The organism is Streptomyces sp. NPDC058295 (assembly GCF_042880655.1).
GTDB classification, from domain to species: Bacteria; Actinomycetota; Actinomycetes; order Streptomycetales; family Streptomycetaceae; genus Streptomyces; species Streptomyces coriariae.
The window spans coordinates 173,015-256,979 of sequence record NZ_JBHVYO010000008.1; the positions used below are offsets into that span (position 1 = coordinate 173,015).

Annotated in this window: 71 protein-coding genes and 3 pseudogenes (1 of these 74 only partly in view); 41 read left to right on the forward strand and 33 right to left on the reverse strand. The window is 71.3% G+C overall.

Annotation, left to right across the window (positions count from 1 at the left end; genetic code table 11):
* From ACFVYS_RS11270 to ACFVYS_RS11330, 13 genes are all read left to right on the forward strand, one after another.
* Nucleotides 1-398, forward strand: partial view of a hypothetical protein gene (locus tag ACFVYS_RS11270; protein ID WP_389500977.1) — the final stretch only. Its footprint begins 922 nt before the window's first position; only the last 398 of its 1,320 coding nucleotides appear in the window; its start codon lies beyond the left edge, outside the window; it ends in the stop codon at nucleotides 396-398.
* Between the two features lie 17 nt (nucleotides 399-415).
* Nucleotides 416-988 (forward strand): GNAT family N-acetyltransferase, encoded by a 573-nt coding sequence (locus tag ACFVYS_RS11275; protein ID WP_389500979.1) that lies wholly within the window; start codon nucleotides 416-418, stop codon nucleotides 986-988.
* Between the two features lie 150 nt (nucleotides 989-1,138).
* The gene (locus ACFVYS_RS11280; RefSeq protein WP_309486338.1) at nucleotides 1,139-1,222 is read left to right on the forward strand and encodes a putative leader peptide; all 84 of its coding nucleotides are present in this window, start codon (nucleotides 1,139-1,141) and stop codon (nucleotides 1,220-1,222) included.
* A 127-nt stretch (nucleotides 1,223-1,349) separates the two neighbouring features.
* A complete protein-coding gene (locus tag ACFVYS_RS11285; RefSeq protein WP_389500981.1) occupies nucleotides 1,350-3,047 on the forward strand; it encodes a nitrite/sulfite reductase in 1,698 nt (565 codons plus the stop codon).
* Complete coding sequence (locus tag ACFVYS_RS11290; RefSeq protein ID WP_054243299.1) at nucleotides 3,044-3,223, forward strand: hypothetical protein; 180 nt, start codon at nucleotides 3,044-3,046, stop codon at nucleotides 3,221-3,223. The genes ACFVYS_RS11285 and ACFVYS_RS11290 overlap by 4 nt, the downstream gene beginning before the upstream one ends.
* A complete protein-coding gene (locus tag ACFVYS_RS11295) occupies nucleotides 3,220-3,930 on the forward strand; it encodes a phosphoadenylyl-sulfate reductase (RefSeq protein ID WP_389500983.1) in 711 nt (236 codons plus the stop codon). Before ACFVYS_RS11290 ends, ACFVYS_RS11295 begins: the two co-directional genes overlap by 4 nt.
* 5 nt (nucleotides 3,931-3,935) lie before the next feature.
* Entirely contained in the window at nucleotides 3,936-4,535 is a 600-nt protein-coding gene (cysC, locus tag ACFVYS_RS11300) for an adenylyl-sulfate kinase (RefSeq protein WP_389500985.1), read from the forward strand.
* Nucleotides 4,532-5,470, forward strand: a complete 939-nt coding sequence (gene cysD / locus ACFVYS_RS11305; protein WP_389500987.1) for a sulfate adenylyltransferase subunit CysD — start codon at nucleotides 4,532-4,534, stop codon at nucleotides 5,468-5,470. The genes cysC and cysD overlap by 4 nt, the downstream gene beginning before the upstream one ends.
* A 2-nt stretch (nucleotides 5,471-5,472) precedes the next feature.
* Nucleotides 5,473-6,807 carry a sulfate adenylyltransferase subunit 1 gene (locus ACFVYS_RS11310; protein WP_389500988.1) on the forward strand — a complete coding sequence of 445 codons (1,335 nt, stop codon included), beginning with the start codon at nucleotides 5,473-5,475 and terminating at the stop codon, nucleotides 6,805-6,807.
* Between the two features lie 235 nt (nucleotides 6,808-7,042).
* On the forward strand, nucleotides 7,043-8,155 hold the full coding sequence (locus ACFVYS_RS11315) for an aliphatic sulfonate ABC transporter substrate-binding protein (RefSeq protein WP_389500990.1): 1,113 nt from the start codon (nucleotides 7,043-7,045) through the stop codon (nucleotides 8,153-8,155).
* Nucleotides 8,156-8,165: 10 nt separating this feature from the next.
* Complete coding sequence (locus ACFVYS_RS11320; protein ID WP_389049314.1) at nucleotides 8,166-8,978, forward strand: ABC transporter ATP-binding protein; 813 nt, start codon at nucleotides 8,166-8,168, stop codon at nucleotides 8,976-8,978.
* On the forward strand, nucleotides 8,965-9,864 hold the full coding sequence (locus tag ACFVYS_RS11325) for an ABC transporter permease (RefSeq protein WP_389500992.1): 900 nt from the start codon (nucleotides 8,965-8,967) through the stop codon (nucleotides 9,862-9,864). The genes ACFVYS_RS11320 and ACFVYS_RS11325 overlap by 14 nt, the downstream gene beginning before the upstream one ends.
* Before the next feature lie 6 nt (nucleotides 9,865-9,870).
* A complete protein-coding gene (locus ACFVYS_RS11330; protein ID WP_389500994.1) occupies nucleotides 9,871-10,632 on the forward strand; it encodes a sirohydrochlorin chelatase in 762 nt (253 codons plus the stop codon).
* A gap of 392 nt (nucleotides 10,633-11,024) precedes the next feature.
* On the opposite strand, the gene ACFVYS_RS11335 is transcribed toward ACFVYS_RS11330, so the two are convergent.
* Both ACFVYS_RS11335 and ACFVYS_RS11340 read right to left on the reverse strand, forming a co-directional pair.
* On the reverse strand, nucleotides 11,025-11,624 hold the full coding sequence (locus ACFVYS_RS11335) for a TIGR03086 family metal-binding protein (RefSeq protein ID WP_389500996.1): 600 nt from the start codon (nucleotides 11,622-11,624) through the stop codon (nucleotides 11,025-11,027).
* A gap of 26 nt (nucleotides 11,625-11,650) precedes the next feature.
* On the reverse strand, nucleotides 11,651-12,631 hold the full coding sequence (locus tag ACFVYS_RS11340) for a ketopantoate reductase family protein (protein WP_389501088.1): 981 nt from the start codon (nucleotides 12,629-12,631) through the stop codon (nucleotides 11,651-11,653).
* Nucleotides 12,632-12,865: 234 nt separating this feature from the next.
* Here ACFVYS_RS11340 and ACFVYS_RS11345 point away from each other — a divergent pair, with 234 nt between their 5' ends.
* Nucleotides 12,866-13,735, forward strand: a complete 870-nt coding sequence (locus ACFVYS_RS11345) for a transglutaminase domain-containing protein (RefSeq protein ID WP_389500998.1) — start codon at nucleotides 12,866-12,868, stop codon at nucleotides 13,733-13,735.
* Here ACFVYS_RS11345 and ACFVYS_RS11350 read toward each other — a convergent pair.
* Nucleotides 13,707-14,255 carry a DUF1697 domain-containing protein gene (locus ACFVYS_RS11350; protein ID WP_389500999.1) on the reverse strand — a complete coding sequence of 183 codons (549 nt, stop codon included), beginning with the start codon at nucleotides 14,253-14,255 and terminating at the stop codon, nucleotides 13,707-13,709. The genes ACFVYS_RS11345 and ACFVYS_RS11350 overlap by 29 nt on opposite strands.
* Before the next feature lie 532 nt (nucleotides 14,256-14,787).
* On the opposite strand from ACFVYS_RS11350, the gene ACFVYS_RS11355 reads away from it, so the two are divergent.
* Nucleotides 14,788-17,055 (forward strand): MMPL family transporter, encoded by a 2,268-nt coding sequence (locus tag ACFVYS_RS11355; protein ID WP_389501001.1) that lies wholly within the window; start codon nucleotides 14,788-14,790, stop codon nucleotides 17,053-17,055.
* A 324-nt stretch (nucleotides 17,056-17,379) separates the two neighbouring features.
* On the opposite strand, the pseudogene mgt reads toward ACFVYS_RS11355, so the two are convergent.
* The 4 genes and pseudogenes from mgt to ACFVYS_RS11375 form a co-directional block, all read right to left on the reverse strand.
* Nucleotides 17,380-18,622, reverse strand: a pseudogene (gene mgt / locus ACFVYS_RS11360) (macrolide-inactivating glycosyltransferase).
* Between the two features lie 15 nt (nucleotides 18,623-18,637).
* On the reverse strand, nucleotides 18,638-19,246 hold the full coding sequence (locus tag ACFVYS_RS11365; protein ID WP_389501002.1) for a hypothetical protein: 609 nt from the start codon (nucleotides 19,244-19,246) through the stop codon (nucleotides 18,638-18,640).
* A complete protein-coding gene (locus ACFVYS_RS11370; RefSeq protein WP_389501090.1) occupies nucleotides 19,243-20,820 on the reverse strand; it encodes a sensor histidine kinase in 1,578 nt (525 codons plus the stop codon). Before ACFVYS_RS11370 ends, ACFVYS_RS11365 begins: the two co-directional genes overlap by 4 nt.
* 5 nt (nucleotides 20,821-20,825) lie before the next feature.
* Nucleotides 20,826-21,518, reverse strand: a complete 693-nt coding sequence (locus tag ACFVYS_RS11375) for a response regulator transcription factor (RefSeq protein WP_389501004.1) — start codon at nucleotides 21,516-21,518, stop codon at nucleotides 20,826-20,828.
* A gap of 230 nt (nucleotides 21,519-21,748) precedes the next feature.
* Between ACFVYS_RS11375 and ACFVYS_RS11380 the strand changes: the two genes are divergently transcribed.
* Nucleotides 21,749-22,639, forward strand: coding sequence for a DUF3152 domain-containing protein (locus tag ACFVYS_RS11380; RefSeq protein WP_389501092.1), 891 nt, complete (start codon nucleotides 21,749-21,751; stop codon nucleotides 22,637-22,639).
* A gap of 9 nt (nucleotides 22,640-22,648) precedes the next feature.
* Here the strand turns inward: ACFVYS_RS11380 and ACFVYS_RS11385 are convergent, their stop codons facing one another.
* Together ACFVYS_RS11385 and ACFVYS_RS11390 are read right to left on the reverse strand one after the other, a co-directional pair.
* Entirely contained in the window at nucleotides 22,649-23,923 is a 1,275-nt protein-coding gene (locus tag ACFVYS_RS11385) for an ABC transporter substrate-binding protein (RefSeq protein ID WP_389501006.1), read from the reverse strand.
* Nucleotides 23,923-24,708: a carbohydrate ABC transporter permease gene (locus ACFVYS_RS11390; RefSeq protein WP_389501008.1), complete on the reverse strand. Its 786-nt coding sequence runs from the start codon at nucleotides 24,706-24,708 to the stop codon at nucleotides 23,923-23,925. The genes ACFVYS_RS11385 and ACFVYS_RS11390 overlap by 1 nt, the downstream gene beginning before the upstream one ends.
* Before the next feature lie 135 nt (nucleotides 24,709-24,843).
* On the opposite strand from ACFVYS_RS11390, the gene ACFVYS_RS11395 reads away from it, so the two are divergent.
* The gene (locus ACFVYS_RS11395; RefSeq protein ID WP_389501010.1) at nucleotides 24,844-25,707 is read left to right on the forward strand and encodes a phosphotransferase enzyme family protein; all 864 of its coding nucleotides are present in this window, start codon (nucleotides 24,844-24,846) and stop codon (nucleotides 25,705-25,707) included.
* Between the two features lie 168 nt (nucleotides 25,708-25,875).
* Here ACFVYS_RS11395 and ACFVYS_RS11400 read toward each other — a convergent pair whose 3' ends face one another.
* From ACFVYS_RS11400 to ACFVYS_RS11415, 4 genes are all read right to left on the reverse strand, one after another.
* Entirely contained in the window at nucleotides 25,876-26,598 is a 723-nt protein-coding gene (locus ACFVYS_RS11400; protein WP_389501012.1) for a 3'-5' exonuclease, read from the reverse strand.
* Nucleotides 26,599-26,706: 108 nt separating this feature from the next.
* A complete protein-coding gene (locus tag ACFVYS_RS11405; protein ID WP_389501094.1) occupies nucleotides 26,707-27,975 on the reverse strand; it encodes an SAV2148 family HEPN domain-containing protein in 1,269 nt (422 codons plus the stop codon).
* Between the two features lie 71 nt (nucleotides 27,976-28,046).
* Nucleotides 28,047-29,390, reverse strand: a complete 1,344-nt coding sequence (locus tag ACFVYS_RS11410) for a copper amine oxidase (RefSeq protein WP_389501014.1) — start codon at nucleotides 29,388-29,390, stop codon at nucleotides 28,047-28,049.
* A 75-nt stretch (nucleotides 29,391-29,465) separates the two neighbouring features.
* Entirely contained in the window at nucleotides 29,466-30,293 is an 828-nt protein-coding gene (locus ACFVYS_RS11415; protein WP_389501016.1) for a Tat pathway signal sequence domain protein, read from the reverse strand.
* A gap of 197 nt (nucleotides 30,294-30,490) precedes the next feature.
* Between ACFVYS_RS11415 and glgX the strand changes: the two genes are divergently transcribed.
* The 4 genes from glgX (at nucleotide 30,491) to ACFVYS_RS11435 (ending at nucleotide 37,818) form a co-directional block, all read left to right on the forward strand.
* The gene (gene glgX, locus ACFVYS_RS11420) at nucleotides 30,491-32,599 is read left to right on the forward strand and encodes a glycogen debranching protein GlgX (protein ID WP_389501018.1); all 2,109 of its coding nucleotides are present in this window, start codon (nucleotides 30,491-30,493) and stop codon (nucleotides 32,597-32,599) included.
* 81 nt (nucleotides 32,600-32,680) lie between these two features.
* The gene (treY, locus tag ACFVYS_RS11425; RefSeq protein ID WP_389501020.1) at nucleotides 32,681-35,032 is read left to right on the forward strand and encodes a malto-oligosyltrehalose synthase; all 2,352 of its coding nucleotides are present in this window, start codon (nucleotides 32,681-32,683) and stop codon (nucleotides 35,030-35,032) included.
* Between the two features lie 461 nt (nucleotides 35,033-35,493).
* The gene (locus tag ACFVYS_RS11430) at nucleotides 35,494-36,435 is read left to right on the forward strand and encodes a nitroreductase/quinone reductase family protein (RefSeq protein ID WP_389501022.1); all 942 of its coding nucleotides are present in this window, start codon (nucleotides 35,494-35,496) and stop codon (nucleotides 36,433-36,435) included.
* 132 nt (nucleotides 36,436-36,567) lie between these two features.
* A complete protein-coding gene (locus ACFVYS_RS11435) occupies nucleotides 36,568-37,818 on the forward strand; it encodes a M14 family zinc carboxypeptidase (RefSeq protein ID WP_389501024.1) in 1,251 nt (416 codons plus the stop codon).
* A 139-nt stretch (nucleotides 37,819-37,957) separates the two neighbouring features.
* Here ACFVYS_RS11435 and ACFVYS_RS11440 read toward each other — a convergent pair whose 3' ends face one another.
* The 3 genes from ACFVYS_RS11440 to ACFVYS_RS11450 all read right to left on the reverse strand — a co-directional run bounded on the left by ACFVYS_RS11440 (nucleotide 37,958) and on the right by ACFVYS_RS11450 (nucleotide 40,933).
* Nucleotides 37,958-38,413: a subtilase-type protease inhibitor gene (locus ACFVYS_RS11440; RefSeq protein WP_389501026.1), complete on the reverse strand. Its 456-nt coding sequence runs from the start codon at nucleotides 38,411-38,413 to the stop codon at nucleotides 37,958-37,960.
* Entirely contained in the window at nucleotides 38,410-39,738 is a 1,329-nt protein-coding gene (locus ACFVYS_RS11445) for a M14 family zinc carboxypeptidase (protein ID WP_389501028.1), read from the reverse strand. The genes ACFVYS_RS11440 and ACFVYS_RS11445 overlap by 4 nt, the downstream gene beginning before the upstream one ends.
* Before the next feature lie 643 nt (nucleotides 39,739-40,381).
* On the reverse strand, nucleotides 40,382-40,933 hold the full coding sequence (locus tag ACFVYS_RS11450; protein ID WP_389501030.1) for an FHA domain-containing protein: 552 nt from the start codon (nucleotides 40,931-40,933) through the stop codon (nucleotides 40,382-40,384).
* A 165-nt stretch (nucleotides 40,934-41,098) separates the two neighbouring features.
* On the opposite strand from ACFVYS_RS11450, the gene treZ reads away from it, so the two are divergent.
* Nucleotides 41,099-42,844, forward strand: coding sequence for a malto-oligosyltrehalose trehalohydrolase (treZ, locus tag ACFVYS_RS11455; RefSeq protein WP_389501032.1), 1,746 nt, complete (start codon nucleotides 41,099-41,101; stop codon nucleotides 42,842-42,844).
* A gap of 130 nt (nucleotides 42,845-42,974) precedes the next feature.
* Here the strand turns inward: treZ and ACFVYS_RS11460 are convergent, their stop codons facing one another.
* The 5 genes and pseudogenes from ACFVYS_RS11460 to ACFVYS_RS11480 all read right to left on the reverse strand — a co-directional run bounded on the left by ACFVYS_RS11460 (nucleotide 42,975) and on the right by ACFVYS_RS11480 (nucleotide 47,605).
* Nucleotides 42,975-43,946, reverse strand: a complete 972-nt coding sequence (locus tag ACFVYS_RS11460; RefSeq protein ID WP_389501034.1) for a phosphotransferase family protein — start codon at nucleotides 43,944-43,946, stop codon at nucleotides 42,975-42,977.
* Between the two features lie 49 nt (nucleotides 43,947-43,995).
* A complete protein-coding gene (locus ACFVYS_RS11465; protein WP_389501036.1) occupies nucleotides 43,996-45,120 on the reverse strand; it encodes a M24 family metallopeptidase in 1,125 nt (374 codons plus the stop codon).
* A 143-nt stretch (nucleotides 45,121-45,263) separates the two neighbouring features.
* Nucleotides 45,264-45,895: pseudogene (locus ACFVYS_RS11470) on the reverse strand (LysE family translocator).
* A 109-nt stretch (nucleotides 45,896-46,004) separates the two neighbouring features.
* A complete protein-coding gene (locus tag ACFVYS_RS11475; protein ID WP_389501038.1) occupies nucleotides 46,005-46,631 on the reverse strand; it encodes a PDZ domain-containing protein in 627 nt (208 codons plus the stop codon).
* A 107-nt stretch (nucleotides 46,632-46,738) separates the two neighbouring features.
* Entirely contained in the window at nucleotides 46,739-47,605 is an 867-nt protein-coding gene (locus tag ACFVYS_RS11480) for a LysR family transcriptional regulator (protein WP_389501039.1), read from the reverse strand.
* 94 nt (nucleotides 47,606-47,699) lie between these two features.
* Between ACFVYS_RS11480 and ACFVYS_RS11485 the strand changes: the two genes are divergently transcribed.
* Entirely contained in the window at nucleotides 47,700-48,431 is a 732-nt protein-coding gene (locus tag ACFVYS_RS11485) for a hypothetical protein (protein WP_389501041.1), read from the forward strand.
* On the opposite strand, the gene cyc2 is transcribed toward ACFVYS_RS11485, so the two are convergent.
* The 4 genes from cyc2 to ACFVYS_RS11505 form a co-directional block, all read right to left on the reverse strand.
* Nucleotides 48,422-50,608: a germacradienol/geosmin synthase Cyc2 gene (cyc2, locus tag ACFVYS_RS11490; protein ID WP_389501043.1), complete on the reverse strand. Its 2,187-nt coding sequence runs from the start codon at nucleotides 50,606-50,608 to the stop codon at nucleotides 48,422-48,424. The two genes, ACFVYS_RS11485 and cyc2, sit on opposite strands and share 10 nt — an antisense overlap.
* Before the next feature lie 274 nt (nucleotides 50,609-50,882).
* On the reverse strand, nucleotides 50,883-52,163 hold the full coding sequence (locus ACFVYS_RS11495; protein ID WP_389501044.1) for a damage-control phosphatase ARMT1 family protein: 1,281 nt from the start codon (nucleotides 52,161-52,163) through the stop codon (nucleotides 50,883-50,885).
* 88 nt (nucleotides 52,164-52,251) lie between these two features.
* Nucleotides 52,252-52,902, reverse strand: coding sequence for a ScbR family autoregulator-binding transcription factor (locus tag ACFVYS_RS11500; RefSeq protein ID WP_389501046.1), 651 nt, complete (start codon nucleotides 52,900-52,902; stop codon nucleotides 52,252-52,254).
* A gap of 574 nt (nucleotides 52,903-53,476) precedes the next feature.
* On the reverse strand, nucleotides 53,477-55,285 hold the full coding sequence (locus ACFVYS_RS11505) for a S8 family serine peptidase (protein WP_389501048.1): 1,809 nt from the start codon (nucleotides 55,283-55,285) through the stop codon (nucleotides 53,477-53,479).
* 366 nt (nucleotides 55,286-55,651) lie between these two features.
* On the opposite strand from ACFVYS_RS11505, the gene ACFVYS_RS11510 reads away from it, so the two are divergent.
* Nucleotides 55,652-56,587 (forward strand): lytic polysaccharide monooxygenase, encoded by a 936-nt coding sequence (locus ACFVYS_RS11510; protein ID WP_389501050.1) that lies wholly within the window; start codon nucleotides 55,652-55,654, stop codon nucleotides 56,585-56,587.
* A gap of 76 nt (nucleotides 56,588-56,663) precedes the next feature.
* Here ACFVYS_RS11510 and ACFVYS_RS11515 read toward each other — a convergent pair whose 3' ends face one another.
* A complete protein-coding gene (locus tag ACFVYS_RS11515; RefSeq protein ID WP_389501096.1) occupies nucleotides 56,664-57,299 on the reverse strand; it encodes a Tat pathway signal sequence domain protein in 636 nt (211 codons plus the stop codon).
* Between the two features lie 683 nt (nucleotides 57,300-57,982).
* Between ACFVYS_RS11515 and ACFVYS_RS11520 the strand changes: the two genes are divergently transcribed.
* The 3 genes from ACFVYS_RS11520 (at nucleotide 57,983) to ACFVYS_RS11530 (ending at nucleotide 60,373) form a co-directional block, all read left to right on the forward strand.
* A complete protein-coding gene (locus tag ACFVYS_RS11520; protein WP_389501051.1) occupies nucleotides 57,983-58,648 on the forward strand; it encodes a DUF6230 family protein in 666 nt (221 codons plus the stop codon).
* Nucleotides 58,648-59,109 (forward strand): DUF6114 domain-containing protein, encoded by a 462-nt coding sequence (locus ACFVYS_RS11525; protein ID WP_389501053.1) that lies wholly within the window; start codon nucleotides 58,648-58,650, stop codon nucleotides 59,107-59,109. Before ACFVYS_RS11520 ends, ACFVYS_RS11525 begins: the two co-directional genes overlap by 1 nt.
* A 271-nt stretch (nucleotides 59,110-59,380) precedes the next feature.
* The gene (locus ACFVYS_RS11530) at nucleotides 59,381-60,373 is read left to right on the forward strand and encodes a sporulation protein (protein WP_389501054.1); all 993 of its coding nucleotides are present in this window, start codon (nucleotides 59,381-59,383) and stop codon (nucleotides 60,371-60,373) included.
* A 269-nt stretch (nucleotides 60,374-60,642) separates the two neighbouring features.
* On the opposite strand, the gene ACFVYS_RS11535 is transcribed toward ACFVYS_RS11530, so the two are convergent.
* Nucleotides 60,643-60,885, reverse strand: a complete 243-nt coding sequence (locus ACFVYS_RS11535) for a twin-arginine translocase TatA/TatE family subunit (protein ID WP_389501098.1) — start codon at nucleotides 60,883-60,885, stop codon at nucleotides 60,643-60,645.
* A 128-nt stretch (nucleotides 60,886-61,013) separates the two neighbouring features.
* Between ACFVYS_RS11535 and ACFVYS_RS11540 the strand changes: the two are divergent.
* The 6 genes and pseudogenes from ACFVYS_RS11540 to ACFVYS_RS11565 all read left to right on the forward strand — a co-directional run.
* A pseudogene (locus ACFVYS_RS11540) lies at nucleotides 61,014-61,193 on the forward strand (SAM-dependent methyltransferase); the annotation flags it as partial.
* Nucleotides 61,194-61,531: 338 nt separating this feature from the next.
* Entirely contained in the window at nucleotides 61,532-62,548 is a 1,017-nt protein-coding gene (locus ACFVYS_RS11545; RefSeq protein WP_389501056.1) for a substrate-binding domain-containing protein, read from the forward strand.
* Between the two features lie 73 nt (nucleotides 62,549-62,621).
* The gene (locus ACFVYS_RS11550; RefSeq protein WP_389501057.1) at nucleotides 62,622-65,345 is read left to right on the forward strand and encodes a nitrate- and nitrite sensing domain-containing protein; all 2,724 of its coding nucleotides are present in this window, start codon (nucleotides 62,622-62,624) and stop codon (nucleotides 65,343-65,345) included.
* 11 nt (nucleotides 65,346-65,356) lie between these two features.
* Nucleotides 65,357-65,791 carry a roadblock/LC7 domain-containing protein gene (locus ACFVYS_RS11555; protein WP_020125285.1) on the forward strand — a complete coding sequence of 145 codons (435 nt, stop codon included), beginning with the start codon at nucleotides 65,357-65,359 and terminating at the stop codon, nucleotides 65,789-65,791.
* A 1-nt stretch (nucleotide 65,792) separates the two neighbouring features.
* Nucleotides 65,793-66,149 carry a DUF742 domain-containing protein gene (locus ACFVYS_RS11560; protein ID WP_351759245.1) on the forward strand — a complete coding sequence of 119 codons (357 nt, stop codon included), beginning with the start codon at nucleotides 65,793-65,795 and terminating at the stop codon, nucleotides 66,147-66,149.
* A complete protein-coding gene (locus ACFVYS_RS11565; protein WP_389501059.1) occupies nucleotides 66,136-66,753 on the forward strand; it encodes an ATP/GTP-binding protein in 618 nt (205 codons plus the stop codon). The genes ACFVYS_RS11560 and ACFVYS_RS11565 overlap by 14 nt, the downstream gene beginning before the upstream one ends.
* Nucleotides 66,754-66,856: 103 nt before the next feature.
* Here ACFVYS_RS11565 and ACFVYS_RS11570 read toward each other — a convergent pair whose 3' ends face one another.
* Nucleotides 66,857-67,273: an ankyrin repeat domain-containing protein gene (locus ACFVYS_RS11570; RefSeq protein ID WP_389501061.1), complete on the reverse strand. Its 417-nt coding sequence runs from the start codon at nucleotides 67,271-67,273 to the stop codon at nucleotides 66,857-66,859.
* 207 nt (nucleotides 67,274-67,480) lie between these two features.
* Here ACFVYS_RS11570 and ACFVYS_RS11575 point away from each other — a divergent pair, with 207 nt between their 5' ends.
* Complete coding sequence (locus ACFVYS_RS11575) at nucleotides 67,481-68,851, forward strand: glycoside hydrolase family 43 protein (RefSeq protein WP_389501062.1); 1,371 nt, start codon at nucleotides 67,481-67,483, stop codon at nucleotides 68,849-68,851.
* A gap of 43 nt (nucleotides 68,852-68,894) precedes the next feature.
* On the opposite strand, the gene ACFVYS_RS11580 is transcribed toward ACFVYS_RS11575, so the two are convergent.
* Together ACFVYS_RS11580 and ACFVYS_RS11585 are read right to left on the reverse strand one after the other, a co-directional pair.
* Complete coding sequence (locus ACFVYS_RS11580; protein ID WP_389501100.1) at nucleotides 68,895-70,736, reverse strand: aromatic amino acid ammonia-lyase; 1,842 nt, start codon at nucleotides 70,734-70,736, stop codon at nucleotides 68,895-68,897.
* Nucleotides 70,737-70,760: 24 nt separating this feature from the next.
* A complete protein-coding gene (locus tag ACFVYS_RS11585) occupies nucleotides 70,761-71,717 on the reverse strand; it encodes an ABC transporter substrate-binding protein (RefSeq protein ID WP_389501064.1) in 957 nt (318 codons plus the stop codon).
* A gap of 402 nt (nucleotides 71,718-72,119) precedes the next feature.
* On the opposite strand from ACFVYS_RS11585, the gene ACFVYS_RS11590 reads away from it, so the two are divergent.
* From ACFVYS_RS11590 to ACFVYS_RS11610, 5 genes are all read left to right on the forward strand, one after another.
* Complete coding sequence (locus ACFVYS_RS11590) at nucleotides 72,120-75,440, forward strand: ATP-binding protein (protein ID WP_389501065.1); 3,321 nt, start codon at nucleotides 72,120-72,122, stop codon at nucleotides 75,438-75,440.
* The gene (locus ACFVYS_RS11595) at nucleotides 75,437-75,913 is read left to right on the forward strand and encodes a roadblock/LC7 domain-containing protein (RefSeq protein WP_020125273.1); all 477 of its coding nucleotides are present in this window, start codon (nucleotides 75,437-75,439) and stop codon (nucleotides 75,911-75,913) included. The genes ACFVYS_RS11590 and ACFVYS_RS11595 overlap by 4 nt, the downstream gene beginning before the upstream one ends.
* Before the next feature lie 31 nt (nucleotides 75,914-75,944).
* Nucleotides 75,945-76,388, forward strand: coding sequence for a DUF742 domain-containing protein (locus tag ACFVYS_RS11600; RefSeq protein ID WP_020125272.1), 444 nt, complete (start codon nucleotides 75,945-75,947; stop codon nucleotides 76,386-76,388).
* A complete protein-coding gene (locus tag ACFVYS_RS11605; protein WP_020125271.1) occupies nucleotides 76,375-76,974 on the forward strand; it encodes an ATP/GTP-binding protein in 600 nt (199 codons plus the stop codon). Before ACFVYS_RS11600 ends, ACFVYS_RS11605 begins: the two co-directional genes overlap by 14 nt.
* A gap of 185 nt (nucleotides 76,975-77,159) precedes the next feature.
* Nucleotides 77,160-77,609, forward strand: a complete 450-nt coding sequence (locus ACFVYS_RS11610; RefSeq protein WP_389501068.1) for a RidA family protein — start codon at nucleotides 77,160-77,162, stop codon at nucleotides 77,607-77,609.
* Here the strand turns inward: ACFVYS_RS11610 and ACFVYS_RS11615 are convergent.
* The 3 genes from ACFVYS_RS11615 to ACFVYS_RS11625 are packed head-to-tail and all read right to left on the reverse strand — an operon-like array spanning nucleotide 77,606 to nucleotide 80,138.
* Nucleotides 77,606-78,274 (reverse strand): ABC transporter permease, encoded by a 669-nt coding sequence (locus tag ACFVYS_RS11615; protein ID WP_389501070.1) that lies wholly within the window; start codon nucleotides 78,272-78,274, stop codon nucleotides 77,606-77,608. The genes ACFVYS_RS11610 and ACFVYS_RS11615 overlap by 4 nt on opposite strands.
* Nucleotides 78,271-78,987: an ABC transporter permease gene (locus ACFVYS_RS11620; protein WP_389501072.1), complete on the reverse strand. Its 717-nt coding sequence runs from the start codon at nucleotides 78,985-78,987 to the stop codon at nucleotides 78,271-78,273. The genes ACFVYS_RS11615 and ACFVYS_RS11620 overlap by 4 nt, the downstream gene beginning before the upstream one ends.
* Nucleotides 78,984-80,138, reverse strand: a complete 1,155-nt coding sequence (locus ACFVYS_RS11625; RefSeq protein ID WP_389501074.1) for an ABC transporter ATP-binding protein — start codon at nucleotides 80,136-80,138, stop codon at nucleotides 78,984-78,986. Before ACFVYS_RS11625 ends, ACFVYS_RS11620 begins: the two co-directional genes overlap by 4 nt.
* A gap of 615 nt (nucleotides 80,139-80,753) precedes the next feature.
* Between ACFVYS_RS11625 and ACFVYS_RS11630 the strand changes: the two genes are divergently transcribed.
* Both ACFVYS_RS11630 and ACFVYS_RS11635 read left to right on the forward strand, forming a co-directional pair.
* Nucleotides 80,754-81,614, forward strand: coding sequence for a dolichyl-phosphate beta-glucosyltransferase (locus ACFVYS_RS11630; RefSeq protein WP_389501076.1), 861 nt, complete (start codon nucleotides 80,754-80,756; stop codon nucleotides 81,612-81,614).
* Entirely contained in the window at nucleotides 81,611-83,827 is a 2,217-nt protein-coding gene (locus ACFVYS_RS11635; protein WP_389501078.1) for a glycosyltransferase family 39 protein, read from the forward strand. Before ACFVYS_RS11630 ends, ACFVYS_RS11635 begins: the two co-directional genes overlap by 4 nt.
* The last annotated feature ends 138 nt before the right edge of the window (nucleotides 83,828-83,965 follow it).

The following is an 83,965-nucleotide window of genomic DNA, read 5'->3' on the forward strand; positions in this document are numbered from 1 at the left end:
AGGCCCGCCTGTGGCGCTACCCCTTCAGCACCGCCCCCGGCCACGAGGGACTGCTCGCCACGAGCGACACCGGCCGGGTACGGGCCTCGGAGGCCTACGAGACGAAGGTGACGGGCGTACGGGGTGTGCTGTCGTACGGGGAGGAGTGGTACGTGACCCGTGCCGCCGGCCCGCGGGACAAGCAGGGGACGCTGTGGCGGCAGGACGCCGGCGAGAGCGACGAGAACAGGACGGACAAGGCCGAGGCGGCCGTGTGCGGCGCCAAGGAAACGCACAGCTGCTGGAGCCCGCAGACCGAATCCCTTTCCTACTGGGAGGCGACCGGCGAGGTCTGGACCCAGTCGGGACGAGTGCTCTTCGCCCTGCCACTGGCCTCGATCGACAGAACAACCGGGTAGATGATTCCCTGACCGGCATGACCAACATCCCCGTGACCACCTGGTCCCTGGAGCAGACCGACCCGAACGACGTCCTTCCGGCCGCCGCGCCCGAGGGCGACGTCCGGATCGTCCGCTCCGAGGTCCCCTCCCCCGAGTTCAGCCGTTTCCTGTACGCGTCCGTCGGCGGGGACATCCGCTGGATCGACCGGCTGCGCTGGACGTACGCGCAATGGCAGGAACATCTGGCGCGTCCGGGGGTCGAGACCTGGGTCGCCTACGACCGGGGTACGCCGGCCGGGTACGTGGAGCTGGAGCCGCAGGACGACGGTGCCGTAGAGATCGTTTACTTCGGTCTGCTCCCGGCCTTCCGGGGGCGGCGCATCGGCGGGCACCTGCTGGCGTACGGCGCCGCCCGGGCATGGGACCTAGCGGACCGCTGGCCGGGGCTGCCGCAGACCAAGCGGGTGTGGCTGCACACGTGCAGCCTGGACGGCGAGCACGCCATGGACAACTATCAGCGACGCGGTTTCAAGCTGTTCGACACCAAGGTCGAGGAGCAGCCCGAGGTGTCCGCGCCGGGCCCCTGGCCAGGCGCTCTCCCCGCCTGACTCCTCGCTCATACCGGCTGTGACCTGCGTCGACAAGAGGCCCCGCGGGTCATGTGACCGACGACACCCATGTCTCACATTCCGGGACAAGGGTGTCCGCATCGCGGACGAAGCTGGACTGTGTCCAGATCGCCGTGACACGCTTTCGCCATGTCCGGAACTGGAATTGCCTTGGTGAGTCGGCGGCACGTCGACCTCGGCCGCATGTCCAGCGCCATCTGTCCGGCGAGCTGACGAGCCGCAGCACCGCCGACATCTCCGTTCGAGCCTCCCGCCTGCGCAATGACGCGCACGTATGCTCCATGCGCCCGCGCGCGCAGGTCAGAGCCGCCTCCCGCCTGTCCCGAAGGACGTATCAACCATGGCCGCCACCCCGCAGAACCCTGCCGCCGCGACTCCACGCCGCAAGGTGAGCCGTCACCGCGGTGAGGGCCAGTGGGCCGCGGGACACCACACCCCGCTCAACGGCAACGAGCAGTTCAAGAAGGACGACGACGGTCTCAATGTGCGGACACGCATTGAGACGATCTACTCCAAGCGGGGCTTCGACTCGATCGACCCCAACGATCTGCGCGGCCGGATGCGCTGGTGGGGGCTGTACACCCAGCGCAAGCCGGGGATCGACGGCGGCAAGACGGCGATCCTGGAGCCGGAGGAGCTGGACGACAAGTACTTCATGCTGCGGGTCCGCATCGACGGCGGCCGGCTCACCACCGCGCAGCTGAGGGTGATCGGCGAGATCTCGCAGGAGTTCGCCCGCGGCACCGCCGACCTCACCGACCGGCAGAACGTCCAGTACCACTGGATCCGCATCGAGGACGTGCCCGAGATCTGGAACCGCCTCGAGGCGGTCGGCCTGTCCACCACCGAGGCCTGCGGTGACACGCCCCGGACCATCCTCGGCTCGCCGGTGGCCGGCATCGCCGAGGACGAGATCATCGACGGCAGCCCGGCCGTCGACGAGATCAGCCGCCGGTTCATCGGCAGCAAGGAATTCTCCAACCTGCCGCGCAAGTTCAAGACGGCGATCTCCGGCTCCCCGCTCCTGGACGTCGCCCACGAGATCAACGACGTCGCGTTCGTCGGCGTCGAGCACCCCGAGCACGGGCCCGGCTTCGACCTCTGGGTCGGCGGCGGACTCTCCACCAACCCGAAGATCGGCGTCCGGCTCGGCGCCTGGGTGCCGCTGGACGAGGTCCCGGACGTCTGGGCGGGCGTGATCGGCATCTTCCGCGACTACGGCTACCGGCGCCTTCGCACGCGGGCGCGCCTGAAGTTCCTGGTCGCCGACTGGGGCCCGGAGAAGTTCCGCCAGATCCTCGAGGACGAGTACCTCAAGCGCAAGCTCGCCGACGGCCCGGCGCCCGCCGCCCCCGTCGAGCGCTGGCGCGACCACGTCGGCGTGCACCGCCAGCAGGACGGCCGTTTCTACGTCGGTTTCGCCCCGCGTGTCGGCCGCGTGGACGGCGCCACCCTGACGAAGATCGCGGAGCTCGCCGAGGCACACGGCTCGGGCCGGGTGCGCACCACCGTCGAGCAGAAGATGATCGTCCTCGACGTCGAGGAGGGGCAGGTCGAGTCGCTGGTCGAGGCGCTGGAGGCGCTGGACCTGACCGCCAAGCCCTCCCCCTTCCGGCGCGGCACCATGGCCTGCACCGGCATCGAGTACTGCAAGCTCGCCATCGTCGAGACCAAGCAGCGCGGCTCCGCGCTCATCGACGAACTCGAGCGCCGCATCCCGGAGTTCGACGAGCCGATCACCATCAACATCAACGGCTGCCCGAACGCCTGCGCCCGCATCCAGGTCGCGGACATCGGCCTCAAGGGCCAGCTGGTCCTGAACGACCGGGGCGAGCAGGTCGAGGGTTTCCAGGTGCACCTGGGCGGCGCGCTCGGGCTGGAAGCCGCTTTCGGCCGCAAGGTCCGTGGTCTGAAGGTCACCTCGGAGGAACTGCCGGACTACGTGGAACGCGTACTGAAGCGGTTCCAGGACGAGCGCGAGGACGGCGAGCGGTTCGCCGTCTGGGCCACTCGCGCCAGCGAGGAGGCCCTCTCATGAGCGAGCGGGCCGCACCCTTCTACTGCCCCTACTGCGGCGACGAGGACCTGCGTCCGAGCGAGCAGGGCCATGGCGCCTGGGAATGCGCGGCATGCAATCGCGCATTCCAGCTGAAGTTCCTCGGGCTGCTCGCCCGGGGCGTTCAGCGCACCGACCCAGGAGGGGACCGGATATGACGACGCTTCAGGAAGGCCGTACGACCGACGAGTTGAAGGCGCTCGCCGAGCAGGCGGGCCGCGACCTGGAGGAGGCCTCCGCGCTGGAGATCCTCCAGTGGGCGGTGGACACCTTCGGCAAGCAGTTCTGCGTGACGTCCTCGATGGAGGACGCCGTGGTCGCGCACCTGGCGTCCCGGGTCCGTAAGGGCGTGGACGTGGTGTTCCTCGACACCGGTTACCACTTCCCCGAGACCATCGGCACCCGGGACGCGGTCGAGGCGGTGATGGACGTCAACGTCATCACGCTCACCCCGCGCCGGACGGTCGCCGAGCAGGACGCCGAGCACGGGCCGAAGCTGCACGACCGCGACCCGGACCTGTGCTGCAAGTTGCGCAAGGTGCAGCCGTTGGAAGAGGGACTCAAGGGCTACCGGGCCTGGGCCACCGGCCTGCGGCGCGACGAGTCCGCGACCCGGGCGGGCACTCCGGTCGTCGGCTGGGACGACAAGCGGCAGAAGGTCAAGATCTCGCCCATCGCCCGCTGGACCCAGGACGACGTCGATGCCTACATCAACGAGCACGGCGTCCTGTCCAACCCCCTGCTGATGGACGGTTACGCCTCCGTCGGCTGCGCCCCGTGCACCCGCCGGGTCCTGGCGGGCGAGGACGCGCGCGCCGGCCGCTGGGCGGGACGCGCGAAGACCGAGTGCGGGCTGCACGGCTGACCGCGATGACCTCGAACTCGACGAACACCCCCACGCCCACCCCCACTTCAACGAACCGGGAGAACCACGTGACGACCGGAGCCACCGTCTGGCTCACGGGTCTGCCGAGCGCCGGCAAGACCACCATCGCGTACGAGCTGGCCGGCCGACTGCGCGAGGAGGGCCACCGCGTCGAGGTGCTCGACGGCGACGAGATCCGCGAGTTCATCTCCGCGGGTCTCGGTTTCAGCCGCGAGGACCGGCACGTCAACGTGCAGCGCATCGGTTTCCTGGCCGAACTGCTCGCCCGTAACGGCGTCAAGGCGCTGGTCCCGGTGATCGCGCCGTACGCCGACAGCCGGGACGCGGTACGCAAGCGCCATCAGGAGAGCGGAACCGGTTACCTGGAGGTGCACGTGGCGACCCCGGTCGAGGTGTGCTCGGTCCGGGACGTGAAGGGTCTGTACGCGAAGCAGGCGGCGGGCGAGCTGACCGGGCTCACCGGGGTCGACGACCCCTACGAGGCCCCGGAGTCGCCGGATCTGCGGATCGAGTCCCAGGACCAGACCGTGCAGGAGTCCGCGGCGTCGGTGTACGCCCTGCTCACCGAGAGGGGACTGGCATGACGACGACCGTCGCCCAGGCCGAGGAGGGCACGGCGAGTCCGTACGCCCTCAGCCATTTGGACTCGCTGGAGTCCGAGGCGGTGCACATCTTCCGCGAGGTGGCGGGCGAGTTCGAGAACCCAGTGATCCTGTTCTCCGGCGGCAAGGACTCCATCGTCATGCTGCACCTGGCGCTGAAGGCGTTCGCCCCCGCGCCGGTCCCCTTCTCGCTCCTGCACGTCGACACCGGGCACAACTTCCCCGAGGTCCTCGAGTACCGCGACCGGGTCGTCACCGCGCACGGGCTGCGCCTGCACGTGGCCTCCGTCCAGGACTACATCGACCGCGGTGCGCTGCGCGAACGCCCCGACGGCACGCGTAACCCGCTCCAGACGCTGCCGCTGACGGAGAAGATCCAGTCCGAGAAGTTCGACGCCGTCTTCGGCGGCGGACGCCGCGACGAGGAGAAGGCCCGCGCCAAGGAACGGGTGTTCTCCCTGCGCGACGAGTTCTCCCAGTGGGACCCCCGCCGCCAGCGCCCGGAGCTGTGGAATCTCTACAACGGCCGCCACGCACCCGGCGAGCACGTGCGGGTGTTCCCGCTGTCCAACTGGACCGAGCTCGACGTCTGGCAGTACATCGCCCGGGAGGGCATCGAACTGCCCGAGATCTACTTCGCGCACGACCGGGAGGTCTTCCGGCGCGGCGGGATGTGGCTGACCGCCGGTGAGTGGGGCGGACCGAAGGACGGCGAGACCGTGGAGAAGCGCCTCGTGCGCTACCGGACCGTCGGCGACATGTCCTGCACCGGCGCCGTCGACTCCGACGCGGTGACGCTCGGCGACGTCATCGCCGAGATCGCCGCCTCCCGGCTCACCGAGCGGGGCGCCACCCGCGCCGACGACAAGATGTCCGAGGCCGCGATGGAAGACCGCAAGCGCGAGGGGTACTTCTAAGCATGAGCACGATCACCTCCGAGGAACTCTCGGCAACGACCCTCCTGCGGTTCGCCACGGCCGGTTCCGTCGACGACGGCAAGTCCACGCTCGTGGGCCGGCTCCTGCACGACTCCAAGTCGATCCTCACCGATCAGCTGGAGGCCGTGGAGCGCGCCTCGGCGAGCCGCGGCCAGGAAGCCCCCGACCTGGCGCTGCTCACCGACGGCCTGCGCGCCGAGCGCGAGCAGGGCATCACCATCGACGTGGCCTACCGTTACTTCGCCACGCCCCGACGCCGTTTCATCCTCGCCGACACGCCCGGTCATGTGCAGTACACCCGCAACATGGTGACGGGTGCCTCCACGGCCGAGCTGACGGTGATCCTGGTCGACGCCCGCAACGGCGTTGTGGAACAGACCCGCAGGCACGCGGCGATCGCGGCCCTGCTCCGGGTGCCGCACGTCGTTCTCGCCGTCAACAAGATGGACCTGGTCGAGTACCGGGAAACCGTCTTCGCGGAGATTGCCGAGGAGTTCACGGCGTACGCGAGCGAGCTCGGCGTTCCCGAGGTCACCGCGATCCCGATCTCCGCGCTCGCCGGTGACAACGTGGTGGATCCGTCGGCCAACATGGACTGGTACGGCGGGCCGACCTTCCTGGAACACCTGGAAACGGTTCCGGTCAGCCACGACCTGGCGCACTGCCACGCACGGCTGCCGGTGCAGTACGTGATCCGTCCGCAGACCGCCGAGCACCCGGACTACCGGGGGTACGCGGGCCAGATCGCGGCCGGCACCTTCCACGTGGGCGAGGCGGTGACGGTTCTGCCGTCCGGCCGTACCTCGACGATCTCCGGTATCGACCTGCTGGGCGAGCCGGTGGACGCGGCGTGGACGACCCAGTCGGTGACCGTGCTGCTCGACGACGACATCGACATCTCGCGCGGCGACCTGATCGTGCCCACCAAGGACGCGCCGCCCACCACGCAGGACGTCGAGGCGACCGTCTGCCACGTGGCCGACCAGCCGCTGACCGTCGGGCACCGGGTGCTGATCAAGCACGGCACCCGCACGGTCAAGGCGATCGTCAAGGACATCCCGTCCCGTCTCACGCTCGACGACCTGTCCCTGCACCCGCACCCGGGACAGCTCATCGCCAACGACATCGGCCGCGTGAAGATCCGTACCTCGGAACCGCTTCCGGTGGATTCCTACGCCGACTCCCGCCGCACCGGCTCGTTCATCCTGATCGACCCGGCCGACGGCACCACGCTCACCGCGGGCATGGTCGGCGAGTCGTTCGCGTCGCCCGAGCCGGTCAAGGACGAGCCCGACGACGACGGTTGGGACTTCTGAAAATGACCACAACCGACTTCTACTCCACGTTCGCGAAGGAGGGCGGCCGCGTCGGCAGCGGCGCCCTCGGCAGCGGGCAGGGCGGAGTGGCGCGATGTGCGCTCTGACGTACGCGCACTGCCTGCGCGCCCCGTCCCCCCACCCGCCGTCTCGGAAGCGACGAAAACCCTTTGCCGATTTCCCGGCCACGACCTGAAAACCCGTGACCGCCGGGCCAACGAGAGGAACCCCTCCCGTGCCTGCCAACCGCTCAGTTCTTCTTCGCCGCGGCCTCGCGGCCGTAGCGGCCCTTCCCCTGCTCGCCCTGGCCGCCTGCGGTTACGGTTCCGAGTCCAAGGACGACAACACCAACGAGAAGGTCGCCGCCGGATCGGAGAAGATCGACGGGCTCGACACCGTCAAGATCGGCTACTTCGGCAACCTGACGCACGCCACCGCTCTGGTCGGCCGTGAGCAGGGCATCTTCCAGAAGGCGCTGGGCGCCACCAAGGCGTCGTACGCGACCTTCAACGCGGGCCCCTCCGAGATCGAGGCGCTGAACGCCGGTTCCATCGACATCGGCTGGATCGGCCCCTCCCCGGCGATCAACGGTTTCACCAAGTCCGCCGGCAAGAGCCTGCGCATCATCGGCGGTTCGGCGTCCGGCGGTGTGAAGCTCGTCGTCAACCCGGACAAGGTCAAGTCCCTCAAGGACGTCAAGGGCAAGAAGATCGCCACGCCTCAGCTCGGAAACACGCAGGACGTGGCGTTCCTGAACTGGATCGCGGACCAGGGCTGGAAGGTCGACGCGCAGAGCGGCAAGGGCGACGTCACCGTCGTCCGCAGCGACAACAAGGTGACCCCGGACGCGTTCAAGGCCGGTTCGATCGACGGTGCCTGGGTGCCGGAGCCGACCGCCTCGAAGCTGGTCGCCGAGGGCGGCAAGGTACTGCTCGACGAGGCGTCGCTGTGGCCCGACAAGAAGTTCGTGATCACGAACATCATCGTGTCGCAGAAGTTCCTCACGGAGCACCCGAAGGTCGTCGAGGCGGTGCTGAAGGGTTCGGTCGACTCCAACAAGTGGATCAACGCCAACCCGGCGGCGGCGAAGGCCGCGGCGAACAAGCAGCTGGAGGCGGACTCCGGCAAGGCACTGCCCACCGAGGTGCTGGACCCGGCGTGGACGTCGATCCAGTTCATCAACGACCCGCTGGCCTCCACGCTCAACGCCGAGGCGGAGCACGCGGTCAAGGCGGGTCTGCTGGAGAAGCCCGACCTCAAGGGCATCTACGACCTGAGCATCCTGAACAAGGTCCTCAAGGCCGAGGGCGAGTCCACGGTCGACGACGCCGGTCTCGGCGTCAGCTGATCGGAATCCGATGAGTTCCCAGGAGGTGACGACCATGGCCACGACCTTCGCCAAGGCCGCCGAGTCCGCGGAGTCCGTGGAGTACGCGGCCCGGCTTGAGCACGTCTCGAAGTCCTTCGCCGGGCCGGGTGGGCAGCAGCTCGTCCTGGACGACATCACTCTCGATGTCGCTCCCGGCGAGTTCGTCACCCTCCTGGGGGCTTCGGGCTGCGGCAAGTCCACTTTGCTCAACCTGGTGGCGGGGCTCGACGAGCCCACCACCGGCTCCATCACGACGGACGGCCGTCCGGCGCTGATGTTCCAGGAGCACGCCCTCTTCCCGTGGCTGACCGCGGGCAAGAACATCGAGCTCGCCCTGAAGCTCCGGGGAGTCGCCAAGCCCGAGCGGCGCGACAAGGCGGAGGAGCTCCTCGAGCTGGTGCGGTTGAAGGGCGCGTACGGAAAGCGTGTTCACGAACTTTCCGGCGGTATGCGGCAGCGCGTGGCGATGGCTCGCGCGCTGGCGCAGGAGAGCAACATCCTGCTGATGGACGAGCCGTTCGCGGCGCTGGACGCCATCACCCGGGATGTGCTGCACGACGAACTGACGCGGATCTGGGGGGAGACGGGACTGTCCGTCCTCTTCGTCACGCACAACGTGCGGGAGGCGGTGCGGCTCGCGCAGCGGGTCGTCCTGCTGTCCTCCCGGCCCGGCCGGGTGGCGCGCGAGTGGACGGTCGACATCCCGCAGCCGCGCCGGATCGAGGACGCCCCGGTGGCGGAACTGTCCATCGAGATCACCGAAGTCCTGCGTGGGGAGATCCGCCGTCATGGCCAGCACTGAGACGAAGACGACGGTGACGAAGGCGGTTACCGCCGAGCTTGCCGGGGTGGAGGCGGGGCTCGACGCGCTGGACGTCATGGCGCCCACCGTCCGTACGCCCTTTCGGCGGACCTTCATCGACAAGATCCTGCCGCCGATCCTGGCGACCCTGCTGCTGCTGATCGTCTGGCAGATCACCTTCAAGATCGTCGACGACCCGACCAAGCTGGTCTCCCCCGTGGACGTCTGGCGGACGCTCCAGGACGCCTGGCTCGAGGGCAAGCTGCTCGGCTACATCTGGACCAGCGTCTCGCGCGGTCTGCTCGGCTTCCTCTTCGCGCTGGCGATCGGCACCCCGCTGGGTCTGCTGGTGGCACGCGTGAAGTTCGTGCGGGCGGCGATCGGTCCGATCCTGTCCGGTCTGCAGTCGCTGCCGTCGGTGGCCTGGGTGCCGCCGGCCGTGCTGTGGCTGGGTCTGAACAACTCGATGATGTACGCGGTGATCCTGCTCGGTGCGGTGCCGTCCATCGCCAACGGGCTGGTGTCCGGCGTCGACCAGGTGCCGCCGCTGTTCCTGCGGGCGGGCCGCACGATGGGCGCGACGGGGCTGAAGGGAACCGTGTACATCACGTTGCCGGCCGCCCTGCCGGGTTATGTGGCGGGTCTGAAGCAGGGCTGGGCGTTCTCCTGGCGTTCGCTGATGGCGGCGGAGATCATCGCGTCCTTCCCCGACCTCGGCGTCGGTCTCGGTCAGTTGCTGGAGAACGGGCGCAACGCCAGTGACATGTCGATGGTGTTCGAGGCCATCCTGCTCATCCTGTTCGTCGGCATCGCCATCGACCTGCTGATCTTCAGTCCGCTGGAGCGGTGGGTACTGCGCAGCCGTGGTCTGCTGGTGAAGAGCTGAAGTCCCATGTACAGGAAACCGGTTCCTCCCGTTCTCGTGGTGATTGCCCACGGCAGTCGTGACCCGCGGCACGCGGCGACCGTGCACGCCCTGGTGCGGCGGGTGCGGTCGTTGCGGCCGGGTCTGCGGGTAGAGACCGGTTTCCTGGACTTCAACATCCCCTCCGTCCACGGGGTGCTGGAGTCGTTGGCGGCGGAGGGCGTCCGTGACGTGGTGGCGCTGCCGCTGCTGCTGACCCGAGCGTTCCACGCGAAGGCGGACATCCCGGCGGTCCTGCGGGATGCTCCGGCACAGCTGCGGATCAGACAGGCCGAGGTGCTCGGCCCGTCGCCGCTGCTGCTCGCCGTCCTCGAACGACGGCTGTACGAGGCCGGCCTGACGCCTGCCGACAAGTCCTCGACCGGGGTCGTGCTGGCCTCGGCGGGGTCCACGGACCCGGAGGCGATCGCAGTGATCGCAGAAATCGCGCGGGAGTGGCGGCGCACCGGTTGGTGTGCCGTGCGGCCTGCGTTCGCCTCCGCCGGTTCTCCCTCGCGGTTCCCGCGCACCGAGGACGCGGTCCGCGAACTGCGGGCGCTGGGGTGCTCGCGGGTCGCCGTCGCGCCGTACGTCCTGGCCCCCGGCTTCCTGCCGGACCGCATCGCGCGAGGCGCGGCCGCGGCGGACGTCCTGGCCGACGTGCTGGGTCCGGCGCCGGAGGTGGCGCGGGTGCTGCTGGAACGGTACGACGCGGCGCGTACGCCGGCGCTGGCGGCCGTCGGCGCCTGACCGGCGTTGTGCTCTCTCGCGCCGCGCGGGGATCTCTTTCCGTTGCGGTACCGGTTTCTGTTTCTGCTCCCGTTTCCGTTGCGGGACCGGCTTCTCTTTCGACAGCGGTTTCCGTTGCGGTACCGGTTGCCGTTTCTATTGGACCGGTTTCTGTTGCGGGACCGGTTGCCGTTCCGGTACCGGTTTCCGTTGCCCTACCGGTATCGGTTTCGATGGCGGTTTCGAAACGCCTGCCTCCCTGGTCGGGTATCGCCGGCAACCGCCGACGGCCGGGCACACGCCGCCACGATCAGACATCGGCCGACGCCCCACGGCCCCACGCCCCGCACCCCGCACCCCGCACCCCGCACCCCGCACCCCGCACCCCGCACCAGTAGGCCCGAGGGGATCGCTCAGTGGTTCACGCTTGTGGCGCGCTGCCGGGGATCGCGGCCGCTCGCCGCCAGCGCCCGCTCGAACACCGGGGCGTCCTGCGCCACCGGCACCACCGCCGCGAAGCCGTCGTACTGGCGGTAGAGGTCGCCGTGCCGTTCGACGACGTCGAGGACGAAGCGGGCCGCGTCGTCCGAGAGGTGGAACTCCTGGTCGGTGGCGACCGCCACGTCCCAGCCGTGCACGGCCATCTCCTTGACGACCATCGCGGCGATCTCGGCGGCGGGCATCGCGGCCATGCCCAGATCGATCTCGCCCTCCCACACGGCCGGCTCCGCCCAGGCCGCGACCGCGCGCTCCAGCTGGTCGGCGTATGCCTCGGCCCACCGCGGGTCGGCGGTGAAGTCGCGGGCGACCAGGTCGTCGGGGAGCTGCTTGCGCAGGGCGCGGTGCTCGAGACCGTGGGAGGTGTAGAGGACCCAGTGGTCGACCAGGGTTCGGACGTCCCAGCCCGGGCAGTGCGTCGGGTCGTTCAACCGGGCCGCCGGGACACCGCGGGCGACGCGCGACGCCTCGGCGGCGCATTCGGACATGTACTGGTGCGTCTCGTCGTACTTCATGCGCCCCACGCTAGGCAGCGGGGTGCTCAGGACTCTTGAACAAACGCGACAGCGCCGGCGGACCGGTCCTCGGCCAGTCGGATCAGTTCCGGCAGCGGCAGGGAACCGGGTGCCCTCCGTTCCCGGGCGAACTGGTTGGCAAGCCGTTGCAGCAACTCGTTCAGCGGGGTCGGTACGCCGTGCAGACGGCCGAGGAGCGCGATCTCGCCGTTGAGGTGGTCGGCCTCGATGCTGCCCGCGCCACGGCTGAGGGACTGCCAGGAGGAGCCGCCGCCGCGCGGGGCGCCGTCGAGCGGGACGAGGGTGACCTTGTCGCCGCGCAGTGCCTGCTGCTCCTCGGTGCTCGCCCACACGATCCCGGCGGCGCGCAGCACGGCCTCGCCCTCGGCCCGCACCCTCGCGTACAGCGCCTCCGCCTCGGGGTCGTCCACCGGGCCGCTCACCGCTTCCAGGGCGTTTCCGAGGTTGGACAGCAGCTTCGCGTACTGCCAGCGCGAGACGTCGGGTACGACCGGTGCCTCGAAGTGCGCCTTCTCCAGGTCGGCGGCGATACGGCGGGTTGTGTCGTCGGTGCCGTGCGGGTACCGGCCGAGATGAAGGATGCCGGTGAGCGGGGTGCCGGCGGCGGAGACGACCCCCGGTTCGACATGGGTGGCGGGCAGCCAGACGCACACGCCGTGGACGTGCCGGAAGCGGCGCAGGGCGAGGCGCGGGCTCTCCACACCGTTCTGCGCGCAGACCAGGGGCAGTCGCTCCGCGGCCGTGCCGCCGCCCTCGACCGGGACCGGGCCCCAGACCTGGAGTGCCGCCTCGGTGTCCTGGGTCTTGACGGCGAGGAAGAGGACGTCGTCGGCGCGCAGCGTGCCGAGCGCCTCCGGTCCGTCGACGACGGGCAGCCGGTACGTCAGTTCGCCCTGCGGAACCCTGAGCCGCAGTCCGACCTCCGTGAGCGCCGCCCGGTGCGCGCCGCGTGCGACCAGCACGACCTCGTGCCCGGCCTCCGCCAGTCGTCAGCCGACGGTGCCGCCGATCGCGCCCGCCCCGATGATGATGTAACGCATGGGACGAGCCTCGCACAGTCGTGTGTACGCAGAGTCGTGTGTATGCACAGTCGTGCTGTATGCGCAGTCGTGTGTATGCGCAGTCGTGTGTATGCGCAGTCGGGTACGCACCGCCGAGAGCGTGGGAAACGATGCGCCCGAGGTTGACCTTGTCCCTGGGGCAGGGCCGAGGGTCCGGGCATGGACGACTTCTACCTGCGGCAGACGCCGTACAGCGACCCGGGCGACCTGGATGTCGCCGACCTGCCCGCCGATCCTCGCGAACTCGCTTTGCTCGTCCGCAGTCTGATGGTGCATCGGCTGGAGGGGGAACGCGTCGGGTACGAGATTCCCGAGGAGCGGTTGCACCACGACGCCGAGGCCCGGTACGTGACCGGGATCCTGCGGATCCTGCGGGCGCGCAAGGACGCCCCGCTCACCCGACGGCGTTCGTACGACGAGCAGTTCGTGGGCTCCTGCCGGGACTACTCGCTGCTGCTGTGCTCGTTGCTGCGGGCGACCGGGACGCCGTCCCGGATCCGCGGCGGGTACGCGACCTACTTCGTCGAGGGCTTCCACGACGACCACTGGGTCACCGAGTACCACCTCCCGGAGGGTACGTGGCGGCTGGCCGACGCCCAGGTGTCCGCCGACTTCTACGAGGTGCCCTTCGACCCGATGGACGTGCCGCGGAACCGTTTCCTGGTCGCCGGGCAGGCGTGGCGGGCCTGCCGGGCGGGCGCGGCAGACCCGGAGACGTTCGGGGTGTGGGCCGATCCCGGCCTCAGGGGTCTGCCGCTCGTCCTCAACAGTGTGGTCCTGGACCTCGCCGCCCGTAACGGCACGGAACCGCTTCCCTGGGACGGCTGGGGGCTGTCGGGGTTGCGGAAACACGACTCGCTCACCGAGGACGATCTGGCCCTCGTGGACGCCGTGGCCGCTGCCCGCACCCACGAGGAGGCCCGCCGGCTCTACGCCGATCCGCGGCTCGTCGTGCCCCGCGAGATCCTCTCGTCGGCGCCCTTCCACGGCCCGCGCACGGTCACGCTTGCGTCATCTCCACGAGTTTGACGACGGTGTTCCAGTTGCGGGTGGTGGCGATGAGCCCCTTGTTCACTCGCGGCTTCGACAGTTGCTCGGCGAGCTTGGACCGGCCGAGGCCCTCGGGGGCGTAGAGGTACAGGACGCGGTTGCCGATGCGGAACTCCTCGGGGAGGTGGGCGGCCTGGTCGATCCCGGCGTAGCGCTCCGCTTCGACGGGGGTGGAGAAGTACGTGGCGTGGAGTTGCTTGGCCTCCAGGTCGGCGGCCGGGAACGGGCAAGCGTCGGCAACCGCTTTCAGATAGGCGTGGTCGCGAACGATCACGCCGACGGCGAAGCCGAAGTGTTTCTCGATCGCCGCCGTGAGTTCCGCGGCGAGGCGCTCCTCGTCCCCCTGGGCGGAGGAGAAGACGGCCTGACCGCTCTGGAGGTAGGTGCGGACGTCCCCGAGACCGAGCCCCTCCAGCAGGGTGCGCAGCTCGGCCATCGGGACCTTCCTGCTGCCGCCCACGTTGATGCCGCGCAGCAGTGCCGCGTACGTCGTCGTCATCCGCTCACCTTAAGCGGCCGTCGTGCCCCGTGGGGGTGGGCACGACGGCCGCGGCCGGGGTGGGGCCTCGGGCGAAACTCTGGCCGATCGGCGGGATGCGGAGCAACACCTGCCGGACATCTCCACAGGCTCACGACTTGTTCAACAAACTTTCGTAATCACCATTCCGGCCTTGACTCCCGAACCGCCCGTCGGCCTTCGCCACCGCCTCTCACCGTCCGCTCTGGCCGGCGGCCCTGGGCCGGCCAGGGCTGGCCAGGACTGGCCGTCGGCCTGTCCCGGCGGCCTGCCCGCCGAGCGCGCCACCGGTGACCGAAAGGCCCCGCACCCTGATCGTCATCCCCGAGATCCCCGGATAGATGTAGGGGACCTCTGTCCTCCCCAGCGGTGAGACGGCGGGGTCCGACGGGAGGAGTCGGGTGTCCGGGACCTCACCGGGCAGCACGACGAGATGGCTTTATCCAACCCATACCTTCGAATCTGAAGGTGGCGGCAGGGGGTTGCCACCGCATCACAAGAGGGCAGGCCCGTCATGGGGAACGGAGATATACGGGTGCGGGGCTTCGCCGCGCGGGCCGGCGGCTGGAGCGCCCGGCACCGATGGGCCGCCGTGGGCATCTGGGTGCTGTTCGTCGTCCTGGCCATGGGGATCGGCTCGGCGATGGGCACGGTCGAGGTCAAGGAGAGCGACCAGCTCGGGGGCGAGACCCATACGGCCGCCCGGATCATCGAGGACGCCGGCATCGACGAGCCGGCCAGCGAGACGGTCCTGGTCCAGTCGAAGGACGGCTCCGTCAAGGCCACCGACGCGGACTTCAAGGCCGCCGTCGCGGCGGTCGTCGCGGCCGTGGAGAAGACCGGCAAGGTCACCGACGTGACCTCGCCCTACGACTCGGACACGATCTCCGAGGACGGTCGCAGCGCGCTCGTGCAGTTCGACATGCGCGGCGACTCCGAAACCGCGGGCGAGCGGGTCGAGCCGGTTCTCGAGGCCGTCGAGGGGGTCCAGAAGGACCACTCCTTGCTGCGGATCGAGGAGATCGGCGGCGCCAGCATGATGAAGACGTTCGACGACGCGTTCGGCGATGACTTCCAGCAGGCGGAGTACTCCGCCGTGCCGGTGGCCCTGGGCATTCTGCTGATCGCGTTCGGCGCGCTGGTGGCGGCGCTGCTGCCGGTGGCGCTCGCGGTCACCGCGATCATGGCGACGATGGGCCTGATGAGCATCGTCAGCCACTTCCAGCCGATGGACGACACGGCGAGCTCCGTGATGCTGCTGGTCGGTCTGGCCGTCGGCGTCGACTACTGCCTGTTCTACCTGCGCCGGGAGCGCGAGGAGCGGGCGGCGGGACGTGATCCGGAAACCGCTCTCAGGATCGCCGCGGCGACCAGTGGCCGTGCCGTGATCGTCTCCGGTGTCACCGTGTGCGTGGCGATGGCGGGCATGCTGTTCACCGGGCTCGCGACGTTCGAGGCGATGGGCCTGGCTTCCCTGATGGTGGTGGCGGTCGCCATGGTCGGTTCGGTGACCGTGCTGCCCGCGCTGCTGTCGCTGCTCGGCCGGCGGGTGGAGAAGGGCCGGATCCCGTTCCTGCACCCCGAGAAGCGCCGCAGGAACGGCAACGGCGGGCGTGCCGACGAGGGCAGCCGGTTCTGGAGCGCCGTCCTCAAGGTCGTCCTCGCCAAGCCCGGTGTGTCGCTGGTCGTGGCGGCCGGCGTGCTGCTCGCGATCGCCGCTCCGGCGGTCGGCATGAAGACCCAGAACCTCACCCTGGACCAGGAGTTCGGCGACTCGCTGCCCATCGTGCAGACCTACAACCGGGTCAACGACGCCTTCCCGGGCGGCTCCGAACCGGCCGAGGTGATCGTCAAGGCGAACGACATCAACGCCGCCGAGGTGAAGACCGCGCTGCAGGATTTCAAGGAGCAGGCGGTCAGCTCGGGCGCCTCCCGCGGTCCGGTCGAGATCAAGCTGCACGACGCGCAGAACATCGCCTACGTGTACGTTCCGCTGGTCGGCGGCTCCGACCTGGACAAGGCGGGTACGAGCCTGGACAAGCTGCGCGACGAGGTGCGGCCCGCGACGCTGGGCAAGGTCGACGGCCTCCAGGCTCCGATCACCGGTCAGGTGGCCGGTTCGAAGGACTTCAACGACCAGCTGGCCGGGGCCGTCGCTCCCGTCTTCGCGTTCGTCGTGGTCTTCGCCTTCCTGCTGATGCTGCTGTCGTTCCGCTCGCTGACGGTCGCGATCACCTCGATCGTGCTCAACCTGCTGTCGGTGGGGGCCGCCTACGGCATCCTGGTCGCCGTCTTCCAGCACGGCTGGGGCGCGTCGCTGGTGGGCGCTGAGGGCGTCGGCGCCATCATCACCTGGCTGCCGCTGTTCCTCTTCGTGATCCTCTTCGGCCTGTCGATGGACTACCACGTGTTCGTGGTCTCGCGGATCCGTGAGGCGCGGATGCGGGGCCGTTCGACGAACGAGGCCATCCAGCACGGCGTGGTCACCACGGCCGGTGTGGTCACCAGCGCCGCGGTCATCATGGTCGCCGTGTTCGCCATCTTCGGAACGCTGTCCATGCAGTCCATGAAGCAGATGGGCGTGGGCCTGGCGGCCGCGGTGCTGATCGACGCGACGATCATCCGGGGTGTGCTGCTCCCGGCCGTGATGGCGCTGCTGGGCGAGCGCAACTGGTACCTGCCGAAGTGGCTGCACTGGCTGCCCGACCTCACGCACGACGAGTCGCCCGAGGCGGTCGCCCCGGCGACCCGGGACGACGAGGGCGAGCCGCTGCGGGTGTGACGCCGATCGAATCCCGCTGAAGCGGTGTGAACCGAGGGCCCGTTGACCTCCCGGGGGAGTCAACGGGCCCTCACTCACGCCCGGTTCGGCGCCCGGCCGGTTCCGGTGTCCGGCCGGTTCCGGTGTCCGGCCGGTTCCGGTGTCCGGCCGGTTCCGGTGTCCGGCCGGTTCCGGTGCCCAGCCGGTTCCGCTGCCCGGCCCCCTATCCGTTGCCCGGACCCACATCCGGTGTCCGGTGTCCGGTCCGGCACCCGGTTTCCGGTCCCGGGCAGGTCCAACGGCGGTCGGGGGCCGGTTCAGGGCGCTTCAGGACGGGACGGCTGTTCAACACCGTTGCCTCATCAGCTCGGCCTCGATGAGGTCCACCGCCCGGCGCGTGCCGCCCTCGTCCGCCATCTGCGCCTGGATCGCCTTGAGCCGACGGGCCACCTCCGGGTCGTCGACGAGCGCGAGGGCGGCTTCCCGCAGGGTCTCGGCCGTCGCCTCGGGTGTGGCGAGCTGCCGGGCCACCCCGAGCCCCTGGAGCATGTCCGCGTTGCCGAACTGGTCGACGGCCTGCGGTACGGCGATCATCGGCGTGGCCGTGGCCAGCCCCTCCTGGCTGCCGCCCGCTCCGGCGTGCGTGACGAACAGGTCGGCCTGCTTCAGGACGGCCAACTGCGGTACCCAGGAACATACTTCGACGTTGTCGGGTACGGTGCCCAGCGCGTCGGGGTCGACGTGCCTGCCGATCTGGAGCACGAGGTGCCAGCCGGGCATCTCGCCGAAGGCGCGCACGCACTCCCGGTAGAAGTCCGGCTGGTCGGTGAAGGCCGAACCCAGCGAGACCAGGACGACCTTCTCCACCCCGTCGGGGCGCGTCCACTCCCCCTCGGCGGCGCGCTCGCCCTGGCAGGCGCCGACGAACGTGTAAACGCTTTCATCGACCCGGTCGGCGTGCGGCTGGAGCACTCTGGGGATCAGCACGAGGGAGCGGGCCGGACGGCCGACGAAGGGGTCGGGGTGCTCGGTGATCCCGTTCTCCTCCAGCCAGGCGTGGAACCGTGCGTAGTAAGCCTTTCCGCGCTCCGTTTCCCTCGGCTCCGCCCACATCGGTTCGGCGATCTCCTCCTCGTAACCCTCCCAGGCGACCAGGTTGGGCGAGAGGGAGATCGCCGGCACTCCCCAGCGGTGGGCGAGGACACGGGCCGGGTAGGCGGTGATGTCGTGCAGCACCAGGTCCGGCTCGTCCCCGTCGTACGCCTCGACCAGCTGGGGCAGGGCCTGGATGGCGTCGGCCAGGAAGGGCTCGACGTTGTCGAGGAGGGTGCTCCCCCAGGCGGAGGGGTCGTCGTCGGGCGCGGGCAGCGTCGAGTGCCACGGCTTGACCTCGGCGCCGGTTCCGGCGGCCTTCTCGGCGAAGACGGGCGGAATCGCGTACGTCACCCGGTGACCGCGCGCGACGAGCTCGCGGATCACCTCGAGGCTCGGGTTCACGTGGCCGTGGGCGGCGATGGAGAACATGGCGATATGGGCGGGGCGACTGGTCATACCGTCGACCGTAAGCGAGACGAAACGTCTCGTGCAACGTGAATTGCGCGGGTCAGCCCTCGGGACAGCGCTCGTCGGACCCCTCGACGCTCCGCCCGTGCGCGTTCGTCACCTTCACGATCACGGCCTCCGCACCGGTGCCGGTGCCGGTGTCCGTGGTGCGCTGCGCCTCCGCTGCCGTACAGATCAGCTGCGCCATCGCGAGGTCGCTCAACTCTTCGGTGACATACCGCAGGTGGATCGACACCACGCCGCCTCGCGCGTTCACCGACACGGCGGCCGACGCGGCGGTCTCGGCGTCGGCACCGCCGGACGGACCGGCGGTGGGAGGCACGCTCGCAGGGAATGGCGGGGCGGATGCCAGTGCGGATGCCGGTGCGGCCGCCAGCGGGGGCAGCAGCGTGGTCAGTCGCTTCGCCCGTTCCGCATCCGTCGGCCCCTCGAACAGGTGCATCACCGCCGATTCGGCGTCGACCGCGCCGGCCGGCCTGCGGGGGACGGCGACCAGGGAACCGTTTTCGACGAGGTAGACCCGCAGCATCGGCACGAGCCCGTGCGCGGGCCCGCCCGCCTCCACCACGCCGGTCGCCGGGATGCCGCAGGAGACCAGCGTCCACAGCGCCGGGACGCACAGCAGCGCGGCTCGACGTACGGCCCTCATGCTCGCTCCTCCCGCGTCGGCCCGCCCCGCGTCGGCCCGCCCCCTGTCGGCCCGTCCCCTGTCGGCTCGTCCGGCGTCGGCCCGTCCCGCCACAGCGGGAGGTCCACCGTGAAGACGGCGCCGCCCTCCGGCCGGTTCGCCGCCCGGACCGTGCCGCCGTGCATCCGGACGTTCTCCTCGGTGATCGCCAGCCCCAGTCCGCTGCCCTCGGTCCGGGACCGGGCGGCGTCCGACTTGTAGAAGCGTTCGAAGACATGAGGCAGCACGTCGTCGGGGATACCGGGCCCGCTGTCCAGCACCTCGATGACCGCCCGCCGTCCGGTGCCGGAACCCTCGCCCCCGCCGCCGCCCTCGTGGAGGCTCAACCGCACCGGACGGGCGCCGTGCCGCAGGGCGTTGCCGACCAGGTTGGCGACGACGACGTCGAGGCGGCGCGGGTCGACGCGTCCGCGCAGCGCGTCCGGCTCCGGCAGGCGGGCCTCCACCGTGCCGGTCCAGCCCCGGGCGGCGAGGGTGCGCCGGAGGGACTCGGCGAGGTCGATCTCGTCCAGGTGCAGCACGGCCGCGCCCGCGTCGAACCGGGAGATCTCCATCAGGTCGTCCACGAGCCGGGCCAGCTTCACGGTCTCCTCGCTGATCAGCCGGACCGCGGTGGCGGTGTCCGGATCGAGGCCGGCGGCGTCCTCGTCGAGGACGTCGGTGACGGCCGACATGGCCGCCAGCGGAGTGCGCAGCTCGTGCGAGACGTCCGCGGCGAAGCGCCGGGCCCGGGCCTCCATGCCGCGCAGTTCGGCGACCGACTCCTCCAGGGCGGCGGCCGTCTCGTTGAACGTGTGCGACAGCTCGGCGAGTTCGTCGGAGCCGTCGACGGCGAGGCGGGTGTCCAGTCTGCCCTCGGCGATGCTGCGGGTGGCGTCGCGCAGTGCGCGTACCGGTCGCAGCACCCCGCGGGCGGCGAGCAGTGCGAGCAGGACGGCGAGGGCCAGGGCGGGGACGGCGGCCCGTTCCACGGCGGTCACCAGGGCGTCCACATAGGCCTGTTCGGTGGCCTGCGGCACCGTCAGGAACACCTGGAGGCCGGACAGGGGCCAACTGCTCGACAGGGTGGAGGTGAAGGCGACCGACATGCCGACGACGAGTGCGGTGTGGTCCGCGCGGTTCACCCGCTGGAAGACGGTGGCCGACCGGGAGTCGACCGCCGCGCGCAGGGCGGGCGTCAGCTCGTCGAACGGGTCGTCGGGGACGGACGTGGCCTCCTGCCCTCGGTAGACGACCAGCACGCGCCAGGCACCCGACGGCTCGGCGCCGGCCACCTCGGCGGCGAACCGCCGCAGTTCGTCCGGGCCGGCCGGCAGGGCGAGCTCGGGGGCGAGCCGTGTCACCTGGCTGCGCAGCTGCTGGATCACGGCGTCCTGGCTCTGCTGGAGCACGCCGGTGCGCGCCTCCCGGAAGGTGAGCGCGCCGGTGGTGGTGACGGTGACAGCGGCGACCAGCGCGAACGCCACCACGAGCCGTACGCGCAGACCACGCAGTCGGTGCGTCCGGACCCGGCGCGTCCCGACCCGGTTCGCCAGGGGCCTCACCGGGAGGCGAACCGGTAGCCGAAGCCGCGCACGGTGTGGATGTGGCGGGGCTCGCGCGGCGGTTCGCCCAGCTTGGCGCGCAGTCGCTTGACGCAGGCGTCCACCAGGCGCGCGTCGCCGTGGTAGCTGTGCTGCCAGACCGCCTCGAGGAGTTGCTGGCGGCTGAACACCTGGCCGGGCGAGGCCGACAGGGTCAGCAGCAGTCGCAGTTCGGAGGGGGCGAGGGCGACCGGCTCCCCCTGCCAGGTGACCGAGAGTCCGGCCCGGTCGACGGCCAGGTCGCCGTAGGTGTCGATCTTCGGTATGCCGCCGTCGGCGGGCGCGCCGGCCGCCCGGCGCAGGACGGCGCGGATCCGGGCCTGGAGCACCCGGGCCGGCACGGGCTTGACCACGTAGTCGTCGGCGCCGGCCTCCAGACCGACAACGATGTCCTCGTCGTCGCCCCGAGCGGTCGCCATGATGATCGGCAGCGTCTGGTCCAGGTCACGCATCCTGCGGCAGACGTCCAGGCCCGTCATGCCGGGCAGCATCAGGTCCAGCACCACGACGTCGGGCCGGAAGGACCGCAGCCGGTCCAGGCCGTCCTCCCCGGTCTCGGCGGCGGCGACCTCGTGGCCCTGACGGCGCAGCGCGAGGGCGACGCCGTCCCGCACGGCGCGGTCGTCCTCGATCAGCAGAACTCGTGACATGTGCTCAGTATCGGTACGCCCTCGGCCCGTTCGGAGGACTGTTACCGGATGATCACATGAAACGGAACCGGCCGGGTCGTTACTCTTTCGTTATCGACTGGGCCAGATCCGATCACATGGCGATCACATTCTGAACAACCATGACCGCGCACAAAGCAATTCCTCCCTCCGCCCGTCGCCGTCGGAGCGGCCCCGCGCACGCCTCCGGCCGACGCGTGCGGAAGGGTTCGGTGTGGGGCGGGACGGCCGCACTGGCCGTGCTGGGCGCCGCCGGTCTCGCGGCCGTGGGCTGGACGTCCGCCGACGCGGACGGGGCCTCGGCCGAGGGCCGCGCCACCGTGTCCGCCGAGCCGGGCGGATCCGGGGAGTCCGGTCCCGCGCCCACCGGGCCGGCGGCCGGCTCCGGAGCCGCGGCAGGCACATCGGGCAGCCCGTCGTCCGGTCGGTCCACCGGCCCGTCCGGCAGTACGTCCGGCAGCGCCTCAGGCGGTGCGTCCGGCGGTGCGTCGGCCAACGCATCCGGCGGCGCGACCGCCGGGCCGTCCGCGTCGGACATCCCGGCCTCGGGCCCGGGCACCTTCACCACCGCCTCCGGCTCGAGCGCCAAGGTGGGCAAGGGCACGGCCCTGCGCTACCGGGTCGACGTCGAGGACGGCCTCTCCCTGTCCGCGGCGGTCGTGGCCCGGCAGGTGGAGATCATCCTGGGCGACCGGCGCGGCTGGACGGCGGACGGCCGCTCGGCGTTCCAGCGGGTCTCCGGCGGGACCACCGACTTCGTCGTACGGGTCGCGACACCCGGCACCGTCGACAAGATCTGCGGGGAGTACGGACTGGACACCGGCGGCGAGGTCAACTGCAACGTGGCCGACAACGTCATGGTCAACCTCAAGCGCTGGCTGCTGGCCACCCCCGTCTACGCCAAGGACGTCACGGCCTATCGCGCGCTGATCGTCAACCACGAGGTGGGCCACTTCCTCGGCCACGGCCACGTCGGCTGTCCCGGTCCGGGCAAGCCCGCCCCGGCGATGATGCAGCAGATCAAGGGCCTGGACGGCTGTGTCCCCAACGTCTGGCCGTACGACGACCGGGGACGGCTCGTCACCGGTCCCGCCGTCGCCTGAACCGGCCTGTCACCGCTGGTAGCGCGCCAGCACCAGGTTGCCGTCCTCCTCGAGCCGCTCGCGCAGTTCACCGAGACCGATCGACCCGCTGTAGTACTCCTGGAACGCGGGGGTGGCGACCTTGTCCTTCCACTCGGCATAGCCCCGGACGGACTGGGCGGGCGCCGGGCGCAGGTGTTCGGCGAGGGCGGTGCCGGTCGCCCAGTCGTCCTTCGTCGTGTGCAGGGCGGGGTCGGCGAGGGCCTGGGTGCCGGTCGGCAGCATCCAGTCGCCCAGCGCGAGGCGCACCATGTTCTTCGGCCGGAGCAGGAAGTCGATGAACGCCGCCGCCTCCTTCTTGTGCGGGCTGTCCTCGGCGACGGACAGCGTCTGCGGGCTGACCCCCTGGGCGAGACCGTCGGCGCCCGCCGGGGCGGGCAGCACCTGCCAGTCGAACCCCTCGGGTGCCTGCTGCACGATCTGCTGACGGTAGGAGAAGCCGAGCGGGACCATCGCGTACCGGCCGCCGAAGAACCCCGGCAGGGTGTCCGAGCCGCCGCTGCCCAGCGTCGTGGGCGAGGCGCTGCGGTCGGTGTCGACCTGGTCGTGGACGGTGCGCGGTACGACCTCGTCGCCGGCCTCGAAGCGGACGGTGACCTTTCCGTCCGCTCCCCGGTGGAAGAGGTGCCCGCCCGCCGACAGGGAGAGGTTGAGGGTGGCGGAGACGGGCTCCTTCAGCGGCCAGGCCACGCCGTACCTGCCGTCGCCGCTGAGCCGCTCCGTGATCTGCCGGAACTCCGCCCAGCTCCAGGGGTGTTCGGGGGTCGGGATCCGGACCCGGGAGCGCTTCAGCCAGGTCGCGTTCGCGACGAGGACGCGCGGCTCCTGGAGGAACGGCACGCCGTAGACGCCGTCGCCGAAGGTCGTCGTCTCCCAACTGCGGTGCGGGATGTCCGACGTGAGGCGGGCGGGCAGCAGTCCGGTCAGGTCGGCGAGGTAGCCCCCGTAGGCGAAGTCGGCGAGGTCGTCGGAGGCGTCGTGGATGATGTCAGGGGCCTCACCGCCCTCGAAGGAGGTGAGCAGCTGGTCGTGGACGCTCGACCAACTCCCCTGTACGTACTCGACCTTGACGTCGGAGTGGGTGGCGTTCCACTCCTTCACCAGATCCTTGTTGGCCTGGACGGACTCCTCCTGCCAGGCCAGCGACTGGAAGCGGAGGGTGACGGAGCCGTCGTCGTCCCCGCCGTCGGCACTACAGCCCGCGAGGAGCAGCAGGGCGGCCACGATCAGCGCTCCGGTCCGCATCAGCTCTTCACCGCCCCGGCGAGCATGCCGCCCGTGATCCGGCGCTGGACGAGCGCGAAGACGGCCAGCGAGGGGAGGGTGGCGAGGAAGGCGGCGGCGGCCAGGGGGCCCAGGTCGGCGACGCCCTCCGTGCCGATGAAGTGGGTCAGGACGACCGGCAGGGTCTGTTTCTCCGGGGACTTCAGCAACACCAGCGCGAAGAAGAACTCGTTCCACGCCGTGACGAACGCGAACAGCCCCGTCGCCACGATCCCGGGAGCGAGCAGCGGCGCCGTCACCGAGACCAGCGTCCGCAGCCGCCCGGCGCCGTCGAGCGCGGCCGCCTCCTCCAGCTCGGCGGGGACGGCCCGGACGTATCCGACGAGCATCCACAGCGCGAAGGGCAGCGCCCACACCACGTACACCATCACCAGCCCCGGTACGGAGTCGATCAGCCGCAGGTTCTTCAGCACCAGGAACAGCGGGATGATCACCAGCACGAACGGGAAGGCCTGGCTGACCACCACCCACCCGGACGCGGCCCGCGCGAGCAGGGTGCGCTGCCGGGCCATGACGTACGCCATCGGGGTGGCGAGGACCACGGCGATGGCGGCGGCGCTCGCCGCGGCGATCAGGGAGTTGAACGCGGCGTGCAGCAGGGGCGGGGAGGACGAGGAACCACGCGCCGTGGCCCGTGGTGCCGCGCGGCGGGCCGGTGCCGGACGCGCGTCGGACGGTCCGTCTCTTCTCGGTCGCCAACGACACCGGATCGGCCCCCTTCCCGCGGCTGTGACGGGCCCCGCCATGGTCGTGAAGGTGCTGTACCCCGTCAAGAGACCATGCGCACGGCCCGACCTGTGCGAATGCGACACTGGCCGTCGGATGGCCGGATCGCGACGTCGTCCGGCAGGGCCGGACGGCGCACCACACGGAGGCGGACGATGGACGAGGCACGGGCGCGGGACGTACTCGGCGCGGCGGGCGTGCTGCCGGGCCCGGTGGCGGACGCGCGGCTCCTCGCCCTGGGCGAGAACGCGGTGTTCGCCGCAGGTGACCTGGTGGTGAAGGTGGGCCGTGACGCCGAACTCCTCGACCGGGCCCGGCGCGAGCTGGAGGTCGCCGCCTGGCTCGCCGGGGCGGGCGTCCCGGCGGTGCGGGCCGCCGAGCCGGAGCCGCTGCTCGTCGAGGGGCATCCGGTGACGCTGTGGCACCGGCTGCCCGACCCCGTGCGCCCCGCCGAGCCACGGGATCTGGCCGAACTCCTGCGTCTCGTGCACGCCCTGCCCTCCCCCGGCTTCGGCCTGCCCGCGCGTGATCTGCTCTCGGGGGTCGAGCGCTGGCTGCGGCTCGCGGGCGACGCGATCGACCCGGCGGACGCGGCGTATCTGCGCGAGCGCCGGGACGGCTTCGCCACGGCCGCCGCCGCGCTCACCCCGCACCTGCCGCCCGGCCCGATCCACGGCGACGCGCTGCCCCGCAATGTGCACATCGGGCCCGACGGTCCGGTCCTGGTCGACCTGGAGACCGTCTCGGCCGATCTGCGCGAGCACGACCTGGTGGTCATGGCGCTCTCCCGCGACCGGTACGGGCTGCCCGCCGAGGCCTACGACGCCTTCACCGGGGCCTACGGCTGGGACGTGCGGGAGTGGGCGGGCTGCACGGTCCTGCGGGGCGCCCGCGAGACCGCCAGCTGCGCCTGGGTCGCCCAGCACGCGCCCGCCGACCCCAAGGCGCTGGCGGAGTTCCGGCGCCGGGTGGCCTCGCTGCGGGACGGGGACGAGGCGGTGCGGTGGTATCCGTTCTGATCCGGGTGCTGCGGGCGTGGCGGGCCGCCGCCCGGCTCGGGAAAGCAGCCGACGAACCCCTGTCCGACGAATCCATGTCCGAAGGGTCCCCGCCCGGCAGATCCCCGTCCGGCAGGCCCCCGTCCGGCGGCCGGTGAAGGCGGCGATCGGGTCGGGGTCGCGGGAGCGTCAGACGGTCTTCTCCGCCGGCTCCCGCACCGGCCAGGCGCCGTCGATCACCGCGTCCGCGTCCCCCTTGCGGCGCAGGAAGCTCTGGAAGTCCGCCGCCCACTCGGCGTACCACTCGATCTGGCGGCGGTGCAGCTCCGCCGGGCCGAGGGCCGCGACCTTGGGGTGGCGGCCGGCTATCGCCCGCGCGAGGCGGGCCGCCGCGAGGGCGTCGGCCGAGGCGTCGTGCGCGGAGTCGAGGAGGACGCCGTACTCGGCGCAGACCGCCTCGAGGTTGCGCTTGCCGCGCCGGTAGCGGTCGACCGAGCGGTCGATGGTGTACGGGTCGACGACCGGCGCCGGGTCCAGGCCGCCCAGGCGGTCGCGCAGCGAGGGCAGGCCGTGGCGCCGCAGTTCGGCGGAGAGCAGGGTCAGGTCGAAGGCGGCGTTGTAGGCGACGACGGGGACGCCGGTGCGCCAGTAGCCCGCGAGGACGTCGGCTATCGCGTCCGCGACCCGGTCGGCGGGGGCGCCTTCGCCGACGGCCCGCTCGTTGCTGATCCCGTGCACCGCGACGGCGTCCGCCGGGATCTCCACGCCCGGGTCCGCCAGCCACTCGCGGTGTCCCAGGACCTGCCCGTCCCTGACCTCGATCACGGCTGCCGTGACGATGCGCGCCTCGCGCGGGTCCGTCCCGGTCGTCTCCAGGTCGAAGCCGACAAGCAGCTCCCGGTACCAGGCCATGGTGGCCCCCCTTCTTGGTGGTGCTTCCCCCAGTGGTCTCCACCCTCGCATGCACCACTGACAATCAGAGGATCGCGTTCCGCTTGCCCTCCCGCCCAAACGGATAATTCAGGACACCGGCCGCGAGTCCGCCCAGGCCAGCTCGAACTCCTCGCGGTATGCGGAGAAAAGTCCGCCGTCGTCCGTCTCGCCCGACTTGACCACCCGGTTGCCGTTGCGCAGCACCAGCACCGGCGCCTCCATGCCGCGCATCCGCCGCAGATAAGACTGGATCACCGCGATGCCGTCGGTGCCGTCGCCGTCGACCAGGTAGGCGGTGAAGCGGGGCGTCTCGTCGTACACCTGGATCTGGAAGGCGCCCGGGTCGCGCAGCCGGGCGCGGACCCGGCGCATGTGCAGGATGTTCATCTCCACCGCCCGGCTCAACTCGCCCCGTTTCATCCCGAGTTCGCGCTCGCGGCGCTTGACCGCGCTGGAGGCCGGGTTGAGGAAGAGCAGCCGGACGCGGGCGCCGGCCTCGGCGAGGCGGACCAGGCGGCGGCCGGAGAAGTTCTGCACGAGCAGGTTGAGGCCGATACCGATGGCGTCGAGGCGGCGGGCGCCGTCGAAGATGTCCTCGGCGGGGAACTGGCGCAGCAGCCGCACCCGGTCGGAGTGGACGGCGACCACGTCCGCGTACCGGTCGCCGACGAGCTCCTCCACGGCGTCGACGCGCAGCCGGCGCGCCGAGGGCACGTCGCCGCTGGTGCCGAGCATCTCCAGCAGGCGCGAGGAGGCCCGCTCGGCCTGGCCGAGGACGGCCTCGGACAGGGCCCGGTTGCGGGAGACGACGTTGCGGGTCACCTCCAGCTCGTCCAGGGCGAGTTCGACGTCCCGGCGGTCGTCGAAGTACGGCTCGAAGCACGGCCAGTGCTGCACCATCAGCTCGCGCAGCTGCGGCAGCGTGAGGAAGGAGATGACGTTGTCGTCGGCCGGGTCCAGCAAGTAGCCCTTGCGGCGGCTGACTTCGCGTACGGCGACCGCGCGCTGCACCCACTCCTGGCCGGCGGGTCCGGCCGCGGCGACCACCCACTCGTCGCCGTGGACGGGTTGGTAGATGGGCCGCAGGACGGCGGCCACGACGGCGCGCAGCCGCTGTTCCACGAGGTTCAGCCAGATGTAGGCCCGGCCGGCCCGCTGGGCGCGGGTGCGTACCTCGCGCCAGGCTTCGGCGTCCCAGTCCAGCTCCGGTCCGATGGCGTTCGTCTCCATCGGCCGGGCCAGGGACACCGTGCCGGGCGGGACGTCTGCGGAGCCGCCCTCGTGACCCTCGTCACCAGGGGGCAGCTCCAGCCCTCCCGAGCCCACCCGCGCACCGCCTTCCGCTCCCCCGAGCATCCCCGTCCCAACGATCAAGGAAGGGTACTCCGGGAGCGGCGGGCGGTGCAGCCGGATGGACAGGTCGTTTCTCAACTACCGCTGTTCGACTGTCCGTTCTGTCCCGCCAGTGCGGACGGAGTGAGCGGATTCATAGCGGTGACGTCCCTGGGAACGAGCGAGAAGCCCTGCCAGTGGACCGGCATGGGCTGCTGGTCCTCGTCCCGGGCGATGTGGTGGAAGCCCACGTTCACCCAGGTCACGGGGTGGGTGAGGGTCTGTCCGTTCACCCACTTGTCGACGGAGGTGCCGTGCAGGGGGCTGCCGCAGTCGCGGACGTTGTTGCTGGCGTACTGCTCGCACTGGTTGTACTGGGTGAAGTAGACGTCGTGCTGGGTGAACTTGCGCCCCGAGTACTTGGTGGTGGCGCCGGGGACGAGCTCGTAGGAGCGGGCGTGGCCGTCCTTGTTCTTGCCGGTCGCGCTGACCATCCGCCACCAGCGCATGTTCTGGGCGTCGCCCGCGAGCTCCTTGGTGACGGCCGTGCGGGTGGTCTTGGCGGTCGGACCCTGCTGGCCGCCCGCGGGCGGGCTGACCACCGAGTCGTACTGCTCCACCTTGGTGGCCGAGGAGCCGTCGAGGCCGAAGTCGAGCCGCCAGAAGACGTTGTGGCTGTGACTGGTGGCGTAGCTCTTGGCGCCCTTGCCTATCGGCCAGCCGCGGCCGTCACCGGCGTCGTAGTCGAAGGGCGAGAGGCTGCCGGTGGCGCCGACGTTCATGTTGACGGCGCCGTCGTCGGAGAAGCGCCACTCGGTGATGTACTCGTACCAGCCGACCTTGTTGACGGTGTAGATCAGCAGGTCCTTGCCCTGGGCCTGGAAGACCTTGTTGCCGTCGGACTGCATGCGGTAGGCGTGGCCGCGCGAACGGGTGGTGGTGCACAGGCCCTTGACGTTCGGGTTGTCGGAGAAGGACTCCGGGACCTTCACCGTCCTGATGGTGCCGCCGGGGCATTCGGCGGGTGCCATGTTGACCAGGCCCGAGCCGAAGTTGTAGTCGGTGATGTCGTTGTACTCGTTCTTGCCGTCGTCGTACGGCACATGGATCTGGGCGATCTTGGCGCTGTTGAGGACCCTGATCGGCTTGGCCTCGCCGGGCGGCTGGTAGGAGATCTTCTCCAGGACCAGGCCGGACTTGGCCTCGAAGCGCCAGCACATGCGCCAGGTCGTGCCGGTGGCGAGCTTCTGTTCGATGCGGTAGGCGGCGCTGCAGTCGGCGGCCGCCGCGGGGGCCGCCTTGGGCTGGGCGACGGCCGGGCCGGCCCCCGCCGTCGCGCCGGCGGCCAGCGCGGCCACACAGAGGCCGACGGCCGCCCCCTTGTGGACACGGCCGGTGCCCTGCGGCCGGAGGCCGCCGATCAGATTCGGAACACGCATGAGGACATGACTCCCTGTGCCTCCCGCTCCGGAAGGCAGGTCGGAAACGGACGTGGAGGTGGGCCTGCTACGGATTCAGCCGGTGAGCCGGGCGACCTTGCGGGTGCTGAGGTCGATCACCAGGGACCGGGCGTCGATCCACGGGCCGTTCTTGACCTTCGGCAGCAGCCGGACGCAGCGGTGTTCGCCGCACTTGTCGAGGACGGCCGGTTCGGCGCCCGGCACCGCCCGGTAGATCATGGCGGCGATCTGAAGCTGGTCCGGGGAGCCGAGCTCCTTGCCGGTGGCGTCCTTGAAGTCGGCCTTCAGGCCCGCGCCGAGCGGGTCGGCGATCAGCAGGCTCGCGGCCTCGTTCTGCTCGGCGGCGCTGAGCGGCGGCTGCACTCCGTGCTGGGTGCCGGTGCCCTCGACCTTGCCGGTGTCGAGGTTGACGGTCTTGGTGACGAGCGCGTCGTCCTTGTAGTCGTAGAACGACACCACCGCGCGCCGGGGCGCGTCGGGGTCGTCCACCTCGTCGGCGGCGGGCTCGGCGAGATCCACGCCGAGGCGCTGCGGACCGCGGTCGCCGTCCACGTCCTCACTGGCGTTGAACTGCTGCCGGCTGAGCGCGATCTTCTCGACCCGCGTGATCTCGTCGTCGGTGAGCGGGTCGCGGCCCTTGCCCTTCGTGCCCTCGGCGGGCGCGTCCTCGACGACACCGGGCTGTACCGCGGCCGCCGTGTCCCCCTGTTGCCCCTGCTGTCCGGCCGCCTGCCCGGTGCTCTGTCCGCTCTTGCCGCCTCCTGTGTCGTCCGCCCCCGCCGTGCCCGGCAGGGTGATCCCCACCATCACGGCCGTCGCGGCCACCGCGATGGCCGTACCCGCCACCACCTTGCCCAGGTGGCGACGCACTGTCGTGCGCACAAATTCCCCCTACTCCCCCTGTTGCCCGGGAGTACGTTTCTGCCCCACTGGTTCGGCACAGGACGTGGGTCACCTGTCGTCCCGTGCACTGGTCGTCGGGTAAGAGGGGCGTAAGTCACAGGTGGTTCCCTCACTTTCCTGGAGACTCGACGTCAAGGCGCCCCCGACGGGGCGAGACACCTGAAAGAGTCGAGTCCATGCAGGTCTGGCCTGGAGAGGCGTATCCCCTCGGTGCCACGTACGACGGCGCCGGCACGAACTTCGCGGTCTTCACGGAGGCCGCGGACCGAGTAGAGCTGTGTCTGCTGCACGACGACGGCTCGGAGACGGCGGTGGAACTGCGCGAGAGCGACGCGTTCGTCCGGCACGCGTACCTGCCGGGCGTCATGCCCGGACAGCGGTACGGATTTCGGATGCACGGCCCCTACGAACCCGCGCGCGGGCAGCGCTGCAACTCGGCGAAGCTGCTGCTCGACCCGTACGCGAAGGCGATCAGCGGTGCGGTCCGGTGGGGCGAGGAGGTGTACGGCTACCACTTCGACGCCCCCGAGCGGCGCAACGACCTCGACTCGGCTCCCCACACCATGACGTCGGTCGTGGTCAACCCCTACTTCGACTGGGGCGACGACCGCAGGCCGCGTACCGAGTACCACCACACGGTGATCTACGAGGCCCATGTGAAGGGCCTGACGATGCGCCACCCGGGGCTGCCGGAGGAGCTGCGCGGGACCTACGCGGCGCTCGCTCACCCGGCGATCATCGAACATCTGACGGAGCTGGGGGTGACGGCCCTGGAGCTGATGCCGGTACACCAGTTCGTCAACGACCACCGGCTGGTCGACATGGGCCTGAACAACTACTGGGGCTACAACACGATCGGATTCTTCGCCCCGCACAACGCGTACGCCTCCTGGGGCGACCGCGGTCAGCAGGTCCTGGAGTTCAAGTCGGCGGTGCGGGCGCTGCACGAGGCGGGGATCGAGGTCATCCTCGACGTGGTCTACAACCACACCGCCGAGGGCAACCACCTGGGCCCGACGCTGTCCTTCCGGGGCATCGACAACCCGTCGTACTACCGGCTGACGGACGACCCCCGCTACTACATGGACACCACGGGCACCGGCAACTCGCTGCTCATGCGGTCCCCGCACGTTCTCCAGATGATCATGGACTCGTTGCGGTACTGGGTGCTGGAGATGCACGTCGACGGGTTCCGTTTCGACCTCGCGGCGACGCTGGCCCGTCAGTTCCACGAGGTGGACCGGCTGTCGTCGTTCTTCGACCTGGTCCAGCAGGATCCGGTGGTGTCCCAGGTGAAGCTGATCGCGGAGCCGTGGGACGTGGGCGAGGGCGGCTACCAGGTGGGGAACTTCCCGCCGCTGTGGACCGAGTGGAACGGCAAGTACCGGGACACCGTGCGGGACGTGTGGCGGGGCGAGCCACGCGCGGTGGGCGAGTTCGCCTCCCGGCTGACCGGCTCCTCCGACCTCTACCAGGACGACGGCCGGCGCCCCCTGGCCTCCATCAACTTCGTGACCTGCCACGACGGGTTCACCCTGCACGACCTGGTGTCCTACAACAACAAACACAACCAGGCCAACGGGGAGGACAACCGGGACGGCGAGAGCCACAACCGGTCCTGGAACTGCGGCGCGGAGGGCGCGACCGAGGACCCCGGGGTGCTGGAGCTGCGGGCCCGGCAGATGCGGAACTTCCTCGCCACGCTGATGCTGTCCCAGGGCGTCCCCATGATCAGCCACGGGGACGAGTTCGGACGCACCCAGAAGGGCAACAACAACGCCTACTGCCAGGACAGCGAGCTGGCGTGGGTCCAGTGGCCCGAGGAGGGCAGCGAGCTGCTGGACTTCACGCGCGCGCTGGTGTGGCTGCGCAAGGAGCATCCCGTCTTCCGGCGGCGCCGCTTCTTCCACGGCCGGCCGGTGGAGGGCACCCACGACGAGCTGTCGGACATCGCCTGGTTCACCCCCGAGGGCAAGGAGATGGCGCCGCGGGACTGGGACCGGGCCCAGGCGTCCGCGCTGTCGGTGTTCCTCAACGGCAACGCGATCTCCGAGCCGGGCGCGCGCGGTGAACGGATCACCGACGACTCCTTCCTGCTGATGTTCAACGCCTCCGCCAAGCCGATGGAGTTCGTGGTGCCGGTCGACCACGGGCGGCAGTGGCAGGTGGTCGTGGACACCGGGAACCCGGAGGCGCCGGCGCCGGACGCGGGCCCGAAGGTGCAGGCCGGGGCCCGGCTGACGCTGCTCGACCGGAGCATGACGGTGCTCCAGCGGCCGACCTAGCCGATCCGAGGGGACACGGGAGCGACCCGCCTGGAGGGGTGATGTGACACGAAACGCGGCGGGACGGGTACGTAGGTTGTCATGACCCCTGAGCGACGTGACGCCTCCGTTCCCGTGCCGCCCACGGCGACCTACCGGTTGCAGCTCCAGCCCGAGTTCCCGTTCGAGGCGGCGACGGCGGCCGTGCCGTACCTGGCCTCGCTCGGCGTCTCGCATCTGCACCTGTCCCCCGTCCTGGAGGCCGTACCGGGCTCTCCGCACGGCTACGACGTCGTGGACCCCACGCGCGTGCGTGCGGAGCTGGGCGGGGAGGAGGGGCTGCGGGCGCTGGCGGGCACCGCGCGGGAGCACGGGCTCGGGCTGGTGGTGGACATCGTGCCGAACCACATGGCGATGGCGCCGCGTCACAACCGCGCCCTGTGGGAGGTGCTGCGGGAGGGTCCGAAATCGCCGTACGCGCGCTGGTTCGACATCGACTGGGAGGCGCAGGGCGGCCAGGTGCTGCTCCCGGTGCTCGGCGGTCCCGTCGGAGCGGAGCTGGCACAGCTGCGGGTGGACGGCGACGTCCTGCGCTACTACGACCACGTCCTCCCGCTGCGCGAGGGCACCGAGGGGCTGCCGCTGCCGCGGCTGCTGGACGCCCAGTGGTACCGGCCGGTGTGGTGGCGGCTGGCCCGCACCGAGCTGAACTACCGGCGCTTCTTCAGCATCTCCGAGCTCATCGGGGTGCGGGTGGAGGACCCGGAGGTGTTCGAGGCCACCCACGGCACGATCCTGCGCCTGCTGCACGAGGGCGTCGTCGACGGGCTGCGCGTGGACCACCCCGACGGCCTCGCCGACCCCGACGCCTACCTGGCGCGGCTGCACACGGCGAGCGGCGGCCGCTGGACGGTCGTCGAGAAGATCCTCGCCGACGGGGAGCGGCTGCCGGACTCCTGGCCCGTGGCCGGCACCACCGGCTACGACGCCCTGCGCCACGTCGACGGCCTCTTCACGGACGTCGAGGGGGCCGGGGAGCTGCTGGACGCCTACCGGCGCTTCGCGGCCCCGCAGACGGACCGGGGCGGCGACTGGGCGGCGACGGTGCGTCGGGCGGCGTACAAGGTGCTCACGCACGAGCTGGCGGCCGAGACGGAGCGGCTGACGCGGGCGGCCTCCCGGGTGTGCGCCGCGTCGGCCGACCCCGGCCTGCGCGACCGGGCGCCCTGGGCGCTGCGGACGGCGCTGGAGGAGCTGCTCGTGCGCATGGAGGTGTACCGCCCGTACACCTCGGGCGACCCGGCCGCCGTCGTCACCGAGGAGGCGGCCGCCGAGGCGCGGCAGGCGTTCGTGGTGCCGGAGGAGGCAGGCGCCGTGGACGTGGTGCGGGCCCTGGTGCTCGGCCGGGAGGGGCCGGCCGGGGCGGACTTCCGGGCGCGGTTCGCGCAGACGGCGTCGGCGCTGCGCGCCAAGTCGGTGGAGGACACGGCGTTCTACCGGTACGTGCCGCTGGCGTCGGCGAACGAGGTGGGCGGCGACCCGGGCGCCCCGGGGATGTCCCCGGCCGGCTTCCACGCCTACTGCACGCGCGTGCAGCGCGACTGGCCGGCCACCGGGACGGTCGTGTCGACGCACGACACCAAGCGCAGCGCCGACGTGCGCGCCGCGCTCGCCGTACTCACCGAGTGCCCGGGGCGCTGGGCGGACGTCCTCGCGGAGGTCACCCGCGCGGAGGAGGGCGTACCGGACGGACAACTGGCGTGGGCGGCCTGGCAGACGGTCTTCGGACTCGGCCCGGCGGCCCCGGAGCGCGTCCAGGAGGCGCTGCTCAAGCACGTGCGCGAGGCAGGCCTGTACACCAGCTGGACCGAGCAGGAGCCGGCGTACGAGGAGGCGGTGGCCGCGTTCGTGGCGGCGGGACCGTGCGGGGCGCCGGGCGAGCGGGTGGCCGCGCTGCGCGGCGCACTGGAGCCGTACATCCGTGCGAACGTGCTCGGTACGGCACTGGTGCATCTCACGATGCCCGGGGTGCCGGACGTCTACCAGGGCACGGAGAGCGAGTACCGGGCTCTGGTGGACCCGGACAACCGGCGCCCGGTGCGGTTCCCGCCGGAGGATCCCGGCGCCAAGGACACGGTGACCGCGGCCGCGCTGCGGCTGCGCCGGCGGCGGCCGGAGGTCTTCGGGGACGCCGCGGGGTACGAGCCGCTGCCCGCCGAGGGAGCGGCCGCGGCGCACTGTCTGGCGTTCGCGCGCTCCGGCCGGGTCGTCACGGCCGTGACCCGGCTGTCGCTGCGGCTGGCGGAGGCGGGCGGCTGGCGCGAGACCCGGCTGGCGCTGCCCCCGGGGACGTGGGTCGACGTCCTGGCTCCCGAGCGGGAGTTCACGGGCCACGCGCGCGTGGCGGACCTGTTCGAGCGGCTGCCGGTGGCACTGCTGGAGCGGGCGGAGTGAGGCTGCGGGTGATCTGATCTCCGGGCCCGGGGTTGATCTCCGGCGTTGACCTCCGGTGGTGATTCCCCTTGCCGAGCTCCGGTGCTGATCTCCGGCGTTGACAGGTGACGGTCGGGTGCATGTAATGGAGGCGGTGTCGCGTGACGCCGGTCAAAGAGCAGTGGGCCGGCCGGCGGTCGGGCGAACACCCTTCCTCGAGGGACACGCCATGAGTTCACGCTCCGCGCCCCGCAGCTGACCCAGCGCTGACGCACAGCGGCTTCGCGCTTCCTGTTCCTTTCCGCGCAGGCGCGGCGCGCTTCCTCCGCGAGCTTCCTCTGTGCGTTTCGTTGTGCGCTTTCGCTGTGCGTTTCCTGCCTTACGCCTTTCCCTCACCTTTCCCGGCACCTTCCTGCGTGCCGTGCGCCGAGTGCCGAGTGCCGTGCGCGCGCTCACCGTGACTTCCGGAGAGACCCACCCGTATGCCCACGTCGTTCAATGAATCCGTCATCGAGCAGTTCCGCGCCGACGGCGGGAAAGCCACCGGCCCCTTCGAAGGGCGGAACCTGCTCCTGCTGACGACCACCGGCGCCGAGTCGGGGACCCAGCGGACCACCCCGCTCGGCTACGTCCGCCACGGCGACTCGCTCCTGGTCGTCGGGTCCGAGCTCGGGGCACCGACCCCTCCCGACTGGTACCGCGACCTGCTCGCCCACCCCGTGGTGCGGGTGGAACTCGGCACCGAGACCTTCCAGGCGCTCGCGGTCCCCGCCGAGGGGACCCGGCGCGAGGAACTCCTCGAGCACGCCGTGCGGACCGCGCCCGGACACGGCGACCATCGGGCCCGCGCCGCCCGCTCCCTGCCCGTCGTCGTACTGGAGCCCGCCGAGCCCGACGGCTGGGAAGGCCCCCGCGAGGTCCGTACCCTCGCCGACAAGATCATGGAGGTACACACCTGGCTGCGCGGTCAGTTGCGTCAGGTGGCGGCGCAGGCCGATGCCCATTTCGCCGCCCTCGCGGCCCACGAGGGGCCCGGTGAGCCGCCCGCTCCGGACCTCGGGCTGCAGATCCGGCAGCGCTGTCTGGCGTTCTGTCAGGCACTGCGGTTCCACCACGTCAGCGAGGACGCGCATCTGTTCCCCACGATGGCCCGCCACCACCCCGACCTGGCCGGCACCTTCGCCCGGCTCACCGAAGAACACCGCACGGTCGCGCGCATCCAGGACGAACTGGTGACCCTCCTGGCCGGCGTCGCGATCGCCGACCCCGAGCGCTTCTGTACCGAACTGAACGCCATGACAAGGGAGTTGAACGCCCATCTCGACTTCGAGGAGGAGACGATCGTCCCTCTCCTCACCGAGGTCCCCTGGCCGCCGGCCCCGCCCGCCCGGCCCGCCGAAGCCGGAAGGGAGCACGAGGAGTGAAAGCCGGACGGTCGTACCCCTCCGCCGGAGCGCGCATCCGAACGCCCCCTGGAGGCTCCCCCAGGCGTCCTTGACAGTTCACAGAGACCGTGGGGTACTGCGGATGCGAAGGCCGGGCGGACCTATACGGGGGTGAGTCTCCTGCCGGAGCTGCGCTACCCCACTGTGACCGAACTGACTTTTTCTGTACGAGCGTTGGCCGCGTTCCAGCCCGGAATGTGCGCGCTGCGGCAGGTCGGGGTCTCCCGTGCGGGCCGACCCCTGCACCTGCTGTCCGTGGGACACGCCCGGCGGGCCGTGCTCGTCGTCGCGGGTGCCCACGCCAACGAGCCGACCGGGGGCTCGACGCTGCTGGCACTCGCCGAACGGGTCGTGCAGGAACGGGAGTTGCGGGACGGAACGTCCTGGCATTTCCTGCTGTGCGCGGACCCCGACGGGGCGAGCCTGCATGTGACCCCGGCGCCGCGCAGCCTGCTGGAGTACCACCTCGGCTTCTTCCGGCCCGCCGGTCCGGAGCAGCCGGAGTGGTCCCCCGCCGTGCTGCCGCCGGACCGGCTGCCTCCCGAGACCCGCGCGCTGACCCGGGTCATCGACGAGTTGCGGCCCTACCTCCAGGTGACGCTGCACGGCACCGATCTGGGCGGCAGCTGGGTGCAGCTGACCAAGGACATCCCGGGTCTCGCCGAGCCGTTCGTCAAGTCCGCGGCCCAGTTGCACATCCCGGTCGAGACGGGCGCGTCCGACGCGGCGGGCTGGCCCGCGTCCGGGCCGGGCGTGCACGTGATGCCGGCCGCCGGGACGGAGGCGGCGTACCCGAGCATGCCCGACGACGCACGGCACAGCACCTGGTACCACGCCCATCGCTACGGCGGTCTGACCGCGGTGGTGGAGGTGCCGATGTGGGCGAGCGACATGGTGGACGACCCCGCCCCGCATCCCGCCCCGGCCGCGGCGATACGGCGGCTGGCGCAGCGGCTGCTGCGGGACACGACGGAGGTGGAGCGGGTGCTCGTCGAGGCGCTGCCGCGTCTGGAGGGCGTCGACGGTCCCCTGCTGCGGGCGGCGAAGTGGGCGCTGGAGCTGGTGCCCGGGCTGGCCGCGGACTGGACGGACACCCCGCCCGCCGACACGACGATGGCGTACGTCGGCAGCGTGGACGCCTTCGCCCGCCGACTGCCCCTGCGGGCGGCCGCGATGCTGTGGCGGGTCCTCCAGGAGAGCGACGACCACGCCGCCCCCCGTCTGGAACAACTCGTCGAGACCTGGAGCGACGCCTTCGCCTGTCGCTTCCGGGCCCGCTGGGTGCCCTTGGAGCACCAGGTCGAGCACCAGTCCCGCACGGTCGTCGCGGCGGCCCTGCACGCGCGCGAACGGGCGGCATGACGGGCGGGACGGCCGGCTCCCCGCGGGGTGCCGTGCCGGGCGGCCCGGCGAACGGGACGACGGACGGGACGACGGTCGGGACGACGGACGAGGCGGTGGCCGCGGGCACGCGCGTGTGCCCGCGGCCGTCCTGGCCGGGTCAGACCTCGGGCACCTCCTGGTCGTCCAGGGCGAACACCGCCCCCGTCAGCGCCTCCCGCTCGCAGTCGTTGCCGAAGGTGCGCTCGTAGTCGACCGGGCGCCCGTTCCACTGCCCCTGCGCGCGGACCGTCACCGGCGCGTACACGAGCGGGCAGATGCGGGTGCCGTCCGCGGTGAGGGCGTCGACGTCGCCGTCGGCCCGCGCCAGGACGTCGCAGGCCTCCGCGGCGCGGGAGTGGCCCTGGGGCGGGTCGCAGAGCAGCAGGGTGCCTCGGGTGTCGCTGGAGCGGGAGTCGCCTCGGGTGACGGTGAGCTGGAGCCAGTTGCCGGGCAGGGCGTCGTGGGAGGCCGCGAGGGCCGGGGCGGCACCGGCGGCGAGCAGGAGGGCGGCCGCGGCCGGGAGCGCGCGTCGTACGGCTTTCGCCGACCGGAGACAGGTGAGGAAGTACGTCATTCCCGATGCATCGGCACGGCCGGCTCGGTACCCCAGTCCGGCTCACCCGAACGGGCACCGGCGGGCTCGGCGGCACGGCGGCCGGCCAGCTCGAACGCGGCGAACACGACCCGCGCCTGGTACTCCGCCTGGCGCGCGACGGGAATCCAGCGCGCCCCGCACTCCTCCTGGTAGTCGGCGCACCACGCGTCGATGAGCGCGTCCAGCTCCGGCAGCGCGTTGGCGGGATCCCTTCCGGCGCCGGTGACGAGCTGGTGCAGCAGGCCCGCCGTCCGGACGGCGATCCGGCGGCCCGCGATGCGCAGGGCGGTCAGATGGGCGGTGCTGAGCGAGGGCAGCGGGCGCGCGGGGTCGGCGGTGGCGGGGTCCCAGGCGTCCGCGAGGCCGGGGCAGATCAGTAAATAGTCGTCGACCGGGGCGAGCAGACGGGCCGTGTCGGGGGCACCGGCGAGGTGGGGCCGCACCCGCGCGAGGATACGTTCCAGCAACTGCGCGTCATGGCGCAGGGCGGAGCTCACCGTACGCAGTGCCCCGTCCCGGTCGGCGGGCGGGGAGCCGTCCTCGACGGCGGCGACGCCCCACATGGGCGCCTCGACGACCGCGGTGACCGTGCCGTGCCGGTGCGGGTGGTACCAGGTCGACTCGACGGCGGCCTCGGTGATGGCGGCGGCCAGGTCACTCGGCCGCGGTGGCGGGATCCGGTAGACGGCGGGTCCCAGGCGCGGCCAGTACAGGGTGTCGTAGGGCCCGAGTTCGCGGGGGATGCCGAGCCGGGCGGCTGCGTGCGCGACCCGCCGGGAGAGTCCGGGCAGGTCGCGGGTGAGTTCCACGAAGGCGCCGCCGACGTCGACGCCGTGCAGCGAGCACTGCAGGAACGGTTTCAGTTCGTCCTGGAGCCGGAGCAGCGTGCGGGTCTCCGGCAGTGCGGCGGCGGCCGCGCCGTCGGGCAGCCACTCGGGCTGTTCCAGGAAGCCGGGCCGGAAGAAGGTTCGGAAGTAGCGGCCGAGGCTGTAGGGGCCGGTCAGCCAGCCCTCGTTGCGGCGCAGGCCGTCGGGGTCGAGGCAGAGCAGCAGGTTCCAGGTGGCGTCGGCGCCGACGGTGAGCCGCGGGTCGGCGAGGACCCGTTCGGCCAGCCGCAGGACGGTGGCGCCGCCGACGGGCTCGTTGGCGTGCGGCCCGGCGACGACGAGGACCTGGCGGGCGCCCCGGCCGACGGAGAGCAGCCACAGTGGCGAGCCCGCGCGCGAGACCCCGACGCGGCGCAGCCGGACGTCCCCGGAACCACGGACGGCGAGCGCGGCCGCACGGGCCGCGAGTTCGTCCACGGTCGGGTAGCGGAGGAGGGGCGGCAGGGCACACCTCCCACAGGGCGGCGCCGTCGGTTCACCTGGTGTGTCTGGTGTACGCACAGTGAGTCATGGGCCGGGGGTACGTCAACACCGCGGTAGGCGGGGGGACTTGAGCGGACCGTGGCCACTCGGGCGAGCCGGAGGGTCCGGTCGGCCCGCCGGGACCCCACGGTTCGACGGGCCGCATCCGGGCCGACGGGCCGACGGGCGCCGGGGGGGACGGCGGCAGTCCGGTTCGTCCGGCGGACGGCCCACGTGTCCGGAGGTCGGCGGGCCGATCCGAACCGGTGGCACGGCAGGCCGCGAGCCGGTCCGGCAGAACGCCGATCCGGGTCGGTCGGCCTGGTCGGCGGTCCGGGTGGGTGAGTTCGGTCGCCGGTCCGGCTCGATCCCGTGGCACGGCAGGCCGCCGGCCGGTCCGGTCGAGCGCGCCGGTCAGGGTCGGTCAGGTCGATCGCCGGTCCGGGTCAATCTCGCCGGTCGCCGGTCGCCGGTCCGGGCCGGTCCAGCCCATCGGCGGAACAGACCGCTCGGCGGAGGAAACCGGTCGGCGAGGCAAGCCGCTCGGCGGAGGAAGCCGCTCGGCGGGGCAAGCCCGTCGGCGGGGCGGTTCAGTCGGTCAGATCGCCGAGAGGCGGAACGCCATGCGGCCGAAGGCGACCTGGTCGCCCTCGCGGACCACGGCCGCGCCGATGACACGGCGTCCGTTGACCGTGGTGCCGTTGGTGGAGCCGAGGTCGCGCAGCACCCACATCCCGCCCTGGCGGCTGAGTTCGGCGTGCACCCGCGAGACGCTCTCGTGGGTCAGCCTGAGGCCGCTCGCGGGATCGCGACCGATGCGCAGCACGCTCTCGGTGCCGGGGTGCGGCAGCAGCAGCTTGGGCAGCCGCTCGGCCTGCCAGGCCCTGCGCAGCCGGACCGAGAAGCCGGAGACCGCCTCGACGGTGCCGAAGACCGCCCGCGAGAGGCGGCTCTCCCGGGGCAGGTCGGCGATGAGCACGGCGAGCTCGTCGGAGCGGCGGGCGACGAGAGCCAGCTCCATGCGCCGGATGAACGTGTCGTGCGACAGTCGCCCCATGGCGGCGCCGTCACGCAGCACCTTCAGCGCCCGGTCGCGCTCCACGTCGGACAGCCGCGCGGGGTACGTGTTGAACTCGAAGGACGACGTCACGCTGGTGATTGTCGGTCAGCGGGCCCCGGGTGTCCAGAAGACGCGAAACGCCCGGCACGCGCGTGTGCCGCCAATGGGAGTGTTCCAAAAGCGGATTGATCTCGGGTGGAGCACGATAAACGCGAACGGGCTACATCACGGTGAGCAGACGAAGGGGAACCGTCCGTGCAGTTCGAGGTGTGGGCACCGCAGGCCGAACATGTGACGCTCCAGTGCGACGGCGTCACCCGCGCGTTGGAGCGCGATCCGGAGCGCGCGGGGTGGTGGACCGGTGCGGCGGAGGCCGCGGACGGCACGCGGTACGGGTTCGCGGTGGACGACGGGCCCGTCCGCCCGGACCCCCGCTCACGTCGTCAGCCGGACGGCCCCGACGGGCTGAGCGCGGTCGTGGACCACGCCCGCCACGAGTGGCGTACGCAGTGGGCCGGCCGACCGCTGCCGGGCGCGGTCCTGTACGAGCTGCACGTGGGCACGTACACCCCCGAGGGCACGCTGGACGCGGCCGCGGAGCGCCTCGGCCATCTCGCCGAACTCGGCGTCACGCACGTCGAGTTGATGCCGCTGAGCGCGTTCCCCGGCCGGCACGGCTGGGGGTACGACGGGGTGTCGCCGTGGGCGGTGCACGAGCCGTACGGCGGCCCCGAGGCGCTGAAGCGGTTCGTCGACCGGGCCCACGCGCTCGGTCTGGGCGTCGTCCTGGACGTGGTGCACAACCACCTCGGTCCGTCCGGCAATTACCTGCCCGTGTTCGGCCCGTACTTCACCGAGACGCACCACACTCCGTGGGGCGCCGCCATCAACCTGGACGCGCCCGGTTCGGACGAGGTGCGCGCCTATCTGCTGGGCAGCGCGCTGGCCTGGCTGCGCGACTACCGGCTCGACGGGCTGCGGCTGGACGCGGTGCACGCGCTGGCGGACACGCGCGCGTGCCACTTCCTGGAGGAGCTGTCGACGGCGGTGGACGCCCTCGCGGCGGAGACCGGCCGGCCGCTGTTCCTGATCGCCGAGTCCGACCTGAACGACCCGCGGCTGATCACCCCCCGCCGGACGGGCGGTCTGGGCCTGCACGCGCAGTGGAACGACGACTTCCACCATGCCCTGCACACCGCGCTCACCGGCGAGTCCCAGGGCTACTACGCCGACTTCGCGCGCGCCCCGTTCGCCGCGCTCGCCAAGACCCTCACCGGCGGCTTCTTCCACGACGGCACCTACTCCGGCTTCCGCGGCCGGCACCACGGCCGCCCGCTGGACCGCACCCGCCTGCCCGCGCACCGGCTCCTCGGCTACGGCCAGACCCACGACCAGGTCGGCAACCGCGCCCAGGGCGACCGCCTCTCGGCGTCCCTCTCCCCCGGCCTGCTGGCCTGCGCGGCCGCGTTGACGTTGACCGCGCCGTTCACGCCGATGCTCTTCATGGGCGAGGAGTGGGCGGCGGGCACGCCCTGGCAGTACTTCACCGACCACACCGACCCGGAGCTCGCCGAGGCCGTACGACGGGGCAGGCGGCGGGAGTTCGCGGCGCACGGCTGGGCCGAGGAGGACGTGCCCGACCCGCAGGACCCGGCGACGCGCGAGCGCTCGTGCCTGGACTGGTCCGAGCCGGAACGCGAGCCCCACGCGCGCGTGCTGGCCTGGTACCGCGAGCTGATCGCACTGCGGCACGCGACCGCGGACCTCACCGATCCGGATCTGGCCGACATCAAGGTCGCCTACGACGCGCAGGCCCGCTGGCTGGCGTTCCGGCGCGGTGACGTCCGGGTGGCCGTCAACCTCGGCAAGGAGCCGGCCGCGATCCCCCTGGGCCCGCGTCCGGCCCGCGTCCTCGCCACCTGGGATCCGGTGGACGTACCCGGCCGGGACGGGCTGCTGCATGTGCCCGGCGAGTCGTGCGTGGTGCTGGAGCAGGACTGAGGGAGACCCGGTGGGGCAAGCCGGTGGAGCGACCGGGTAGGGCAATCCGGTGGGGCAACCCGGTGGTGGGGCCGCCACCTCCTCCGCTCGGCTGTCCTGCGTTCGGCCTCCCCCGCCTGCCACCGTCCGCTCATCCCTTCTCGTCGGCCCCGCCGTCCTCGCCCTCCTCGCGGAACTCCGTCACCCGCTCCAGCAGGATCGCCTCCCAGGCGCGTCCCAGCCGGACCCGGGGGAGGGTGAGCGCCTCGGCGCCGTGCGGGCCGGTGGTGCGGCCGTCGAGGCGTGCCGCGAGGCCGACGACGGTGTCGCAGCGGGCGAGCCACAGGCCGCGCAGGCAGGGGCGGGCTCCGTAACCCGCGAGGGTGGCGGCGCGGACGGCGGCGCCGGAGCCGACGGCGAGGGCGAGCCCGGCGATGTCCTCGGCGGGATCCCCGAGGACCGCGCCGGTCCAGTCGAGGACACCGCGCACCCGGCCGTCGGCGCTCACCACGAGGTGCTCGCCCCACAGGGCGTGGTGGACGAGGACGGCGGTGCCGGGCTGGGCCGCGAGCTGGGCAGCGCCGGGCGAGGTGAGCTGGTGGAGCCGGGCCGGGTCGAACTCGTCGGCGCGGGCGAGGCGTTCGGCGGCGGCCACCGCCATCCGCCGCAGCGCCTCCAGCGAGCGCGGGGCGGTGCGCGGCACACCGAGCGCCTCGGCCTGCCGGGGCGGTACCTCGCGCAGCCCCCGGAGCAGTCCGGCGAGGTCGGCCTCGCCGACGGCCGATACGTCGTGCTCCTCGGCGGTGCCGCCGGGCAGCTTGGTGTCGAGGGTGTACATCAGTCCGGGCGACCACTCGCCGTGCGCGACGCTGGTGGGTACGGCGATCGGGACGTGCGGGCGGAGGAGGTCGCGCAGCCGCAGTTCCCGGCGGCGGCGCAGGGTCGTCGCACGGTCGGTCGCGAGGCGCAGCACATGGCGGGTGCCGACCCACCAGGTGGCGGGCGAGCCGCCCTCGACGACGGGCCGGACCTCGGGCCCGGTGCCGCTCGCGCCGCCCTCGTCGAGGAGCGCGCGGACCAGTCGGCGGACCGTGTCCGCGGTGGGTGTCGGTGCCTGGGTCATGGTCGCGCCGCTGCCGTTCGGATGGGTGCCGGGGACTCCTGGAGGCGGGTCAGTCCACTATGACCAGCTCGCGGGTGGTGTCGTTGAGACGGCGGCCGCCGTCCTCGGTGACGGTGACGATGTCCTCGATCCGCACGCCGAACCGGCCCGGCAGGTAGACCCCGGGCTCCACGGAGAAGCACATGCCGGGCACGAGCGGCCGCTCCTCGCCCTCGATCATGTACGGCGGCTCGTGGGTGGTGACGCCGATGCCGTGGCCGGTGCGGTGGATGAAGTACTCGCCGTAGCCGGCGGCCGCGATGACCGCGCGGGCGGCCCGGTCGACCTCCTGGCAGGCGACGCCCGGCCGGACCGCGCGGAAGCCCGCCTCCTGGGCCTCGCGCACGAGGTCGTGCACCCGGCGCTCCTCCTCGGTGGGCTCGCCGACGTGCACGGTGCGGGAGGTGTCGGAGCCGTAGCCGTCCTTCAGGCCGCCGAAGTCCAGGACGACCATGTCGCCGCGTTCGATGACCCGGTCGCCGACCTCGTGGTGCGGGTTGGCGCCGTTCGGCCCGGAGGCGACGATGGTGAAGTCGACCTGCGAGTGCCCGAACCGGCGCAGCAGCCCGGCGAGGTCGGCGCCGACCTCCCGCTCCCTGCGCCCGGCGAAGCGAACCTTCCGGATCTCCTCGAACGTCGCGTCCGCGGCGGCTCCCGCGGCCGCCATCAGCTCCAGCTCCGCCGCGTCCTTGACGGCGCGCAGCATCGGCAGGGCCTCGGTGAGCGAGGCGTAGGAGGTGGCGGGCAGGGTCTTCTGGAGGCCGAGCAGGTGCATCGCCCAGGCGTTGTCACTGATCCCGAAACGGCCGGCCGTGTCGAGGAGGGCGGCGGTGGCGGCGTAGGGGTCCTTGCCGTCGGTCCAGTCCCGCAGGGTGAGCGCCGGGGCGCCGACCGCCTTCGCGGCGTCGGGGGCCTCCAGCGTCGGCACCACGAGAACCGGGTCCCGGCCGGGGGCGAGGACGAGCAGGGTGAGCCGTTCGGTGGCGGCGGTGGGCGCGTAGCCGGTGAGCCATACGAGGTCGGGTCCGGGCGCCACGAGGAGTCCGGCGAGTCCGGCGCCGGCGGCCTCGCGCGCGGCCCGCTCCATGCGGGCCCGGTAGTCGTCGGCGGTGAAGGCGGTGGCGGTGCCGGTCATCCGGGCCTCCCAGACAGGACGTGGCGAGTGACGTGTGACGGACGGGGTGGGACTGACGTGATGGCCACGGGCAGCATCCTGCCCGTACGGCGGGGGTCGCGCGAGCCGGTCGACGCGGGTTTCGGGCGGGTGACCGGCCCGGGTCAGCCGTCCAGGGCCATCCGCGGGCCGAGGAGCAGCAGGGCGCCGCCGGAGACCTGCTCCAGGCGGCGGCTCGCCCCGGCCCCGGGACAGGACGGCCTTCATCCGGCCCACGGACCACACGTACAGGCCGTAGTGGCCGACCTCGTAGACCGCCCGGAGCGCGGCGAGCCCCACCATGGCCGGCAGGTGCGGGGCGCTCTCCGGCACGAACTGCGGCAGGAAGGACGGGGCGAGGACGGCCGCCTTCGGGTGGGCGAGGTTCAGCAGCAGCCCGCCCCGGTAGCAGGACCGGCCGCTCTGCTCGACGGCCTCCGGGCCGTCGTCGCCCGGCGCGCCGTCCTCCTCGGTCCGGCGCGCCCGCCGCGGTGCCTGGACGCCGAACCGGACCAGCGAGACGACGCCGACGACGCGCGGCACGTCGTACGCCCCGGGGAGGCGGTCAGCCGGGCCGTCAGGCCGAACGCGGCGACGAGGCCCCGGACGAACACGCCGGTCTCGTTGCCGAGCACCGTCAGGAAGCCGGGCGCGGCGGCCTGCGCAGCGACTGCTTGACGATGAGCACGGTGCTCGGCCCGGGTGAGGCGCCGACGAGGGTGCAGGCGCCCGGAAAGGCCGACCGGGAGGTCGGCATGGCGCTCAGGGTGACGCGGCGGGGTCCGTCCTGGCCAGTGGTCTGCCCTGCGCTGCCGAGGGGCGGGCGCCGGCGGCCTCGCGGTGCGGGCGACCGCGTCGGGACCCGCTCATGTGGCGACGCCGGGGGTAACCGTCAACCTCCCGTACCCGCGGCCTCGATGACGCACCGTCAGTTTCACCTCCTTGCCGGGGCGGGCCTCGTCGACCGCCCGCGCGAGGTCCGTCGCCGAGTCGATCCTGGTGCCGCCGAACTTCAGCAGGACGTCGCCGCGGACCAGGCCCGCCGTGTAGCCGGGGCCGGGGATGTGGACGGCGACGATCTCGGCGCCCGTCCCCTGTGCGTCCACGACCTCCAGGCCCAGGGTGGCGTCCGGCCGGCGCGAGGACGCTGCGGCCTCCCCGGACGACCCGGCTGAACCGTCCGGGGCGGCCGGGCTCGGTCGGCCCGGGGTGGACGCGGCGCCCGGTGCGCCCGGCCCGGTCTGCCGCTGGAGCTCGGCCAGTCTGCTCATGCCGATCACGGTCGCCCCCACGGTGCCGAGTCCGACGCCGGACAGCACCAGGACGGTGCCGGCGAACAGGCCGAACAGCACGGTCGTCAGCCGTCGGCCGCGGCGGCGCGCGGCGTGCGGGCGCCGCCCCTGGCCACCCGGCCCGGTTCCGCCGCCGGGCCTGGTTCCGCCGCCGGGCTCGGACCCGGGCATGGGCTTGGGACGCAACGCTGTCTGTTCCATGGATCGCCTCCGGGTGGTGCTCTACCCGGCGCATCGGCGCACCACGAGCCACGAACGAGTGAGACTGCCCCGGGGTCAGGAGCGGTACGGGCCGGCCGCACCGCAGGTCACGGACCAGTGGACAGCGCCTCCACCAGCGTCCGCGCCGCACCCGACGGCGTACCCGCGTACACGAGTTCGATCCGGTGGACGACCCGAGGCCCGGTGACCGGGACGGCGGCCGTGCCCGGCACATCGGCAGCCACCGAGTGGGGCAGCAGGGTGAGGCCGTGGCCGGCGGCCACCAGGGCGGTCAGGACGCGGAGGTCGGTGCCGTCGTAGCGCAGGGCGGGGCGGAAGCCGTGGCCGCCGTTCGCGGCCCGCAGCTGGGGCAGCGGCAGCCCGGCGTCGGGGGCGTCCAGCCAGCGGGCGTCGGCGAGGTCGCCGAGGCGCAGGCCGCCGCGCCGGGCCAGCGGGTGGCCGGCGGGCAGCAGGACGCGGACCGGCTCCTCGCCGAGGCCGTACGTGGTCAGCGGCGCGACGTCGGGCAGCCGGAGCGGGTCGCTGGGCGCGGCCAGACCGTCGACGAGGCCCACGTCGGCCGTGCCGTCGGCGACGGCGGCGCAGACGTCGTCACGGCCGAGCACCCGCAGGGTCACCCCGGCGGGCGGGAGCGCGGCGAGGGCGGCCGGTCCGAGGGCGGTCGGCGAGCCGGCCAGGGTCAGCCCGTGCGAGGGCGCCGAGGCGATCCGGACGACGTCCGCGCGGGCCGCGTCCAGGCGCAGCAGCAGCGGTCCCGCGTGTTCGAGCAGCCGCTCGCCGGCGGTGGTGGGAAGGACGGGCCGACGGGTGAGCAGCGGCGCGCCGAGGTCCTGTTCGAGGGCCGCGATGTGCTGGGACACGGCGGACTGGGTGTAGCCGAGTTCCCGGGCGGCTTCGGAGAAGGAGGCCAGGCGCGCGACGGTGACGTAGGTGCGCAGCAGATGCGGATCCATGCGCCCAGGATCGCAGGCCGCATCAGTTCTGCTTATCGAAGGTGCAGGAATCATCGTTGGACGTGAAGTAGGCGTCGCCACCAGGATGAACGGCATGACCGACACCACAGCTCAGATCGCCAAGGTCGCCCTGGTCGGCGACCGCTCCCCGAACGTCGTCTCGCACACCCGCCTCCCGCTCCTGGTGGACGCTCTCGCCGCCCGGGACCGGCTGCTCCTGGACGCCTACTGGATCCCGTCCGAGGAGGCGGAGGCCGAGGGCGCGGTACGTGGCTTCGACGCGGTCTGGGTGGTGCCGGGCAGCCCCTACCGCAGCGAGGCGGGCGTCCTGTCCGCGATCCGCACGGCGCGCGAGGAGGGCATTCCGTTCCTCGGCACCTGCGGCGGCTTCCAGCACGCGCTCCTGGAGTACGCCCGCAACGTCTGCGGGCTGTCGCGGGCGGCGCACGCCGAGAACGACCCCGACGCGGACGATCCGCTCATCGAGCCCCTGGCCTGTTCGCTCGTCGGCCACGAGGGCGTCGTGACGATCGAACCGGGCTCGCTCGCCCAGTCCGTGATCGGCTCGGAGCGTACGGTCGAGCGCTACTTCTGCGCGTACGGCCCCTCCCGCCACCTCGACACCCTGCGCGCCGGGGGCCTGCGTTTCTCCGGCCACGACGAGAGCGGCCGGGTCCGGATCGCCGAACTGCCGGGCCACCCCTTCTTCCTGGCCTCCCTCTTCCAGCCGGAGCTGTCCGGCGACGGCTCGCGCCCGCACCCGATCGTCCGGGCACTGGCGCGAGCCGCGGTCGAGCACGCCTCTCGCAAGGAGCGTCAGCCGTAGGAGAGCGCCGAGACCGACAGCTGCGGGACGGGCACCGGCGGCGCGAGGTCCGGCAGGAAGCCGTGGGTGCGGCGGGCCAGGTACGCGGACTTGTAGCGGTCGACCTCCCGGTGCCAGTTCAGGATGCCGGCCAGCCAGTTCTGAAGGTCGGCGACGTAGTGCCCCATCGCCTCGCGCGCCTCGGGCGAGAGGTCGAAGTCGTCGTAGAGGACCGGCAGTTCGTGCGCGACGACATGCTCGAACTGCTGCATGCGCTGGGTCATCAGGTCATGGACGATGCCGAGCGCGGTCGGGTAGTCGCAGCCGAAGAAGTGCTGCACGACGAGGATCGCGTTGTGCATCTCGCCCTCGTACTCGATCTCCTTCTGGTACGAGAAGACGTCGTTGGTGAGGCACGCGTAGTCGACGGCGGCGTTCTCCAGCGAGCGGACGACCCCGCTGCGGTAGACCTCCGGCGGCACGGCGGGGCCCTGGCCCATCCGGCACAGGCTCAGCGTGAGGTCGGAGCCGAAGGTGGCGCGGCGCATCTCCAGGTAGTCGACCGGGTCGGGGACACGGTTCTGGAGCTGGTTGGACAGCTCCCACACCCAGCTCTCGGTCATGACGTCCACCGCCTCGCGCAGGGTACGCCGCTGGTCGGGGGTCATGCCCGCGGTGGTGCGCGCCCAGAGGTCGATCAGGCCGCGCTCCATGCCGTTGACGGGAACGACGGGCGCCGCCTCGCCGTCGACGGGCATACAGGCCGACAGCCGGGCCGTGGTGACGCGGGCCGCCGCGAGGTCGCGCCGCCCGCCGAAGACCAGCGGGTAGTAGTCGTCGCCGTAGGTGCCCCAGGCGAGCCATTGCGCGCTGAGGTCGAGCTCCTCCGCGGTGGCGTCCGGGTCGAGGCCGGCCGAACACAGCGGGAGGTCGTAGGCGGCGAGTTTGTCCTCGTCCCAGACGCCTTCCTCCAGCATCCCCATCCGGTGCATCCAGGTCGTCAGACGCGGGCGGCACGCCTCCAGATGCGGGCTCAGCTCCACCGGGAAGGGCATGTGGAAGTCGGGCAGCAGCGAGGGACCGACCTTCTGGTGCGGCACGTGCGCGTACGCCCGCAGGCGCTCGGCGGCGGCCGAGGCGAGCAGCGCGCCGACGTCGGCGGCGGAGGTGCCGGGACCGGTCAGCTTCTGCCAGGGCGCTGCCGAGGTGGCACCCTTGTTCATGTAACGGCTGGAGCGCATGTGCCATTCATGGCCGCCGGACTGCCAGTCCTGCAGCCCCTTGGTGTACGCGGCGACCGCGAGGACCTCGTCGGGCGTGAGGCCCTTCTCCAGGGCCACCGCGGGCACCTCGGTGAACGCCGTGTGCTCGAACTGGTGGAGGCGGGAGGTGAGGATGTCGTTGACGGTGTCGGCGGCCTCCTGGGTGGTGCAGCCGAAGAACGTCTCCAGGACGAGCACGCCGTTGCTGTTCTCGCCCTCGTCCTCCACCTCGCGCTGGTAGGAGAACAGGTCGTTGCGCAGGTGCACGGCGTCGGAGAAGGTCTCCATCAGCACCCTGAGCGGCCTCGACCCGGCGACGGCGGACGGGACTTCGGCGGTCGCGTACTCCACGAGCCCCGCCGACCAGGGCGCTCCGCCCACCTTGCGCCGCATCTCGATGTACTCGACGGGGTTGGCGATCCGCCCCTCGTTGATGTTGGACAGCTCCCACATCGACTCGTTGAGCAGGTGTTCCGTCGCCACGGCGAAACGGCGTCGCCAGTCCTGCGACATGTCCGGCACCGTGCGTGTCCACAGGTCGGCGAGGCCCGCTTCGACCGGGTTGCGCGGCTCGGGCACGGGCGTCGACAGGTCCAGCGGCATGAACAGCGGCAGCCGGTCCAGGTGCGCCTTGCCGGCGGCCCGGTCCGGGGTGCGCTTGAACATGTCGAGGAAGTGGTCGTCGAAGAAGAACACCCACACGTACCAGTCGGTGATCAGCGACAGCGCGGGACCGTCGCAGTCGGGGTGGGTGTAGGCGCAGAGCAGGCCGTAGTCGTGCGCCTCCAGGTCGGCCTGCTCCCAGATCCCGGACCCCTCCAGCATGCCCATGTCCCGCGCCCACCGCGTCGAGTGGGCACGCGCCTCCTCGACATGCGGGTTCAGGCGCGCGGGATGCGGCATGTAGAAGTGCGGGAGTTCGAACGGTTGCGTCATGGCCGGGCCCTACCCGGGGGTCCGCGCCGCCATCCGCGGGGCGACACATGATCACACCATCGCGTGAATCGGGCGGGAAGCCGTGAACCGTACCGGACTTGGCGTATCCGTCGCCGGGACCCTCACGCCACCTGCCCGATCGTCGTCGATCAGCGCCGTGGACGCGGGCGGACCACGGCGGGCGCTCCGGTCGCGTTCGCCCGGCAGTTCGGTGCCCGCTCCGGGGCCGGCTCGCCGACCCCGACGATCTCTTCGCCCGGCTGCCCCGCGGGGGTCACTCCCGCACCTGGATCAGCGCGTGCGTTCCCCCGGTGCGCCAGCGCTGCCCCTCGGCGGCGACCAGGGCGGCCTCGGTACCGGCGTCCAGGCCGGTGATCACGTCGGACTTCAGGGTGCGCAGCGCCGCGACCGGGCCCGGGAAGTAGGCGGTGACATCGGCGAACGGGGTGGTCGGCCGCCACCGGCTGTCGCCCACCAGGCGACGGTAGTTGAGGTCGCCCTTCACGATCGTCAGGGAGGCCGCGGCGAACTCGGCCCGCAGGTCGTCCGGCATCGCGGCGTAGGGCAACGGGGCGGCGGAGAAGGGATGGGCCCGCACCGTGAGGGTGCCGTCGGCCATGGCCGCCCAGAGCCGCCGGCCGAAATCGGCGGCCGCTCCCCGCGCGGCCGTCAGCTTCCTGAGCGCGTCGACGACGTCGGCCGTGGTGGCGTCGGAGACGTAGTACGGGTACGGCTTGACGTGCAGGACGACGCGGCCGCACCGCCCGTGCGCGAGGAGGTGGGCGGCCAGGAGAAGATCGGGGATCAGCTCCCGACCCGCGTTGTCGGCGACCAGGCACAGAGTGCCGGTACCGGCGCCTGTACCGGTATCGGTATCGGCACGTGTGCCGGTTTCGGTGCCGGTTCGGGAACCGGTTTCCGTACCTGCATCCGTATACCTGTCCGCATACGTGTCCGCGACCGGCAGCAGCGACCACAGCGTCTCGCTGTCGTCGGCGACCAGCCCCGTCACAGCCGCCCGCTTCTCCGCCTCGACGTCGGACAGCCGGAAACCGAGGTCGGCACGGTTGCCCCAGAGCGACCCGTGCAGGAGCGCGTTGGCCCGCTCGTCGACCGGGCGGCCCTCGAGGGTGTCGAGCACGGCCAGTTCCTCGTCGGTCTCCGGCGCGTCGAGCTCGGCGAGCTTGAAGGGGCGGAACGGGTCGATGCCCTGCCAGGGCCCGGGACCGAAGTAGCCGACGGCGTCAAGGAGTTGACGGTAGAAGTAGCTCTCCGACCACAGCCAGGGCACGTCGAACCAGGATCGGCCGACGTACGTATCGAGCCCCCAGGTCCGCCACCGGTCACGGTCGGGCGCGTCGGCGGAGAGCGGTTCGATCACGCCCTTGGTGCAGTTGTCCAGCAGCGCGTCCAGACTCCGGTGGATGCCGGGACCGTAGGGGAACGCCTCCCGCACCTGCTGGATGATCGCCGGATGCCGTTCGGCCAGGACGCCGTGGGGGAACGAGCCGGGTTCGTCGCCGAGGATCACGGGCGGCGCGGGGGTGTCGGACATACGGCTCACCGTATCCCGGGGCCGCACCGCTCGGGCCGACCGTGATCCGCACCACGTCACCCGCGCCACGGCCGCGCGCCCGAGCTCCTCACACCACTGCCATGATCTCCCGCTCCAGCCGTGCCGCGAGGCTGAGATAGCGCGGTCGGCGCGGTACCGGTACCAGGCCGCGGATGAGGACATGCCACATCTCGGCCATCCGGCGCGGCAGTCGGACGGCGGGTTCACGGGAGCGGCCGACGACTCGGGTGCCGACGAAGAAGCAGACCAGGGAGTGCGCCACGGCGTCGACGTCGACGTCCGGATGGATGTCGGACTCCTTGAGCGCACCGCCGAGCCGCCGGGAGATCAGGTCCAGCAACTCCACGAAGGGATGCGACAGGGGCGGCCGGATCGCCACTCCCCCCGTGGCGAGCCGCAGGCCGGCCCGGGTGATCGGGCCTTCGACCGACAGCCGCGTCAGAGCGAACGTCAGGCGCATCAGGGCTTCGAGCGAGGCGTAGCCCCGGTCGTCGATCTCGCCGGCGATCCGGCGTGAGGCCGAGGACTGCAACTCCATGATGGCGTGCGCCAGATCCTCCTTCGCCGCGAAGTGGAAGTAGAGGGCGCCCTTGGTGACATGGGCGTGCTCGACGATGTCACTGAGGCTTGTCGACTCGTAGCCGTGCCGGTCGAACAGGTCGGCGGCGGCCGTGATGATCGTCGTGCGGGTCTGTTCGGCGCGTAACTGCCTCGCCATCGACTGGTACTCTCCCGGGCCGGTAACGAACGGGTCATGCCGTTTTTTCTTACCCCGCGTACACAATAGCTCACGGTACGACTTTATTGGCCACGGGAGTCCGGACCGCCGACGCCCCCTGAGCCCAACCGACTTGTGCGACACCGCTGGCCCGCCACGGAAGCCTCCCACAGAGAACGTACCGGGGGCATAATCGGGTCCGGATGAAAAGAGACGGGGTGCGCGGTTTCCACTTGTGAGCACCTTGGGGCCAGAGTGTCGGAACAACCGAGCGACACGTGTCACCGCATACCAAGGCTCCCACGGCACGCTGCGGAGCACACCTCTCGGGCGGCATCCCGGTGCGAGGTGACCGGTTTGTTTTCCGGGGAAACGGCATGAAACACACAGGCAACTCGTTGCTACTGATGGGTACTTGCCGTTGGCGCCGGAGCCGGCTCACGACACCGCACGGAAACAGGCCGAAACAGGCTTCGCCGGAAACAGGCCGAAACAGACGAGGGCGGGCCGGCCGGTGTCCATCCACACCGGTCGGCCCACCCAGTCCTCGCAAGCGGCGAAAAGGCGAGTTGCCTCAGAACGTCAGCTGCCAGCTGTTGAGCTTGCCGGTGTCCTGCGCCGCGGTGTCCTGGACACGCAGCTTCCAGGTCCCGTTGGCGATTTCACCGGAAGCGTTCACCGAGTAGGTGGTGCTGACGTCGTCGGCGGAGTCCGAGGAACTCGCCGCCTTCAGCCGGTAGGCGGTGCCGTCGGGCGCGACGAGGTCGATCACCAGGTCGCCGCGGTAGGTGTGGGTGATGTCGACACCCACCTTGAGGGCGGCCGGGGCGTTGCCGGAGCGGCCGCTGACGGCGATCGAGGACTCGATGGCGGAACCGTTGTCCGGGACCGGGACCGCGGTCGTGTTGGTGAAGGTGGTGCCCCCCGTGGAGCCGCCGGAGCCGCTCACCGCCTGCACCGTCCTGGCCGCGTCCGCCAGACCCGCGCCGCAGCCACCGGAGCAGGCGCCGGGCAGCGCACGGGCGTTGTTCTTGATGGCCGTCTCGATCTGCGCCGGGGTCAGCGCGGAGTTCGCCGACTTGACCAGCGCGACCAGGCCCGCGATGTGCGGGGTGGCCATGCTGGTGCCCTGGTAATAGGCGTACGACTCGCTCGACGGCGTCTTGGTCCCGGAGTTCAGGGTCGACAGGATGCCGTTCGCGGTGCCGGTGCTGGTCTGGCCGCCGGGCGCCGAGATGTCCACCAGGGAGCCGTAGTTGGAGTAGGACGCCTTGGCGCCGGTGCGGTTGGTCGCCGCGACCGAGATGACGTTGTTGCAGTTGCCCGGCGAGTGGTTCGCGACGTTGTCGCTCTCGTTGCCGGCGGCCACCACGACGGTCGTGCCCCGGTTCACGGCGGCGGTGATGGCGCTCTGGGTCGCCGAGGCGCAGGCCCCGTCGCCGCCCAGGCTCATGTTGATGACCTTGGCGACGTTGGAGTTGGCGGGAACACCGGAAACGGTACCGCCAGACGCCCAGGTGATCGCGTCGATGATGTCGGAGTCGTAACCGCCGCACTTGCCGAGCACCCGGACCGGCGAGATCTTCGCGCCGTACGCGATGCCCGCGACACCCTTGTTGTTGTTCGTGACGGCGGCGATGGTGCCGGCCACGTGGGTGCCGTGCCAGGAGGAGTTGCTCGCCGGGATGCCGGAGCCGCACTCGTTGGCGGCGTAGTAGTCGCCCGGGTCGGCCGGGTTGCTGTCGCGGCCGTCGCCGTCGACGGAGACCGCGGTGTCGGCGATGAAGTCGTAGCCGCCGACGATGTTCGCGGCGAGGTCGGTGTGCGCGACGTAACCGGTGTCGATGACGGCGACGGTGACACCGGTGCCCGTCGAAGTGGCCCAGGCGCCCGGCACGTTCATACCGGCGGTGGACTCGAAGAGGTCCCACTGCTTGGTGTACTCGGTGTCGTTCGGGTCGGCCTTCGGAGTGTTCAGCCGGTCCGGGACGACATAGGCGACCTGCGGGTCCGCCCGGTACTGGGCGACCACGTCGGCGACATCCGCCGTCGTGAGGTCGTCCCCCAGGTCGACCAGGGCGGCGCCGGTGCCGAGACGGCGCTGGAAGTCGACGTCCTCGCCGGTCTTCGCCCCCTTGGCGGCGGCGTCGGCCTCGGCGGCCGGGTTCGACCTGGCCTCGGCGGCAGCGGACTTGTAACCGACGATGAGGCGCTCGGCCGGGGTGCCGGGCGCGGCCTCGGTCTGGGCGGCGGGGACGGCGGAACCCTGGGAAACGGTTTCCTGGGCGGCGACGGCCGAGGCCGTCGACGCGGCGGTGAGCAGGGCCGCGGAGGTCGCGGCGACGGATATCAGTTTCCGTCTCAGGGCAGGGGAGGTGCGCAAGGGCGTGCCTTTCGTAACCGACTCCGGGCAGGGCGGAGCGGCGGTCGATTCGCTTCGGCGGGGAAGCGGCGGGGGGTGCGTCGAAGAGCAGCGCGAAAGGCCGGCCAGGCGCGGGAACCGACCCCGTCGGGGTTACCTGTGGGTCGGCTGTGGAGGAACGATAGGCAAAGGATCAGTCATCCGGATACAGGGGAAACCCTCGATCCGGCCAAATTCCAACCCTCGACGAACCATATCGGTCAGCGAACGTCCGATTTGATCGTGTCCGTACGGCGTGACTGCCACCGGACGACGTACTGAACGCGCCGGACCGGATTCCCGTACTGACAGCAGACCGTTCCCGCGCCGGCCGAGGAGACGTCCCCGATGCCCCGCACGACCGCACACCGCACCGCAGTTCTGGCGACCGCCGCCGTGAGCCCGCTCCTGCTGGGCCTGTGGGCCGCCGGACCGGCCCAGGCGCACGGCGCCCCCACCGATCCGGTCAGCCGGGTGTTCGCCTGCTCCCCCGAAGGCGGAGCCGACGCGCGGACCGCGGCCTGCCGGGCGGCCGTCGACGCCAACGGCACCTCTTTCGCCGCGTGGGACAACCTGCGGGTGGCGAACGTGAACGGCCGCGACCGGCAGACCGTTCCCGACGGGCAGTTGTGCAGCGGCGGCCTGTCCGCGTACAAGGGACTCGACCTCGCCCGCGCCGACTGGCCGTCGACCCGGCTCGAGCCGGGCGGGACGCTGCGCATGACGTACGCCTCGACGATCGCGCACACCGGCACGTTCAAGCTGTATCTGACGAAGCCGGAGTACGACCCGTCGAAGCCGCTTTCCTGGTCCGACCTGCCGACGACTCCCTTCGCCGAGGTCAAGGATCCGGCGCTGAAGGACGGCGCCTATCACCTCACGGCGAAGCTGCCGGCCGACCGGACAGGGCGCCAGATGCTCTACACGATCTGGCAGAACAGCAGCACGCCGGACACCTACTACTCGTGCTCGGACGTGGTGTTCCCGGAAGCGGTTTCACAAAGCAAGCCGGAGAGCGCCCCGACGACGAAGTCGCCCGCTTCGGCCACGCCCCCGGCGTCCGCGAGCACGACGCCGAGTTCACCGTCCGCCGATCCTTCGGTGGCGACCGCGTCCGGCGCCTCGCCCGCCAAGGCGGCCGCGGCCGGTCCCGAGAGCACCCCGGTGGCGTCCACGACCGGGTCCGGCTCCGGGCCGTCCGCGCCCATGCTGGCGGGCGGCGCCGCGGCGGTGTTGGTGCTCACCGGGGGCGCCGCCCTCGTCGTGCGTCTGCGTCGACGCTGAACTCCGTTTGCACGGAGCCCGCCTGTGCGTCGGCCGATCAGCCGCACGGACGGTGTTCAGTTGTCGGTGCCGGTGTTCAGTTGACGGTGACGGCCGCGCCCGCATCGGTCACCGGGGCGTACTTGGCGGTGAAGTAGCCGTTGGCGAAGCAGAGCGACGAGCCGGACGCCTTGGTGAACTGCTGGCTGGTGAAGGTGATGCTGTTGTCGGCGTTGCTCGCCGCGCCGGTCAGGCTGGGCGCCCGGTAGACGCAGTTGATGCTGCCCAGCAGGGTGCGCAGCACGACCGTGGTCTGGATGGTGGAGCCGCTCGGCGGGGTCACGGTGACGGTGCCGTCCGAGGCGACGCTCGTGGTGTAGGACAGGTTGTTGACCGTGATGCTGGTGACGCCGAGCACGCCGACGACGTTCGCGGTGCAGTTGCCGAAGGTGTGCGCGGTGAGCGACTCGGTGGCGGTGCCGGGCGCGGTGGGGTTGTCGGTGACGGTGGCGCTGAACCCGGACGCGGCACAGGAGACGCCGCTGGTGCCGGTCGCGCTGGAGTACAGCGTGGCGTTCGTGCCGCTGGCGAGGGAGGCGTTGAGGACGTCACCGACGGCGACGTCGCCGTTGGCGGTCGTCAGCACCGCGCCGGCGGCGGAGGCCGGGGTGACGGCGGTGAGCGAGAGGGCGGCGACGGTACCTGCGAGGGCGAGGAGGGAGCGGGAGCGCAGCATGCGGGTGCCTCTTTCTCAAGTGGGGCTTTATTTGGGGGGATTGGCTGGTGGGGGGTGAACCGGCGCGTCGCTGGTCGCAACAGAGGGGACGCTGATCGGCGTCCGCCGTCGCCGGCCCGTGACGCCTTCTCCGTACGTGACGGACCGGCAACGGCGGCCGGCCGGTGACCGGTCGGAGGCACTGGCGAGTGACTCCGGCCGGGCCGGGCGGGGAGGGGCGACCGGTCGCGGTCCGCGGGGGGAAGCGGCCGTACCGGTGCCGTTGAGGGATCGAGCTCGGGACCGAGTGGCCCGTACTGGCTGAAAGCGTCCGGGAGCGCGGCGGTGTCGCCGCGCTGCGGATCCGGCGCCACGGATCCCGGCTGAGCCAGGGAGAGTTGTAGACCTGATGGTCAGTCAACGTCAAGGCTCTGAAACAAAGTTGACGGCTCGGCAGATATATGCGGAAGGCCTCGGCGGCATACGATCAGCAGGCGGCACATAATGAACACTCTTTTTCCACATCTCCCTTGACCGGCCGGTGTAACCATCGGTAACTTCCTCGTCGGCTACTGCTGCGTAACCAGAAAGCCCTTGCGGTTTCCGGGAGTCGCGAGGGGGCGTGCGCGGCAGCCGCTGTCCGCGCCAGGACAACGTGCCACTGAAGCCCAACCCGCATGACCAAGTGCATGGGAGCAGACATGGCCTCGTCCCCGGACGTCAATTCGTCCGCCGACCACACCCCCGAGAACCCCGAAAGCGGTTCCGCAGAGAGACGCGGCCGGGTCCGGCTGCGCCGGGCCGCCGTCATGGCGGTGCCCGCCACCTTCATCGCCGCGGGGCTCGCGGTCCTCACCGCGCAGGGCGCCCTGGGCGTCCAGTTCGCGATCTCCGGGATGCCCTTCGTCGTCACCGCCGACCGGCTCGACGGTCAGGGCTTCGCCCAGTTCGGCGGCCTGGACAACATGATCGAGAACAGCCCCAACCAGGGCGACACCGGCGGCCAGGTCCTGGTCGTCACCTCGGTCGTGAAGAACGGCAAGATCACCAACATGTGCCAGAGCGTCGACCTCGGTGGCATCCAGCTCATCCTCAGGGCCGGCGGCGGATCCACCCCGGTGAGCGTGAAGAACCTGGCCATCGACTCCGACGAGATCTCGGGCGACGCCGAGTTCAACAACATCGAGATCGGCCGCGACTCCAGCACCTTCGACAAGGTCCCGATCCAGGGTCCCGCGGGCGTCTACGGCCAGCAGGCCGACACGGTCGTCATCAAGGACCTGTACCAGCACAACTACGCGGCCACCGCGGCCGTCTTCAAGCTTCCCGGCCTGAAGATGAGCTTCTCGAGCGAGGGCTGCAAGTAATGACCTTCACCCAGTGGCGGGACCGCTTCCGGGAGTGGAGAGGCCACCGGCCCTTCGCGGGCGGCGTACTGCTCGTCCTGGGCGGCGCCGAGATACTCGTGACCATGAAGGCACCGCTCCCGGTGATCCTTCATGTGGGTATGCAGGGCCTGGCGGGTTACCTCCTGCCCACCCTGATGGTGGTCTGCGGTCTGCTGATCCTCTTCAACCCGACCCAGCGGCTGTTCTACTCGATCATCGCCATCCTGCTCTCCCTGGGCACCTGGCTCACCTCCAACATCGGCGGCTTCGTCATCGGTCTTCTGATGGGTGCCGTGGGCAGCAGCCTGTCCTTCGGCTGGCTGCCCGACCAGGAACCGCGCCAGAGCCGCCGACAGCGGCGCAAGCAGACACGGACGGAACACAAGGCCGAGTCGGTCCGCCAGGAGGGCCCGTTCCCCGGAGCGGGGAAGCCCGCCTGACCCACGGCTTCGCGGACCTTCACGGACCTTCACGGACCTTCGCGGACCTGACGCGCGGACGGAAGTCACTGCCGTTCGTCACTTCACCGGCGGGGCCGGGACGACCTGCGCACAGCAGGCCGCGCCCGGCCCCGCCGGTTTTCGTCACCCCGCCACCGCACGTCATTCGAACAGGTGACTTGGGAACTTCTTTGCCGTCGCGACGAGTTCAGCGGAAGATCACTGCGATGGGTTCGAGGCAATGGGTTCGGCGTGAAGGAGCGACAGCGGCATGGTGTTCAAACGGCTGCTCGGGGCGATCGGCGTAGGCGGCCCCTCGGTGGACACGGTGCTCGACTGCGAGGCGGTGCTGCCCGGTGGGGCGCTTTCGGGTCAGGTCCGGCTGCGGGGCGGCGGCACGGCCGTGGAGATCGAGGAGATCGGCCTGGAGCTGCTGGCACGCGTCGAGGCGGAACATGAGGAAGGCGAGAGCGAGGGCACCGTCGCCTTCGAGCGGTATGTCGTCGGTGGGGGTTTCCCACTCGGTGCGGACGAGGAACGCAGTGTGCCGTTCTCGGTCACGGTGCCCTGGGAGACGCCGGTCACCGAGCTGTACGGGCAGCCGCTGGGCGTCGTCCTGGGCGTACGCACCGAGCTCGCGGTGGCCGACGCCCGCGACCGGGGCGATCTCGACCCGCTCATCGTCCGTCCCCTGCCTGTCCAGGAGGCGGTCCTCGAAGCGTTCGGACAGCTCGGCTTCGGCTTCCGCTCCGCCGACCTGGAGCGCGGCCGCATCGGGGGTACGGGCCAACGGCTGCCGTTCTACCAGGAGATCGAGCTGACCCCGCCCCCGCGGTACGCGCACGCGGTGACCGAGATCGAGCTGACCTTCCTCACCACCGCGTCCGGCCTGGAGGTCGTGCTGGAGGCCGACAAGCGAGGCGGCCCGCTCACCCCCGGCCATGACGCGCTGACCCGCTTCACCGTGCGCCACGAGGACGTGCCCGTCCTCGGCTGGAACAGCGAGGTCGACGGCTGGATCCGCCGGCTGACCGAGCACCGGGAGGCGTACGGCGCGCAGGCGTACGTCCGCTCCGCACCGCACACCGACCACCTCGCCGTCCACGGCTCCGGCCCCGGCGTGGGCGCGGCGGTCGCCGCGGGCGCGGCAGGACTGGGCGTGGGGTTCGTCGGCGGCTTGTTGGCGGCCGAAGTGGTCGACGAGATCGGTGACTTCTTCGAGGAAGAGGAAGAGGACGAAGCGGGGGAGAGCGAGGAGGGCTAGGAGAGCCAGGAGGACCAAGCGGACCCGGCGGACCCGGCGGACCCGGCGGACCCGGAGAGCGGGAGAGCGGGAGAAGCTCGAGAAGGACCGGAGGAAAACCCGGGGGGGGCGAGGGCTGGGCCGATCTTCGGGCTTCTGGGCCTTCTGGGCCTTCTGGGCCTTCAAAGCTTCCGGGTGCTGCGGAGCGTCTGCGACTTCGGGGCCTTCGAGGCTTCCGCGGGCTTCGGAGCCTTCGGGGGCCTCAGGTCCTTCGGGGGCCTTCGGAGCCTTCAGTGTGCCGTCGTGGAAGGCCCCGCCGGGGCGGTCACCGTCTGCGCCGGGTTCGTGGTGGCGTTCGCCGTGTCATTCGCCATGCCGTCCTCGGCAGCGGTTCCGTGCCGTTTCGCGCCGTAGTGGTTCCGTGCCGTGCTCCGGCCCCGTCGCGTCCTTCCTCGCCTCGGCCTCGCTCTTGAGTTCCGCATCGACCTGCCGAGGGCCCGTGCCGTGTCCGGCAGCTTCTTCGAGCCGTACATCCCGATGAAGACGACGGCGGCGATCGGCACGGGCGGCGCAGGGCGCAGAAACGCGCTTTCCGGCTCGGCCGTCCGTCATCAGTGGAAGGTTGGGAGGTATGGACAGCGACGCAAGGGACAGCGGCGGGATGACCGGCGCCGACACCAGCCCGGTGAACGACGCCGTCGACACCGGGACCGCGCACTCCGCTCGGATCTACGACCACATCATCGGCGGCAGGGACCACTTCCCGGCGGACCGTGAGGCCGGGGACGCGATGGTCCGGGAGTGGCCCGCGCTCCCCGTCCACATGCGTGCCAACCGCGACCAGGTCCATCACCGGCGTCCCGACGGCACTGGCACGGAGGTCGTCCGCGACGCGGACATCGCGATGTACGGTGCAGCGGCCCACAAGCCCTGAACCGCGCCCACAGATTGACGATCAGTCAATTCAACTGTGGATACGCTCCCTTCGGTCCTCGCCGCACGGTCCCGGATCACAATGCGGCAGCAGCACCTCACCCCATGTGGTTGTCACTTGACTACCAGCGGTCACACACGGTTGGCTCCGAGCCAACGAATGCCTCTCGCCGGTGCACACCCCCTCGCTCCGGCGGCGCTCGCCCCGTCCTCCCTGCTCTGCCGCACAGCGAGGTGCAGCCCCCCATGAACACTCCCCTCCCCGCTCCCTCCGCTCCCGTTCCCCTCGGATCCGTTCGCCTCACCGCCCTGGCCGCGGCCTGCTGCCTCCTCCTGCTGACCGGCTGCTCCGGCACCACGTCGTCCGGTTCGGACATGGACGCGGCCGGCGGCTCGGCCGACCGCGTCAAGATCACCCTGGTCACCCACGGCGCCGAGGGCGACGACTTCTGGGAGTTGGTGCGCAAGGGCGCCGAGGCCGCGGCCGCCAAGGACGGCGTCGACCTGACCTACGCCAGCGACCCCGACGCCGCCGGCCAGGCCGAGCTGGTGCGGGACGCGATCAGCGACCGGGTCGACGGCATCGCGGTGACCCTCGCCAAACCGCAGGCCATGAAGAGTCCGGTGGCCGGGGCCAAGGCGGCCGGCATACCCGTGGTCGGGCTCAACTCGGGTATCGACGCCTGGCGTTCGGCGGGACTTCTGGAGTACTTCGGTCAGGACGAGAGCGTCGCGGGCCGCGCCGTCGGCGACAAACTCGACGGCCTCGGCGCCAAGCACGCCCTGTGCGTCATCCACGAACGGGGCAACATCGCCCTGGAGGCGCGCTGCGCGGGCGTGAAGAAGACGTTCACCGGCGAGACCGAGATGCTCTACGTCGACGGAACGGACATGGACGCCATGACCGCCGCCTTGGCGGCACGACTGCGGCAGGAACCCGACATCGACGAAGTCATCGCCAACGGGGCGCAGTTCGCCCTTGCCGCGGTGCAGGCGACCGGTAAGGCCGGCAGCAAGGCCAAGGTCGCCACCTTCGACCTCAACAAGGACCTGGTCACGGCCGTCCGTGACGGCAGCGTGCAGTTCGCGGTGGATCAACAGCCTTATCTTCAGGGTTACTTGGCAGTCGACGGGCTCTGGCTCTACAAGACCAACGGCAACCTCAGCGGCGGCGGTGTGTCGCCCGTACTGACGGGCCCGGCCTTCGTCACGAAGACCAACGTCGCCGAAGTCGCCCGCTTCGCCGCTGCCGGCACCCGCTGACCGGACCGTTCCCCCCATCTCCCCCGCTTCTCCTCCCCCTCCCCCCCCCCCCGCTGATCGCTCTAGGACGACTATGTCTCCACGGACAGGTGCCCGGCGCCGACGTCTCGGCTCCATACGTCTCTCCCTGATCCTGCTGGCCCTGGTGCCCAGCGTCACCCTCGCCGCCATGTGGGGTGTGACGACGACCCAGATGTTCGCGGAGGGGCTGCGGCTGCGCGCGCAGACCGAACTGAGCCGGTCGACCGGTGCCATGGGCACCGAGGCGACACTCATGCTCCAGCAGGAGCGCAGTCTGTCCGCCGTGTGGCTGGCCTCGCGGCCCGCCGGCTCCCGGGCCGCGCTGGAGGCACAGCGCGAGAGGACGGACGCGGCGGTCGCCAAGCTCGTCGCCCGGTCCGACGACATCCAGCAGGCGTCCGACCGTGTCAGGGACCGGATGTACTCGGTCGTCGCCTCCGTGGGCAGCCTGGAGTACTACCGTGGCCAGGTGGACGACCCCGTCGACATCACCGCCGCCCAGGCACTGGACCAGTACACGTCGATCATCGACGACCAGATCCACGCCTTCCAGGAGCTGTCCCAGGTCGACGACGGCGACCTCACCTCGCAGGCCGGACCGCTCATCGCCCTGGAACACGCGGCCGAACTGGTCTCCGAGGAGGACCTCCAGCTCACGCTCGCCGGGCCCCGACAGCGGATGGACGAGAAGACGTGGGCGGATTTCGCCCAGTTGGTGAACACCCGGCGCTGGCTCGTACAGGACCAGATCGTCCCTTCCCTCACCGGCACCGCGAAGGCGCAGACCGAGAAGATCCTCACGAGCTACCAGTGGCAGATCCTGGAGTCCGTGGAGAACAAGGTGCTCGCGGCCCGCGCGAAACAGGGCGAAAACGGTGACACCGCGTTGCCGGACGTGCAGAAAGAGTGGCGCGCCGCGCTCATCGAGGTCTCCGACCAGTACTCGGGGCTGATCCGGCTACAGACCACGGCGCTGCTCCAGCACAGCGCGGACGAAGCGCGCGAACTGCTCATCACGGCCGCCTCGCTCAGCGCCGGCGGTCTCGTCGCCCTGCTGCTGTGCGTCGGCATGTCCTGGCGTATCACCCGCTCGCTGTCCCGGCGGCTGCACGGGCTGCGGATGGCCACGCTGAGCCTGGCGCACGAACGGCTCCCGGACGTCGTGGCCCGGCTGGACCGGGGCGAGACGGTCGACGTGGACTCGGCGACCCCTCCGCTGGACTACGGCGGCGACGAACTCGGCCAGGTGGCCGCGGCGTTCAACACCGCGCAGCGCACCGCCGTGCACACCGCGGTCGAACTCGCCGACACCCGGCGCGGATTCCAGAAGGTCATCCTGGGCATCGCCCGGCAGAGCCAGAACCTGGTCAACCTCCAGCTCAGCAAGCTCGACGCACTGGAGCGGCAGCACCAGGACCCGGACGTCCTCAACGGGCTGTACGAACTGGACTCCACGGCAAGCCAGTTGCGCCGCTACGAGGAGAACCTCGTCATCATCAGCGGTGGCCGACCGGGTCGCAGCTGGACCGAGCCGGTGGCGCTGATCGACATCCTGCGCAGTGCCGTCGGGGAGGTCGCCGAGTACCGGCGGGCCGAGGTGCACACCGAGGAGGACGTGTACATCGCGCCACCCGCCGTGGCGGACGTGATCCATCTGCTCGCCGAGCTCATCGACAACGCGACGTCCTACTCGCCGGCACCCAGCCCGGTCGGCGTACGGGCCGCGCTGGTGGCCAGGGGCTTGGCGATCGAGGTCGAGGACCGCGGCCTCGGCATGTCCGAGGAGGACTACACCTCGTTCAACGCGCAGTTGGCGGTCCCGCCCCAGTTCGACGTGGTGGCGCTCGCCGACGACCTGCGGCTGGGCATGTTCGTGATCGCCCAGCTGGCGACCCGGCACGGGATCGCCGTCACCCTGCGCTCGTCACCGTACGGCGGGACCACGGCGATCGTGCTGGTCCCGCACGACGTCGTGGTCCGCGAGGCCCCAGATTCGTCGGCCCCGGCGGCGGAGTACTCGGGCGTGCCGGCGACCGCCGGCTCCCCCTCCCCGGACACGGACCTCCCGTCACCTGCGCGGGACACACCGGACACGGCACGGAAGCACAGCCGGTCGGGCACCGAACCAGCCGCGTCGCCCTTCCCGGCAAGCGGCGCCTCCGTCCCGGCGCCCGACTCATCGACCTCATCGGCCCTATCGGCCAGTAGGTGGGACCCGGCACTGAGCCGACCGGCCTCGGAGGACCCCGCGCCGGACTCGCCGGACCCGGCCGGCTCCTCGTCCCCTACGGACGTCGCGTCCTCGACGAACGTCGCGTCCTCGGCGAGCCCCTCGCCTCTCCTCCCGTCGGACGGCGTGACGGCCCCGTCCGGTGCGTCCGCCTCCGGGCCAGGTGCGCCGGACGTCGCGGGTCGTGGGGGCCTCCGGGCGAGCGGGGTGGCGACCGCCACGGCCCGGACCCCGGGTACGGCCGCTCGACCCGAAGGTCTCACCCCGTTGCCCCGCAGGGTTCCGCAGACCAGCCTCGCCACCGAGTTGCGCGAGGACGCCTCATCCGCCGCGGCCGTCGAGGAAGACGGTTGCCCGGACGACTTCACCGCGGAGCGCGCGGCCTCTTCCCTCGCCGGTTTCCAGCGAGGCACGCTGCGAGCACACGCCGACGCCGGCCCCTGGCCCGACGACCCGCAGGAACCATCCACCGAGGAGGCCCCCGGCCCGCCGGTCACCGCCGCGAACACCTCCCAGACCCCGACACCGTCCGCCGACCGCTCATGAAGGACTTCGCGATGACACGCTCCATCCCCGGCACGAACACCCAGCTCGACCAGCTCCTCACCGGTCTCGTGGACCGGGTCGCCGACGTGAACCAGGCCGTCGTTCTCTCCGAGGACGGGCTGGTGGTGAGCAAGTCCACCGGCTTCCTGCGCGAGGACGCCGAACGGCTCGCGGCGACCGCGTCCGGCCTGATGAGTCTCAGCAAGGGCGTCAGCATGGATTTCCGCGGCGGTCCGGTGCGCCAGGCACTCATCGAGATGGCCAACAGCTACCTGATCCTCACCTCGGCCGGCCCGGGAGCCCATCTCGTCGTACTGGCCGGGAAGAACGCGGACGTGGGCGTGGTGGCGTACCAGATGAACATGCTGGTGAAGAAGATCGGCGAGCACCTCAGCGCGGCACCGCGGGCCCATGTCGGTCCCGCCGTCCGCACCAACGGCGGGTGAGGTGAGCGGAGGCGACGAAGCGGGAAGACTCGTCAGGCCGTTCACCCTCACCGGTGGCCGGACCCGGCCCAGCCGTGCCGACTTCACGCTCATCACCACGGTGACCGCGGTCGACCCGCCGCCCGAGCGGGCCGCGCGGCCGCAGCCGGAGCACACCCGGATCCTGCGGCTGTGCGCCCGGCCGCTCGCCGTGGCGGAACTCGCGGCCCATCTCGACCTGCCGGTGAGCGTGGTCGTCATCATGCTCTGCGACCTGCTGGAGGCGGGCCTGATCACGGCCCGGCCACCTCGTCCCGTCACCGGCACCCCGGATCTCGATCTGCTGGAGAAAGTGAGGGACGGCCTTGGCCGGATCTGATTCCACCGCTCCCACCGCCCTCAGCCCCGGGCCGGCCGCGGCACCCGACACGGTGAAGATCCTCATCGCCGGCGGCTTCGGCGTCGGAAAGACCACCATGGTCGGGGCGGTCAGCGAGATCGCGCCGTTGCGCACGGAGGAGCCGCTGACCGTCGCCGGGCTGGAGGTGGACGACCTCAAGGGCATCGAGGAGAAGCGGTCCACCACCGTGGCCCTGGACTTCGGGCGGATCACCATCGGCGACGATCTGGTGCTGTATCTCTTCGGCACGCCCGGCCAGCAGCGGTTCTGGTTCATGTGGAACGACCTGGCGATCGGCGCCCTGGGGGCGGTGGTGCTCATCGATGTTCGGAGGCCGGAGTCCAGCTTCGCCGCGATCGACTTCTTCGAACGCCGGGGCATACCGTTCGTCGTCGCGGTAAACGGTTTCCACGGGTTGCACCCGTATCCGACGGAGGAGATCAAGGAGTCGTTGGCGTTGCCGTCCCATGTTCCCGTGCTGCTGTGCGACGCGCGGGAACGTGACTCGTGCCGGGACGTACTGATCGCCCTGATCGACCGGCTGATCGAGGACGTCACACTCCAGCCGAGCCCAGCACACTGATCGACCGCCCGAGCCGCCCGAGCCACACAATCAAAGACCGCCCGACTGCTCGACTGCTCGACTGCTCGACTGCTCGACCTGCGAGTATCCAGGACTCCGTCCGTCAGTGGGCTCCCGCGGCACGCAGTGCGGCAACCGTTTCCGGATGCGGTCCCGCGGTCGCCCACTCGAGTGGGGTCAGCCCGGTGCCGTGGTCCTCGCGCAGGTTGGGGTCGGCGCCGTGGGCGAGCAGGGTGCGGACCGCGTCGATGTGGCCCCAACACGCCGCCGCGCACAACGGGGTTCCCTCGGCGCCCAGGCCCGCGCTCTCCGCGTCGGGCGGCGCACCGGCCTCGAGCAGCCTGCGCGCGGCGTCGGCGGCTCCCTGAACGCAAGCCGCGTACAACGGAGTTGTTCCTTCGATGTCGGGGGCCGAGGGGTCGGCGCCGGCCCGCAGCAGCCGGTCGACCTGAGGACCGCCCTCGAACATCACCGCCGACAACAGACGCTTCGTCAGTTTCTTCCGCCGTCTCCTGTTCACGGTCGCCGAGAGTAGCCCGGACCGGCGACAAGATCGCGGGAATTTTCGTAGGCCATCCACAGGTGCATGGCGGGAAACCGCCAAGCGTGTCCCAGTGATTGACCTGTTCCCCGCACGTCCCTACTTTCTGACCGACTCACCGAACCTGGTTCGGCATTTCGAACCATCGGTCGGCATCAAAGGGCACCCCGCATCCCTGGAGCGCATATGACCCCCAACCCCTCCCGCCGCCTCATCCTGGGCGCGGCCGCCTCCGTCCCCCTGGCCCTCACCCTCGGCGTCCCGTCCGCCCACGCGGCCGACTCGGCCTATGTGATGGGCTACTTCACCGAATCGACCAGCCTCGGCGCCGGCACCGACTACGGCCTCCACCTCGCCGTCAGCACGGACGGGCTGCAGTGGATGCCGCTGAACCAGAACAACCCCGTCGTCACGCCCACCGAGGGCGCGCTGGGACTGCGCGACCCGTTCATCCTGCGCAAGCAGGACGGCACCTACGTGGTGATCGCCACCGACCTCAAGGGCACCGACTGGACTTACGTCAGCCAGTACGTGCACGTGTGGAACTCGACCGACCTGCGCACCTTCACCGGCTACCACCGGCTGAAGCTGCACGACATGAACACCCACAGCTGGGCGCCGGAGGCGTTCTGGGACGCGGGCCGGGGACAGTACGCGCTCATCTACTCCGCCGTGAACAGCAGCGGTCACAACGTGATCATGGTCAACTACACCACCGACTTCGTCACCGCCTCTGCCCCCCAGGTCTTCTTCGACCCCGGCTACGACGTGATCGACGGGGACATGGCCGTAGGGGTGAACGGCGTCAACTACCTCTATTTCAAGAAGGACCAGACGCTGGTGGGCGCGCGGTCCAGTTCACTCGACCCCGGCAGCTTCACGGTCTTCAACACCGGCGTCGCCCATGGCGGCACCGAGGCGCCGACCCTCGTCAAGTCGCTGACCTCCAGCACCTGGTGGCTCTGGGGAGACACCTACACGCCCAACGGCGTCTTCTACGCCTGGCAGTCCACCGACCTCTCCGCGGGCACCTGGACCGCGCTCGACCAGAAGACGTACACCCAGCCGGTCAACTCCAAGCACTGCGGTGTCACGACGATCACCAGCACGCAGTACAGCAACCTCGTCGCCAAGTGGGGCGCCCCCGCCTGGAACCGGCTCAAGTCCTACAACTACCCGGACCGTTACGTCCGCCACGCCAACTACGTCGGCCGCATCGACACGTACCCCTTCGACCTGTACACCGACTCGCAGTGGAAGCTCGTCCCCGGCCTGGCCGACAGCACCGGGGTCTCCTTCCAGTCGGTGAACTACCCGACCCGGTACCTGCGGCACTACAACTATCAGCTCCAACTCGACGCCAACGACGGCACATCGACCTTCGCCGGTGACGCGACCTTCTACCGCACGGCGGGCCTGGCGGACTCCGGATGGGCGTCGTTCCGCTCCTACAACAACCCGACGCGCTACATCCGGCACGCGAACTACGTACTGCGCATCGACCCGGTCTCGACGACCTCCGAGAAGCAGGACGCGACGTTCTACGTGGGGTACTGAGCGATACCCGTCACCGGAGCCGGCCGTGCCCGGATCGACCGGCTCACAACTCGGCCAGCTGCGGCAGCAGTTCGGCCGCCGCCGCCACATCGCCGGTCAGCGGCCGGTCTTCCGTGCCCGAGGGAAGGCCGGCCGTCGTCGCGGCGAGGGGCGCGACCGGCGCCGGCAGCGACTCCGCCCGGGCCGGGCGCATCCTCAAAGCCCGCACGGCAACCACGAGTTCACATGCGAGGACGTTGGTGTAGGCGTCCGTTGCCCGCGAGGTCTGGCGGGCGGCCTGTCCGGCGAAGCTGGCGGCCTCCTCCAGACCTCGCGACAGGACGGCGTGGCCCGCCGAAGCGGGCGTCGTGGCCGAACGAAGTTCCGCCAGCGCGGAGTTGGCGGTGTACTCCAGGATCATCGTGCCCGAGCTGGCCGCGGGTCCCCCGCCGAGAAACGGGGGCAGGCCGGTAAGCCCGGGGTCGCCGAGCGCCGTCAGACGAGCGGCGGAGAGCTGCGCGGTCTGCAGCAGGGCGAGGTTCGCGGCATCCAGGGCGAGGCCCAGGGGCGCGGCGAAGAAGCCGCCATGGTGGTAGGCCGCGGTGCCGTCGGGATCCACGAGGGGGTTCTCCGACGGACAGTTGATCTCCACCTCGATGACTTCCCGAAGTCGCTCGCAGGCGTCCAGGGCGCAGCCGTGCGTCTGCGGGAAGGCACGGAACCCGAAGGGGTCCTGGATGCGCCGGCCCTGGCGACGCCTCGGCCGGTCGGACAGGCCGAGCAGCCGCCGCACCTCACCCGCCGCGCGGGCCGCGCCGGGATAGGGCCGCAGGGCGTGCACCGGCGCGGCGTACGCCTCCGGTGAGCCGGACACCGCGGCAAGGGAAAGGGCGGCGACGGCGTGTGTGGCCCGCAGCAACACAGCGAGCTCACGCTGGGTGAGCGCGGCCTGCCCCAGCGCGAGGGCGTTGCTGCTGAGCAGGGCCAGCGCGTCACCGGGCTGAAGGACGACCGGGGCCGGGAGCCCGGCGGGGAAGCCGGTGGTGGTGACACCGGGAACGGGGGCGACTGCCGTCACCGGGGCGGAAACGGGGACGTAGACGGTTTCGGCGGCGGGTCCGGGCAGAGTGACAAGCCGAACGGCGGGGGCGGCGACGTACGGCGCAGCCGTGGCGAACTCGCCACCGGCGGCTGCGGCGACAGCCGTCACACCCCTCGGTGACGGGCCGACCCACCCCGAGTTCGGCTCCGGCTCCGGCTTCGGCTCCGGCTCCGGCTTCGGCTCCGGCTTCGGCGCCAGGTCCAGCTCCCGCTCCGGCTGCGGCTCGCCGTGTGACCCCAGCGTTTTCTCCGAGCCGTCCAAATCCACGCCGAGCCAGAGCCGTTCGCCGATCAGCGTCAAGCCGGTCTGGGCCAGCGCGGTCAAGTCACCCGTTCCGACAGCGCCGTACTCGTTGACCGCCGGGTGGACGCCGAGACGGAGGGCGTCGACGAGGGCGTCGATGAGGGCGGGCTGGATGCCGGAGCCGCCGGCGAGGAGCTGATTGGCACGTACCGCGAGCATGGCGCGGACCTGGCGGGCGGGGAGCGGAGCGCCCGCTCCGCCCGCGTGGCTGCGCAGCAGGCGCAGGCCGTGCGCGGCCTCGTCGCCCTCGTCGACCGGCACCGAGCGCTGTGCGCCGACGCCGGTGCCGCGGCCGTACAGCCGTCCGGCGGCGGCGAGGGCCTGCGCCGTGCGCCAGGAGTGGGCGGCCCGCTCACGGGCCTCGGGCGCCACCGTGGGCACGGCCGCACCGTCGACGAGCGCGATCAGCTCGCCGACGGTGAGGGTGGTTCCGTTCAGGACGGTCCGGGCGCCCCCGCGGTGCGGAGGAACCCGGACCGGTCCGTTTGCTGTTGTTTCCAGCGGTTCACGTGATCCGGTGGAACCTCAGCCGAGGCCGGCCGACTTCAGCCAGGCCTTGGCGACGTCCAGCGGGTCCTTGCTCTCCAGCTGCACCTGGGAGTCGAGGTCCAGCAGGGCCTTGGTGTCGAGCTTGGCGGAGACGGCGTTGAGCGCGTCGATGCCCTCCTGGGAGAGCCCGCTCTTGTAGACCAGCGGGGTCACGTTCGCGAACCCGAAGAGGTTCTCCGGGTCCTGGAGAACGACGAACTTCTCCTTGGTGATGGTCGGGTCCGTGGTGAAGATGTCCGCGGCCTGCACGGTGTTCTTCTTCAGCGCGGCCTGGGTCAGCGGACCGCCCGCGTCGAGCGCCTTGAAGGACTTGAACTTCAGCCCGTACACCGACTCCAGGCCGAGGATGCCCTGCTGGCGGGTCTGGAACTCGGGCGAACCGCCGAGGACCAGCTCCGGCGCGATGTCCTTGAGGTCGGCGAGCGTGGACGTCGCGGTGAGGTTGTACTTTTTCGCGGTCGCCGCGTTGACCGTGACGGAGTCCTTGTCCTCGGCCGGCGACGACTCCAGCAGCGTCAGCTTGGAGTCGAGTTTGGCCTTCGCCGCGGCGTTCACGGTCGCGAGCGAGGTCTGCTCGGCCTTCGCGTCCAGGTAGGCCAGCAGCGAGCCGTTGTACTCCGGCAGGACGGTGATGGAACCGTTCTTGAGCAGGCCGTACGTGGTCTCACGGCTGCCAATGTTGGGCTTGTAGGACACCTTGATGCCCTTGGCCTTCAGGGCCTCGCCGTAGATGTCGGCGATCAGGATGCTCTCGGCGAAGTTGTTGGAGCCGACGACCACGGTGTCGCCGGCCGCCTTGTCGCCGGCGAGCGGGTCGGAGGTGTCGTCGGACGAGGAGCATCCCGCCAGCAGGACCGTCGCCGCCGCGAGGGCGACGGCCGCCGCACCTGGGTGGTTCCTGAAGGACCTGCTGCTGTGGGCGTTGGTAGTCACGGTTCCCGTTCCGAGCTGGGGGGTTGATGAGAACTCAAACACTCTGGCCTGATCCAATCCACCCGCTTCTTGATCAGTCAAGAGAAGCCGGGTTACCGATTGGCTTCGATCCGTGATCGCTTACGCGCGGATCGGAAGATCACCTGTGTACCCCTTTGGAGGCCCCCGGACGGCCCTGGTACACCGCTTCGTAATGGATTCTTGACGTAGGGCGACGCGCTCGACCGTTCGAATAGGCGATAGTCTCGCCGGAGTTGGCGTCCGCCACAGCAGTCGGCGCCGGCCACAGCGGTGTACGGGGGCCGCTTCCGTATCGTTCACATTCGGACACGTGTGTGCAGAAAGTCGGCATGCATGCAAACGCCCCTTGCACGCTCGCAGCACCCCCTTGAAGGAGGCCCGGTGTCCACGAAAGAGGTGGACGCGCCCGCCCGGTCGGCATCCTCGGCACCCACGTCCGCACGCCGGGGTCTGCGGGGATTCGCCGATCGGTGGCCCTTCCAGCGCAAGCTGAACGTACTCGTCGGTATCCCGCTGACGGTCATCGCGCTGCTGCTGACGTACCTCATCGTCGACCTGGTGCAGGAGTCCAACCGCGCGGAGGACGCCGCCCAACTGGTGCGTGACAGTGCCCAGGTCGCCCAGCTCGTCGCCGAGCTGCAGGACGAGCACCAGCAGGCGATCCTGCTCTCCGTGCGGCACGAGGCGTCGTTCGACGGCGGCACCCCCTCCACCGACGGCTACCGGCAGGCCCAGGCCGCCGTGGACGCGCAGGTGCAGAAGGTGGTCGACGCCTTCGGCGACCGGCTGCCGGACACCGAGGTGCAGGCGCTGAAGGAGGTCCAGGGCCTGGCCGGCCTGCGGGCCACCATCGAGCAGGGCTATCTGCCCGCCGACAACATCGACCCGGCGTACTCGGGCGCGGCCGACGGCCTCATCGACGGCCTGGGCCTGGAGCGCGACGCCGACCTCGCGACGACCTTCACCGGCAACCTCCTCGACTCGCTGCTGCGCGCCGACGCCGCACACGGCGCCTTCGAGACGGGCGTGTTCTCCGCCCGGACCGGTGACAGCAACGCGCTCATCGAGTTCACCGGCGCGGTCGGCTCCTACGAGCTGTTCACCTACCAGGCCCAGCGGTTCGAGCGATTCGCCAACGAGACGCAGAACGAAGAGTTCGGCGGCATCGAGCACAACTCCTCGCAGGCTTCGATCGGCCAGCACTACGCCGAACTGGCCGTGGACCCCAGCGCGTTGCAGGCCGAGTCCAAGGCCGACATCCGTACGGCGTTCCGGGCGGCGATCGCCTCCTACCCCGACTACAGCGCCCAGGCGCGGACCCGGCTGAAGATCACCGCGTCGCTCATCGACCAGATCGCCGACCGGGCCGACGACACCGCCTCCAGCGCCCAGTGGCGCGCGGGCCTGCTGCTGAGCCTGGCGCTGCTCAGCTTCGTCCTGTGGATCGCCTTCTCCATCCTGGTACGCCGCTCCGTGGTCCGCCCGGTGCTGGCGCTGACGGGGGCCGCCCAGGAGGTCGCCGACGTCGCGGGCCGCGAACTCGCCCGCGTCGCCGACGACGACGCCGAGGAGTCCGGGCCCCCGCGGCTGCGTGAGCTGCCGGTCACTGCGGACGACGAGATCGGTGAACTCGCCGAGGCCTTCAACAACGTGCAGACCACCGCGGCCGCGCTGCTGGAACGCCAGGTGCTCAGCCGGCGCAACGTCGCCGAGATGTTCGGCAACGTCGGGCGCCGCGTCAGCAACCTGACGACCCGTCAACTTGCGCTGATCGACGCGGTGGAGCGCGGCGAGACCGACCCGGCGCTGCTCGAACGCCTCTACTCCATCGACCACATCGCGGTCCGCCTGCGCCGCAACGCCGACAGTCTGATGCTGCTGGCCGGCATCCGCGAGACCGTCCTGGACGCCGGGCCGACCGAGCTCACCAACGTCGTACGCGCCGCGCTGGGCCAGATCGAGGGCTTCCAGCGGGTTCAGCTGCGTGCCGCGACCGAGGCTCTGGTGGAGCCCGACATCATCGGTGACCTCACGCTGATGATCGCCGAACTCCTGGAGAACGCCGTGTCGTTCTCGCCCGAGGGCAGTCCCGTCGAGGTGGTGGTCGGCTCCGACGCCGACGGCGCCTCGATCACCGTCGCCGACCACGGTCTGGGCATGAGCGCCGAGCGTCTCGCCGAGGAGAACTCCCGCCTCGTGCGCCGCGAACGCCTCGACGTCGTCCCGACGAAGGTGCTCGGCCTGTTCGTGGTCGGCGCGCTGGCCCGCCGCTGGGACGTCGACGTCACCCTCTCCCGCACCCCGGGCGGCGGCGTGACCGCCGAGGTGATGATCCCGTCGACGCTGCTCCTGGCGATGAGCGAGCTGGGCCCGGTGGGCAGGCCTGCCCACACCGGCACCTCCCCGGCCACGGCGGCGCTCGCCGCACCGTCGGCCCCCGCGGCCGGCCCCTCGCCGTCGTCCTCGATCCCGTCCACGGTTCCGTCCTGGGCCACGAACGAGGACGATCCGACCGCGCTCCCGCGCCGGGTCCCCCGCCGTGACCCGTCCCCGGGCGAACGAGAGGCCGAGACCCCACTGACTCCGGTGGCCGGCACCGAGGACCCCACGCGCACCACCACCGCCAGCGCCAGCGCCACGACGGTGACAGGCACTTCCGCCGAAACCGACGAAACCGCTACCTCGACCCGTCCGGCGGAAAACGGTTCCTCCAGCCTTACGCCCGGAACCGATTCGGCTTCCTCCGGAAATGGCGCTGTAACCGCTTCCTCCGACCGTGCCGTCGAAACCGGTATCTCCGCCCGTACGGCGAAGCCGGCATCCCTCGCCGATCCCGCCCCGTCCGAGGCTCCGGCGACCATCGGGGCCGAGCCGGACACCACGGCCGAGCCCGCCACCCCCGCCTACCCGGCCGGCGTCGGGATCCCGGCGCCCCGCACGGCCGAGGCGACACTCCACGCCCGCGCGGAGCACGACTCCGGGGAGCACGCCCGTACGGCGGAGCGCACCACCCCGGCCGGCACGGCGGAGTCGTCGCACGTCCATGCGGTCGGGTCCCGGCCCGCCGCCCGTACGACGGAGTCCGCGCCGCACGGCCACCCGGCGGGCCCCGAGAGCGGCCCCGCCCGCACCACGGGCGGCCCCGGCGGCCCCGACGACTCCGTCCGCGGGACGGAGCACGGCGCCGCCGACCGTGGCGCCGAACCGTCCGCGCTCGACCGCGCCGCCGGTCCCACCGGTCCGGCCGGTCCCCTCTCCGCTTCCGCCCCGGCCGGCGCCGACCCGTTCGCCGTCGGTCCCGACGGCTCCCGTCCGCTCCGTCGACGGGTGCGCGGGGCGACGCTGCGGACGACCGCCGAGGCAGCCGCGCAACAGGCCGCGCGGCAAGCCGCCCGCCCCGCCGACGCGGACGCCGTGCGCGATTCGCTGGAGGAGTTCGAGGCCGCCGTGGCCCGCGCCCACCGGGACACCGGCGAACACCCTCGCCCCGCCGAGCCCCGACCCCTCACCCCCACCACCGAAGACCCGATGGACCGCCGGAACGACCGCCGGCACGACCACCGTCCCGACGTTTCGACCGACCCGACCGACCGGACAGAGCCGTCCGACGCGTCCGGCCGGACCGAGCCGATCACCGACCAGATCACCGGCCGGGACACCACGCACCACCAGAACCACCTTCCGGAAGGAGCCGAGCAGTGAGCACGTCGACAGGTGAGACTCCCGCCGGAGACGCCAAGCCGACCGACCTGCGGGCCGCCGCAGCCGACTTCACCTGGCTGCTCAACCGCTTCGCCACCGAGACCGCGGGGGTCGTGGACGCCATCGCGGTGTCCTCCGACGGACTGCTGATCGCGGTGTCGGAGCTGCGCGAGCACGCCGACTCCGAACGGCTGGCCGCGATCGTCTCGGGCATCACCAGCCTGGCCGCGGGCGCCTCCGGCAACTACGGCCTGGGCGGCCTGAACAAGGTCATCATCGACCTGGAGGGCGGCCACGTCCTGGTCTCCGCGATCGGCAGCGGCGCCGTCCTCGGCGTCGTCACCGACAAGGAGGCCAAGCTGGGCAACATCGCCTACGAGATGACGGTGTTCGCCAACCGCGCCGGCACGGCGCTCAGCCCGCAGCTCGTCCTGGAACTGAAGAACAGCGTCGGCGCCACGCGTACGCGCTGAGCGCGTGCCACCGTAGAGAGAGCGAACACCGATGGCGGACGGCCGCACACCGCGCGGGGCCGGCGAGGACGGCGTCGCCCCCGTCGGCCCCGCACCCGCCGTCCGGCCCTTCCTGGTCACCGCCGGCCGGGTCGCGGGCGGCGCGGGCGAGGCGTCGTCCGGCCGGACGATGCCCGTCGAGACCCAGCTGGTGGCCACCACCGGCGGGCTCGACGCGCTCGGCCGGCTCTCCTTCGAACAGCACGACATCGTCGCCGCCTGCCGCGTCCCGCAGTCCATCGCGGAGATCGCGGCCAGGCTGCGGCTGCACCTGAACGTGGTGCGGGTCCTCGCCGAGGACCTCCGGACGGCGGGGCAGTTGTCGGTGCACGTGCCCGACTCCGGCGTCACCCACGACGCATCCGTTCTGCGCAGGGTTATCGATGGCCTGCGGGCCATCCCCGACTCCCGGGGGGTACTCCGTGACACCGACTGAACCGCTGGTCCGCACCTCGGCCGGCCAGGCCGCCGTACGGCCGCCGCTGCCGGTGAAACTGGTGATCGCGGGCGGCTTCGGCGTGGGCAAGACCACCGCCGTCGGCTCGATCTCCGAGATCGAGCCGCTGACCACCGAGGCGGCCATCACCGAGGTCGCGGCGGGTGTGGACGACCTCAGCCACACCCCGCGCAAGACCACCACGACGGTCGCGATGGACTTCGGCTGCATCACCATCGACCCGACGCTGAAGCTGTATCTGTTCGGCACGCCCGGTCAGGAACGGTTCGGGTTCATGTGGGACGACATCGTGGAGGGCGCGGTCGGCGGACTCGTCATCGTGGACACCCGCCGTCTCGACGACTGCTACGCCGCAGTCGACTACTTCGAGCACAAGCAGATCCCGTTCGCCGTTGCCGTAAACGCTTTCGACGGCCAGATCGCGCACACGCTGGACGAGGTCCGCTGGGCCCTCGACGTGTCCGAAGGCGTCCCGCTGCTCGTGTTCGACGCCCGCGAGCGCGGCTCGGTACGGGACGCCCTGCTGGTCGTCCTGGAACAGGCGCTGGCCCGGTCGGGCGGCTGACGGCGCACTCGGCGGCCGGAACGGCAGAACAACTGGAAACAATTAGAAACTGTTCAGAAACAGCGGGAACCAGCTGTAATCGGTCAGAAATAACCGAAACGGTCGAAAACAGCAAAGGCAGTGTGGCCGGGAAACAACTGCGGTGCGGGGGAATGACCTCCCCCCGCACCGCAGTTGTTTCCGGCATGAGCCAGAGCCACAGCCACAGCCACAGCCACGACGACCGTACGATCACCAACCCGCCCGCCCTGCACGACCCCACGCCCTTCGGCTACAGCCATGCCGTGTCGGCACCCGGCGAACTGGTCTTCCTCGCGGGCCAGTACGCCTCGGACGCGTCCGGCGCCCCCGTGCCAGGCGACTTCGCCGCTCAGGTGGGGCTGGCCTTCGACCGGCTGGAGGCGGCGCTGGCCGGGGTGGGTCTCGGGCTCCGTCACGTGGTGCGGCTGGGCACGTACATCGTCGACCACGACCCCGGCAGGCTCGAGATCCTGGGCAAGGCCCTGCACGCCCGCTTCGGCGAGCGGCTGCCTGCGCAGACCCTGAGCGGGGTGGCCTCGCTCGCCCTGCCGGGCATGCTGTTCGAGGTCGACGCGATCGCCGTACGGTCACCCCGCGGCGAGGAGCTGTCCTAGTTGCTCCTGCGCACCCCCGGCGAGACCGTCACCTTCGCCGCCGCCCAGAACACCGCGAGCGTCGCGAGTGCCATGCCGGCGACCAGGGTGGCGCCGCCCACCACCTTCTCGTAGTCGTGCTGGTAGAGACCGTCGACGATGTAGCGGCCGAGACCACCGAGGCTGACGTACGCGGCGATGGTGGCCGTCGAGACGATCTGGATGGCCGCCGACCGCAGACCGCCGAAGATCAGCGGGAGCGCGACGGGCAGTTCGACGCGCAGCAGGATGCCGGACTCCCCCATCCCCATGCCCCGCGCGGCGTCCACGGGGGACGGATCGACGGAGCGCACCGCCTCGTAGGTGGTGACGAGGATCGGCGGGACAGCGAGGACGACCAGCGGGATCATCACGGGCAGCATGCCGAACCCGAGCACGATGGTCGTCACCACCAGCAGGCCGAAGGTGGGCAGCGCCCGGCCGGCGGTGGCAACAAGCGAAAGGAAGTTTCCGCCCCGCCCGTAGTGACCGGTTACCAGGCCGACCGGCAGCCCGATCACGGCAGCGAGGGCAAGCGCTTCCAGGGAGTACTGGACGTGTTCCCACACGCGGGTGGGGATTCCGTCGTAACCCTGCCAGTGCGCGCTGTCGCTGAAGAAGGCATTTACGAAATTGATGACGTTCACCGGGCTGCGTCCTCCAGGGCGGGCACGGCCGGATCGGGCCGGATCCCGGCGGGCTTGGACTTTCCGCCGCGCGCGCCGCTCGGCATCCAAGGGGTGAGCAGGATGCGTACGACGACCAGCAGGGCGTCAGCGAGCACCGCCAGAGCGGCACTGGTGATCACGGAGTTCCAGGCGAGTTCGGGCCGGTTGTAGATCTGCGCGTCGTGCAGCAGGTTGCCCAGCGCGCCCTGGTTGCCGATCAGCATGCCGACGCTGACGAGGCTGATGCTGGACACGGTGGCCACCCGAAGTCCGGCGATGATGGCCGGGACCGCGATCGGCAACTGGACCAGGACGTAACGGCGTACGGGTCCGAAGCCCATGGCGGTCGCGGCGGCGAGGGTCTCCTGCGGGACCGAACGGACGCCGTCGACGATCGCCGGGACGAGCACCACCAGGCTGTAGATGGTGAGCGGGATCATCACCGTCAGTTCGGTCTGCCCCGTGTAGTCGATGAGGACGACGAAGAAGGCCAGGGACGGGATGGCGTAGAGCACGGTCGTCACCCACAGCACCGGCGGGTACAGCCAGCGCAGCCGCACACACAGCTGGGCCAGCGGGAGGGCGAGCAGCAGCCCGCCCAGCACCGGCAGCAGGGCCTCGCGCAGATGGAGCCCGATGAGGCCGAACCAGTCGTGCTGGAGGTCGCTGGGGATGTCGAAGAAGCGGTTCACCGGATGACCTTCTGGGCGGTCTCCTCGGGCGACGGCCGCTCCTCACGGCCTGCCGCGTGGGCGCCGCGGATGGCCTCGCCGATGGCGGTCTGGGAGACGACTCCGGCGGCCCGGCCCTCGGCGTCCACGGCGACCGCCCAGCCGGTGGGCGACAGGACCGCACAGTCGAGGGCCGCGCGCAGCGAGTCCCGTTCGGCGACGAACGGCCGCCCGTACGGCAGCAGTCGGTCGGCGTCGACCCGTCCGGCCGTCAGCGCGCCGGGCTCGCTCCAGCCGAGCGGACGGCCGTCCAGGCCGGTGACGAGGAGGTAGGGGGCGTCGGTCGCGCCCCGTGCGGCGATCTGCTCGGCCGTGGAGTCGATCGCGACGATCGGTGTGGTGAGCAGTTCCAGGTCGGCGGAGGAGAAGAACGACAGGCGCCGGATGCCCCGGTCGGCGCCGAGGAAGCCCTCGACGAACGCGTCTGCGGGGTCGGACAGCAGTTCGGCCGGCGGCGCGAACTGGGCGAGCCGGCCGCCGGTACGCAGCACCGCGACCATCGTGCCGAGCTTCACGGCCTCGTCGATGTCATGCGTGACGAAGACGATGGTCTTGCCCAACTCAGCCTGGATGCGCAGCAGTTCGTCCTGGAGGCCCTTGCGGACGACGGGGTCGACGGCGGAGAAAGGCTCGTCCATGAGCAGGACCGGCGGATCGGCGGCGAGCGCACGGGCCACGCCGACGCGCTGCTGCTGGCCACCGGAGAGCTGGTAGGGGTAGCGCTTGGCGAACGAGGCGTCGAGCCCCACCCGTTCCATCAGCTCGCGGGCCCTCGCGCGGGCCTTGTCCTTGCTCCAGCCGAGCATCCGGGGCACGGTGGCGATGTTGTCGACGATCGTCCGGTGCTGGAAGAGCCCGGCGTTCTGGATGACGTAACCCATGGACCGGCGGAGGGTGTTGACCGGTTGCTGACGGCTGTCGACGCCGTCGATGAGGATCGTGCCCTCGCTGGGCTCGACCATCCGGTTGATCATCCGCAGGGTGGTCGTCTTGCCGCAGCCCGAGGGGCCGACGAGGACGGTGATCGCACGGTCCGGTATGTCGAGGGAGAGCCGGTCGACCGCCACCGTGCCGTCCGGGTATCGCTTGGTGACTGAATCTATCCGTATCAAAGCGCCGAATACCCTTCGGGTCTGGCAATTTCTGCCCGCTCTCGATACGAGTTCGGGCCGTTGCGGGGAGAGTCTAGACCGCTTACCAGATCAGCAGCCCGCCACCGGCCCCCTCCGCTTACCGCGCGCTCACCTCGATGCCCTCCAGGTGGCCGGAGATGTGGCGACGATGGCTCCAGACCGTCCGGTCGGGCGGTCTGGCCTCGGCGGCGAGACGCTCCGAGTAAGCGTGTACCGGAGCGGTTTCCGCCAGGAAGGCGGGGTTTCGTCCGGAGCGACGACATCACCGTGGTGCACGTTCACCTGCACCGGCCGGAACCGGGCGCCGATCCGGCGGACGGCCCCTGATCCCCGGACCGTCCACGCCACGCCTCCGGCCCGGCCAGGTCCTTGCCGACGGGCCGACCCGGCCCGCTCCCCGGTCGGGATGTCGAGGTCACCGTCGTCCCGCAGCACGAAGACCTCGCTCCTCGGGCTCATACCGCCGGTGCCCACGCCACCCGCACCTGGATGAAAAGGGTTTCCACTGTGCACAACCTGTGAGTCCGCTGATTCTCACTCTTCCCTCAGGACCGGCTCAGGGATCCCCCAGACATGGCCCCGATCGTCATGGCCATGAACGAAACGAACGCGGGAGGCGTCCGGCACCGGTCGGTCGAGATCGTGGTGCCGGTGTACAACGAGGCACACGTCCTCGCCGACAGCATCGGCCGTCTCCACGCACACCTCGAAGAGTCCTTCCCGTTCCCGTTCCGCATCACGATCGCGGACAACGCCAGCACGGACGCCACCTGGTTCACGGCGACCGACCTGACGCTCCGTCTCCCGCACGTGCACGCCATGCGCCTGGAGGAGAAGGGCCGGGGCCACGCTCTGAAACACGTGTGGAACCGCTCCCGCGCGGACGTCGTCGCCTACATGGACGTCGACCTGTCGACGGGCCTGGAGGCGTTCCTCCCCCTGGTCGCCCCGCTGCTGTCCGGCCACAGCGACCTCGCCATCGGCAGCCGGCTGCACCACCAGGCGGCCGTGGTGCGGGGCGCCAAGCGGGAGTTCGTCTCCCGCTCCTACAACCTCCTGCTCAAGGCCGGCCTCGGCGCCCGGTTCTCGGACGCGCAGTGCGGCTTCAAGGCGGTCCGCGCCGACGTCTTCCGCGCGCTCGCCCCGCACATCGAGGACACCGCCTGGTTCTTCGACACCGAACTGCTGGTCCTGGCCCAGCGCAACGGGCTCCGTGTCCACGAGGTACCGGTCGACTGGACCGACGACCCCGACAGCCGGGTCGACATCGTCCGCACGGCGGTCGACGACCTCAAGGGCATGGGCCGGATGCTCCGCTCCACCCTCACCGGCCGTACCCGCGTCCCCGCCGTACCCCGCCGCACGAGCACCCCCCAGGTGCCCACGGCACGCACGACCACCCCCGCCGCCGTCCTGCCCACCGGGGCGAACACCCTCCTGGAGTACGCGTCATGACGACATTCGCCCCGCCGCCCGCTCCCGTCCGCGAGGACGGCGCCCGCCACCGGTCGGCTCCGCCCGCCGACGGCGGACTCGCCTCCCGCGCCCGGCGCCTGATCACCGGCGCACCCGAGGACCCGCGCTGGGCCCGTCCGGCCCTCTGGGCGATCCTCGTCCTGGCCACGGTCCTCTACGCGTGGAATCTCTCCTCGATCACCGGCAACACCTTCTACGACGCGGCCGTCTACAGCGGCACCAAGAGCTGGAAGGCGTTCTTCTTCGGCGCCTTGGACGCGGGCAGCTTCATCACGGTCGACAAGCCGCCGTTCGCCCTGTGGGTGATGGGCCTGTCCGCCCGTGCCTTCGGGTACGGCACCTGGCAGTTGATGCTGCCGATGGTCGCCGTGGGAACCGGTTCCGTCGCGCTTCTGCACCGGCTCGTCAAGCGGGACTTCGGCGCGGTGGCGGCAACCGTTTCCGCGCTGGCGCTGACGCTCACCCCGATCACGGTCGCCATCACCCGGGACACCAACCCCGACCCGATCCTCGTCTTCCTGATGCTGCTGGGCGCGGCCGCCCTGCTGAAGGCCGTGCGCACCGGCCGGCTGATGCCTCTGGTGTGGTCGGGCGTCGCCATCGGTTTCGCGTTCAACACGAAGATGATGCAGGCGTACGTCGTCCTGCCCGCGTTCCTCCTGGTGTACCTGTGGGCCGCGAACGCCTCGCTGGGCAAGCGCATACGCAACCTTGCCGTCGGCACGGTCGCGCTGATCGTCTCCAGTGCCTGGTGGATGGTGGTCGTCGATCTGATCCCGGCCTCGTCCCGCCCCTACATCGGCGGTTCCACGGACAACACGGTCTGGGACCTCGTCATCGGCTACAACGGTTTCGGCCGTATCTTCGGGGCGAGTTCCTCGGTGGGCTCGCAGGGCAACGGCGCCAGCTTCGGCGGCGAGGCGGGCCTGTACCGGATGTTCAACGACACCATGGGCGGCCAGATCTCCTGGCTGATCCCCTTCGCCGCGATCGCGCTGGTGGCGGGTCTCGTCCTGCGCGGCCGGGCGCCCCGTACGGACGCCAGGCGTGCCGCGCTGATGCTGTGGGGCGGCTGGTTCGTTCTGCACTACCTGACCTTCGCCCTCGCCGAGGGCACCTTCCACCCGTACTACGTCACCGCTATGGCTCCCGGAATCGCGGCCCTGACCGGCGCGGGCGGCGTCATGCTCTACAACGCTTTCCGTAACGGCTCCGCGGCAGTGGGGGTCTCCCCGGCCGAGCGCAGCCGAGACCGGGGGATGGGCTGGGCGCTGCCGGCCGCGGTGGCGGCGAGCTCGGTGTGGGCGGTCGTCCTGCTCCAGCGGGTCTCCGGCTCCGGAACGCTGTACACGGTCGCCCAGGTCGTGGTCGGTGTGGCGGGGGCGGCCTCCGTGATCGGGCTGCTGGTCGCCCGGTTCACCAAGCGGCAGCGGCTGATCGGCGTCGCGGCCCTGGCGGCGGTGGTGGCGCTGCTCGCCGGCCCGGCCGCCTACTCGGCCTCGGCCGCGACCTCCAGCACCAACGGCACCAACCCGACGGCCGGTCCGAGCACCGGCGGTATGGGGGGCATGGGCGGTGGCGGCGGCCAGCGGCCCAGCGGGGCCGGCAGCGGACCGGGAACCAACTCCGGTGATGCGCCGAGCGGTTCGGGCGACGGCCAGGAAATGGGCCAACCTCCGTCGAACAGCGGCAACTCCACGGACGACGGCGGCTCGACGGGGTCGGGTACGACCGAGTCCGGCGCTACCGAATCCGGCACCGCGGAGTCCGGCTCGACCGAGTCGGGTAGCACCGAGTCGGGTACGGCGGAGTCCGACAGCGCCGACGGTCGCACCGGTGGGGGCATGGACGGCGGTACCCAGGTGTCGTCCGCGATGATCACGTATCTGAAGAAGAACCAGGACGGCGCCACCTGGCTGGTGGCGGTGGCCACCGACCAGACGGCCTCCTCGATCATTCTGGAGTCCGGTGAGCCGGTCATCTCGATGGGCGGCTGGTCCGGCAGCGACAACGCGATGACGCTGGCCAAGCTGAAGAGCCTCGTGAAGGCGGGCAAGCTGCACTACATCGTCGTCGGCGACAGCGGCCAGGGCTCCTCGAACTCCGAGATCTCCACCTGGGTCAAGGCGAATGGAACAGCCGTGTCCGACTACAGCGGTCTCTACCGCCTGGACGCGTCGGACGTCAGCTGAGACCACGGAACAACGGAACAGAGGAGGCGGGGGGGGGGGGGGCCCCCCGGCCCCCCCCGCCCCCGGCCGCGGAAATTTGGTGTGGAGCGGCTATGACGCGGGGGGCCGCCGGGGGGGGGCCGCCCGGGCACACCGGCA

Coding starts and splice junctions, on each gene's coding strand:
- ACFVYS_RS11495 (WP_389501044.1), bottom strand. CDS start 52,163: ATGTCCGACACCCCCGCGCCGCCCGTGATCCTCGGCGACGAACCCGGC.
- ACFVYS_RS11545 (WP_389501056.1), top strand. CDS start 61,532: ATGAACACTCCCCTCCCCGCTCCCTCCGCTCCCGTTCCCCTCGGATCC.
- ACFVYS_RS11635 (WP_389501078.1), top strand. CDS start 81,611: ATGACGACATTCGCCCCGCCGCCCGCTCCCGTCCGCGAGGACGGCGCC.
- glgX (WP_389501018.1), top strand. CDS start 30,491: ATGCAGGTCTGGCCTGGAGAGGCGTATCCCCTCGGTGCCACGTACGAC.
- ACFVYS_RS11575 (WP_389501062.1), top strand. CDS start 67,481: ATGACCCCCAACCCCTCCCGCCGCCTCATCCTGGGCGCGGCCGCCTCC.
- ACFVYS_RS11530 (WP_389501054.1), top strand. CDS start 59,381: ATGGTGTTCAAACGGCTGCTCGGGGCGATCGGCGTAGGCGGCCCCTCG.
- ACFVYS_RS11430 (WP_389501022.1), top strand. CDS start 35,494: ATGCCCACGTCGTTCAATGAATCCGTCATCGAGCAGTTCCGCGCCGAC.
- ACFVYS_RS11290 (WP_054243299.1), top strand. CDS start 3,044: ATGAGCGAGCGGGCCGCACCCTTCTACTGCCCCTACTGCGGCGACGAG.
- ACFVYS_RS11385 (WP_389501006.1), bottom strand. CDS start 23,923: ATGCGGACCGGAGCGCTGATCGTGGCCGCCCTGCTGCTCCTCGCGGGC.
- ACFVYS_RS11310 (WP_389500988.1), top strand. CDS start 5,473: ATGAGCACGATCACCTCCGAGGAACTCTCGGCAACGACCCTCCTGCGG.
- ACFVYS_RS11440 (WP_389501026.1), bottom strand. CDS start 38,413: ATGACGTACTTCCTCACCTGTCTCCGGTCGGCGAAAGCCGTACGACGC.
- ACFVYS_RS11285 (WP_389500981.1), top strand. CDS start 1,350: ATGGCCGCCACCCCGCAGAACCCTGCCGCCGCGACTCCACGCCGCAAG.
- ACFVYS_RS11335 (WP_389500996.1), bottom strand. CDS start 11,624: ATGAAGTACGACGAGACGCACCAGTACATGTCCGAATGCGCCGCCGAG.
- ACFVYS_RS11460 (WP_389501034.1), bottom strand. CDS start 43,946: ATGACCCAGGCACCGACACCCACCGCGGACACGGTCCGCCGACTGGTC.
- ACFVYS_RS11355 (WP_389501001.1), top strand. CDS start 14,788: ATGGGGAACGGAGATATACGGGTGCGGGGCTTCGCCGCGCGGGCCGGC.
- ACFVYS_RS11295 (WP_389500983.1), top strand. CDS start 3,220: ATGACGACGCTTCAGGAAGGCCGTACGACCGACGAGTTGAAGGCGCTC.
- cyc2 (WP_389501043.1), bottom strand. CDS start 50,608: ATGACGCAACCGTTCGAACTCCCGCACTTCTACATGCCGCATCCCGCG.
- ACFVYS_RS11365 (WP_389501002.1), bottom strand. CDS start 19,246: ATGAGGGCCGTACGTCGAGCCGCGCTGCTGTGCGTCCCGGCGCTGTGG.
- ACFVYS_RS11485 (WP_389501041.1), top strand. CDS start 47,700: ATGACCGACACCACAGCTCAGATCGCCAAGGTCGCCCTGGTCGGCGAC.
- ACFVYS_RS11535 (WP_389501098.1), bottom strand. CDS start 60,885: ATGTACGGCTCGAAGAAGCTGCCGGACACGGCACGGGCCCTCGGCAGG.
- ACFVYS_RS11395 (WP_389501010.1), top strand. CDS start 24,844: ATGGACGAGGCACGGGCGCGGGACGTACTCGGCGCGGCGGGCGTGCTG.
- ACFVYS_RS11520 (WP_389501051.1), top strand. CDS start 57,983: ATGGCCTCGTCCCCGGACGTCAATTCGTCCGCCGACCACACCCCCGAG.
- ACFVYS_RS11345 (WP_389500998.1), top strand. CDS start 12,866: ATGGACGACTTCTACCTGCGGCAGACGCCGTACAGCGACCCGGGCGAC.
- cysC (WP_389500985.1), top strand. CDS start 3,936: ATGACCTCGAACTCGACGAACACCCCCACGCCCACCCCCACTTCAACG.
- ACFVYS_RS11405 (WP_389501094.1), bottom strand. CDS start 27,975: ATGCTCGGGGGAGCGGAAGGCGGTGCGCGGGTGGGCTCGGGAGGGCTG.
- treY (WP_389501020.1), top strand. CDS start 32,681: ATGACCCCTGAGCGACGTGACGCCTCCGTTCCCGTGCCGCCCACGGCG.
- ACFVYS_RS11555 (WP_020125285.1), top strand. CDS start 65,357: ATGACACGCTCCATCCCCGGCACGAACACCCAGCTCGACCAGCTCCTC.
- ACFVYS_RS11410 (WP_389501014.1), bottom strand. CDS start 29,390: ATGCGTGTTCCGAATCTGATCGGCGGCCTCCGGCCGCAGGGCACCGGC.
- ACFVYS_RS11390 (WP_389501008.1), bottom strand. CDS start 24,708: ATGGCGGGGCCCGTCACAGCCGCGGGAAGGGGGCCGATCCGGTGTCGT.
- ACFVYS_RS11275 (WP_389500979.1), top strand. CDS start 416: ATGACCAACATCCCCGTGACCACCTGGTCCCTGGAGCAGACCGACCCG.
- ACFVYS_RS11610 (WP_389501068.1), top strand. CDS start 77,160: ATGAGCCAGAGCCACAGCCACAGCCACAGCCACGACGACCGTACGATC.
- ACFVYS_RS11600 (WP_020125272.1), top strand. CDS start 75,945: ATGGCGGACGGCCGCACACCGCGCGGGGCCGGCGAGGACGGCGTCGCC.
- ACFVYS_RS11320 (WP_389049314.1), top strand. CDS start 8,166: ATGAGTTCCCAGGAGGTGACGACCATGGCCACGACCTTCGCCAAGGCC.
- ACFVYS_RS11375 (WP_389501004.1), bottom strand. CDS start 21,518: ATGTCACGAGTTCTGCTGATCGAGGACGACCGCGCCGTGCGGGACGGC.
- ACFVYS_RS11280 (WP_309486338.1), top strand. CDS start 1,139: ATGTCCGGAACTGGAATTGCCTTGGTGAGTCGGCGGCACGTCGACCTC.
- ACFVYS_RS11330 (WP_389500994.1), top strand. CDS start 9,871: ATGTACAGGAAACCGGTTCCTCCCGTTCTCGTGGTGATTGCCCACGGC.
- ACFVYS_RS11465 (WP_389501036.1), bottom strand. CDS start 45,120: ATGACCGGCACCGCCACCGCCTTCACCGCCGACGACTACCGGGCCCGC.
- ACFVYS_RS11480 (WP_389501039.1), bottom strand. CDS start 47,605: ATGGATCCGCATCTGCTGCGCACCTACGTCACCGTCGCGCGCCTGGCC.
- ACFVYS_RS11630 (WP_389501076.1), top strand. CDS start 80,754: ATGAACGAAACGAACGCGGGAGGCGTCCGGCACCGGTCGGTCGAGATC.
- ACFVYS_RS11550 (WP_389501057.1), top strand. CDS start 62,622: ATGTCTCCACGGACAGGTGCCCGGCGCCGACGTCTCGGCTCCATACGT.
- ACFVYS_RS11500 (WP_389501046.1), bottom strand. CDS start 52,902: ATGGCGAGGCAGTTACGCGCCGAACAGACCCGCACGACGATCATCACG.
- ACFVYS_RS11510 (WP_389501050.1), top strand. CDS start 55,652: ATGCCCCGCACGACCGCACACCGCACCGCAGTTCTGGCGACCGCCGCC.
- ACFVYS_RS11350 (WP_389500999.1), bottom strand. CDS start 14,255: ATGACGACGACGTACGCGGCACTGCTGCGCGGCATCAACGTGGGCGGC.
- ACFVYS_RS11525 (WP_389501053.1), top strand. CDS start 58,648: ATGACCTTCACCCAGTGGCGGGACCGCTTCCGGGAGTGGAGAGGCCAC.
- ACFVYS_RS11325 (WP_389500992.1), top strand. CDS start 8,965: ATGGCCAGCACTGAGACGAAGACGACGGTGACGAAGGCGGTTACCGCC.
- ACFVYS_RS11475 (WP_389501038.1), bottom strand. CDS start 46,631: ATGGAACAGACAGCGTTGCGTCCCAAGCCCATGCCCGGGTCCGAGCCC.
- cysD (WP_389500987.1), top strand. CDS start 4,532: ATGACGACGACCGTCGCCCAGGCCGAGGAGGGCACGGCGAGTCCGTAC.
- ACFVYS_RS11400 (WP_389501012.1), bottom strand. CDS start 26,598: ATGGCCTGGTACCGGGAGCTGCTTGTCGGCTTCGACCTGGAGACGACC.